The organism is Kitasatospora sp. NPDC002227, assembly GCF_040296285.1.
GTDB lineage: Bacteria > Actinomycetota > Actinomycetes > Streptomycetales > Streptomycetaceae > Kitasatospora.
In genome coordinates, this window is record NZ_JBEOWY010000003.1 from 57,672 (window position 1) to 170,011 (window position 112,340).

The window sequence follows — 112,340 nt, forward strand, 5'->3', positions numbered from 1 at the left end:
GAGGAGGTGCCGCCCGGCGTGCCGGGCCGGCTCGGCGTGATCGGCCCGGTCGGCTGCCGCTACCTGGACGACGACCGGCAGGCCGACTACGTGGTGAACGGCTGGAACGTCACCGGGGACACCTTCCTGCGCGACGAGGACGGCTACTTCTGGTTCCAGGCCCGCAGTGACGACATGATCGTCTCCTCCGGCTACAACATCGCCGGGCCCGAGGTCGAGGCCGCCGTGGTCACCCACCCGGACGTGGCCGAGACGGCGGTGGTGGCCGCCCCCGACGCCGAACGGGGCTCGGTGGTCTGCGCGTTCGTGGTGCTGCGGGAGGGCGTGGTCGGCGACGCGGCGAAGGCCAAGGAGATCCAGGACCACGTCAAGCAGCTGATCGCGCCCTACAAGTACCCGCGCCAGGTGCGCTTCACCGACGCGCTGCCGCGCAACCCCAGCGGCAAGCTCCAGCACTTCAAGCTCCGCCGGCTCGTGGCGGACCGGACGGAGGGCCAGGCATGAGGATCGCCATCGCCGGCGGCGGCCCGGGCGGCCTGTACTTCGCCGCCCTGATGAAGCAGCTCGACCCGGCGCACGAAGTCACCGTCTGGGAGCGCAACGCGCCGGACGACACCTTCGGCTTCGGGGTGGTCTTCTCCGACGAGACACTGAGCGGGATCGACAACGCCGACGAAGTCGTGCACGCCGCGATGGAGAGCCGGTTCGCCCGCTGGACCGATATCGACATCGACTTCGACGGGCACCGGTTCACGGTGGGCGGCCAGGGTTTCGCGGCGATGAGCCGGCACGACCTCCTTGCCATCCTGCAGCGGCGGGCCGCCGAGCTCGGCGTCACCGTCCACTACCGCGCGCCGGTGCCCGAGGTGGACGAACTGCGCACCTCGTACGACCTGGTGGTGGCCGCCGACGGGCTCAACTCGACCATCCGCACCAAGTACGCCGACGTCTTCGCGCCCGCGCTCGACCGGCGCGGTAACAAGTACATCTGGCTCGGCACCGATCTGGTCTTCGAGGCGTTCCAGTTCTTCGTCAAGCAGACGGAGTGGGGCACCATGCAGATCCACGGCTACCCGTACTCGGCCACCGGCTCGACCTTCATCGTGGAGATGCACGAGGAGGTCTGGCGGCGGGCCGGCTTCGACCGGACCGAGGAGCAGGAGCTCCCGCCGGGCGCCAGTGACGAGTACGCCGTCGAGCGGATCCGGGAGATCTTCGCCGCCCAATTGCGCGGCCACCGGGTGCTCACCAACAACTCGAAGTGGCTGAACTTCACCACGGTGCGCAACGAGCGCTGGTACGACGGCAATCTGGTGCTGCTCGGCGACGCCGCCCACACCGCGCACTTCTCGATCGGCTCCGGCACCAAGCTGGCCATGGAGGACGCCCTCGCGCTGGCCGCCTGCCTGCACGAACACCCTTCGGTCGCCGGGGCGTTGGCGGCCTACCAGGCCGAGCGCAAGCCGGTGGTCGAGTCCACCCAGCGGGCCGCGCAGGCCTCGCTGGAGTGGTTCGAGAACATCGGCATGTACGCGGGCCAGGCACCGGCCGAGTTCGCGTTCAACCTGCTGACCCGCTCGCGCCGGATCACCTTCGAGAACCTCCAGGACCGGGACGCGTCCTTCGCCGCGCTGATGGAGCGGGAGTTCGCCGCCCGGGAGGGGGCCGGCGGGCCGACCCCGGCGATGTTCCAGCCGGTGCGGATCGGCGAGCTGGAACTCAAGAACCGGGTGATCCTCTCCCCGATGGACATGTACTCCGCGGTGGAGGGCGTGCCCGGCGACTTCCACCTGGTGCACCTGGGCTCCAAGGCGCTCGGCGGCGCGGGCCTGGTGATGAGCGAGATGGTCTGCGTCTCGCCCGAGGGCCGGATCACCCCGGGCTGCCCGGGGCTGTGGACCGAGGAGCAGGGCACGGCCTGGCGCCGGGTCACCGAGTTCGTGCACGCCAACTCCACCGCCCGGATCGGCCTGCAGCTCGGCCACTCCGGCCGCAAGGGCTCGACCAGGCTGATGTGGGAGGGCATGGACCAGCCGCTGGAGAGCGGCAACTGGGAGGTGATCGGCCCGTCCGCGCTCCCGTACGGCCCCGGCTGCCAGGTGCCCCGGGAGGCCACCCGGGCCGATCTCGACCAGGTGGTCGCCGACTTCACGGCCGCCGCCGAGCGCGGGGTTCGGGCCGGCTTCGACCTGATCGAGGTGCACGCCGCGCACGGGTACCTGCTCTCCTCCTTCCTCTCCCCCGTCGCCAACCGGCGCACCGACGAGTACGGCGGCTCGCCGGAGAACCGGCTGCGCTTCCCGCTGGAGGTCTTCGACGCCGTCCGGCGGGCCGTCCCGGCCTCGATCCCGGTGACCGTCCGCATCTCGGCCACCGACTGGGTGCCGGACGGAAACACCGAGGACGACGCGGTGGAGATCGCCCGGGCCTTCGTCGCACACGGCGCGGCCGCGATCGACGTCTCCTCCGGGCAGGTCACCAAGGACGAGAAGCCGGCCTACGGCCGCTCGTACCAGACCCCGTTCGCCGACAAGATCCGCCACAAGGTGGCCGGGCCGGCCGGGGTGAAGGTGATCGCGGTCGGCGCGATCTCCTCCTACGACGACGTCAACTCGATCCTGCTCGCCGGGCGGGCCGACCTGTGCGCACTCGGCCGCACCCACCTCTACAACCCGCAGTGGACCTTGCAGGCCGCCGCCGAGCAGGAGTACCGGGGCGCGGGCGCCGACTGGCCCGTGCAGTGGGAGGCCGGCCGCCGCAAGCCGCCGGCCTCGCGCACCGACCGGATCCCGCCGCGGCTGGAGCTGCTGCGCGAGGGGGCCGCCGGGCAGGTGCACCTGCGGTGGACGCCGGGCAGGGCGGCAGGGTGAGCGAGGACTTCAAGGGCCCGGTCGGGGTGCACCGGACGCGGATCGAGTGGATCGACACGGACGCGGCGGGGATCTACCACAACAGCGCGGTCGTCCGGTTCGTGGAGGCGGCCGAGGCCAGGCTGATGGCCGAGCGGGGCCTGACCGGGTACTTCCCGGTCGCGCCCCGGGTGCACTACTCGGTCGACTTCGAGGCGCCGCTCTTCTTCGGCCAGGAGGTCAGCACGTCCGTCGAGCTGACCCGGATCGGCACCTCCTCGATGACCTTCGCCTTCGAGGTCTGGGGCGAACCCTTCGAGGGGCGGGAGCGCCGCCGGGCCGCGCACGGCGGGTACGTCACCGTGCACATCGACCGGGCCCACCGCGAGGGTGCCGGGAGCCTGCCCTGGCCCCCGGAGTGGACCGCCGCGCTGCGCGGTCCGATGAGATCTTGAATGACCGGGTCGGCGATACTGAGCGGGATGAGCGAGACGACGAGCACCCGACCCCCGGCCACCGCCCGGTCCCGGACCCTGCTGGTGAGCTTCCTCGGCGCGGTGGTCCGGCCCATGGGCGACTGGATGCCGATCGCCGGGGCGGTCGAGCTGCTCGGCCGCTCGGGGCTGGACGCCGCGAGCGTGCGGACGGCGGTCTTCCGGCTCAAGAAGCGCGGCTGGCTGGAGTCGGAGAGCCGCTCCGGGCAGCGGGGCTACGCCCTCACCCCGGCCGCCCTGGAGGCGCTCGCCGCCGGTGACGAAGTCATCTGGCACGCCCGGCAGCCGGCCGACCTCGGTGACGGCTGGTGCCTGGTGAACTTCTCCGTGCCGGAGTCCGCGCGGGCGGTACGGCACCAGCTGACCGCCCACCTGAGCTCACTCGGCTTCGGTAACATCGGCTCGGCGGTGTGGATCGCGCCGGCCCGGATGCTCCCGGCCGCGCGGCGGGCCATAGCCGAGTTGGACCTCACCGAACAGTGCGCCGTCTTCGTCGGCGACTACGTCGGCGGCCAGCAGCTCACCACCACCGTCCGCAACGGCTGGGACCTCGGCGAGATCGACCGGCGCTACCGCGAGTTCATCACCGAGTACTCGGACGTCCCCACCACCGGCCTGGACGACGCCGACGCCTTCACCACCTACCTCGCCGTCATCGACCACTGGCGCAAACTCCCCTTCCGCGACCCCGGCCTCCCCCTCGAAGTCCTCACCGAAGACTGGACCGGCCCCACCGCCGTCCACCTCTTCGAACACCTGGTCGCCACCCTCGAACCCCCCGCCCTCACCCACGCCGCCACCTCCTGGCCGGCCTAACCCCCCGCCGTCGGCAGTGACTCACTGTGGAGCCAACTGAAGGTCCGGTCCGGCTCGAGATGGGCCTCGCCCCAGTGGATGGCGTGCACTCCGTGCGTCACGTCGGAGGTGTAGAAGACGGAGACCAAGGTCGTCTGCTGCCCGAGCTCCTCGAAGGCTTCGTGCAGTTCCTTGTACTCCTTGGTCGTCGTGAGCTCCTCGACCGGGAAGAGCGTGTCTGGCTCGGGCGAGTGTGCGGTGAGCATCCGACGCTTGCGCTGCGAGACGTCGGCTCGCAGCCTGGCCTTCCCGAGCGGGGTCGGCTTGTTCGCGTACCGGAACGGGAACAGCGCACGCCCCTGGAGAATGCTGTACGGCCGCCCACCGAGTACCCGGACACTGCCACCCAGACCCGTGACCGCCTCCGCGAACTCTTCGAGCACCGCCTGGGCAAGTGTCAGGCCGTAGGGCGAATGGTTGTCCAGGCGGGCGACGAGATGGCTGGCCCTGGCTCGCTCATGCGCATGGGCGAGCCGGTCGGGGACGGTCCGTACCAGTGCTCTCGCGTGCTCCCCGAACGTGCGTCTCGCCCAGTCGGACGGGCCATCGGCGCCCCGGACCGCTCCTTGCGACATGTAGCCCCCTGTCACCAGCCCACCGAGCTTCATGTGTCGCATGCGGACGGCCACCGCGCAAGAGGCGGATCCGGTCGGACTGTTCACGGGGGTACTTGATGCGTCTGAAGGCCCTCGACTACCGCCTCGCGGAACCCGCCCACCCGGTTGGCCCGGCTTTCGCCGGAGGCTCTCAGGGGTGTACTGCCGTCCGGATTTCTCCGGGAGACAGTGACTGATGGCGGCCTCCCGCCGCCGCTCTGATCTCGGAATCCTCCATCGGGTCGTCGCGCAGTTCGGCCAGGCGGCGGCGGACTTGCGGGGTGTCGGGGGCGGAGGCGATGCCGAGCAGGCGGGCGTCGGACTCGCAGTCCCAGAGGGATTCGGTGTACGCCTGTGGGAGGCCGCTGGGGTCTATGGCGGCCAGGGCCTTCAGGTATGCCGGGCGTTCGTAGGAGTGCGGGGTGCGGAGCCAGAAGCGGCGCAGCAGCGGTACGGCCTCGGCGGCCTGCGGGCCGAACCGGGCCAGCCCGGCGGCGAGTCGGCCTGGGCCGCACCAGTCCCGGGCGGCCCAGTGGGCAGCGAGCTGCCCGACCAGCACGGGCACGTCACGCGGCTCGCCGTGCGCGGCCAGCACCGTCGCTCCGGTCCAGGACAGCCACCGGTCGGGGGCGGTCACCCACTCCCGGGCGGCCGGGACGGCGAGGACGCCGAGCGAGTCGACCGCGCGCCCGAGCAGGGGCATCGGGCCCTCGGCTCTCAGCAGAGGCACCAGCGGGATCAGACCGGGCTCCGGCCCACGCGCGGCGAGAGCCCGCAGCGCCGCCACCTTCGCGGACCTGTCCGCCGCCGGATCGGCCAGCAGGGCCAGCAGCCGCCCGGAGGCCACGACCGGTTGCGGGGGCCTGGCACGGAGTACGGGCTCCGGTGCGGGGACCTGCCAGCGCACCCACGGCTCGGAACGCCACAGCGGCACCCGGTCCGCCGCGAGGCGGCGACGGGCTACACCGGCCAGGTCGTCCCACCACTCGACGGGCCAGCCGGCGGCCAGGCTCTGCAGGACGTCCACCCAGTGCTCGCCGTCGTGGACGTACGCCCGCAAGGCCTCGCGCGCCCCGGCCACCCCGCCCTTGGCGAGGGGCACCAACAGGCCCGCGGCCCGCTCGCACTCGTACTCGTCCCCCTGCAGCCGGGCGACGACCGGCTCCGGAGAGAGCTCCAAGTCCCTCATCAGCCGGGCCAGGTAGAGGTCCCGCTCGTCCACCCCGTCCCAGCGGCAGTCCCGGCTCACGCACTCCCGGACCAGCCGTCCGGCCGTCGGATCACCGGGCGCATCGATCGCCCCGAGACCGCGACCGCGTTGCAGCAGTCCTTCCAGGGTGCTGACCGGGGCGTACGCCCACTCTGCTTCATCACTCATCGCGGCGGCAGCATGACCGACTCCCCCGCTGCGCCGCCAGCCGTTTTCGCGGCGCTCAGGTCTCGCGCTGGGGGCGGTACTGCTCGGCGGACAGGCCGAAGGTCCAGGCGACGCCCGCGCGGGCGGTGCGGATGTTCGGGGGGACGCGGAGCCAGTAGGTGCGGGTGGTGCCGTCGGGCTCGGGGGTGGAGTTGAGGACTTCGACCATCACCACCGGCTCGTCGTCAGGGAGTTGGATCCGCCAGAGGGTGCCGGTCTCGTCACGGTGGACGGGTTCGGCGGCGGATTCGGTGAGGTAGCGGTCGTAGCCGTAGTGCTCCAGCATGACGCGGCGCAGCTCGGCGTTCTCCTCCGCGCGGATCCGCTCGGGGGTGAGCGCGCCGAGGGTGGCGAGGAAGTCCGCGGGCACCGGCATGCCGCGCCAGGCGTGCAGGGCGAAGCCGTCCGGGTAGGCGAGGGCGGGGCCGTCGGCGCGGTCCAGGCGGCCGGCTTCGTCGCGGTGCAGCTCGGTGGGGCGTTCGGTGAGCAGCGCGACGCGCTCGTACGGCCACCACCAGCCGGCGCTGCGGGCGAGTTCGGCCAGCGGGGCGAGCTGCTCGTCCAGCTCCCCGGCGGCGTCGAAGGCGGCCAGCCAGGGCGCGTCGTGCTGCCCGAGCACGGCGTCGAGCAGCGCCAGCCGGACGACGGAGACCGCTGCGGCCGACCGCTCGCGCAGCTCCGGCTCGGCGGACAAGTCATCTGCTCCGTGCAGCTGTTCGGCGGTGGCGCGCCGGATGCGGTCGGCCAGTTCCTGGGTCGAGGTCCAGAGCTCACCACCGGTCAGGGCCCAGAGCTCGGCCCAGCCGAGGCCGCCGAGCCGGGCGTGCGTACGGGCCCGGGCCTGCTCCCAGGGCCGGGTGCGGAGTGCGTCGCGGACGCTGCGGCCGGCCTGATGCTCGCCGAGCCGGGCCACGGTCCGCTCGAGCAGCGGCGCGACCCGCCCCCAGCTCGGGCAGCCGCGCAGCCGCTCCGCACCGCCGGCGAGGTGCACGGCGGCCAGCGCCCCCTGCAGCGGCGAGTCGAACCAGACCACCGCCTCCGGCTCGGCCAGGCCGGCCGCCCGGTAGGCGGCGCGGACGGCGCGCTCGGCCGTGGGCCGGTCGGCGGGGGTGGTGGCCACCGAGACCTGCCGCCAGTGGTTGGCCGTCTCGTCCGGGGCCCGGAGGTCGAGTTGCTGCGTCATGTCCTGTTTCCTCTCGCTCTGCTGGGGTGGCGGTGTCAGTCCGAGACGACCCGGACGGCGCCCGGGACGTACTCGCGCTGGCGCACCACCCGGTACCAGCCCTTGGGGAGCGGGATCGCGGCGTGCTCCTCGTGCACCACCCGCCCACCCTCCGTCAGCTGCAGCCAGGCGGTGGAGAACATCCCCGGCTCGCGCAGCAGCCGCCCCGGCCCGACCACCGCGTGCGCGTGCCCGGTCACCTCGCCGAGCGCGAGGACCAACCGGCCCCGCCCGTCCCGGGGTTGCTCGGTCAGCCCGTGCCCCGAGACCGGCGCGGCCTCCTCGGGCACCGGCACGATCAGCACATCTCCCTGGCGGTACACGGCATCCTCCTTCGCTGCGGGTGGCTCTCCACCGCTGAGCGGAAACCTAGGGCCGAGGTCCGACAACGTGGCGGGCAGCTGATAGGAATGGCCGTCACCGGGAGAGACTGGGAGGGCGTATGAGCGTCGAGGAGCATCTGCAGGAGTTCCACGGCCTGCCCGTGGCCGACTTCCCGAGCCCGCGGGAGGAGCGTCCGCTATCGGGAGCCGCCGAGGTGGCCTGGCGGCTGGCGGTGGACGAGGACCCGGCCCACCGCTTCAAATGGCCCACCGTGCTCCTGGAGACCTTCGAGCAGAAGTGGCGGCGGTTCCTGACGACCGTCGACGCCTCGCAGGTCCGCGCGGTGGTGGTCGGCCCGTGGTCGGGGGAGTTCCGCCGGGACGCCGGCGAGGTCGTCCGCCTGCTGGCCGACTCGGCTGCGGAGTTGCCGGGACTGCGGGCGGTCTTCCTCGGCGACCTGGTCCGTGAGGAGCGCGAGATCAGCTACATCGGGCCCTGCGACGCCACCCCGCTCGCCGCGGCCTACCCCCTGCTGGAGGAGCTCGGTGTGCGCGGCAGGCCGAGCTTCGGCCCGGTGGAGCACCAGGCGCTGCGCACTCTGCGCTTCGAGTCCGGCGGGCTGTCGCGCGAGGCCGTGACCGGGCTGCTGACCAGCGACCTCCCCGCGCTGGAGAGCCTGAACCTCTGGCTGGGCGTCGACGAGTACGGCGGCGACGTCACCGTCCCCGACCTGGCTCCGCTGCTCTCCGGGCAGCTCTTCCCGAAGCTCCGTCATCTGGGCCTGGAGGACAGCGAGCTGCAGGACGAGATCGCCGCCGCCGTGGCGAGCGCGCCGATGGTCGCCCGGCTGGAGAGCCTCAGCCTGGCGATGGGCACCCTGACCGACGACGGCGCCGCCGCCCTGCTCGACGGCCAGCCGCTGACCCACCTCAAGTCCCTCGACCTGCACCACCACTTCCTCACCGACCCGATGGTCGAACGAGTCCGCGCGGCGCTGCCCGGGGTAGCGGTGCGCCTGGACTGCCAACTGGAGGCGGAGGAGGACGACGGCGAGATCTGGCGCTACGTCGCCGTCTCCGAGTAGCGGCCCGCTGTCCGGATTGTCGGCCCGCACTGGTACACCAGTACTGTCCGTACCGCCGCCGCGGGCGGACCGACCACGAGGAGAGGCGCCATGGCGATCAGCGAGCATCTGACGGAGTTCCACCGGCTCCCCGTCTTCGACGTGTTCCCCGAGAGCCCGACGGAGGGCGAGGCCCGGAGCCTGCCCGCCGTCGACGCGGTGGCCTGGCGGGTGGGGCTGCACTACGACGCCAAGGGGACGTTCGCCGAGCGCTGGGCGGAGTTCCTGGAGCTGGTGGACGCCGAGCAGGTCCGCGCGGTGGTGATCGGCCCGTGGTTCACCGACGACTACGTCCCGCTGACCGAGTCGCTCGCCGCGATCGCGGCGAGCGCGGGCCGGCTGCCGAACCTGCGGGGGCTGTTCATCGGTGACGTGACGTACGAGCAGTGCGAGCTCTCCTGGCTGCAGATGTGCGACATCACGGCGGTGTTCGAGGCGTTCCCGCAGTTGGAGGAGCTGGTGGTGCGCGGCGCCTCCGGCGACTGGGACGGCGAGCAGAAGCTGGCGCTGAGCCCGGTGCGGCACGAGAAGCTGCGTGCGCTCCGCTTCGAGGCGGGCGGCCTGCCCTCCGAGGTGGTGCGGGCGGTCGGGGCCTCCGACTTCCCCGCGCTGGAGCGCCTCGAGCTCTGGCTCGGCACGGCCAACTACGGCGGCGACGCCACCGTGGCCGACCTCGCGCCGGTCCTGGACGGGGCCCGGCTGCCCGCGCTGCGCCACCTCGGCCTGGAGAACAGCGACTTGGAGGACGAGATCGCCGCCGCCGTGGCGGGCGCCCCGGTGGTGGCCCGGCTGGAGAGCCTCAGCCTGGCGATGGGCGTGCTCACCGACGAGGGGGCGGGCGCCCTGCTGGCCGGGCAGCCGCTCACCCACCTCAAGTCGCTCGACCTGCACCACCACTACCTCACCGACCCCGTGGCCGAGCGCGTCCGCGCGGCCCTGCCGGGCGTCACGATCGACCTGGCCGAGCGCGAGGACCCGAGCGACGACTGGCGCTACGTCGCCAACGGCGAGTAGCGGCCCGATGACCCACCTCACGGTGCTCGGAAACCCGGGCCACCGGCGGGTCGCCCTGTTCGCCGAGGCGGCCAGGGCGGCCGGGCTGCCCGAGCCCGTCGTACTGCCCTGGCTGGACGTGCTGCGCGGCGACGTCCGGCTGACGCCGGGCACGCTGGTGCGGATCGACTCGCCCGGCGAGGACGAAGCGGTCGACCGGCTGCTTCGCGGCCCGGCCCTGGGCGCGGGCTACGCGCCCACCCGGGTCGAGGGCGGCGCGGCCTGGTACCGGGGGGTGACGGGCGCGCTGGAGCGCCTCGCGGCGCAGGTCCGGGCCACGCCGGGCGCCGCACTGCTCGGCGATCCGGCCGAGATCGCCGTGATGTTCGACAAGCGCGCCACCCACCGGCTGCTCTCGTCCGCCGGGGTGCCGGTGCCCGCCGCGCTGGACCAGTCGGCGGGCCCGGTGATCGGCTGGCCGGACCTGCGCGAGCGGCTGTCCGCCGCCGGGCTGCCCCGGGTCTTCGTCAAGCCCGCGCACGGCTCCTCGGCCAGCGGCGTGCTCGCCCTGGAGTTCGGCCCGCACGGGCAGCTGCAGGCCACCACCTCGGTCGAGCTGGTCGGCGCCGAGCTGCACAACTCGCTGCGGGTGCGCCGCTACCGGACTGAGCGGGAGATCGCCGCGATCGTGGACCGGCTCGCGCCGGACGGGCTGGCGGTGGAGCGCTGGATCCCCAAGGCCTCGCAGGGCGGCCGGGCGGCCGACCTGCGGGTGGTGGTGATCGCGGGCCGGGCCACCCACGCCGTGGTGCGCACCAGCCGCAGCCCGATGACCAACCTGCACCTCGGCGGCGCCCGGGGTGACCTCGAGCTCGCCGCCGAGGCGGCGGGCGAGGCCTGGCCCGAGCTGCTCGACGTCTGCGAGCGGGCCGCCGCCTGCTTCCCCAACTCCCCGATGGTCGGCGTGGACCTGCTGCCGGCCACCGGCTGGCGCAGCTTCCACATCGGCGAGGTCAACGCCTTCGGCGACCTGCTGCCCCGGCTGACCGGCCTGCCCGGCGGGCCCGCCGAGGGCCTGGACACCTACCGGGCGCAGCTCGCCGCCCTTCCCACCTCCTGAGGACCTCCGCACCATGACGCACCACCACACCGCACCGCACGACATACCCGACATGAACGCCGTGGTCGGCAGCCACCACCTGCTCCTGCTCACCTTGGACACGCTGCGCTACGACGTGGCCCAGGAGCTGGCCGAGGCCGGCCGCATCCCGAACCTCGCGGCGCTCCTGCCCGGCGGCCGCTGGGAGCGCCGGCACACCCCCGGCAGCTTCACGTACGCCGCCCACCAGGCGATGCTGGCGGGCTTCCTGCCCACCCCGGCCGATCCGGACGGCCCGCACCCGCGTCTGTTCGCCGCCCGCTTCGCCGGCTCGGAGACCACCGAGCCGCGCACCTGGGTCTTCGACACGCCCGACCTCCCCTCCGCCCTGGCCGCCGCCGGGTACCGGACGGTCTGCATCGGCGGGGTCGGCTTCTTCAACAAGCAGGGCCCGCTCGGCTCGGTGCTGCCGGGGATGTTCCAGGAGAGCCACTGGGAGCCGGAGTTCGGGGTGCCCTCGCCGACCTCCTTCGAGGCCCAGGTCACCCGCGCGCAGGAGGTGGCCGCCGCGCACGCCGCCACGCAGCCGGTCTTCCTGCTGCTGAACGTCTCCGCCCTGCACCAGCCCAACTGGTTCCACCTGCCCGGGGCCACCCGCGAGGACGGCGACAGCCGGGCCAGCCACGCGGCCGCCCTGGAGTACGTGGACCGGCACATCCCCCGGCTGCTCGCCGCGATGAGCCAGCATCTGCCATGTTTTGCCATCATCTGCTCCGACCACGGCACGGCCTACGGCGATGACGGCTACACCGGCCACCGGATCGGCCACGAGGTGGTCTGGACGGTCCCGTACGCCCACGTCACCGTCCCGGCGGCCGCGGAGGCCACCCGATGACCGAGCTCCTGCCGCTCACCACGGCCGTCCCCGCCGCCGGCTCGCCGTACCAGTCGTACGTCTACGCCTACCCGCACAAGACCGCCTACCGCGCGCTCGAGCCGCGCCCGGCGCTCGGCGAGCTCTGGGCGGGCGAGCCGCAGCACGCCCTCTCGCTCTACCTGCACATCCCGTTCTGCGAAGTCCGCTGCGGCTTCTGCAACCTGTTCACCCGGATCGGCAGCCCCGAAGGCCTGACCACCGCCTACCTGGACGCGCTCGAACGCCAGGCCACCGCTGTCCGGGCGGCGCTGGACGGCGACGCCCGCTTCGCGCTGGCGGCCTTCGGCGGCGGCACGCCGACCTATCTGACGGCCGCTGAGCTGGAGCGGCTGTGCGACATCGCCGAGCAGCGCCTGGGCGCCGACCTGCGGGCCGTACCGCTCTCGGTGGAGGCCTCCCCCGACACCGCGACCGCCGACCGGCTGCGGGTGCTCGCCGAGCGCGGCACCACCCGCCTCAGCCTCGGCGTGCAGTCCTTCCTGGACGAGGAGGCCCGCTCGGCCGTCCGTCCGCAGAAGCGCGCCGCCGTCGAAGCCGCCCTCGGGCGGGTCCGCGAGGCCGGCTTCCCGGTGCTCAACATCGACCTGATCTACGGCATCGACGGCCAGACCGAGGCGAGTTGGCTGCGCTCGCTGGACGCGGCGCTGGCCTGGCAGCCGGAGGAGCTCTACCTCTACCCGCTGTACGTCCGCCCGCTCACCGGCCTGGCCCGGCGGGCCGCCGAGGCCACCCCGGCCGGGTGGGACGAGCAGCGCCTGCGGCTCTACCGGGCCGGGCGGGACCACCTGCTCGGGCAGGGGTACCAGCAGGTCTCGATGCGGATGTTCCGCCGGGCGGGCTCGCCGGAGGCCGGGAGCAGCGAGTACAGCTGCCAGACCGACGGCATGGTCGGGCTCGGCTGCGGCGCCCGCTCGTACACCTCCCGGCTGCACTACTCCTTCGACTACGCGGTGGACGCCCGAGAAGTCCGCACGATCATCGACGACTACGTGGCCACCACCGACTTCTCCCGGGCCCACCACGGCCGGGCGATGACGCCCGAGGAGGCCCGGCGGCGGCACCTGATCCAGTCCCTGCTGCAGGCGGAGGGGCTGGACCTGGCGGACTACCGGCGCCGCTTCGGCACCGAGGCGGTCGAGGACTTCGCCGCCGAACTGGTCCACCTGAACGGCCGACTGACCCGCAGCGAGGGCAGGTTGACCCTCACCCCGGAGGGCCTGGCGCACTCCGACGCGATCGGCCCCGCGCTGTTCTCCGCCGCCGTCCGGGCCGACATGGCCTCCTACCAGCTCCGGTGAGGCCGCGATGACCGTTCAGCACCTGGGCCTGCCCGGCTTCCACCCCCCGGCCGAGCGCGAGCCGCTCGACCTGACCTTCCTCTACCGGGGGCCGCTGGCCTCCTGCGACTACGACTGCCCGTACTGCCCGTTCGCCAAGCGGCGCGACACGCCGGAGCAACTGCGGGCCGACCGGGCGGCGTTGGCGCGGTTCGCCGACTGGGCAGCGGCGACGGGCGACACCGTCTCGGTGCTCTTCACACCCTGGGGCGAGGGGCTGGTCCGCTCCTGGTACCGCGAGACGATGGTGCGCCTCAGCCGGCTGCCGCACGTGCGGCGGGTGGCGATCCAGACCAACCTGAGCTGCCGCACCGACTGGCTGGCCGAGGCCGACCTCGACACCCTCGCACTGTGGGTCACCTACCACCCCGGGCAGGTCACGCGCGAACGGTTCCTGGCCAAGTGCCGTGAACTCACCGTGCTGGGCGTGCGGTTCAGCGTGGGCGTGGTCGGGCAGCCTGAGCACCTGGCCGAGGCCCGGCGGCTGCGCGCCGAGCTCCCGCCCGAGGTCTACCTCTGGATCAACGCCGCCGAGGGCCTCAGCTACACCGACGCCGAGGCCGCCGACTGGACGGCGCTCGACCCGCTCTTCGCCTACAGCCGGCACCCCCACCCCAGCGAGGGCCGCCCCTGCCGCACCGGCTCCACCGTGCTCTCGGTGGACGGCGACGGCACGGTCCGCCGCTGCCACTTCGTCAAGGCACCCCTCGGCAACCTCTACGACGGCTCCTTCCGCGCGGCGCTCGCCCCGCGCCCCTGCCCGCTCGGCGTGTGCGACTGCCACATCGGCTACGTCCACCTGGAGACCCTGCCGCTGTACGAGACCTTCGGCCAGGGCATCCTCGAACGCATCCCGCAGGGGTGGCGGGACGGCGACGCCGTAGGGGCGGACCGTCGGACGACGTGATGCCCTGACGGCCGTCGCCGGACGCCGGCGTCAGTCCGTCAACCAGACGTAGCCCGCGAAGCGGCCGGTGGTGTGGTCGCGGCGGTAGGAGAAGAAGTCCGGGTCCTCGATGGTGCAGCGGGCGTCCTGGCGGATGTCGCCGACGCCCGCGCGGGCGAGTTGGGCGGTGATGCCGGTGCGGACGTCGATGGCCGGGGTGCCCTGGCGGGTGGTGCCGAAGAGTTCGGGGAGGGCCGCGGCCGCCTCGGCCCGCATCTGCTCGGGCACTTCGTAGCAGCGCCCGCAGGCCATCGGCCCGACCAGCGCCACCATCCGGGCCGGATCCCCGCCGCGGGCGGCCATCGACTCGACCAGGGCGGGCACCACCCCGGCGACGGTGCCGACCCGGCCGGAGTGCGCCGCGCCGACCAGGCGGGCCACCGGGTCCGCGAGCAGCACCGGCCCGCAGTCGGCCACCAGCACCGCGAGCCCGAGCCCCGCCCGGTCGGTGACGATGCCGTCCAGCGCCGGCGGCTCCGCACCGAACGGCTCGGTGACGTACGCGATGTCCGGGCTGTGCACCTGCCGCATGTACACCACCCGCTCGGGCGCCAGCCCGAACTCCCGCGCCGTCAGCTCCCGGTTGCGCCGCACGGTCTCCGGATCGTCCCCGACCGCCCCACCGAGGTTGCGGGTGTCGTACGGGGCCGCACCGGCCCCGCCGTGCCGGGTGGTGACGGCGTAGCCGACGCCGGGGGCGAGTTCCATCGGGCTCCCAAGTCTGCGAGGTGCGGTGTCCGCCCCCAGCCTAGGGCCCGCGTCGGAGCGTGGTGGCCCGGTGCCGCCTCGGGGCGCCCCGGGCCGGGACGCTGGGCCGCCCTGCTGACAACACCCCCGCCCGCTGTGTCGCTCCGGCGGCGGGCCGGGCGGCCGGAGGAGAATCCGGTCCGCGAACCGGTCGAGACCGAGGGAGATGCCGTGAAGTGTGCCGAGCTGCTCGCCGATGCGTTCGGCCGGGTCCGGGAGGCCGTGCACGACGTGGTGGAGGGACTGGACGAGGAGCAGCTGGCGGCCAGGCTCGACCCCGAGGCGAACTCGATCGGCTGGCTGGTCTGGCACCTGACGCGGGTGCAGGACGACCACGTCGCCGATGCGGCCGGCATCGAGCAGGTCTGGACGGGCCAGGGCTGGTACGAGCGCTGGGGCCTGCCGTTCGCCGCCCGGGCCACCGGCTACGGCCACCGCCCGCGGGACGTCGCCGCGGTGCGGCCCGGCAGCCCGGCGCTGCTCACCGGCTACTACGACGCGGTGCACGAGCAGACCCTGGGCTTCGTCCAGGGCCTGTCCGGCAGCTCGCTGGACCGGATCGTGGACGAGAACTGGACACCCTCGGTCTCCCTCGGAGTCCGCCTGGTGAGCGTGCTCGCGGAGGACTTGCAGCACGTGGGCCAGGCCGCTTTCGTCCGGGGCGTGCTGCGTCGGGCCGGGTGAACCCGAATACCCCCATGGGTATGATGGCGGTTCCCCGCCGGACGGGAGCACCCGTCCACCCGACGACAGAAGGAGAGCCCGATGTGCCGACGCGTCGTGTGCCGCACCTGCGCCAAGGCCAGCTACGCCGGCTGCGGCCTGCACGTGGAGCAGGTGCTGGCCGGAGTGCCCAGGAAGGACCGCTGCAGCTGCGGCCCGGCCGAGCGGAACACCGGATTCAGCCTCCGCCGCCTGTTCGGCCGGGGCTGACCGCCCGGCCGGACCGCCCGCCCACCCCCCGGGGTGCGCGGGCCTTTTTCCGCCCCGATGGACACCCCCGGGGGTATTTGGCAGGCAGCGGGCCCCGTTGCTACGCTCAAATACCCAGGGGGGTATCAAGAGACCTGGAGCACCAGCATGGACTACGCCCTCACCACCCACCTCGACCTCCCGTTCGCCGAAGCCGTCGACCGCACCCGCGCCGCCCTGGCCGAGCAGGGCTTCGGCGTGCTCACCGAGATCGACGTCCGCCGGACCCTGCACACCAAGATCGGCGCCGAGCTGGAGGACTACCTGATCCTCGGCGCCTGCAACCCGCCGCTCGCGCACCGCGCGATCGAGGCGGACCGCCGGATCGGGCTGCTGCTGCCCTGCAACGTGGTGGTCCGGGCAGGTGAGGGGCACACCGTGGTGGAGGCGATCGACCCGCAGGTGATGGTGGGGATCAGCGAGGCGCCCGAGCTGGCCGCCGTCGCCGAGGAGGCCGCCCGGCTCCTGCGCGCCGCGCTCGCCACGCTCACCGAGGGAGCGGCGAAGTGACCACCCTGATATCCCGCCCCGCATCCGTAGCGACACCCGGGCTGCTCGGGCGGCTCGGCGACTGGTCCGTACGGCACCTCAGACTGGTCCTGGTGGGCTGGCTGGTGGTGGTCGCCGGGCTCGGCGCCTTCGCCCCGCAGGTCACCTCGGCGCTCTCGGGCGCCGGGTGGCAGGCCAACGGCTCCGACTCGGTCAAGGTCCGCACCCTGGCCGAGCAGCACTTCGGCGGCAACGCCTCCTCGGCGATCCAGATCGTCGTGACGGCCGACCGGCCGGTCACCGACCCGGCCGTCCAGGAGGTGATCGGCAAGGCCGAGCGGCTGGCCGCGGGCGACCCCCGGGTCGCCCAGGTGATCGGCCCGCAGCCCGGTGCCACGCTGAGCCGGGACGGCCGCACCGCCGTCCTGCTGGCGGGGGCCAAGGCCGACCCGGACGAGATGGTCCGGGCCGCCGACGGCCTCAAGGCGCCGCTGGCCGCGCTCTCCGGCGCGGGCGTCCAGGTCAGCGCCACCGGCGCCTCCGTGCTGTGGAGCGACTTCAACACCGCCAACCACGACGCGATGATGAAGTCCGAGATGCTCTCCTGGCCGGTCACGCTGGCCATCCTGGTGCTCGCCTTCGGCTCGCTGGTGGCCGCCGGACTGCCGCTGCTGCTCACCCTGGCCGGGCTGGCCGCCTCGGCCGGCTCGCTGGTGCTGATCAGCCATCTCTTCCCGGTCTCCGTCTGGGCGATGAACTTCGCCATGATGTTCGCGCTCGCCCTCGGCATCGACTACGCGCTCTTCGTCGTGGTCCGGTTCCGGGCCGCGCTCGCCAAGCACGGCGACCGCCGCCGGGCCGTCGCCGAGACCATGGACACGGCGGGCAAGGCCGTCCTGCTCTCCGGCGCCACCGTGCTGGTCAGCCTCTCGGCCGTCCTGCTCGTCCCCGCACCGGCATTCCGTTCGATGGCCGGGGGCATCATGCTCGCCGTCCTCTTCGTCCTGGCCGCCACGCTCACCCTGCTGCCCGCCGTACTCGGCAGGCTCGGCCACCGGGTCGACGCCCTCGCCCTGCCCTGGGCCCGCAAGGCCGAGCACCGCTCCCCGCGCTTCGCCGCCTGGGGCGAGCGGCTCTGGCGCCACCCCGTCCGGTACGGCGCGGCGGCCCTGGTGGCCCTGCTGGCCCTGGCCGCGCCGGTGCTCGGGCTGCGCACCGCGATGCCGTCCATCACCGTGCTGCCCGAGGACTCCAGCGCCCGCACCGGCTACGCCGCCGTCCAGCAGGCCTTCGGCGCCGGCACGCCCGGCATGCTGCAGATCCTCACGCCCAGCGGCAGCGCCGGGCAGGTGGCCGCCCAGGTCTCCGGTACGCCCGGCATCGCCGGAGTACTGCCCGCGCAGCCGGCGGCCGACGGCTCCGGCTGGTCGCTGGTCCAGGCCGTGCCGACCGTCGACCCCTCCGACCCGGCGCTCGGCCACACCGTGCACGCCCTGCGCGCGGCACTCCCGGCCGACACCCTGGTCGGCGGCGCGGCGGTGGAGAACCTCGACCTGCAGCAGCTGCTGACCGAGAAGACCCCGCTGGTGATCGGCGTGGTCATGGTGCTCGGCTTCCTGCTCCTGCTGCTCGCCCTGCGGGCGCCGCTGATCGCCGCGCTCGGCACCCTGGCCAGCCTGCTCTCCACCGGCGCCGCCTTCGGTACGGCCCGGCTGGTCTTCCAGGACGGCCACGGTTCGGGCCTGCTCGGCTTCCACCCGCAGGGGTTCCTGGACGGCTGGGCGCCGGTGTTCTTCTTCGCGATGATCTTCGCGATCGCGATGGACTACACCGTCTTCCTGCTCGCCTCCGCCAAGGAGCACTACGAGCGCACCGGCGACCCGCGCGAGGCGATGGTCGGCGCGCTGGCCCACTCCGGCCGGGTGGTCTTCGCGGCGGCCGCCGTGATGGTCGCGGTGTTCTTCACCTTCGCGCTCTCCGGCCCGCTGCCGCCCAAGGAGATGGGCATCGTGCTAGGCGTGGCGGTGCTGCTGGACGCGGCGCTGGTGCGGCTGGTGCTGCTGCCCGTCCTGCTCCGGCTGACCGGCCGGGCCGCCTGGCGGACTCCGAGGTGGCTGGACCGGGTGCTGCCCGTCATCCCGTTCTCGCACGGCTAGATTCCCCGCCCGGATACCCCTAGGGGTACGATGGACCACTTGGAGAGGAGCGTCATGAAGGTGGACGACGAGGCCGTCGGCGCGGTGCTGAACCGGCTCCGGCGAGCCCAGGGCCAGCTGGCCGGGGTGATCGCGATGATCGAGGCCGGGCGGGACTGCAAGGACGTGGTGACCCAGCTCGCCGCCGTGAGCCGGGCGCTGGACCGGGCCGGTTTCAAGATCGTGGCCAGCGGCATGCGCCAGTGCATGGCGGCGGCCGACGAGGACACCCCGCCGATGTCCGAGGCCGAGCTCGAGAAGCTCTTCCTCGCCCTGGCATAGCTCTGGACAGTACGGCGCCGGTGGGCCAGGCTTCGGGCTCATGACCGATCCCTCCCCCGCCGGCGCCGTCAGCCCCCGGCTGCTCGAGGCCAACCTCGCCACCGCCGAGGCCATCGCCGCGCTGCTGCGCGAACGCCCGCCGGCCGAGGCCCCGATACCCGGCCTCACCTGGACGGTGGGCGAGGCGGCGGCGCACCTGGTGCTGGCCAACCACCTGATGGCCGAGCTCGCCACCGGGCTGGACCGCCCGTACGGGGACGGCACCCCCGGCAGCATCGCCGCTGCCAACGAGGAGGGCCTGGCCCTCTACCAGGAGCGCCGCCCGGCCGTGCTCGCGCACGAGCTGCTGCGGCACACCCGCACCTTCGCCGAGGCCTGCGAGAGCCGGCCCGCCGACCAGCAGGTGCTCACCCCGATGGGCCCGATGGACCTGGGCACCCTGCAGTCGTACCTGCTCACCCACATGCTCGGCCACGGCTGGGACCTCGCTCGCGCGCTGCACCGGCCCCACATGGTGACCGCCGAGCGCGTCGAGCTCTCGATGCCCTTCCTGCTCACCGCTATGCCCCGGGTGGTCGACCCCGCCCGCGCGGCCCGCCTGCGGGCCGACTTCGCGCTCGGCCTGCGCGGCGGCCCCCGCTACGGCGTCAGCTTCGCCGACGGCGCGGTGACGGTGCACCAGCAGGCGCCCCGGCGGCCGGACTGCACCATCGTCTGCGAGCCGCTGACCTTCTTCCTGCTCGCCCTCGGCCGCCGCACCCCGCTCGGCGCGCTCGTCCCCGGCCGCACCTTCGCCTGGGGCCGCCGCCCCTGGCTCGCGCCGCGCTTCCCCACCTACTTCCGCGCGCCGTGACGCCCCGCGCCCTCGGAGCGTGGTGAGAATCGGACATGGCCACCGTCCGACTCCGCCGCGTCTACGACTCCCCCGACCCCGAGGACGGCACCAGGGTGCTGGTCGACCGCCTCTGGCCGCGCGGCCTGGCCAAGGCCGTGGCCCAGGTGGACGACTGGCCCAAGGAGCTCACTCCCTCGAACGAGCTGCGCCGCTGGTACCACACCCAGGAGGGCGAGTGGGACGAGTTCCGCCGCCGGTACGAGGCCGAACTGGCCGCCCCCGAGGCGGCGGAGGCGCTCGACCGCCTGCGGTCACTGGCGGCGGCCGGTCCGGTGACGCTGCTCACGGCGGTGAAGGAGCCCGACCACAGCCACGCCTCGATCCTGCGGGACGCCCTCGAGGCGTGAACTCAGCGGCTGTGGTCGATGACGTTGCCGTTGGCGCAGTTGTTGACGTGGTCGCCGACCCAGTCCCCCAGCACCGGCACCACGGCGGCCTCGGTCAGGCCTGGCCGTCCTGCCGGAGAGCGTCCCGACCGCTCAGGCCACCGCCCTGCCGCTGGCGGGGCTGACCGCGCTGCGCCTGCTCCGGCAGGCCGGCCCGCCGGCCGGACGGCGGGTGCTGCTGACCGGCGCCTCCGGCGGCGTCGGGCACTACGTCACCGAACTGGCCACCGCGGCGGGCGCCTTGGCGACCGCCGTCAGCGCCTCCACCGGACGTGGCAGCCGCTTGGCCGAGTTGGGCGCTACCGTGGTGCACTCGGCCGAGCAGGCGGACGGGCCGTTCGACCTCGTCCTGGAGTCCACCGGCGGCACACAACTACCGCTCGCACTGGCCAGGTTGGCCCCGCGCGGCCAGCTGATCTGGTTCGGCCAGGCCTCTCGGCAGCCCGTCACGCTGGACTTCTTCGACTTCTTCACCGGCCCGGTCGGCGCCACCGTACGGCACTTCAGCTACGCCGACACCGACGGGCCCGACGGGCCCGACCTGCGGACCCTGGTCCGCCTCACCGCCGAGGGGCGGCTGCACCCGGAGCTCGGCCTGGTCGAGGACTGGAGCCGCACCCCGGAAGTCATCACCGACCTGCGCGAACGCCGCCTGCGCGGCAACGCCGTCCTGAGCATCGCCTGAACACCCCTGCCACGAGGAGCTGTTGAGCAATGACCACCGACCCCCGCACCGTCGTCGTCCGCTACGTCAACGCCGTCGCCGAGGGCGACCTGCCCACCGTGCTCGCCAGCTTCGCCGAGGACGCGGTGTGGAGCTACCCCGGCGACCTGCCGCTGAGCCGCGACTGGACCGGCCGGGACGCGATCGTCGGCGAGTTCCTCGGCGGCGCCGGGCAGCTCTTCGCCCCGGACGGCGCGCCGCAGGTGACCCTCACCCACGTGATCGTCGAGGGCGGGACGGTCGTCGCCGAGTGGACGGCCGTCGGCACCGCAGCGACCGGCCGCCGCTACGACAACCGCTGCCTGGGCGTCTTCACCGTCCGGGACGGCCTGATCACCTCGGTGCGCGAGTACACCGACACCCTGCACGCGGCGCGGGCGCTGTTCGGCACGGGCTGAGGCGTGTCCTGGCGCCGTTCGACTTGCCTTTGCGACACCGCCCGGCGCGCTTCGGCCGATTGTCGGTGGGCTGTGCCAGCCTGAGTCTGCGTCAGTACCCCGACGAAGGAGCAGCGCTCATGGTCACCTCCGCCTACCAGCACGGCTCGCCGAGCTGGATCGACCTCGGCAGCCCGGACGTGCCGGCCGCCTCGGCCTTCTACACGGCCGTCTTCGGCTGGGAGTTCCTCTCGGCCGGGCCCGAGGCCGGTGGCTACGGCATGTTCCAGCTGGACGGAAAGACGGTCGCGGCGATCGGGCGGCTCGACGAGGGCGCCACCTCGGCCTGGACGGTGTACTTCCAGACCCGGGACGCGGACGCCACCGCCAAGGCTGTCGAGCAGGCCGGCGGCACCGTCCGCGTGCCCCCGTTCGACGTGATGGACGCCGGGCGGATGGCGCCGCTGACCGACCCGACCGGCGGCGAGTTCGCCGTCTGGCAGGCGGGCCGCACCGTCGGGCTGGACGTGGTCGGCGAGCCGAACACCTTCTGCTGGGCCGAGCTGCACTCCCCCGACACCAAGGCCGCGCTCGCCTTCTACCAGACCCTGTTCGGCTGGCGGGCGGCCGACTCCGGCGTCCCGGGCGTCGAGTACACCGTGCTCTCCACCTCCGAGGGCGAGCGCCCGGAGGCCGACTTCGGCGGCCTGGCCGCCATGCACGAAGGCCTGAACCTCGGCTGGCTGGTCACCTTCGCCGCCGCGGACGTGGACGCCGTCGCCGCCGCGACCACCGCGAACGGCGGCTCGGTGCTCATGCCACCGGACGACGTCCCGACCGTCGGCCGGATCGGCATCTTCACCGACCCGTTCGGCGCCCAGTTCTCGGTGATCCAGCCCCTCCCGCGAGGCTGATCAGCTCTGGTCCGGCCCCTCACCCGCCCGGCGCCAGCGTGGTCGCCAGGCGGGTGAGGGCGGTGCGGTCCGGGTGGCCGGTCTTGCGGAGCAGGCTGGCCATGTGTTTCTCCACCGTGCGGGGGGAGATGGACAGACGGCGGGCGATCTCCTGGTTGGCGGGGCGCTCGACCAGCAGCGCCAGGACTTCGTACTCGCGCAGCGTGACGCCGAGCGCCCGCAGCTGCGCCGGGATCTGGTCGTGGCCGGTGCGGCGCTGCGCGACCGAGGCACCCGCCTGCCGCAGCAGCGCCCGGCAGGCACCGGCCACCGCCGGGACGTCCAGCTCGTGGAAGTACTCCTCCGCCGTCCGCAGCCACTCCACCGGCTCGCCCCAGCCGTCGGCCAGCGCCGCCTCGGCGACCAGCCGCAGGCCCAGGTGGTGGGCCGTGGGGTAGAGCCCCGGCTCGGCCCGCCACGCCCGCACCGCCCGGGCGGCCGCCGTGCCCGCCCCCTCCCGGCCCAGCTGGACGGCCTCCGCGAGGGCGAGGAACTGGCGGTTCCAGGCGAGTCCGGCCGCCGGTGCGGCGGCGACGGCCGCGAGTTCGGGGCGGCCGAGCCGGCCGGTCAGCACGCCGAGCAGCGGGTCGAGGCCGTACCGGCCGGCCAGGTAGAAGACGTTCGGGTGCTCCTCCTCCCAGGCGGCGGTGGCGGCCAACTCGGCGAGGGCGAGCGGGCGGTCCTCCTCGAGCAGCGCGCAGAAGGTGCGGCAGAGACCCAGCACCACCGGGGTGAGCAGTGAGTCGGTGCCGCCCGCCTCCTGCTCGTAGGTGAGCAGTTCGCGCTCCATCTCGCGGCGCCGGCCCCGGTGGGCGGCCAGCGTCGCGGCCGTGACCAGCAGGTACCGGTGGGTGGCGAGGTTGCGCATCCGGGCGGTGGCGCCGAGGTGGCGGTCCGTCAGGGCGGCGGCCTGGTCGTGGTCGGCGCGCAGCACGGCGTTCATCGCGAGCAGCGCCTCGGTGCGCTGGGTGGCCAGTTGGGAGCCGAGCGCGGAGGCGGCCTCGCGGGCCTGGTCCAGGCGGCGTTCGTCGCCGGTGCGCATCATGGTGTTGGCGCCGATCCGGATCAGCGCCTCGAACCGCCAGCGGGGCAGGGCGTGCGTCTCGGCGATGGTGAGCATCCGCTCCAGGCAGCGGTCGGCCTCGTCGAAGCCGTGGCCCCGGGCCAGCAGTGCGAGCAACTGCCAGGCCTGGCAGGCGACCACCGGCAGGTCGGAGCGCTCGGCCACCTCGGCGGCCTCCCGGGCCCGGCGCTCGGCGAAGTCCGGGCCGGCCTCGGCCGGTGGCGCCGCCTCGCCCTGGTGCGGCAGCAGGGCGAGATGGCCCTCGATGACGGCGAGGGCGGCGGTCTGGGCCGGGTCGGCGAAGTCGCCCAGCAGGGTGCGGGCGGCGGCGATCTGGGCCCGGGTGTCGGCGGCCCGCTCGGCGACCACGGAGAACCAGGCCAGCCGGGTGTGCAGGGCGATCCGGCGGTCCGCGGCGAGCGCGGCCGAGCCGACCGTCGGCAGGCCGTCGGCGAGTTCGAGCGCCCGCCCCAGGTGACCGGCCTCGGCGAGGGCGGTGAGCAGCGACTCGGTGATGCCTGCCCGGTCCGCCTCCGCCGCGTGCTGGTGGGCCCGCTCCAGCATCAGCACGGCGGTGGCGGCGGCCCCGGCCGCCAGCGCCCGGCGGCCCGCCTCGGCGTAGCCCCGGGCGGCGCCCGCCTGGTCGCCCGCCGTCAGCAGCAGGTCGGCGACCAACTGGCACCGGTCATCGGCCAGTTCAGGATCTGCCTGGCGCAGCGCGGCGGCGGCCTGCCGGGCCAGCGCGGCACGCTCGGCCAGCGGGGTGCCGGCCAGCAGCGCCTCGGCGGTCAGCGCATGGCGGAAGGCGTACTGGTCGGGCTCGGTGGCGTCCGGCAGGACGAACTCGGCCTCGATCACGGTACGCAGCTGGGCGAACAGCTCCCGGTTGTCGAGCCCGGTGATCAGCTGCAGCGCACCGACGGAGAACCTGGCGCCCAACAGGGCGGCGAGCAGCAACAGTTCGCGCAGCCCCGGATCGAGGCGGCCCAACTGGTCCAGCCGGTGCGTGTAGTGCCGCACCACGGTGGCGGGCACGCTCGCGCCCGGATCACCGGTGAGCTGCCAGGCGGCGGCCACCGGGTCGCGCCTGAGCACCCCGGAGGCGGTCAGCTCGGCCAGCAACTCCTCGACCAGGTACGGGTTTCCGCCGCCGCCCGCGACCAGCCGCTCGACCACCGGCGCCGGGACGTCCTCGGGATCGGCCTCCAGACAGGCGGCCGCGACGGCCCGGACCTCGGGCTCGGCGAGCGGGGCGAGCGTGCAGACCGTCGCGACCCGGCGGCGCTCGGCCGCCCGGGCGAGGTCCAGCGCCTCGCCGGGCTCGGGGCGCAGGGTGGCAAGCAGCAGGACGGGCAGTCCGGCGAGGTTGTCCACCAGGTACTCGACCACGGCGACGGTCTCGGAGTCGGCGTCGTGGAAGTCGTCGAGCACCAGCACGCAGCCGGCGGGGGTGGCGATCACCACCAGCAGCCGCAGCAGCGCCTCGGCGAGCTCGACCACCGTCTCCGGCCGCCCGGCCGCACCGGCCTCCCGCCACTCGGGCACGATCCGCGCCAACGCCGTCCGGTACGGCACCAGTTCGGGCCCCTCCGGCGGTCCGCCGGCCCGGAACCGCGAACTCACCGCCTCCATCAACGGCCGGTACGGCGTCCCCGCCCCGGTCGCGCTCCCCCGCCCCCGCAGGACGGGCACCCCCAGCCGGCCCGCCCACCCGGCACAGTCCGCCGCCAGCCGCGACTTCCCGATCCCCGCCTCACCCACCAGGAAGACCGCACGCCCGGCCACCTGCTGAAGCTCGGTCAGGGACCGCTTCAGCAGAGCCGTTTCACTGTCGCGTCCGATGGTGGTCGGCGAGGTGGCACGCATGGCCCGCAGGCTAGTGGAGCATCCCCCCACCGCGGTAGGGGGCGGCCGGCGGCGGACGGTCGCGGTGCCGGAGGTGAGATCAGCACACGGTGGGAACGCCCGGGGCGGCAGGAGCAGTTCCCACCAGGTGCCCGGTGCCGCCGGTGAAGCACAGGGGAATGTCGCACCGGCGGCCGTCAGGCAGTTCTGCTGCTGGTCAGTGGATGTCTTCCTCGCCCGGGGTGAAGGGGACGGTGAAGGTCTCGGCGTCGCCGACCGTGTGGGCGGCCCAGTCCGGGCTGCCCAGCAGGTCGGCGCGGCGGGCGAGGCCGCCGCCGAGGTGGAGGGCTATCCCGCCGAGCGGGTGGGTGTGGTCGGTGGTGGTGCGGAGGGTGCCGAGGTGCTGCGGGCTCCGCTCACGGAGCAGCTCGATGGTGGTCATGGTGCTCGGAGTTCCTCTCTTCGGGGGGTCACGGCGTCGGGGGTGTGAGCCGTGTCTGACTCGGCGGCTGCAGGAGCAGGGCCGAAGCTGTCCGGTCCGGGTGGGCGAGCCTCAGCAAGCCGTGGCCGAGGCCGGCCAGACCGTGCAGCAGACCGGGAGTGGGCACCCCGCCAGGAGTGCCGCAGTAGGGGCCGTAACGGTCGAGGACGGCCAGGACCTGGGCGGCGGCGGCCCGGGCCTGAGCGGCGGGCCGGTGGTGCTCGGCGGCGCCGAGCAGTCCGTGGCGCAGGCTCAAGTCCCGGCTCGGCCGAGCCGGTACGGCCTCGCGGGGGACGTCCGCCGTGAAGTCCGGGCTGTCGGCGGCGGCGAGGGCGATGCCCGAACGGCCGTGGCACCAGGAGGCTCCGGTGCCACCGGCCGCCACTGCCCCCTGGAGGGCCCGGCGGCCCGCCGCGAGGTACCTGCGGTCGCCGGTGACGGTGGTGTACCTGAGCAGCGCCCAGCCGACGCCCGCCCGTCCGGCCCCGAACCCGGGGTGAGCAGGGAGCGGGCGGCCCGCCAGCAGCTCGGCGCAGGCGGCGGCACCGGGCCGGCCGGGCAGGGAGAGCAGTGCGGCGAGGCCGCCGGCGGTGCCGTCGAGCAGGGCGGGCGAGGTTTCGCGCTCGGCGGCGGCGAGGGTCAGAGCGGCCGCGGGCTCGATGCAGGCGGCCAGTTCGGCGGAGCCGAGCGCCGGGGCGAGGTGGCCGAGTGTGTAGGCGATGCCGCCGAGCCCGCCGAAGGCACCGGCCCCGACCACACCCAGCTCCTCCGGCTGCGCCGCGAGTCGCTCGAGCAGCCGGGGCGCCGAAGCGACGGCCGAGGCGGCGGCCTCCGCATAGCGCGGTTCGCCGGTGAGACCGGCGAGTTGGGCCAGGAAGAACGCCACGCCCAGGTACCCGTTGCCCAGGTCGCCACCGGCCGGCCTGATCTGCCAGTACCGCTCCCCGAGCAGCTCCAGCCCGAGCCAGTTCGTCCACCCGACACCACGATGCGCGTCCCGAAGCAGCCGGTCCCCGATCGACCGCGCCTCAGCCACCAGCCGGACAGCCACCGGAGCATCAGCCCCGGGCCGCGCCGGCGGCCGCGAGGCCCGGGCGGCAGCAGCCGCACCGAGCTCCACCGCCACAGCGGCAACTGCCTCCGCACGGGCACCGCCGACCGCGGGCGGCTCCGCAGAGGTATCGCCACCCCGCACCACGTCAGCGGCACCATCCTCAGGGCCGGCCGACGGCTCAGCCGCGGGCTGCGGACCCGCTCCAGCGCCACCGACCTCCACCGCCACAGCGGCAACCGCCACCGCACCGGCACCGCCGACCGCGGGCGGCTCCGCAAAGGTCTCGCCACCCCGCACCACCACAGCGGCACCATCCACGAGTCCGGCTGGCCGCTCAGCCGCCAACCGGGAACCCGTTCCACCGTCCTCCACCGACCTGCCTGCCCGCCCGGCGGCAACCGCCCCAAACCGCGCCGGCGGCCCGGCCGCCGGCCGAGCACCTGCCGCGACGGTGGCTTCCGCCGCCCCGGCCGCGTTACCCGACGTTGCTGGAGCCCCACCAGCATCGGCTGTGTCGCTCTCGCCCGCCGTCTCCCCCCGCCCGCTGCGGGCCGAAGCGCCAGCCTGAGCCTCCGTCGGCAGACTCCCTGCAGCGGGAGCTGCCCCGCACGGCGGCGCGACCACCCCGTGGGTCGCCAGGGCCGCGCGGATCAGCCACTCCTGGGTCGCCGGGTCGGCCATGTCGCGCAGGTGGTCGACGGCTGTGGTGAGGCCGGGGCGGGCGAGGGCGACACCGGTCGGGGCGGCCGGGGCGGCGTGGAGGCGGCCCGAGGCGGGGGTGGTGGTGAAGAGGGGGATGTCGCCGTCCCGGAGGGCCTCGGCCTCGGCGAAGGCGAGGGCAGGCCAGGTGGCGGGGCCGAGGGCGTCGGTGGCCAGCAGGTGGAGGAGGGCGTCCCGGTCGGCGGCGCGGCGCAGCACGTCGGGGTGGGTGGACTCGTCGAGCAGGGTCGCGTACAGCTGGGTGGCCCGTGGGACCACCCGTACCTCGGCCTCGGCGAAGCGGCGCAACGGCCCGTCCGGGGCGAGGAGTTGTTCCCGCCCGGTGACGGCGGCCGCCCAGGCCGCCCGGAATCCGTCGAGCACGGCCTCCGCATGGGCGGCAAGGCTTCCCTCCCCCGCCCCGGCCCCGTCCGCCAGCCGGGGCCGGTTGGCGGCCGCCGGCATCCGGCCGGTCCGGCGCACCAGGTGCATCCGGTCCGTCCCCGCTGCCGCCCAACCGACGCCGGGCAGTGGCGCGTTGCCGTCGGCGCCGCCCGCGCCGGAGGCGTCGACGGCCGTCTCGTCGCCGACCAGCAGGCGCGGCAGCAGCCCGGTGCGGTGGACGGAGGTGGCGAGGACGAGCGCGGCCGGGTCGGCCAGGCCGGGCGGGGTCGGGTGGAACAGGGTCTCGACGTCGACCAGGAGCGGGTCGCCGCCCCGGGCGATCAGGTTCTCCCGGTGGGCGTCGGTGGCGCGCAGCAGGTGGAGCACGGCGAGCAGCGAGCCCTGCCGCCGGTGGAAGCGGGAGAGCTCGTCGACGCTGCGGCAGGGTGCGGGGGCGACGTACTCGACCCAGCCGTAGCCCGGGCGGGGCAGCACGGCGAGGGTGGGCAGTTCCAGGCCGGTGAACCAGTCGAGCAGGTGGTTGAAGTGCTGGTGGGCGTCGATCGAGCGGGGCTTGTGCACCACCCGGGCGCCGCTCGCGAAGCGGAGCACGGTCACCGCCCGGCCGCGCCGGTGGCTGTCCCCGGCGGTGCGTTCGACCGAGACCAGCGGCCCGGGGTCGGCCCCGGGCAGCACCGCCTTGAGCAACTCGGCGCGGTCCAGCCCCAGGTGGCGGAGCAGCTCCGCCAGCGCCTCGGCGGCGTGCAGGCAGCTGACCGCCAACAGGCGGGCCAGCGCCGGGTATTCGGCGAAGATCCGCTCGAGCCCCTCGGCACTGCCGACCTGCCGCAGGAAGCTCCGGAAGCGGGCCGAAGGGGTGTCACCGGCCAGCAGCGGCCTGGCCGTGTGCAACTCGGCCACCAGCACCCGGGCCGCCCGGCGGGCCAGCAGCCGGGCCAGCCGGGCGGTGAACTCGGCCCGTACCGCCGGGAGATCGACCAGCTGCGGGGCCAACTCCGCCGGCAGGCGGGTGGCCGCAGCGGCGGCGGCCGGGGCCAGCACGGCAGTGAAGCCCGAGAGCCCCGGCAACTCCCCGTCCGGCAACCCGACTTCCTCCGGCGCCGCCGCCAGCACCTCCACCAGGAAGGCCACCCACTCCGGCGGCCGGCCCCGGCCGAGCTCGGCCTCGGTGGCCCCGGCCCGCCACCACTGGGACGACAGCCGCGCCTCCCAGCCGGACTGACTTTCCGTCAGGTTCATGCCGATCACGCATCAGAGCCTGTCAGCCGCTCCTGACCGCCCACAAGGGGGCCTGCACGTACGCGGTAACACGTACATGCCACCGACTACGTAGGGATGGCCGGAAGATACGTACGCTTCCCCCATGTCCGCCCCGGCGTAGCTGGGCAGGATCGATGACGTGGGCGGCACGGGGGTACGACATCCGGTCAAACGACTGACGGACGGACGGACCCCGGTGGCGGGGCAGCCGCCGGCGCTGGTGTGGGGGGCGGGGCTACAGGGCGGCTCCGAGACGCACCGGCTCCGGCGGCCGCCCGGTGGGCCGACCCCAAGCACAACGGCCCGTACCAAGACGGCCCGAAGCACAACGGCCCACCAACACGGCCGCCCGAACGCACAGCGCACAGCGCACAGCACGGCGACGCACGGCGAGGGGGGCCGGAGCCGGGTCGGCCCGGCGGTTCCCGCCGCCGCCCCGGCCGTGAGCCGAGGAACCCGTGACCGGAGGAACGGCAGACATGGCGGACCAGCACCACCCCGGCGACCCGTGTGCCGCCCTGTATCCCGATCTGGTCGAGGCGATCCTGCGCAGGCTGGGCGGGGACGACTGGCACGTCACGCCGGGCGAATTCTGGTGCTGGGTCGCCCCGGCGGGCACCCTGCTGCGCTCCCAGGGCTGGAAGCTGCACGTCTCGGCCACGCCGCTGTCGGCGCCGATGGTGCTCGCCCGGGTGGTGAAGGTGCTCGCCGCCGAGCGGGCGGCGTTCAAGTTCGCGGGCACCCCCGCCCGCCTGACCGAGCTGGTCTCGGCCCGCCACGACCGGGCGGGCGGCGGCAAGTTCATCACCGTCTACCCGGAGGACGACGAGCAGTTCCGCCGCCTGGCCGAGGCGCTGGACCACGCGACCGGCCAGCTGCCCGGCCCCGGCATCCTCTCCGGGCGCCCGTACCGGCCCGGCAGCCTGGTGCACTACCGGTACGGCGCCTTCGGCGGCAGTCCCCGGCTCACCAACGACGGCGTCCGCGAGGTGATTCTGCGCACCCCCGACGGCGGGTACGTGCGCGACCGCCGCACGCCCGGCTTCGCCCCGCCCGCCTGGGCCGAGACACCGTTCGCCCTGCCCGGGCCCCGGCCCGCCACGCCCGGGGTGAGCGTGCTGCTGAACGAGCGGTACGTGGTGCGGCACGCGCTCCGGCACGCGTACAAGGGCGGGGTGTACGTCGGGGAGGACCAGCTGAACGGGCAGCAGGTGGTGATCAAGGAGGCCCGCCACCACGTCGGGGCGGGGCTGGACGGCACGGACGCCGTCGACCTGCTGCGCCACGAGGCGGAGATGCTCACCCTGCTCGCCGTCCCCGGCCTCGCCCCCGCACCGCTGGACCTCTTCGAGCAGGGCGGCAACCACTACCTGGTGCAGGAGAGCGTGCCGGGGCGGACCTTGCGGGCCTGGACGGCCGCCCGGCTGCGCCCGCCGGTCGGGCTGGTGGCCCGGCTGGCCGGGCAGGTGACCGAGCTGGTCCGGCAGGTGCACGCGCGGGGCCTGGTGCTGCGCGACCTCAACCCGAACAACCTGATGGTCACCCCGGACGACACCGTCCGGCTGATCGACCTGGAGACCTGCGCCCGCCCGGGCGACCGGGTCCGGCGGGTCCACACCGCCGGGTACACCGCGCCAGAGGTGGCGGCGGCCGAGCCCGGCACCCCGGCCCCGGCGCAGAGCTCCGACCTGTACAGCCTCGGCGCGGTGCTGTTCCACCTGGTCACCGGCACCGACCCGGTGTTCGCCCCCGACCGCGGCGGCCGCCGCACCCAGCACGAGCGGCTGAGCACCCTGCTCGACGCGGCGCTGGCGGAGCGGCCCGAGCTGATGCCCTTCGAGCCGCTGGTGCTGGCGCTCACCGCCGAGCGGCCCGAGGAGCGCTGGTCGCCCGCCCAGGTGAGCGAGCGGCTCTGCCCCTCGGGCGGGCGCCTGCGCGTGCCCGGCGCACCCGCCCGGCCGGCCGCGGTCTCCGGCGGCGCGCCCGAGCAGCGCGAGCGCCTGCTCGCCGACGCGGTCACCCACCTGCTCGACACCATGACCCCGGACGCGGACGACCGGCTCTGGCCCACCGCCGGCGCCGCCCTGCTCACCGACCCGCTCAACGTGCAGCACGGCGCCGCCGGGGTGCTCGCCGCCCTGACCGCCGCGGCGGCCCACCGGCCGGACGTGCGGCTGCGCGCCGGGGTGGCCACCGCCGCCGGCTGGCTCGCCGACCACGCGGACCGCAGCCCCCAGTATCTGCCGGGCCTGTACTTCGGCCGCTCCGGCACCGCCTGGGCGCTGCTGGACGCCGCCCTGCTGCTCGACGACCAGGCACTGGCGGCCCGGGCCGCGCGACTGGCCCGCCGGGTGCCGGTGCGCTGGCCGAGCCCGGACGTCTGCCACGGCGTGGCGGGCGCCGGGCTGACCCAGCTGCACTTCTGGCAGGCCACCGGCGCGCCCGAGTACCGGGCCAGGGCCGAGGCCGCCGCCGAGCACCTGCTGGCCGCCGCCGCGCCCGGCCGCTCCGGCCTGCTCTGGCCGGTGCCGCAGGACTTCGACTCCGTCCTGGCCGGGGCCCACCACCTCGGCTACGGCCACGGCGTCGCCGGGGTCGGCGACTTCCTGCTGCTGGCCGGGCAGCTGACCGACCGTCCGGACTTCCTGGCCGCCGCCGAGCAGGCCGGGCAGACGCTGCTGGCCACCGCCCAGGTGCGCGAGGGCGCGGCCGGCTGGCCGGTGGACGACCGCAACCCGCACGCCCCCGTGCACGCCCCCCACTGGTGCAGCGGCGCCGCCGGGATCGGCGGCTTCCTGCTGCGGCTGTGGCAGGCCACCGGCGACGAACGCCACCGCACCGCCGCCGAGCAGGCCGCCGAAGAGGTCCACCGCTGGCGCTGGCGCGCCTCCCCCGCCGCCTGCCACGGCCTGACCGGCCACGCCGGCTTCCTCCTCGACCTCGCCGACGCGCTGGCCGAACCCCGCTACCGCGCCTGGGCCGAGGAGCTGGTGGCCTGCGCCCACGCCCGGCACGTCCTGCGGGACGGCCTGATGCTGCTGCCGGACGACTCGCTGGCCACCGTCACCCCCGGCTACCAGACCGGCCTGGCCGGCCCCCTGGCCCTGCTGGTCCGCCTGCGCCACGGCGGCACGGGGCTGTGGCGGCCGTCCGCCGAGGCCGCCCACCTCGAACTCGCCGAGAGGAGATGAGCCGCGGTGACCACCGACGTCAGTGCGCTGCAGCTGCTGGACAGCGAGGAGGCGTGCCCGGAGTACGGCACGTGCGTCTTCACGCTGTGGGAGTACGAGTCCTGGACGCACGAGGACGCCTGACGGACCCTCGGCCCGACCGGGCCGGTGCCCCGGAATGTCGCAGCGCGGGCCGCGTACCGTCCGGTAGGGTGGCGGCGTCCGCGCGGCCCAGGCCGTCATGTCTTGAGGAGGTGAGCCCCATTACCGCTGGTGCAGGTCGGGTGCTCCCCTCGTGCGTCGTCACCCCGGTGTGAGGTGAGCGCGGGAGCCCCGTAGTGGCTTACCGAGAGGTTCCCGTGCCCGTCGTTCCCTCCGCCCGTCTCCGTTCCTCCCTCGTCGGCCGGCTGCGCGCCGCCGGCTGCGTCTTCGCCGAGGACGAGGCCAGGCTGCTGCTCGCCACCGCCGACTCCCCCGCCGACCTGGCCGCCATGACCGCCCGCCGGGCCGCCGGCCAACCACTCGAACTCGTGCTCGGCTGGGCCGAGTTCTGCGGGCTGCGGCTCGCCGTCGAACCAGGGGTCTTCGTCCCCCGGCGCCGCACCGAGTACCTCGCCGAACTCGCCGCCGGGCTGGGGCGGCCGGGGGCCGTGGTGCTCGACCTGTGCTGCGGCACGGGGGCGGTGGGCGCCGCCGTCGCCACCGCGCTCGGCGGCGTGGAACTGCACGCCGCCGACCTCGAGCCGGCCGCCGTCCACTGCGCCCGGCGCAACCTCGCCCCGCTCGGCGCCCAGGTCCACCAGGGCGACCTCTACGCCGCCCTCCCGCCCGGCCTCCGGGGCCGCGTCGACCTCCTGGTCGCCAACGCCCCCTACGTCCCCACCGAGGAGATCCGCCTCCTGCCCGCCGAGGCCCGCGACCACGAACCCGCCGTCACCCTCGACGGCGGCACCGACGGCCTCGCCGTCCAACGCCGCGTCATCGCCGGCGCCACCCCCTGGCTCGCCCCCGGCGCCCACCTCCTGATCGAGACCGGCGAACACCAGGCCCCCGCCACCGCCGCCGCCTTCACCGCCCACGGCCTCACCCCGCGGATCCACACCTGCGAGGAACGCGCGGCCACCGTGGTGGTCGGCACGGCGGCCCGGCCGTAGACTCCCGCGCCATGATCACGGTACTGGTGAACGGACTGCCCGGAGCTGGCAAGAGCACGCTGGCGCGCGGCCTGGCCCGGGAGTTGGGGCTGCCGCTGTTCAGCAAGGACGCGGTGAAGGAGCGCCTCGCCGACGTGCTGCCCGCCGCCGAGCCCGGCCGGGAGCGGGAGTGGAGCCGACGGCTCGGCGCGGCGGCGCTGGAGGCGCTCTGGACGCTGCTGGCCGACGCGCCGGGGGCCGTGCTCGAAAACCCCTGGCTGGCCGGCACGCGCAGGTTCGTGGAGGCCGGGCTGCTGCGGGCCGGGGTGGCGCCGTACAGCGTCCAGGAGGTCTGGTGCGAGGTGCCGTTGGCGGTCGCCCGGAGCCGGTACGAGGAGCGGGCGGCCGCGCGGCACCCGATCCACCTCGACCTGGCCGCCGACGCCGCCGGCCGCTGGGCGGGCTGGGCCGCCGAGGCCGAGCCGCTCGGCTTCGGCGCCGTCCACCGGGTCGACACCACCCGCCCGGTGGACCTGCCCGAGCTGGCGCAACGGGTGCTTCTCGGCGCCGGACAGACCGTTTCCGGCCAATCCCGCTGACCGGGACACGACCGGAAACCCCCGACGCTCCGCCTACGTTCAACCGACTGCCAGAGGTACCCAGAGCTCTCCGAGGAGACACGCACGTGCGCATCCTGTTCACCGGCCCCGGCGCGGCCGGCCACCTCTTCCCGATGGTGACCACTGCCCAGGCGCTCCGGGCCGCCGGGCACGAGGTGCTGTTCGCCGGGTCGGCCCCGATCGACCTGCTGCGCAACACCGGACTGCCCATGGTGGAGATCGGCGACGGCTCCACGCTCAAGGACTCGTTCCTGCAGTTCCAGGCCGAGTTCACCGACCAGAACCGCAGCCACGAGGACACCATACGGCTGGCCGCCCGCGGGTTCGCCCAGCACGGCCGGGTCAGCATCGACGGCCTGCTGGCCGTCGCCACCGCCTGGCGGCCGGACGTGCTGGTGCACGCGCCGTTCCAGTCGGCCGCACCGCTGGTCGCCGCCAAGCTCGACATCCCCGCCGTGGTGCACAACTTCGGGGTGCTCTCCGGCACCGACATGGTCGCCCGGCTGGCCGGGCTGCTCAGCGAGGAGTACGCGGCGCACGGTGTGGCCGGCCCGGCCACCCACACCGTGATCGACGTGGTCCCCGAGTCCTTCGGCGGCGACGGCGGCGGCTGGCGGGTGCGGTACGTGCCGTTCAACGGCGGCGGCGCCGTCCCCGCCGAGCTGCTCGGCCGGGGCGAGCGGCCCCGGATCGCCGTCACGCTCGGCACCGTGGTCACCGACTGGTCCGGCGTCAACTCGCTGGTCCGGCTGGTCGCCGAGGCCGCCGAGGTCGACGCCGACTTCCTGCTCGCCGTCGGCGGCGCCGACCTGAGCTCGCTGGGCACCCTGCCCGGCAACGTCCGGGCGCTGCCCTGGGTGCCGCTCGCCCAGCTGGTCGAGTCCTCCGACGCGATCGTGCACCACGGCGGCGCCGGCACCCTGCTCACCGCCGCCGCCTACGGCATCCCGCAGCTGGTCCTGCCCCAGGGCGCCGACCACTTCGTCAACGTCGACGCCGCCGAGCGCGCCGGCTTCGCCCTGCGCGGCGCCGACGCCGAGGTGGACGCCGCCCAGCTCACCCGCCTGGTCCAGGAGGACAGCCTGCGCAAGGGCGCCCACTCCTTCCGCACCGAGATCGAGGGCCTCCCCTCCCCCGCCACCCTGGTCGCCTCCTTCGAGGCGCTGCTCTGAGCGAGGCCTGAGCACGCCGGGCGGGTCGGGCAGGTCGAAGCGGCCTGCCCGGCCCCGCCCCGGGCACAATGACGGCATGGCTCGGGACACGGATCGACAGCTGCTGCGCACCGCCCTCGAGGAGGCCCGCGCAGGCCTCGCCGAGGGCGGGATCCCCGTCGGGGCCGCGCTGTACGGCCCCGGTGGGGAGGTGCTGCTCGGGCGGGGCCGCAATCGCCGGGTGCAGGACGGTGACCCGTCCATGCACGCGGAGACCGCCGCCTTCCGGGCGGCGGGGCGCCAACGCTCCTACCGGGGCACGACCATGGTGACCACGCTCTCGCCCTGCTGGTACTGCAGCGGCCTGGTCCGCCAGTTCGGCATCTCCCGGGTGGTCGTCGGCGAGGCCCGGACCTTCCAGGGCGGCCACGACTGGCTAGCCGAGCACGGCGTGGAGATCGTCCTGCTCGACGACCCGGAGTGCGTCGCGCTGATGACCGGTTTCATCGCCGAGCACCCCGACCTCTGGCACGAGGACATCGGCGCATAGAGCGCTCAGCGGCAGGCGGCCGTGAGGGCGTCGACCAGCAGCTCGACCCCCTCCCGGGCCTCCTCCTCGGTCAGCGTCATCGGCGGCGCCATCCGCAGGGTGTGCCCGTACAGGCCGCCCTTGCCGATCAGCAGACCGCGCTCGCGGGCCTCCTCCAGGGTGCGGGCCGCCAGCGCGGGGCTGGGCGCGCCGGTGGCCGGGTCGACCAGGTCGACGGCGAGCATCAGGCCCCTCCCGCGCACCTCGCCGCCGCCCGGCAGCGCGCCGACCGCCTTGCTCAGCCGGTCGGCCATCAGGGTGCCCAGCCGGCGGGCGTTGGCCTGCAGGTCGTGGGCCAGCAGGTAGTCCAGGGTGGCCTTGGCCGCCGTGGTGGCCAGCGGGTTGCCGCCGAAGGTGGAGATGCCGAACGCCGGGAGCGCGTCCATGAGTTCGGCCCGCGCCACCACGCCGCCGATCGCGAAGCCGTTGCCCAGCCCCTTGGCGAAGGTCATCACGTCCGGGGTGACGCCGTGCGCCTGGATGCCCCAGAAGTGCTCGCCGGTGCGGCCCCAGCCGGTCTGCACCTCGTCGGAGACGAACAGCACGCCCTGCTCCGCCAGGATCTCCCGGTAGGTGCCGAGCAGCCCGTCCGGCGCGGCGGTGAACCCGCCGACGCCCTGGACGGGTTCGGCGATCAGGCAGGCCACCCGGCCGGCGGTGGCGGTGGCCAGCACCTGCCGCAGGTCCTCCGCGCAGAAGTCCAGGTACTCCCGGTCGGAGAGCTGCGGGAAGCGCTCGCGGTCGGTGCCGTGCAGGTAGTGCACGTCGACCGGGGAGAGCGAGGAGTTCTTCCAACTCCGGTTGCCGGTGACGGCGGTGGCCGCGTAGGAGCGGCCGTGGTAGCTGTTGCGCAGCGCGAGGACCTGGTCGGAGCCGCGGGCGTTGGTGGCGAGCAGCAGGGCCGTCTCGTTGGCCTCGGTGCCGGAGTTGGTGAAGAACACCTTGGCGTTCTCGATGCCGGAGAGCTCGGCGATCTGCTCGGCCAGCTCGACCTGGGAGCGGATCAGGTACAGCGTCGAGGTGTGCACCACGCCCGAGCGCAACTGCCGCTCCACCGCCTCCCGCACCTCGGGCACGTCGTAGCCGAGCATGTTGGTGAGGATCCCGGCGAAGAAGTCCAGGTAGCTGCGGCCCTGGGCGTCGGTGACGCGGCAGCCCCGGCCGCTCACGATCTCGATCGGCTGCTCGTAGTAGAGCGACACCCAGGAGGGCAGCACGGCCCGGTGGCGGCTGAGCAGATCTGGCATGGACGGGCACCCGCTTCCTGACGTTCCGGCACGGCCCCGCGCACGGTGGGCACTCGCGGTGTCACGTTCCGTGCGCGTCCAGGAAAGGTACCGCAACCACCCCGGCTCACCCCGCGGAACGCTCCAGGACGGCGGGCTCGACCTCGGCCGCCGGCAGGGCCTCCGTCCGGCGCCGTGCGCGCAGGCGCCGCCAGAGCGCCCCGGCCACGCCCGCCAGCGCCCCGCCCGAGCACAGGCCGAGCCCGGGTGCGGTCGCCACCAGCCAGTGCCCGGCCTGGCGGGCGGTGTACGACCAGGTGCGGCGGATGTCCACGTCGAGGTCCACCGGCTCGGCCCCGACCAGCACCTGGTCGGTGTCGCCCCGGTAGACCTCGGCCACGATGTGCAGCCGTGCCGTGCCCGGCTCGTGGGCGGTCAGGCCGAAGGTCCAGGTCGCCGAGGCGCCCTTGCCGACGACGGGCTTGCGCTCGGCGTCGTACGGGGTGCAGGCGATGTGCTCGCAGATCAGCGTCACCCCGAGGTCACCCCCGGTCGGCACGTTGTCCGGCGCCGCCACCACCCCTGGCGGCAGCGCGGGCGCGACGCCCGCGGGGGCGTCCGTGCCCTTGCCCAGGTCGAACACCTTGACGCTGAACTCCGCTTCGTCCCCCACGTCCAGACCGCCGATCGCGGTGTGCACCAACACCCCGCGGTCCAGGGACTGTTGGTCCTGCCGCACGCTCAGCACGTAGTCCGACTGCGCGCCTGACGGCGGCAGCGGCACCGCCCCGCCCGGGACGCCGGACTGGTCGAGGCGCGCCATCCAGACGCTCACCACCACCAGCACCAGCCCCATCAGCACGGCACCCACCGAGAGGGGCAGCACCCTCCCTGCCTCACGCACCCCCTGGCGCGCCGATCCCTCGTGCTCCATCCGCCCCAGCCCCACCCAGTCGCAGCCCACCCCCGTGCCCCCGACACCCTAAGCGCTCGAATGACGCTGCGTCAGTTTCCTCCTCGATATCCTGATCGGATGACGACAACTCCCCAGGACGGACGCGTCTCCGCCCGCGTCCTGCTGCGCGACGCGGCCGGCCACCTGCTGCTGCTCAAGACCCTCAACCACCCGGACAACCCGGCGCAGGGCCACTTCTGGATGACGCCCGGCGGCGGGGTCGAGCCGGGCGAATCGCTGGCGCAGGCCGCCGCCCGGGAGCTGGGCGAGGAGATCGGCCTGCACGTCAGCCCCGAACTCCTCGGCAGTCCGGTCGCGTTCACCTCGGGCCAGGCCGATCTCGAGTGGGCCTCCGGCCATTTCACCGACCATTTCTTCCAGCTCCGGGTGGTCTCCCACCAGATCGACCTCAGCGGGCAGACCGACTACGAGCAGCGCGAACACCTGGGCCACCGCTGGTGGCCACCGGCCGAGCTGGCCACCACCACGGACAACGTCCTGCCCTGGCAGCTCGGCCCGCTGCTCGACCGCCTCGACCGCCTCGGCCCGCCCGAGGCCCCCGTCCAACTCCCCTGGCACCACTGATCTTCACCGCCGGTCCACACCTGATGGACCGAACCGCCACGGACCGCCCGCTCGGGCCGCTAGGGTTCGGGTGCGGGGACCGAACCGGAGGGAGACCGGATCGTGGGGGGCACGAACGCCGGGCAGCGTAAGGGTTACGTCTGCTTCGCGGCGCAGGACTGGTGGTACCACAACCGGGCGCACTCCGATGTGCAGCTGATGCTCAACCTGGCGCAGCACCGGCCGGTGCTGTTCGTCAACAGCATCGCCATGCGGATGCCGCTGCCCGGCCGGAGCAGCCAGCCGCTGCGGCGGATCGTCCGCAAGGCCAAGAGCATGCTGCGCAAGGTGCAGCGCCCGGTGGAGGGGCTGCCGGGCTTCGCGGTGATGACCCCGGTGCTGCTGCCGTTCTACGGCAGCGCCCTGGCCCGGGCGCTGAACGCCCGGCTGATCGCCTTCCAGGTCCGCTGGGCGGCCCGCAGCCTGGGCATGAGCACGGACGTCTGCGTGGCGACCATCCCGACCGCCGCCGACGTGGTCGGCCACCTGCGGGTGCAGACCCTGGTCTACAACCGCTCGGACCGGCACTCCGCCTTCCCCGAGGCCGACACCGCCGCCGTCGAGGCGCTGGAGCGGCGGCTGATGCGCGAGGCCGAGCACGTGCTGTACGTGAGCAGCGAGTTGATGGCCGCCGAGCGCGAACTCACCGGCGAGCGTGCGGTGTTCCTCGACCACGGGGTGGACCTCGAACACTTCGCCGAGCCCGCCGCCCCCGAGCCGGAGCCCGCCGCGCTGGCCGCGATCGCCCACCCGCGGATCGGCTTCTTCGGGGCTCTGGACGACTTCGTGGTGGACTTCGACCTGCTGGCCCGGGTCGCCAAGGAGTACCCCGACGCCCAGCTGGTGCTGGTCGGCGACACCACGCACGACCTGGGCGCGCTCACCGCGCTGCCGAACGTGCACCACCTGGGCTTCCGCCCGTACACCGAGATCCCCGCCTACGGGCGCGGCTTCGACGTCGCGCTGATGCCCTGGCTGGACAACGACTGGGTGCGCCACTGCAACCCGATCAAGCTCAAGGAGTACCTGGCCCTCGGCCTGCCGGTGGTGAGCACCGACTTCCCCGAGGTGCGCCGCTATGCCGGGCAGGTCGCCGTCGCGGGCTCGACCGAGGAGTTCCTCGCCGCCGTCGGCGCCGCGCTCGAGGAGCGGGACCTCGGCGCGCCGCAGCGCCGCCGGGCCGCCGTGGCGGGAGACTCCTGGCAGGCCCGCGCCACCGACCTGCTCACCCTGATCGAGGGCTCGTAGGGCCCGTCCCGCCATAGCGCCCGTCCCGTCACGGGGCCCGTCCCGGAGGGGATCGTCTTGCGCGCTCGTACCCCGGTCGCGCTGGCCACGGCTCTGCTGAGCCTGGCCGGCGCGGCCGCCTGCACCACCGCCGCTCCCGGCCCGCACCCGCCGCCGCCCACGCCGACCGCCGTGTCGGGCGGCGCCCCGGCCACCATCTACGGCGCCACCGTGCCGGCCACCGCGGCATTCGCCGACCCGGCCGCCACCACGCTGGGGGTGCGGTTCACCTCCAGCCTGCCCGGGGTGGTCACGGGCGTGCGGTTCTACAAGGGCGCGGGCAACACCGGCGCCCACCTCGGCGCGCTCTACGACACCGACGGCAAGCAGCTGGCCCGAGCAACCTTCCGGGACGAGAGCACCACCGGCTGGCAGCAGGCCGACTTCGACCGACCGGTGCCGATCCGGGCCGACGTCCCGTACGTCGCCTCCTACCTCGCGCCCGCCGGGCACTACGCGGCCGCGCCGAACGCCTTCGACGGCGGCCCGGTGGTCTACGCCTCCGGCCCCCTCTCCGCCCTCGGCGGCAGCTTCGCCTCCGGCGCCTCGCTGACCTTCCCGACCCAGCAGCACGACAACACCGACTATTTCGTGGACGTCGTCTTCACCGCCGACCACGCCACCACCCACGTGCCGGACGCCGTCACCTCGGCGTACTGGAACAAGTGGCCGGCCACGAAGGCCTGGAGCGACCCGGCCCGGCTCCCGATCGGGGTCTGGCTGCAGGACCCGACCACCGTCTACCAGGGCACCGACGAAGGCCACCTGTTCCGGCAGCTCGGCATCAACACCCTGGTCGGCCTGTGGGACTGGCCCGCCCACGACCACGGCCAGATCAAGGCGGCGGCCGCCGCCGGGCTCTCCGTGGTGGCCGGCGGACAGGCCTGCGACCCCACCCCGGGCGGCGGTTGGCCCTGCACCACGGCCGACCTGCCGCTCGCCGCCCAGGCGGCGCAGCTCGGCGGCCCGACCCTGGCCGGGTACGAGCCGGCCGACGAACCCGACCTCAACGCGGCCAACGGCACCGCCCAGGGGGCCGGTTGCCTGCCGGCCGAGCGGCTGGCCGGCTTCGCGGACAGCCTGCGCAAGCAGGACCCGACCCGGCCGATCCTGGAGAACTTCGGCAGCGGCGTGGCCGGCGGGTACCGGGGCTACGGCTGCCCGTCCGACTTCTCCCGCTACACCGCCACCGCCGACATCGTCTCGGTCGACTTCTACGGTGTCACCGACCCGTACTCCCCCGCCCCGACCAAGGGCGTCCGGGTCTACGCCCGCACGGCGGCCCGGACCCGCCTGATCTCACCGGGCAAGCCGGTCTGGGTCTTCCTGGAGACCCCCGTCCAGATGCTCGGCAACTCCGTCACCGCCACCGGCACCAAGGCCGCCACCCCCGCACAGGTGCGCGCCGCCGCCTGGGCCTCCCTGGTCAACGGCGCCACCGGCCTCAACTGGTTCTGCCACTCCTTCGCGGCCGGCCTGTCCGTGGACGCCTGCCTGGGCAACCCCGCCTCGACCGCCACCATCAAGGCCGTCGACGAGGACGCCCAGCGCTACGCCCCCTACTGGAACGCCCCGCCGGTCAACGTCGCCACCACCACCGACGCCGTCCCCGTCACCGCCACCCTCCGCAACGCAGCCGGCCACACCGCCGTCCTGGCCGTCGCCACCGACTCCCCCACCCACCCCGAAGGCGCCCCCACCACCGCCGCCTTCACCCTCCCGGGCAACTGGACGGGCCCGGTACGCACCGACGACGGCCGCCGACTCCAAGCCACCAACGGCAAGTTCACCGACCACTTCACCGCGTACCAGCCCCACGTCTACACCCTCGAGTGAGCTGCACCATCTGCCTCTGGGGGCGCGAGGAACCGCGCGAGATCGGAAGGCACCGGCGCGCGGCCTCCCGCTTCGCGCAGTTCCCCGCGCCCCTGGGGGGTGCAACTCCCCTCAGACCGATGAGTGCCGCAGCAGCCGCCACACCGCCCGCGGCCCCTGCAACAGGTACCGCCGGGCCAGCCGCCGAGGCTCCTGGATCAGCCGGTACGCCCACTCCAGCCCGTTGTCCCGCCAGAAGTCCGGCGCCCGGTCCACGATGCCGGCCAGGAAGTCCGCCGCGGCCCCCACCGCCAGCCCGACCCGCATCCCGCTCCGCACCCCGTACTCGGCCAGCCAGGCCTCCTGCCGTGGCTTCCCCAGCCCCACCACCAGCAGGTCCACCGAAGCAGCCCGCACCTTCTCGGCCAGCGCCGGCGAGCTCAACTCCGAACGCTCCGGCGCCCAGTACCCCGCCACGTCCAGCGAGGGCCACCGCCGATCGATCTCCGCGGCCAGCAGCAGGTGCGTGGACTCCAACCCGCCCAGGAACCCCACCCGGGCCCCGGTCTGCGCCGCCACCGTCAGCAGGTCGGGCAGCAGGTCCGCCCCGGTCAGCCGCTCCCACCGGCGCCCCGTGAGCCCGTTGGCCCGGACGACCAGCGGCATCCCGTCCAGCAGCACCAGCCAGTCGGCCTCGGCTTCGGCCGCCTCGATCACCCCGGCGTGGGCCCCGCCCCGACCGAAGTGGTGCAGGTGGTCCACATTGCTGGAGGCCACCACCAGCGGCCGCCCGGCCGGGCCGGCCAGCTGCCGGCGGACCCGCTCCGTCACACCGGACAAGTCCCAGCAGTCGGCCGGCGTCCCGCCCAGCCGGACCCGCAGCGGCTCCGCCGTCACACCCGTCTCCGTCATGCCCCCACTCCCGCCAACTCCACGTCCGTACGGAGAGCACGGACGGCCCGGCGCCGCCGCGCGGCCTCGTCGACCCACAGCGCCACCGCCACCCCGACCACCGTGGCCAGGGCCGCGACCCCGAACAGCCCCCGGCTCTTGACCCCCTGCACCGGCAGCGCGGTGGCCGGCACCAGCTCGTCACTGGTGATGTACCGCTGTTGCGGCACGCTCAGCGCGGACTGCAACTCCCGCAGGTGGTCCTCGAAGTGCTTGATCACCACGCCGACCTCCCGGTCGGTCTCCTTCGGGTCGGTGCCCCGCACGCTCACCTCGACGGTCGGCACCACGTACGCCTCCGTCTTGGTGGTGCCGGTGTTGCGTGGCGCCAGGTCGTACTCGCCGCGCACCCCGGCCCGCCGCAGCTCGGCCGCGCCCGAGTCACTCTTGAGCATGGTCACCACGGCCGCGCCGATGATCGCCAGCGAGGGCCGGAAGTCGGTCAACCCGGTCGGATCCTGCGGCGTCTCGGGCGGTTTCACCCGCACCACGGCCGTCGACCGGTAGACCACCCCGGGCTTCACCACCACGAGCGCCCCGGCCAGCGCCAGCACGGCGGCGACCAGCAGGACCAACCACCGGCGCAGCAGCGCCCGCACGACATAGCGAAACGACAACGTCCACCCCCACCCGGCGGCCATGCTCTCACCCCGGCGGTCATCGCGACGGCGGTTCGGCCGAGTTGGTCCGGTCCAGGGCCGGGACCGGCCCGGGAGTCCGGCAGTTCGGTGATTGTTCTCCACCACTGCACGGCGGGCACTACTCTCTTGCTGGGGGTCGCTCGGCTCGGTGTTCGGGTCCTGGCCGGGGCAGTTGGTGGCGTGGGGTCGGGTGCGGCCCCAGGGGGAGAGTACGTTGGACATGCGGGAGCTCCTGCGGGTGATCCGCAAGCGCTGGTACGTCACGCTTCCGATCGTGTTGATCACGATCGGCCTCTCGGCGGTGGCCAACGCCGTTCTGCCGACGACCTATCAGTCGGAGTGCTCGATCTCACTGCTCAACGCGCCGAGCGTGTCCGCCCAGGCGCCGAACAACGGCAATCCGTTCCTGAGCTTCAGTCAGGCGCTGACCGTGGCAGCCGACTTCCTCGGCCGCCGCCTCACCTCCGACCAGTCCGCCGAGGCGCTCAAGAAGCAGGGCCTGACCGGCACCTACTCGGTGAAGCTGGCCGACAACGCGATGGGCCCCTTCCTCACCCTCACCGTCACGGGCAACAACCCGGCCGAGGTGAAGAAGTCCATCGACCTGCTGAACAAGTTCACCGCCGACCAGTTGAAGCAGATGCAGGCCGAGCAGCAGGCCCCGGCCGGCTCGCAGATCGGCGCCACGGTGATCATCCCGCCGCAGCCGCCGCTGGCACAGACCAAGAGCAAGCTGCAGTACGTGGCGATGATCGGTATCGCCGGCCTGGCCGTGGCCTTCCTGGCCGCCTTCGTCACCGAGAACATCTTCGGCCGTCGCCGGGCCCGCGCGGGCCGGCGCCGGGGCAAGGCCGCGCCCGAGGAGGAGCCGCTCGCCCAGCCGTCCGTCTCCGCCGGGAGGTAGCCGCGCATGCCGGAGCGCGCGACGGCCCTGCTGACCCGGGAGCGGGCCCCGGAGCGACAGCGGACGGCCAAGCCGAAGTTCGACGCGGTGACGGTGCTCACCGGTTACGTCGCCCTCGCGATGTTCATCCCCTCCAACCTGACCCTGCCCGGCATGGGCGGTGTCGGCACCCCCGCCAACGTGGCCGCCCTGATGGGCCTGATGTGGTACCTGGCGGCCTGGCTGGCCGAGCGGCTCAGCCCGGCCCCGGGCACCCGGGCACCCCGGATCGCCATGGTGGTCTTCGCCTCGGCGGTGCTGCTCGGGTACATCGCCTGCGCCGGGCGCCCGGCCGTCACCAAGGAGATGCAGGGCGCCGACCGGGCGCTGATCGGTTTACTCGCCTGGACCAGCCTGGTGGTGCTCACCTCCGCCGGCATCCAGAGCCGCGAGCGGCTGGAGACCCTGCTGCGCCGTACCGTGGTGATGGCCTGCATCGTCGCCCTGTTCGGCTGGTACGACTTCCTCACCCACTCCAACATGGCCAACTCGCTGCACATCCCGGGCCTGCAGTCCGCCAGCGCGGGCATCGACGCGATGACCCGAGGGGCGTTCACCCGCCCCCGCGGCACCACCGCACACCCGCTGGAGTTCAGCGGCATGCTGGCCATGCTGCTCCCCTTCGCCGTCCAGCAGGCCTTCGACCCGGCCCGGGTGGCCACCACGACCAAGTTGCGCCGCTGGCTTCCGGTGCTGCTGATCGGGGGCGCGCTGCCGATCTCGGTCTCCCGCACCGGCATCATCGGCGTGGTGGTCGCGCTCGGCAGCATGCTGCCGGCCTGGCAGCCCAGGCGCCGCGGCTACGTGCTCGGGGCGGTCGGCTTCGGCGTGGTCGGCCTGGGTGCGGCCGTGCCGGGGCTGCTGTCCACGCTCACCGGCCTGTTCAGCTCCTTCTTCGCCAACTCCGACAGCTCGACCCAGGCCCGCGCCGGCGACTACGCCAAGATCTGGGAGTACATGCAGAGTTCGCCGTGGTTCGGCCACGGCATGGGCACCTTCCTGCCCGAGCTCTACTTCTTCACCGACAACATGTACCTGAACGTCGCCGCCGAGCTCGGCGTGTACGGCATCCTCGCGCTGCTGCTGGTCTTCGTCGCCGGCATCCACAACGGCGGCGCCGCCCGGCGGCTCAGCCAGGACCAGCCGACCCGCGAGCTGGCCCAGTGCTTCGTCGCGGCGGCCACCGTCGCGCTGATCACCAGCGCCACCTTCGACTCCCTGGGGTTCCCGATGTTCGCCGGTATCTACTTCCTGCTGCTGGGCGCCGGGGGCAGCCTGCACGGGTTCGTCCGCAACTCACCCGGGGGAGCGGCCCGGTGAGCCTCGGCGCCAAGGTCCGCTCCGGTGCCCGGCTGAGCCTGCTCAACACCGTGGTGATCCGGATCGGCAACTTCGCGGCGGGCGTGGTGCTCGCCCGTACGCTGCTCGGCCCGCGCGAGTGGGGCCTGTACGCCACCGGCATGGTGGCCCTCGGGGTGCTGCTCTCGGCCAACGAGATGGGCGTCAGCCTGGCGATCGTCCGCTGGGACCGGGACGTGCGCGAGTTCGCGCCCACCGTCATGACCCTCTCGGTCCTCTCCAGCTCCGCCCTCTACGCTGCGCTGTACGTGGCCGCCCCGACCACCGCCCGCCTGCTCGGCTCGCCGGACGCGACCGGGATGCTGCGGGTGCTCTGCCTCTCGGTGGTGATCGACGGGCTCGCCTGCGTGCCCAACCAGATCATCGCCCGCGAGTTCCGCCAGGGCGCCCGGATGGCACTGGACCTGCTCAACTTCCTGGTCACCACCGCCACCACGCTCGCGCTCGCCTACCACGGCGCGGGTGCGATGAGCTTCGCCTGGGGCGCCCTGGCGGGCAACCTGTGCGCGCTGGCCGGCTGCGCCGTGGTGGTGCCGGGGGCGCTGCGCCCGGGCTGGTCCACGGCCGAGGCGAAGGCCCTGGTCACGTTCGGCCTGCCGCTGGCCGGGGCCAGCCTGCTGGTGCTCGCGATGCTCAACGTGGACTCGGTGGTGACCGGCGCGCTGCTCGGCCCGGTCGCGCTCGGCTTCTACCAGCTGGCCTTCAACGTCTCCAGCTGGCCGGTCCGTTCGATCTCCGAGGCGGCCCGCCGGATCTCCTTCGCGGGCTTCTCCCGGGTGGCCGGCTCCCCCGAGGCGCTCTCGGACGCCTTCGGCCGGGGCCTGGGCCTGCTGATGGCGGCGGCCGTACCGCCCTGCGTGCTGCTCGCCACCCTCGCCGCACCGGCGCTGGACCTCATCTACGGGCCCCGCTGGGCCCCTGCTGCCGGGGTGCTGCGCTACCTGGCCCTGCTCGGCCTGCTGCGGATCGCCTACGAGCTGGCCTACGACTGCCTGGCGGCGGCCGGGCGCCGAAGCTCGCTGATCGGGGTGCAGGGCCTGTGGCTGGCCGCCCTGGTGCCCGTGCTGCTGCTCGGCGCGCACCGCTGGGGCATCGCGGGTGTCGGCGCCGGGCACATCGCGGTGGCCGCCGCCGTGGCCGGCCCGGCCTTCCTCTGGGGGCTGCGCCGCACCGGAATCAACCCGGTGGTGGTCGGCCGCGCCTGCCTGCGGCCCTTCGTCGGCGCCCTGATGATGGCCGCCCTGTCCTACGCCGTGTTCCGCTGGACGGGCCAGACCCGCTGGGGCATGTTCGTGGCCGCCGCGGTGGCACTGGCCGCGTACGTCCCGCTCGTCCTGCCGATGCGCAGTCTGCTGCGCACCCCCGCGCCGGCCGAGGAACTGCCCGCCCACGAACCGGCGATGGCCGGGGACGGAGACCGTTGAACGTGCTGCACCACGGCAAGCGCCTGCTGCGGGAGACCTTCGGCTTCCTGCGGCTGATGGAGGCCCGCAACAAGGTGGTGCTCGGCCGCACGGCGATCGCGCTGCGCCGCCAGGAGGACGAAGAGGTGCGGCGCCTGGCCGGGCAGCTCGGCGAACTGCCCGAGACACTGGTCGCCACCGTCATCCCGACCTACCGCCGCCCCGAGGGCCTGCGCCGGGCCGTCGCCTCGGCGCTGGCCCAGACGGTCGGGGACCAGCTGGTGATCGTGGTGGACGACGGCGCCGGGCTGCCCGAACTGCCCGAGGACAAGCGGCTGGTGGCCGTCAGCCTCAGCCGCAACAGCGCGGTGGCCGGTGTGGTGCGCAACGTCGGCATCCGGCTCACCCGCTCACGCTACGTCGCCTTCCTGGACGACGACAACGAGTGGGAGCCCGACCACCTGGCGCAGGCCCTGGCCGCCCTGGAGGCACCGGGCGGCCCGGACGCAGTCTACACCGCGCTGCGCCGGGCCCACCCGGACGGCACCGAGCTCGACGTGCTGTCCGTCCCGTTCGACCGCAGGCACGCCGCCGAGGAGGGCTTCCTCGACACCAACGCGGTGGTGGCGCGGCGCACCGGCGGCCTGTACTTCAGCCGGCTGCGCCGCACCCCCGAGGTGGTGCCCCGGGAGGACTGGGAGCTGGTCTTCCGGTACAGCCGCCGCCACACCGTGGCCCACCTGCCCGTCCCGACCGTCCGCTACCTGGTCAACCCCGAGAGCTACTGGTCCGCCTGGTGAGCGCTACTTCGGCTCGCAGACCATGAACACGAAGTCGTGCCCGAGCGAGCCGAGCACCGCGTCCTCCGCCGCGAAGCACTTGCGCACCAGCTCGTCCGTCTCCGCCGAGCCGTCCCGGAAGTGCTGCGCGATGCCGGAGAAGGCCACGTGCAGCACGGTGCCGCCGTACGGCCGCTCCTCCAGGACGCGGTAGCGCTCGCGCACCGCGGGCAGCAGCCGGGCGGCGTCCACGGCCTCCGAGGGGTCGTCCAGGCGCATCGACAGCAGGCTCGGCCGGACGGCCCGGCGCTTGATCCTCCCGTCCACCAACCGCCGCCGCTCCTCGGGGAGTTCGGCGAGCAGCGCATTGACGGCCCGCAGCTGCCCGGCCGTCCACTGGAACTTGGTGGGGCCGACGAACTCGTCCACCACGAGCAGCCCGCCGGGGTTCAGCAGACCGGCGATCCTGCCCATCGTCTCGTCGAGGCGGTCGAAGTGGTGCAACGACTGCAGCCCGAGCACCACGTCGTACGTCTCGCCGGCCTCGAGCAGCTCGGCGACGTCGGCGGTACGGAACTCGAGCACCCCGTCCAGGCCCAGCTCACGGGCCTGCCCGGTGGCGTACTCGATCCGGTCCGGCGAGATGTCGATGCCGGTGATCCGCTCGAAGGCGCCGGTGCGGGCCCAGATCACCTCGTTCCCGCCGGTGCCGCAGCCGAGCGAGAGCGCCCGCAGGCTGGTCCGCCCGGCCAGCCACTTCTCGGCCACGTGCTGCGGGAAGCCCACCTCGGCGTCCCCGCTGGCGAAGGTGTTCCAGCGCTCGATCACCTGCGGCACGGCCCACCACTCCTGCAGCGAGGGGTCGACGGCCGACCAGTGCTCCACCACCCGCTCGGTGCCGCGCACCCGGACCTTGGAGACCAGCTTGTCGACCTGCCCGCGCCGCAGCTTGCGCCCGACCCGGGCGGCGTCATGACGGTTGATCAGATTGTTGAACACGCGCCCAACTCCTCAGCAGAAGAACCGTCAGATACCGCGCAGCCGCCAGGACCGCCACCAGAGCCGTTCGCGGACCACGGCGACCACCGCGGTGAGCACCAGCGGCTGGAGGTAGGGCATCAGGCGGGCGCCGATCCGGCGGCGTAGCAGGAGGCCCTTGTACTCGGGCAGCGCCCGGTAGCCGGGCCAGCACTCGGCGGCGAAGGCGATCAGCTCGGCCTCGGGCACCACGTCGGTGCGGCCGCGGTCGTAAGCGCGCACGGCGCGGCGCAGCGCGATCCGGGCCAGCTTGCGGTTGACGGTGTCCGCCAGCTTCGCCCGGTCCTCCAGGTGCTCGGCACAGCCGCTGAGCACGGCGTCGTAGGCGACCTTGTTCTGCCGCAGGTCGTCCATCTGGCCGCCGAACTCGGTGGCGGACATGTTGTTGCCGTGCTTGCGGTAGTAGGCCTGGTCGACGCCCTGGACGTAGCCGACGTCGGCCCGGGAGGCGAGCCGCATCCACATCTCGACGTCGCCGGCGTGCGGGAGTTCGGGGTCGTAGCCGCCGACCTCGCGCTGCAGCGAGGTGCGCACCACCACCTCGGGGGAGGTGATGCAGCCGTGCGCCTCCTTGAAGCGCCGGGCCAGCCACCACTGGCCGGGGAAGACGGTGGTGCCGCGCAGCTGGGTGCGGGCGGGCGGCAGCGGGCTGCCGTGCTGGAAGTGGATCGGGTGCCCGTAGACGAAGCCGACCTCGGGGTGGGCGTCGAGCAGTCCGACGGCCCGGGTGAGCGCGCCGGGGGTGAGCCGGTCGTCGGCCGAGAGCAGCACGGTGTAGTCGCCGTCGGCCCATTCGAGCAGGCCCTCGTTGTAGGTGGCGATGTGGCCCTTGTTGACCTCGTGGACGCGCACCTCGATCCGCGGGTCCTTGGCGGCCAGCCGGTGGGCCGCCGCTGCGGAGTCGTCGGGCGAGCAGTCGTCGATGATCAACACCTTGACGTCCACGCCCGGTTGCTCGTCCAGCACGCTGCTGACGCAGTCGGCGAGATAGTGGCCGTACTTGTAGCACGGGATCACCACGCTGACGGTGCTCAACTCGGGTATTCCTCTCGAAGTCTGCGGAAGGTGCGGGGCCCGGGAGCGCGAGGCTCCCGGGCCCGGGGCCGGTCAGCTGGTCGGTTCGCTGCCCGGCGTTGCCATGCTCGGACCGTTGTCCAGTCCGAGGAGGCCCCCCAACAGCCGCTCCAACGGAGTCAGCAGGCTGTCGAGGAGCGGGAGCTGTAACGACGTCACGGGCGCGCCCGGCGGCCGGACGTTGGTGAAGACCGGGTCCACCCAGTAGTTGGTCGAGTTGAAGGTGCTGGTCGGGAAGCCGGTCGCGCCGTACTTGTAGATCCCGTTGGCGCCGCCGGTCCCGTCCGCATTGGCCTTCAACGGGTAGTTGGAGTACCCGCCGGCGAAGTAGCCGTTGCTGCCGGAGTAGTGGCCCTTGGGCGCGAAGTACGAGACCACGTAGCTGGTGCCCGCGGTGACCGCGACCGGGGTGGTGAAGGTCAGCGTCTGCCAGCCGGAGGCCGTCTCGCCGGTGAAGGTGCCGGTGGCGAGCTGGGTGCCGGTGTTGGACCAGAGCGTGCCCGTGTGGGTGCCGGTGTTGGCCACCGACTTGTAGAACCGCAGGCCGGTGATCCAGCCGTTCACCGAGGAGCTGAACCTGGTGCCGAGCTCCACCGCGGTGGCGTCACCCGAGTCGAGCGAGGCCGGCGCGGTGGCGGAGTTCCACAGCGAGCAGGGGCAGGTGATGGTCGGCGGGGTCGGGCTGGTGGTGAAGCTCCAGCTCTTCGGCGCCGCCATCTGGTTGCCCCACGGGTCGTTGGCGGTGACCGTGGCGGTGTACGAGGTGCCGAGCGCCAGCTGCCCGTTGGGCCGCAGGGTGGCGGTGGCCGTCGCGGTGTCGTAGCTGACCGTGGCCGGCACGGTGGAGCCGCCACCGGTCAGGGTGAAGTTGAGCGTCTTGCTGTCGATGGTGTGGTTGAAGGTGGCGGTGGCCGAAGCCGTGATCGCTACCCCGACGCTGCCGTTCACCGGGGTGACGCTGGTGACGGCGGGCGGGGTGGTGGTGTCCACGGAGGTGTCGAGCACCGCGTCCACCCAGTAGTTGGAGCTGTGGTAGCTGCTGCTGGGGAACCCGCCGCCGGTGTTGTACCGGTAGAGCGCGTTGTCCCCGTCGGCCCCCGCCATCAGCGCCTTGATCGGGTCGATCCCGGCGCCCTGCCCGGTGAAGTAGCCGTCGTCGTACGAGTAGTGGCCGTTGGGGGCGTAGTAGGAGGCGATGTAGGTGGTGTTGGCCTTGACCGGCACGGGCTGCGCGAAGGTGAGCTGCTGCCAGCCGGAGGCCGTCTCGCCGGTGAACGTTCCGGTGCCCAGCAGGGTGCCGTCACTGGCCCACAGGCTGCCGGTGTGGGTGCCGGTGTTCAGCGCCGACTTGTAGAACCGCACGCCGGTGACCGAACCGTTCGCCGTGGTACGGAACTTGACACCGAGCTCGATCGCCCCGGCGTCGCCGGAGTCCACGTGCGCGGGCACCGCGGAGCTGGGCCAGATGGTGCAGGGGCACTGCTGCGGGCCGACGGTGATCGGCACGGTGACCGTACTGCCGGTCAGCACCGAGTCGTTGACGCCCCGGACCATGATCTGCGCGGATCCCTGGGTGAGCGGCGTCCAGGTGTAGCTCCAGTTGGTGGTGCCGGTGGCGCCCTTCCAGGTGGTGCCGCCGTCCACCGAGACCTCCACCCGGGCGACCACGCCGGGCACGCCCACGGCGGAGAAGCCGAGGTCGGCGGCGGTGCCGGAGACGGTCACGGGCTTCTGCACCGGCACGGTGCTGCCGGAGGCGGGGCTGCTGACCGAGACGTTCGGGCCGGTCAGCTCGGCGGTCGCGCTGGCCTTCACCAGGCCGGTCTGCAGGGTGGCGGGCTGGGCGCCCATGTCGGCCAGCAGGTTCACCGTGGCCTGCTGCATCCGGGAGTCCTCGGTGGTGGTGTTTCCCACGTGGAGGGTGTCCAGGCCCCAGGACCACTGCACCGTGCCCGAGCCGAAGACCAGCGCGTTCGAGTTCGGGTCCCGGTAGATGGTCGGGCTGTGGGTGGCCACGCCGTTGGCGTAGGTGTTGCCGTTGTCCTGCAGCAGGTTGCCGTCGTTGATGGCCACCGTGGTGGAGGAGAGGTCGATGGCGCCCGGCGGCCGGGAGCCGTTGTCCTCGTCCACGTCCCACTCGTAGCCGAGCGTGCCGGTCGGGAAGGTGGCGACCTGCCCGGCGGGCAGGGTGGCGATCGAGGTGTTCCGCCACATCCGCAGCTTGCCGAAGGCGGCCGGCACCGTCATGGTGTCGTTGCGGTAGCCGTTGACCCGGAACAGCTGCCCGGTGAGCGCGTTCTGCGGCTTGCCGCCGCCGCGCCCGGCGCCGACCGGGTCCATCCAGGTGCCGGTCCACTGCCCGCTCGGGTCGGGCACGCCGTCCACGCCCGGGATCTGCAGCTTGGTCTCCTTGTAGCAGACCAGCGTGCGGTAGGCGGTGCCGGTGGCGTCGATGGAGTTCTCGAAGCGGGTGCGCCAGAACATCTCGTTGGCCGAGAAGAAGGCCAGGTTGACCCCGGCGTTCTTGGCGGCGGTCACGTTGTCCCGCTGGGCCTGGTTCCAGTACTCGTCATGGCCGTTGGACATGAATATCTTGTGGTTCTGCAGCAGTACACCCTTGGTGGAGACGTCGATGCCGCTCAGGTAGCTGACGTCGTAACCGCCCCGCTCCAGCCAGCCGATCATCGAGTACTCGGAGCCGTAGATGCCGTTGTCGGCGCCGATGTCCAGCGGGCGGTTGTAACTCACCTTGTACGCGCGGCCGTCGGGCGCGGGCCCGGAGCCGTTGTACAGGTTCTGGCCGCCCCAGTTGTTGTACGCCTGCCAGGTCTGGTCCGAGGTCTGCACCACGATGTCGGAGTGGCTCGACTCGTCCCGGACGATGATCGGGTACGGCATCAGGCCGCTGCCGTCGGCCTGCTGGATGTTGGCCAGGTACAGGCCCGAGACGGCGTCGGAGGGCACCTGCCAGGTGACGGTGGTGGTCCAGTTGCCGCAGTCGACCAGGCCGACCGAGGCGTCCGAGAGGCAGTTCGGCTGGGTCTTGGCCGGGTAGGTGGCGGTGGGCGAACTGGGCATCTTGCGGGCCCGGTTGCCCTGGTACCAGCCGAGCCGGTAGATCTCGATCTGGTACGGGGTCGGCGAGTTCACCTTGAACTCGATGGTGTCACCCGGCTTGTAGCTCTCGTGGGTGGTGAAACCCTGGATGGCGCCCCAGGCGTTCGGGGAGTACCAGTCCTCCACCGGGTTGCCCGGCTTGCTGTTCTCACAGGCGACCTTGTTCACCACGGGGGTGGCACACGGGTCGCCCGCGGCGTGCGCGGGCAGGGCCGAGAGGGTGGTGACGCCGAGCAGCATCACACCGGCGAGCAGCGCCCGGGGGAAGCGGCCGATCGTCCGGATCCGGTCTCGCAGAGACGCTCTCGACGGCCCGCGGGCCGCCGCACTGCTGATTTTCACTGTTGTTCTCCCCTAGCTGTGCAGAAATTAGGGCACCACGACTGCTGACCGCGGTGCCCCGGCCGCCGCCCGCAGGTACCGGGCCGGCGTACCGGCCCAGACCTCCAGCGGCGGCACGTCGCGCAGGACGACGGACCCCATGCCCACCAGCGACCACTGGCCGACGGTCAGGTACTCGCGCAGCAGCGCGCCCGCCCCCAGGTAGCAGCCGCGTTCCAGGCGTACCCCGCCGCCCAGTCTCACTCCGCTGGCCAGGGTGGCCAGTTCGGCCACCTCGACGTCGTGGGTGATGACCACCTGCGGCATCACGGCGACATGAGCGCCGATGCTCGCCCGTGCGGTGACGGCCGTGTGGGCGAGCAGCACCGTGCCCGGGCCGAGCTCGGCCCGGGCGGCGACCGAGGCGCTCGGGTGCACCAGGGTGGCGTACCGGCGCTCGGGCAGCCCCAGCCGCTCGGCGAGGTCGAGCCGGCTGGTGTACACCCGGGGGTTGACGGTGCACAGCAGCACCTTGGTGCGCGGCAGTTCGTGCACCAGCTCGGCCGGGCCGAGCACCGGCACACCGTCCACCCGGGTGCCGTGCAGCACCGGGTTGTCGTCCAGGAACCCGCGCAGCCGCCACCCGGCGGCATGTGCGGCCTCGGCCGTCTCACGGCCGAAGCCGCCCGCCCCGACGATGACCAGCTCGGGGCGGACGGCACGCTTGGAAGGCTGTTTCAGCACGGGTCACCGAGCGGGACCAGCGCGCCGCCCTGGGCCAGGCTGCGCCCGGCGGCCTCCAGGATCTCGAGCACCCGCAGGCCCGCCCGCCCGTCGGTGAGCGGGGCCCGACGCTCGCGGATCGCGGCGGCGTACTCCTCCACCACGCCGCGCAGCGCCTCCTTCTCGCCCAGCGCGGGGGCGACCATCTCGCCGGAGCGGTAGTTGACCATCAGCTCGCGCCTCGAGCCCGCGTCCAGCTCGTCCGGCATCGCCAGGTCCACACCCCGGTCGAACAGCGCCAGGCGCTGCTGCGGGTTGAGGTCGTCCCAGATCAGGGTGCGCTTGGAGCCGCCGACCATGGTGGTGCGCACCTTGGTCGGGGAGAGCCAGTTGACGTGCACGTGCGCGATGGCGCCGGAGGCGAGCTGCAGCGTCAGGTACGCGACGCAGGCCCGGCCGACCCCGATCGGGTCGGCGCCCTGGGCGGCCACCGCGACCGGGCGGTCCTCCTCGGGCAGCACGAAGTCCAGGATGGACAGGTCATGGGGCGCCAAGTCCCAGAGCACGTCCACGTCCCGCTGGACGAGGCCGAGGTTGATCCGTACCGAGTCCACGTACTGCACGTCGCCGATCTCGCCGGAGCGCACCAGCTCGCGGATCCGGCTGACCGCCGGGGTGTAGCAGTAGGTGTGGTCGCACATCAGCACCAGGCCGCGCCGCTCGGCCTCCTCGACCAGGCGCCGGCCCTCCTCGCCGGTGGCCGCCAGCGGCTTCTCCACCAGCACGTGCTTGCCCGCCTCCAGCGCCGCCATCGCGACGGCCAGGTGGGTGCCGGCCGGGGTGGCCACCGCGACGGCGTCCACCTCCGGGTCGGCCAGGACGGCGGCGTAGTCGTCGGTCGCGGTGACGGTGGAGTACCCGCCGAGCACCCGCTCGGCCCGGGACTTGTCCAGGTCGCAGACCCAGCGCAGCCGGAACTCCGGGGAGGCCTGGAAGTTGCGGATCAGGTTCGGGCCCCAGTACCCGGCCCCGATCACGGCGAGCCCCAGCGTTTCCGTCACAGCGTCAGTTCCCTTCGACAGCTTGTCAGTAGTGGTCATCAGTAGGCCCCCTTGCCGCGTGCCACCGCACCGGTGGTGCGCAGCAGGATCAGGGCGTCCATGGTGTGCGACCAGTTGTCCACGTAGCTCAGGTCGAGCCGCACGGCCTCGTGCCAGGGCAGGTCCGAGCGGCCGCTCACCTGCCACAGGCCGGTCAGGCCCGGCTTGACCAGCAGCCGGCGTCTGGTCTCCTCGTCGTAGTCCAGGGTCTCCTCCGGCAGCGGCGGCCGGGGGCCGACCAGGGACATGTGCCCGGCCAACACGTTGAACAGCTGCGGCAGTTCGTCCAGCGAGTAGCGCCGCAGGAAGCGGCCCACGGCGGTGGTACGCGGGTCCTGCCGCATCTTGAACAGCGGGCCGTCGGTGTTCAGGTTGAGCTCGGCCAGCTCGCTGCGCAGCGACTCCGCGTTGTGCAGCATGGTGCGGAACTTGAGCATGGTGAACGGCTCGCCGTCCAGCCCGACCCGGCGCTGCTGGAAGAACGCCGGGCCGGGGCTGCTGGCCCGCACCAGCGCCGCCAGCACCAGCAGCAGCGGGGTGAGCAGCATCAGCCCGAAGGCGGCCAGCACCCGGTCCACGATCTCCTTGGGCAGCCGGGCCGCACCGGAGCGCACCGGCGCCTTGACGTGCACCAGCGGCAGCCCGCCGACGGCCTGCACGCTGAGCCGCTCGGCGGCCACGTGGTCGAGCATCGGGCTGACCAGCAGCTGCACCCCCTCGGCGTCCAGCGCCCAGCCCAGCCGCCGCAGCGCGGCGTGGTCCAGCCCGCCGCCGGGCAGCGCCACGACCAGCTCGCAGCCGGTGCGACGGACGGCGGCCGGCACGTCCTTGGTGCGCCCGAGGACCGGCAGTCCGGTCTCGCCGGGCTCGGTGACGCAGGCCCCCACCAGGTGCAGGCCGTGCCTGCCGCGGCTGGCGAGCGCTTCGGCGAAGCCGTCGACCGAGCCCGGGTCGCCGAGCACCAGCACCCGGCGCAGCCGCCGCCCGGCGGCCCAGTGGGCCTGCATCCGGCCTCGGACCAGCCCCCGCAGCAGCAGGGTCAGCAGCGCGGCGGCCACCAGGCCGAGCACCGTGTCGTGCACAAGTCTGTCCTGGCCGCCGAGGACGAGTTCGGAGCCGATGACGGCGGCTCCGCCCAGGCCCAGGGCGGCCCGGCCTATCCGGCCGTGGTCCGGCAGGGCGGGTGCCAACTGCCGTGGTCCGTAGGCCCGTACGGCGGCCAGCGCCGCGGGCCACAGCAGCGGTAACAAGGTGTAGACCTCTTGCCGCCCGTGATCGAGGTAGACCACGAGCGAGGCGGCCGCGGCCGCCAGCAGGTCCACCGAGACGAGAGTGAGTAGATGGTCGCGCTGCCACCTCCGGCGCAGATCGCGCGGAGTCGTGACATCACGGTAATTGTCCGAACGTGCGGCCGATTCCACGGCCATGCTGTGCCCCCCAGCCGGTGCGCCCGACGAAAAATGCGTAAGACAGCGACAATCGCGAGCAGCGGCACCTGACTTCCCCCAGCAGGCGCCGGACTTGCTCACGTCGCACCATGCGATCCCCAGAGAGCAAGGTAGCGGCCCGAGGCGTCCAGGGGCGGACAAACCGCAAACAATCTCTCCACCTATGTGGGTGTCCGGTGGAGAGGCGGACGATCGGCTTCGGCTTGCGCGCCCTCGTGCGCCCCCGCCGGTCCGATTGGCCGAACGGCCCACCACAGGCCGCCCCGCCACGCATACTTGGGCCCGCACCACCAAGCATTGTGCGAGGCTACGGGCCTGGGCGGGCCACGGCGAGGGGATTCGATGAAGGCTGCAACGGTCGCGGTGATAGTGGTCACCTGGAACAGTGCCGAGGTGCTGCCGGGGCTCCTTGATTCACTGGAGCGCGGACTCCTGGGAATTTCCTGGGAGTTGACTGTGGCTGACAATGCGTCAGCGGATATGACACTCGACGTGGTACGCAGTGCCGTGCCTTCGGCCCGAATCGTGCAGACCGGATACAACGCCGGGTACGCCGCGGCGATCAATGCGGCCCTGGCCGGAATCGACCCCTGCACCGCCGTCCTGATCCTCAACCCGGACATCCGGCTCGCCGAGGGCTGCGTGGCCACCATGCTGCGCGAACTCGACACCCCCGGCACCGGCCTGGTCGTCCCCCGGCTCACCGGCGAGAGCGGCACCCTGACCCACTCGCTGCGCCGCGAACCGGCCGTGCTGCGCGCCTGGGGCGAGGCCCTGCTCGGCAACCGCCGGGCCGGCCGCTGGCCGGCGCTGGGCGAGCTGGTCACCGACGGGAGCGCCTACGCGACCACCACCACGGCCGACTGGGCCACCGGGGCGGCGCTGCTCGTCTCCTGGGAGTGCGTGCGCGCCTGCGGGCCCTGGGACGAGTCCTTCTTCCTCTACTCCGAGGAGACCGAGTACGCCCTGCGCGCCCGCGACCTCGGCTACCTCACCCGGCTGGCCCCTGAGGCGAGCGCCGTCCACCTGGAGGGCGACTCCGAGGTCTCGCCCCGGCTCTGGACCCTGCTCACCCTCAACAAGGTGCGCCTGTTCCGCCGCCGCCACTCGCTGCCCGCCACCGCCCTGTTCTGGACCGCGACCCTGCTCCGCGAGGGCTCCCGCGCCCTGCTCGGCCACACCCGCAGCCGGCGCGCGGCCGCCGCCCTGCTCAGCCCGGCCCGGCTGCGCACCCGGCCGACCGCCGAGAACCTGGCCTGAGCCGTGTACCTCTCCTCCGCCCGCACCGCCGACCACTCCCGCCCGGCCGGCCGCGCCGCCCGCCGGGTCAGCGCCACCGTGGTCACCCTGGGCCTGGTCAGCCTGCTCACCGACATCTCCTCCGAGATGGTCTCCTCCGTCCTGCCGCTCTACTACACCTCCGTGCTCGGCCTGACCATGCTTCAGACCGGCTTCCTGGACGGCCTGTTCAACGGCGCCTCGGTCTTCCTGCGACTCGTCGGCGCCCACCTGGCCGACCGCTTCCAGGCCCGCAAGTACGTCGCCCTCGCCGGGTACGGCCTCTCCGCCGTCTGCAAACTTGCCCTGCCGCTGGCCGGCGCCTCGCTGCCGGGCCTGAGCGCGGCCCTGGCCGTCGACCGCAGCGGCAAGGGCCTGCGCACGGCCCCACGGGACGCGCTGATCTCGCTCTCCTCCACCCCCGAGACCCAGGGCCGGGCCTTCGGGGTGCACCGGATGATGGACACCGCCGGTGCGTTCTGCGGCCCGCTCGCCGCCTTCGGGCTGCTCTCGGCCGTCGCGGTGGCCTACGACGCCGTCTTCGTGGCCGGCTTCTGCATGGCCACCCTCGGCGTGATCGTGCTGCTGCTCTTCGTCCGCGACGAACGCGGCACCCACCACCGCGCCTTGCCCGTGCTGCGCACCGGGCTCGACCTGCTGCGCGACCGCGCCTTCCGCCGCACCTGCCTGTGCGTCACGCTGCTCGAGACCGCCACCATCAGCGACGCCTTCGTCTACCTCACCCTGCAGCGCCAGGACGACCTCGCGGCCCGCTGGTTCCCCCTCCTCGCCCTCGGCACCGCCGCCCCGTACCTGCTGCTCTCGCTCCCCTTCGGCACCCTGGCCGACCGCTTCGGCCCCTGGCGGCTCTACCTGGGCGGCCACCTCTGCTTCCTGGTGCTGCTGGTCCTCCTCGCCACCGCCGGCACCGGGCCGCTCGTCCTCACCGTGGCCCTGCTCCTGCACGGCACCTTCTACGCCGCCACCGACGCCCCGCTGATGGCCCACACCGCCAGACTCCTCCCGGCGAACGCCCGCACCTCCGGCTTCGCCGTACTGCAGAGCCTGCAGGCCCTCGGCATGTTCGCCTCCTCCCTCCTGTTCGGCATCGTCTACCGCCTGGCGGGCCCCCGCACCACCCTCGAACTCTTCGCCGCGGCCCTGCTGCTCGGCCTCCCGGCCGCCGCCGTGCTGATCCGGAAGGGCACCACCGCTTGACCTCCTCCCCGCCCTGAGGACGGGGATTCCCCTCAGCCTCACGGCTGAGACATCCCACACGTGCGGGCTGCTGGGACAACTTCCTGCTTCACCGACGACTGCCCGCCCGGAGTGCTCCGTTGAGGTCTGACACCGTCTCCACAGGCTGTAACCGCCAGTCCGGCGGCCAGGATGTTCTTGGCCGCGTTGACGTCCCGGTCGTGGGTCGTCCCGCAGCCGCACGTCCACTCGCGGACGTTCAGCGGCATCCTGCCCTGCAAGATGCCACACGTGCTGCACAGCTTGGACGAGGGGAACCACCGGTCCACGGCGATCACCTCGCGTCCGTACCACTGTGCCTTGTACTCCAGCATCGACCGCAGTTCGGACCAGGAGGCGTCCGCGATGACGCGGGCCATTTTCCGGTTCTTGATCATGTTGCGGACCGACAGATCCTCGATCACGACCGTTTGGTTCTCACGGACGAGTCGAGTGGTGAGCTTGTGCAGGAAGTCACGCCTGCGGTCGGCGATCCGAGCATGCGCCCGGCCGACCTTGATCCGGGCCTTCGCCCGGTTCGCACCGTCTCCTCCGGCCTTGCGCGCGAGCTCCCGCTGCGCCTTGACAAGGCGTTCCCGGCCCTCTCGCTCGTGCCGGGGGTTGGTGATCTTCTCTCCCGTGGAGAGCGCCACCAGGGCGGTGATTCCGGCGTCGATGCCGACTGCAGCATTCACGGGCTCGGGCATCACGGGCAGGTCGAGGCACAGCAGAGAGACGAACCAGCGCCCGGCGCCGTCCTGCGACACCGTGACCGTGGACGGCTGCGCCCCCTCGGGGAGCGGGCGCGACCACACGATGTCCAGCGGATCGACCATCTTCGCCAGCGTCAGCCGGCCGTCACGCCATCGGAACGCGGAGCGCGTGTACTCGGCAGACCGGCGGGACTTCTTCCGGCTCTTGAACGACGGGTACTTCGCCCGCTTCTGCCAGAAGTTGGTGAACGCCCCCTGCAGGTGCCGCAGGCTCTGTTGCAACGGAACCGAGCTGACCTCGGAAAGGTAGGCCAGCCCCTCGGTCTTCTTCCACGCCGTCAGCATGGCGGAGGTGGCGCTGTAGTTCACCCGTTCCTGGCGCAGCGTCCACGCCTCGCTTCGAGCCTGCAGTGCCATGTTGTAGACCTTCCGCACGCACCCGAACGTGCGCGACAGCTCAGTCGCCTGCGCATCGCTCGGATAGAAGCGGTACTTCAATGCCCGCTTCACATGGCTCGTGGTCACACCCACAAGCTAGTAATGGCCGCCGTACACACCAACTCTGCGGACCATGGCACTTCGGGGCGCCTTACGGCGCAACGCAGCCCATTGCCCTGCTCCGCAACAGTTCCGTTTCCTCCCCTGGCGAGTGCCGGGGGTATCCACGGAGGTACTCGATGACCACCCGCGCCCGCGTGACCGTCCTCGCCGTGGCGATAGCCCTGCTCACCGCGCTCGGGATCGGCTACGGCGTGCACGCCGCCCAGCGCGAGAAGGTGACGCACCGTCAGGGTGACGGCGCCGCACCGACCGAGCTGGACCTCACCGGCGTACACGGCCGGATCCTGTTCCGCGACACCGAACCGGGCCCCGGCTACGGCCTGCTGGCCACCGTGGCGGCAGGCACCCCGGGCGGCCCGCGCACCGTCGGGCAGGCCTCCTGCGAGCGGGTCTACGCGGCGGCGGGCACGGTGGTCTGCCTCTCCACCGTCTTCGCGGCCATCCCCCGCCACCAGGTGCAGATCCTGGACGCCACCCTCAAGGTCCAGCGCGAGATCGACCTCGGCGCGGGCGCCCCCAACCGGGCCCGGATCTCGGCCGACGGCCGGATGGCCTCCTGGACGGTCTTCACCTCGGGCGACTCCTACGCCGCCAACACCTTCTCCACCCGCACCTCGATCCTGGACGTGCGCACCGGCACCCTGGTCAACACGCTGGAGGACTTCGACGTCCGCAAGGACGGCAAGCAGTACCTCCCGGTGGACCGCAACTTCTGGGGCGTCACCTTCAGTTCGGACGACAACACCTTCTACGCCACCATGTCGCCGATCAGCACCGGCAAGACCTACCTCGTCCGGGGCGACCTCGCGGCCCGTACCCTCACCGTGCTGCGCGAGAACGTCGAGTGCCCCTCGCTCTCCCCCGACGGCACCCGCCTGGTGTTCAAGAAGCGGGTCTCCACCAGCACCACCGCCCCCTGGCACCTCGCCGTCCTGGACCTCGCCACCATGAAGGAGACCCTGCTCGCCGAGCAGCACAGTGTGGACGACCAGGCCGCCTGGCTCGACGACCGCACCGTCACCTACGCCCTCCCGGTCGCCGGCAAGTCCACCACCGACCTCTGGCAGGTCCCGGCCGACGGCACCGGGCAGCCCGCCGTCCTGCTGCACAACGGCTTCTCACCCGCTCCCCTGCCGTAAGTCCGCTACAGCTCACCCCAGTTGGCCTCCTCGAGCACCCCGTGCCAAGGGTCCTCCGAGCGCTGGGCCACCTCCTCCGGGGTGAACACCAGCTCCTCCGGGCGGCGGCAGGCCGCCAGCTCCGTCCACTCCAGCGGGGTCGAGACGCCCGGCGCGTCCCCGGCCCGCAGCGAGTAGGGCGCGGCCGTCGTCTTGGCGCTGTTGTTCTGCGACCAGTCCACGAACACCCGCCCGGCCCGCAGCCGCTTCTCCATCCGGTCCACCACCAGCTGCGGGTGGCTGCGCCGCAGCCGGGCGGCCAACTCCCGGGCGTAGTCGTTGACCTGCCGCGCGGGGGTCGGCCGCAGCGGTACCAGCAGGTGCAGGCCCTTGGCCCCCGAGGTCTTCGGCCAGGCGGTCAGCCCGTCCGCCACCAGCAACTCCCGTGCCAGCAGGGCCACCGCGCAGCACTCCACCGCCGTCACCCCCGGGCCCGGGTCGAGGTCGATCACCAGCCGGTCGTGCTCCGCCGGGTCCTGCCGCCACTGCGGCACGTGCAGCTCCAGCGCCCCGAGGTTGGCGGCCCAGATCAGAGTCGCCAGATCGGCGACCACCACCTGCTCCATCTCCCCCTCGCGGTGGGTCACTTGCAGCGTGGTCAGCCACTCGGGCGCGCCCTGCGGCACGTTCTTGGCCCAGAACCGCTGCTCGCTCACCCCGGCGGGGAAGCGCAGGAACGAGGCCGGGCGGCCGGCCAGGTGCGGCAGCAACAGCGGTGCCACCAGGGCGTAGTAGCGCAGCGCGGCCGCCTTGGTCCAGCCCGTCGCGGGGTAGAGCACCCGGTCCAGGTGGGTCAGCTTCAGCCTGCGCCCGTCGATCTCGGTGACGGTCGCGGTCGGGTCGGCCGGCACGCTCTCAACTCCCCGTCCAGGCCAGCAGATCGGCCTCCGGCCAGGTGGTGACGATCCGCTCGGCCGCGATCCCCGCCTTCGCCGCCCGCGCGCAGCCGTACACCTGCCAGCTCAACTGCCCGGGCGCGTGCGCGTCGGTGTCCACCGCGAACAGGCACCCCGCCGCCTCGGCCTCCGCCAACAGCCCGTCCGGCGGATCGGTGCGCTCGGGGCGGCAGTTGATCTCCACCGCCGTCCCGCTCTCCGCACACGCGGCGAACACCTTGGCGGAGTCGAACCGGGACTCGGGCCGGGGCTTCGCCCCGATCAGCCGCCCGGTGCAGTGGCCGAGGATGTCGGTGTGCGGGTTGCGGACGGCGGCCAGCAGGCGCCGGGTCATCAGCATCGGCTCCATCTTGAGCTTGGAGTGCACCGACGCCACCACGACATCGAGCCGTTCGAGCAGCTCGTCCTCCTGGTCCAGGCTGCCGTCCTCGAGGATGTCGCACTCGATGCCGGTGAGCAGCCGCAGCGGCGCCAGCTCCTCGCGCAGCCCCTCGACCACCTCCAGCTGCCGCCGCAGCCGCTCGGGGCTGAGCCCGTGCGCGACGGTCAGCCGCGGCGAGTGGTCGGTGAGCACCGCCCACTCGTGCCCGAGCTCCCGGGCGGCCCGGCCCATCACCTCGATCGGCGTGCCGCCGTCCGACCAGTCCGAGTGCAGGTGGCAGTCCCCGCGCAGCGCCGCCACCAGCTCATCCCCGCCGGTGGCCAGCGGCTCCTTCGCCCGCTCCTCCAGCTCGGCCAGGTAGGCCGGCGTCCGCCCGGCCACCGCCTCGGCGATCACCCGCGCCGTGGTCGACCCGACTCCCGGCAGTGCGGTGGCGTGCGCGGCCAGCTCCCTCACGTCCGGCTGCTCGGCGAGCCGGGCGCGGACGGCCGAGGCCGCCTGCCGGAAGGCCTGCGAACGGTACGGCGATGCCTGCTCGCGCTCCAGCAGGAACGCAGCCCGCTCCAGCGCCTGCACGGGGTCCATGTGGCGGAGGTGCCCGGTGGCCCAGCTGGGAAAACCCGCCGTTCGGGCGGTTTCTCCCTATTCGGGCGGTTTCCCGCCACCCGGGCCGGGCAAGCCGTACTGGAGGGGGGCGCTCCTGGAGGAGGCATCGCCATGTCGCAGCCCGCGACCGCCGACCGCTCGACCGGCATACCGCCCGACGCCCTGCACAACGACGTCCTGCTGCGCGAGCTCGCCCAGCTGCACCGCACGCGCCACGAGACCTTCCTCTACGGCTCCGAGGAGGCCCTGCGCCGCCACACCCTGCGCACCGGCCAGCTGGAAGCCGAGTTCGTCCGCCGCTTCCCGTACCGCCAGGTCACCGCCGCCCGCACCCGCGCCGGCGCCCGGGCCCGCGAAACCGCCGCCCACATCGAAGCCACCCCGGCGTAGCCGCCGGCGTCCGCCGCCCGCCCGGGCGCCTGAGCGTCAGGCGAAGGCGGAGGGCCGGCCGAGGGCGAGCAGGCGGTGGTCCTTCATGCCGACGTAGATCCGGCCCTTGTCGGTGGCCGGCACCGAGAACTTGCTGACCGTGCCGAGCGGGAAGGAGCGGCGCAGCTTGAGCGTGCCGGCCTCCGGCACCGGGTCGTAGGCACGGAGCTCGCCGCCCTCGCCGTACTGACCGGTGCCGGACCAGATGGCCCAGACCAGGGCGGAGCCGCTGCTGGTGCCGTCGGAGGTGACGACGGGCGAGCCGGACATCTTGAGGAAGTCCTCGGCGCTGGTGCCGGCACTGGTCAGCTGCGGGAGGCCGGCCGGGCTGACGGAGTACTTGAGGGCGCGCAGCTTTCCGTAGTTCTCGACGGTGTAGACGTAGCCGCCGTCGCCGCCCCAGACGGCGGGGTGGCCCCAGACGCCGCCGTACGGGCCGGTCATGCCGACGGCGTTGTCGGTGCCGTTCGGGCCCTGGCCCATGCCGCCCAGGTTGTCGCGGTCGAGCAGGAAGATCCGGCCGTCCTTGCCGACCTGGACCAGCAGCCGGGGGTGGGCGGAGGTCCCGAAGAGGTTCTCGGGGAGGGCGACCGGGCCGCCGGAGCCCAGATCGGTGTCCTTCCGGTCGAGGGTGGCGTTGTTCGTGGGACTGAAGAAGTCCTGCGGGCTGAAGGTGCCGTCGCTGTTGACGGCGAAGCGGATCACCGACTCCCCCATGCCGCCGGGCGGCTTGTTGCCGGGGCCCTTCGGGGGCGAGGCGCCGGCGCCCTGGCCGTCGGCGGTGGTGAGGATGATCCGCCCGGGGCCGTCCGAGACCGGTCCGGCGCCGGACATCCAGATCGAGGCGCGCTGGGTGTCGGACCCGGCCACCGTGGACCAGAGGGTGAGGTTCCGGGTGTGGGTGTCGAGGCCGGCCAGCATGCCGATGTAGTCGCCGGCCCCGCAGAGCGAGCCGAACCCGAGGTAGAGACGGCCGTCGAGCAGCAGCAGCCCCGGGCGCTGGAGCGAGCGGTAGGCGTTGAACGGCTTGCCGGGGGCGTTGACCGGGTCGCCCTGGACGGTGACCGGCCAGCCGCTGCGCTCGGCCCCGCTCTGGGCGTCGACGGCGTGCACGTAGTAGTGCGGGTGCTTGTCGTCGGGGCCGTCGTTGACCTTGCTGGTCAGGTACACGGTGCCGGTGTCCGGGTCGTACACCGGGGTGGAGGTGGTGCCGACGTTGGGGCCCGGGTCCGAGCAGCCGATCGCGGCGGACGGCCAGGCCGCGCCCATCGAGCGCTGCCAGGTGATCTTCCCGGTCTTGGCATCGATCCCGTAGACGTGGTTGGTCTCGGTGGCGACGACCACGGTCGGGCCGATGACCAGCGGCTGGGCGAAGACCTGGCCGTCGAGCGGTACGGAGAAGCGGACGCCGAAGTCCGCGGCGCTGACCTCGGCGGGGGCCAGCCCCGGTTCGTTCTGGTCCCAGGCGGTGCGTTCGGTGGTGACGGAGACGGTGGCGACGTCGGCGCGGGCGGCGGCCGGGGTGAGCAGCGCGAGGCCGGTGAGAAGGGCGGCGGCGCGCGCGGACGTTCTGCTGAAGCGGGTCATGGCGCCATGGTTCGGCGGCGGCCCCGTGGCCACCAGCGGAGGTGGTCCAGTCGGCCGTCCGCCGTCCGCAGCCTGCCGCCCGAGGTGGCGGGCGAGGAAGCGGACGGGCCCTGTCCTCTTCCGGCCGGAGCTCGCCGCCGCCGCTCAGGAGACCGCCCGCAGGTGCCGGGGCTTGGCGGACTCCAGCGCCTGCTGGAGCTGGTCGCGGGTCATGGTGGAGCGGCCCGGGATGTCCTGCTCGGTGGCCAGCTTGTACAGCTCGGCCTTGGTCAGCCCGCCGAGCTCCGGCACCGCCGCCTCCTTCTTCGCCGGCTTCTTCCCCGCCGGCTTCTTCCCCACCGGCTTCGCCGGCTCCTCCGCAGCGGCCTCGGCTGCCTGCGGGGTGGCCGCGCTGAGGCTGCGCTGGAGCACGTCCATCAGGTCCACCACGTTGGTGGACTCCGGAGCCGGGGCCGCCGTCACCGTCTCCGAGCCGCTCAGCTTGGCCTCGACCAGCGCCCGGACCTGCTCCGCGTACGTGTCGTGGTAGGCGTCCGGCTCCCACTCCACGCTCAGCGCTTCGATCAACTGCCGGGCCGCCGCCAGCTCCTGCTCCTTCAGCTCGGCCGGCTTGGCCGAGGCGGCGGGCAGGTTGTCCACCTCCCGGCGGGGGTCGCGGACCTCGTCCGCATAGTGCATGGTCTGCAGCACCAGCAGGCCCTGCTCGGCCCGCACGGCCGCCAGGTACGGCTTGCCGCGCATCGCGAAGGTGGCGATCCCCGCCCGGTCGGTGTCGGCCAGCGCCTGCTGCAGCAGGGCGTACACCCGCGCGTACTCCTTGCCGCGCGGGCCCAGGTAGTAGGTCTTGTCGAAGAAGATCGGATCGACCTCCGCCAGGCGCACGAAGCCCGTGATCTCGATCGTCTTCGCCCGGCCCGGCGAGAGCTCGTCCAGCTCGGCCGGCTCCAGGACGACGTACTCGCCCTCGGCGATCTCGTAACCCTTGACGATGTCGCCGTAGCCGACCTCCTTGCCCGTGCGTTCGTTGACGCGCAGGTTGCGCACCCGGTCGGAGGTACCGCGCTCCAGCTGCCGGAAGTGCGGCGAGTGGTCCTCGGTGGCCGCGTAGACGCCCACGGGGACGGTGACCAGGCCGAAGCTCACGGTGCCGGTCCAGATCGGTCGGGCCATCTCGGCCTCCTCCGCAAGGCAGCTCTGCCCCCACCTCACCGTCCATGCTGCTCCCCGCGCCCGGGCCGGGCCAGTCACCCGGGCCGGCGGAAAGCGATGGCAGAAAAGGTGGGATGCGCGTCCTTGCTGCCACCTCGCCCGCGCTGCCAGGCTGGATCCGTGACCAGCACCACCACGAACGACCGCAGCGTGCTCTTCGTGCTCTACGACGATCTCCAGAGCCTCGACGTGTCCGGCCCCTGGGAGGTCTTCGCGAACGCCGGGGCCTACCGCGCCCGGACCGCCTCGCTCGGCGGCGCCGCCGTCCGCTCGGGCAGCGGGCTGCGGATGCTGCCGGACGAGGACCTGCGCGGGAGCGGACCGCCGCACACCCTGCTCGTCCCCGGCGGCCCCGGCAGCCGCCACCCGGATCCCGAGCTCACGGCACGCATCAAGGAGCTGGCCGCCGGAGCCGAACGCGTGGTGTCGGTCTGCACCGGCGCCTTCCTGCTCGCCGGGGCCGGGCTGCTCGACGGCCGCCGGGCCACCACGCACTGGGCGCACTGCGCCGCCCTCGCCCGCCGGTACCCGGCCGTGCGGGTCGACCCCGAGCCGATCTACGTCCGGGACGGCGCGGTGGCCACCTCGGCGGGAGTGACGGCGGGCATCGACCTAGCGCTCGCGCTGGTGGAGGAGGACCTCGGACGGGAGCGGGCGCTGCTGATCGCCCGGCACCTGGTGATGTACCTGCGGCGGCCCGGCAGCCAGGCGCAGTTCAGCACCCAGCTCGCCGCCCAGCTCGCCGAGCGGCGGCCGCTGCGGGAGCTGCAGCAGTGGATCGCCGAGCACCCGGCGGCCGACCTGGCCGTACCGGAGCTCGCCCGGCGGGCCGCGCTCTCACCCCGGCAGTTCGCCCGTGCCTTCGCCGCCGAGGTCGGCGTCACCCCGGGCCGGTACGTGGACGCCGTCCGGCTGGAGACCGCCCGCCGGCTCCTGGAGGAGTCCGCCGACGGCATCGAGCAGATCGCCCGCGCCGCCGGCTACCGCACCCCCGAGGCGATGCGCCGTGCCTTCGCCCAGGCCCTCGGCACCCCGCCCTCCGAGTACCGCCGCCGCTTCAACTCCGCACCCGAACCAGCCCGTTGAGGGGAATCATGCGCACCGTCATCCTGCTCTACGACCGCTTCACCGCGCTCGACGCCGTCGGCCCGTACGAGATGCTGGCCGCCGTGCCCGGCGCCGAGGTGGTCTTCGCCGCCGAACGCCCCGGCCCCGTCCGCACCGACACCGGGTTCCTCTCCCTCACCGCCGAGCGATCGCTGGCGGAGGTCACCGACGCCGACCTGCTGCTGGTGCCCGGCGGCCCCGGGCAGGTCCGGCAGATGGCGAACGCGAAGCTGCTCGACTGGCTGCGCGCCGTCGACGCGACCACCACCTGGACGACCTCGGTCTGCACCGGTTCGCTGCTGCTCGCGGCGGCCGGCCTGCTCGCCGGGCGGCGGGCCACCACGCACTGGCTGGCCCACGACCAGCTCCCGGCCCTCGGGGTGACGGCGGCCGCCGAGCGGGTGGTGTTCGACGGCAAGTACGCGACCGCTGCGGGCGTCTCCGCCGGGATGGATCTTGCCCTTCACCTGATCGGCCGCATCGCGGGCGACCAGGTGGCCCAGGCCGTCCAGCTCGGCACGGAGTACGCCCCCGAGCCGCCGTACCGGGCCGGCAGCCCGGACACCGCCCCGCCCGCCGTGGTCGCCGCCCTCCGGGCCCGCGGCCGCGCCGTGCTCGGCGACGACTGAGGCGAGGCCCGAGGAGACGCGCTGCGGTGCCCGCCGCGCCGCAGCGCCACCCGGCCCGAGCGACACTTGGAGGTATGAACGACATCTTCCACCCCCCGGTGGTGGTGCGACCGCCCACGCGCGGCGCGCACCCGTACCGCCGGGTGGAGATCTACGGCCGGCCGGTCGGCAAGGCCTTCACGGCGGCCGACGTGGCCGAGTTCATCCGGCGGGCCGGGGTGGACGACCCCGACCTGGACGATCCGGACCTGGTCGCCTGGCGCGGCGGCGACCGGACGGTCTGGGAGCCGGAGGGCTGACGGCGGGCGCCCACCCGGGCCAACCCCGCCCCCCGATCCGTTGACGCCGCCCCCGGCCGGGTGGCCGGGGCGCCGGTGGCCTGCGGTAGTGGGAAGCATCCCGCACTCCCCAGGAGGTCCGATGCGCCCCTCCCGCGTGCCCGCCGCCCTCGCGGCCGCCCTGGCCGCCCTCGCCGCGCTGACCACCGGCTGCGCCGACGCGACCCTGCCGCCACTGCCGCCCGCACCGAGCCCCACCGCCAGTCCGAGCCCGGCCGCGCGCGCCACCCCGGCCCCCGCCGCCACCGTCGCCGCGCCCAAGCCGGGCACGGTCATCGCCGTGGCCACCGTCGGCGGGCTGGGCCCCGTCCTGGTCGACGGCAGCGGCCGCACGCTCTACCTCTTCGACGCCGACACCTCGGTGAAGTCGGCCTGCACCGACGCCTGTGCCACGGCCTGGCCGGCCGTGACCACCGCCGGCCCGCCGGTCGCGGGGGCCGGGGCCGACCAGGGCCTGATCGGCACCACGCCCCGGCCGGACGGCAGCCTCGCGGTGCTCTACAAGGGCCGCCCGCTCTACTACTTCTCCGGCGACACCGGGCCCGGGGACGCCAACGGCCAGCAGCAGGAGCAGTACGACTCCGCCTGGTACGTCTCCAACGCCACCGGTGACAAGGTCGGCAAGCCGAGGACCGACTGAGCGGACGTCATCTCACCGGTCGGTCGGTCTCTGCAGCCCGTGAACCATCGACCGGCTCCCGCATAATTCTCCGCCGGCCACCCGGGAATCCCGGCTGATTGGCAGCATTCTTATGCACTACCCAGCTGTACTTTTCCATTCAGAGAATCCTCAAGGGACGCTCAAGTGCACTCTGACCTGCAGAGATGACGGAACACTGACAGGTCGTACCGGCTCGTGAAAATTACCGCTTGAATGTAACTATTCGGAATAGGTATCTGTTCTGGAGCGCAATGGTCCGCCTAGCCTTGGGCAACTCTCACCACCCCTGCCCGTCCCTCGAGAGGTCTCCCCACATGGCATCCACGGACCAGCTCGCCATCCAGTCGGACATATCACCCGCAAACACCCCATCAGGGGGCAGCAAGCTCCGCCGCGAGGTCGGCCTGATCGGCCTGCTCTGGGCCTCGGTCGGCTCGATCATCGGCTCCGGCTGGCTGTTCGGCGCCAAGAACGCCGTCGTGGTCGCCGGCCCCGCCGCGATCATCTCCTGGGGCATCGGCGCGATCGCGATCGCCCTGCTCGCCTTCGTCCACGCCGAGCTCGGCGGGATGTTCGCCGCCGCCGGCGGTACCGCCAGGTACCCGCACTACACCTTCGGCGGCCTGGCGGGCATGTCCTTCGGATGGTTCTCCTGGCTCCAGGCGGCCACGGTCGCACCGATCGAGGTCGAGGCGATGATCGGCTACGCCGGTCACTGGTCCTTCGCCCAGCACTTCCTGCACGCCGACGGCACCCTCACCCCCAGCGGGTTCGCCGTGGCCGTGCTGCTGATGGGTGTCTTCGTCGCGGTGAACTTCCTCGGCGTCCGCATCCTGGCGCTCACCAACTCGGTCGCCACCTGGCTGAAGATCGCCGTCCCGCTCGGCACCATCTTCATCCTCGCCGTGACCAACTTCCACGGCTCGAACTTCACCTCGCACGGCTTCGCGCCGTTCGGCGCCAAGGGCGTGCTGGCCGCGATCAGCACCAGCGGCATCATCTTCGCGCTGCTCGGCTTCGAGCAGGCCATCCAGCTCTCCGGCGAGAGCCGCAACCCCAAGCGCGACATCCCGCGCGCGGTGCTCGGCTCGGTGACCATCGGCACCCTGATCTACACCCTGCTGCAGGTGGTCTTCATCGCCGCCCTGCCCGCCGCCGCCATCGCGGGCGGCTGGGGCAAGCTCGACTTCGCCGGCATCAGCGGCCCCTTCGCGGGCCTGGCCACCGTGGTCGGCCTCGGCTGGCTGGCATACGTGCTGTACTTCGACGCCCTTGTCTCCCCCGGCGGCACCGGCCTGATCTACACCACCGCCACCTCCCGGATCTCCTACGGCCTGAGCAAGAACGGCTACGCGCCGCGGCTCTTCGAGCGCACCGACCGCCGGGGTGTGCCGTGGTTCGGACTGGTGATGTCCTTCATCACCGGCGTGGTCTGCTTCCTGCCCTTCCCGAGCTGGCAGCAGCTGGTCTCCTTCATCACCTCCGCCTCGGTGCTGATGTACGCGGGTGCCCCGCTGGCCTTCGGCGCCCTGCGCGCCCGGCTGCCCGAGCGTGAGCGCTCCTACCGGCTGCCCGCCGGCGGCGTGGTGGCCCCGGTCTCCTTCGTGGTCGCGAGCCTGATCATCTACTGGTCCGGCTGGGACATCCTGATGCGCCTGGGCTTCGCCATCCTGCTCGGCTACCTGCTGCTCGGCGGCTACGCCGCGTACGCGATCCGCAAGGGCCTGCCGAACGCTCCCCGGCTGGACTGGAAGGCGGCCCGCTGGCTGCCGGTCTACCTGATCGGCATGGGCCTGATCTCCTGGCAGGGCGGCTTCGGCGGCACCGGCAACCTGCCGCTCTGGTGGGACATGGCCGTCATCGCGGCCTTCGCCACCGCCATCTACTACTGGGCGGTCAACTCGGCCCTGCCGGCCGAGGAGATCGAGCGCAACGTCGACGAGGTCGACGTCGTGGACGCGGGCGGCCACTGATCACCCAGGCCGCATTGCCGAGGGGCCCCGCCGGGCAGTATGCCGGGCGGGGCCCCTGCGTTTTCCGGAGCCGGCGGACTCGGCTCGGCTCGGCTCGGGGACGTTGACAACGGGGTAGGGCGCGAGGAAGCTAAGCAAGCGCTTAGTCAGCACGTCGGACCGACCCCGAGGACGCCATGAGTGACGACCGCCCCGCCGCCCCGCCCGGCCTCGATCTCGACCGGGTGCGCGAGCACCTGGACGCCCACCTGCCCGGCCTGGTGCGCGGGCCGCTGGAGGCCCGGCTCTTCGAGGGCGGCCGGTCGAACCTCACCTACCTGCTGAGCGACGGCGAGAGCCGCTGGGTGCTGCGCCGCCCGCCGCTCGGCCACGTGCTCGCCACCGCCCACGACATGGGCCGCGAGCACCGGGTGCTCAGCGGGCTGCACCCCACTGGCTTCCCGGTGCCCCGGCCACTGCTGCTGGTCGAGGACACCGAGGTCACCGGAGCGCCGTTCTACCTGATGGAGCACGTCGAGGGCACCCCGCACCGGGACGCCGCCGCGCTCGCCGCCCTCGGCGAGGCGCGGGTGCACGCGCTCGGACTGCACCTGACCGACACCCTGGTCCAGCTGCACGCCCTCGACCCGGCCGCGGCCGGCCTGGCCGACTTCGGCCGCCCCGAGGGCTTCCTGGAGCGGCAACTGCGCCGCTGGAGCAAGCAGTTGGACGCCAGCCGGAGCCGCGAGCTGCCCGGCCTGGACGAGCTTCGCGAGCGGCTGGCCGAGCAGCTGCCCGCCTCCCCCGACCCCACCCTGGTGCACGGCGACTACCGCCTCGACAACGTCCTGGTCGGCCCGGACGACCGGATCAAGGCCGTGCTCGACTGGGAGATGTCCACCCTCGGCGACCCGCTCACCGACCTCGGCCTGCTGGTGATGTACACCGAACTGGCCCGCCAGTACGACGGCATCCTGCCCGGTGCCGCGCTCGCCCCAGGCTTCCCCACCACCGCCGAACTGGTCGGCCACTACGCCAAGCACTCCGGCCGCGACGTCTCGGCGCTCGGCTGGTACGTCGGCTTCGCCTCGTTCAAGCTCGCCGTCGTCCTGGAGGGCATCCACTTCCGGTACAGCCAGGGCCGCACGGTCGGCCAAGGCTTCGACCGGGTCGGCGAACTCGTGCCGCTCTTCGTCCGGTTCGGCCTCACCTCGCTCAAGGAGCACTGATGGACTTCGGGTACGACACCCGCACCGAGGAGCTGCGCGGGCAGCTCCAGGCGTTCATGGCCGAGCACGTGTACCCCGCCGAGCCGGTGCTCGCGGCCCAACTCGCCGACCCGACGCGGCCGGAGTGGTCCGTGCCGCCGGTGATCGCCGAGCTGCGCGCCGAGGCCAAGGCGCGCGGGCTGTGGAACCTCTTCCTGCCCGGCGAGCTGGGCGCGGGCCTGACCAACCTGCAGTACGCACCGCTGGCCGAGCTGACCGGCCGCTCGATCCTGCTCGCCCCGGCCGCCCTCAACTGCGCGGCGCCGGACACCGGGAACATGGAGCTCCTCAACGAGTTCGGCTCCCCCGAGCAGCGCGCGCAGTGGCTGCAGCCACTGCTGGAGGGCACCATCCGCTCGGCCTTCGCGATGACCGAGCCCGAGGTCGCCTCCTCGGACGCCACCAACATCACCACCCGGATCGAGCGGGACGGCGACAGCTACCTCGTCACCGGCCGCAAGTGGTACATCACCGGGGCGATGAACCCGGACTGCAAGATCCTCATCGTGATGGGCAAGACCGACCCGACCGCCGAGCCGCACCGGCAGCAGAGCATGATCCTGGTGCCGCGCGACACCCCGGGCGTGACGGTCCGGCGCGGCATGACCGTCTTCGGCTACCAGGACGCCGACCACGGCGGCCACGCCGAGATCACCTTCGAGGGCGTCCGGGTGCCCGCCGCCAACCTGATCGGCGGCGAGGGCGACGGCTTCGCCATCGCCCAGGCCCGGCTCGGTCCGGGCCGGATCCACCACTGCATGCGGGCGATCGGGATCGCCGAGCGGGCCCTGGAGTTGATGTGCCGGCGGGTGAGCAAGCGGGTCGCCTTCGGCAAGCCGCTGGCCGAGCAGGGCGTGGTGCAGGACTGGATCGCCGAGGCCCGGGTACGGATCGAGCAGGCCCGGCTGCTGGTGCTCAAGACCGCCTGGCTGATGGACACCGTCGGCAACCGGGGCGCGCACACCGAGATCCAGGCCATCAAGATCGCCGTCCCGGCGGCGGTCGAGTGGATCCTCGACAAGGCCGTGCAGGCCCACGGCGCCGCCGGGGTCAGCCAGGACACCCCGCTGGCCCAGCTCTGGGCCGGCAACCGGACTCTGCGGCTGGCCGACGGGCCGGACGAGGTGCACAAGCGCTCCCTCGCCCGCCGGGAGCTCAGGCGCCAGACCAAGGAGAGCTGACGTGGACCTCGCCGCACGCGTCCGTACCCTGCTGGCCTCATACCCCCCTGGGACCACCGCACCGCTCGACTTCCTCCGGGCCCGCTTCGACGCCGGACTGGCCTGGGTGCACTTCCCGGTCGGCCTCGGCGGGCTCGGCCTGGCCCGCTCCGAACAGGCTGCCGTCGACGCCGAGTTGGCCGCCGCCGGGGCCCCCGACAACAACCCCCGCCGGATCGGCATCGGCCTCGGCATGGCCGCCCCGACCATCCTGCGCTACGGCACCGAGGAGCAGAAGAAGCGCTTCCTGCGCCCGCTCTGGACGGGCGAGGAGGTCTGGTGCCAGCTCTTCAGCGAGCCCGGCGCCGGCTCCGACCTCGCGGCCCTGGCCACCCGCGCGGTGCCCGGCGAGGACGGGGTCTGGACGGTGGACGGGCAGAAGGTGTGGACCTCCACCGCCCACACCGCCCGCTGGGCCATCCTGCTGGCCCGCACCGACCCCTCGGTGCCCAAGCACCAGGGCATCAGCTACTTCGTCTGCGACATGACCGATCCCGGGGTGGACGTCCGGCCGCTGCGCCAGATCACCGGCGAGGCCGAGTTCAACGAAGTCTTCCTCACCGGCGTACGGATCCCCGACGAGCACCGCCTCGGCGCCGTCGGCGAGGGCTGGCAGGTCGCCCAGACCACCCTCAACAACGAGCGGGTGGCGATCGGCGGCCAGGCCATGCCGCGCGAGGGCGGCATGATCGGCGTGGTGGCCGAAACCTGGCGCCGCCGCCCCGAGTTGCGCACCCCCGAGCTGCACGCGCGGCTGCTGAAGGGCTGGGTGGACGCCGAGGTGGTCCGCCTCACCGGCGAACGGCTGCGCCAGCAGCTCGCCCAGGGCCAGCCCGGCCCCGAGGGCGCGGCGATGAAGCTCGCCTTCGCCCGGCTGGCCCAGGAGTTGAGCGGCCTGGAGGTCGAACTCCTCGGCGAGGACGGCCTGCGCTACGACGACTGGACCATGACCCGCCCCGAACTGGTCGACTTCACCGGCCGCGAGGCCGGCTACCGCTACCTGCGCGCCAAGGGCAACTCGATCGAGGGCGGCACCTCGGAGATCCTGCGCAACATCATCGCCGAACGCGTGCTCGGCCTCCCGGCCGAACCCCGCGCCGACAAGGACCTGCCCTGGAAGGACGTGCCCAGGTGAGCGCCGACCTGCTCTACTCCGAGGTCGAGGAAGAACTCCGCGCCAGCGTAAGGTCGTTGCTCGGCCACCACTGCCCGCCCGGCGAGGTGCTGGCCCGGGCCGAGTCGGCCCAGCCGTACGACCTCGCCCTGTGGGCCACCCTGGCCGCGCAGTTGGGCGTGGCCGGGCTGGCCGTGCCGGAGCAGCACGGCGGGGCGGGGGCGGGTGCCCGCGAGGTCGCGGTGGTCCTCGAGGAGCTGGGCCGCCACGCGGCCCCGGTGCCCTTCCTCGGCAGCGCCGTCCTCGCCACCACGGCCCTGCTCGCCTGCGGGGCGGGCGAGTTGCTCCCCGAGCTCGCCGAGGGCACCCGGACGGCCGCCCTGGCCGTGCCGCTGACCACCGCCCCCGGCGCGGACTTCCCCTCGGCCGTGACCGCCGAGAACGGGCTGCTGCGCGGGCGGATCACCTCGATCGCGGACGCCTCGGTGGCCGACCTGCTCGTGGTCCCCGCCCTCGCCCCGGACGGCCCGGGCCTCTTCGCGGTCGAAGCCGCCGCCACCGGCGTCGGGGTGGCCCGCCGTACCTCCCTCGACCTCACCCGCCCCGTCGCCGACCTCACCCTCGAGGGCGTCCCCGCCCGCCGCCTGGCCGGCCCCGACCGGTCGGTCACCGCCCTGCAGCAGGCACTGCTGACCGGCGCCGGCCTGCTGGCCTCGGAGCAGCTGGGCATCGCGGAGTGGTGCCTGGCCACCACCGTGGCGTACCTCAAGGACCGCCGCCAGTTCGCCCGCCCGCTGGGCTCCTTCCAGGCCCTCAAGCACCGCCTGGCAGACCTCTGGCTGGAGACCGTCGGCGCCCGCGCCGCAGCCCGCTACGCGGCGGACTGCCTGGCGACCGGCAGCCCGGACTCGGCGGTGGCGGTCGCCGTGGCGCAGTCGCACTGCGGGGCCCTCGCCGTGCGGGCGGCCGAGGAGTGCGTCCAACTCCACGGCGGCATCGGCATGACCTGGGAGCACCCGGCCCACCTGTACCTGAAGCGCGCCAAGGCCGACCAACTGGCCCTGGGCACCCCGGGGTTCCACCGGGCCGCGCTGGCCGGGCCGGTCGGCCTCCCGGGCTGAGGGGCCGGGCCCGGCCGCGCGTGCGTGGTCAGCGCCGGGCCGTGGCGGTGATCCGGCCGTAGCCGATGACGTGACCGCTCATGGTGAACGCGGTCAGCGCCGCCGGGGTGTTCGCGGGCAGCGCCAGGCTCGGAACGTCCAGTGCGTACACCGTGACCTGGTAGCGGTGGCGGACGTCCCCGGCCGGCGGGCAGGGGCCAAGGTAGCCGGTCAGCCCCGCGTCGTCGATGCCGGTCACCGCTCCGGCGGGCGGGGCCGCACCCAGTCCGGTGGAGTCGGCCGGAATGTCCCAGGTGAGCCAGTGCCAGAAGCCCGAACCGGTCGGCGCGTCCTGGTCGAACATGGTGACGGCGTAGCTGCGGGTGCCCGCCGGGGCGCCGTGCCAGGCCAGCCGGACCTGGCGGTTGCCGCCGGTGCAGCCGAACGAGCCGGCCCAGGCGCCGGCCGGGAAGGCGCCGCCGTCCCGCAGGTCGGGGCTGGTCAGGGTGAAGCGCGCGGCCGACGCCGGGACACCCGCCCGGACTTCGGTGCGGCCGAAGTCCGGGTGGTGCGGCCCGGCGGCCTCGGCCCCGGTGGCGGTCAGGCCGACCACGGTGGCGGCGACGGTCGCGGCGGTACGGATCTTGCCCATGTCGGAACGCTCCTGCTCTGCGGTGGGATCGGTGAGTGCCTCCACCCTCCCGGTACGCCGCCGGCGCCGGGAAGGCCCTGCGGATGGTGGTACGCGCAGTACCACCCGCCCTGCTGGACACCTCCGGCCGGCCCTGCCGATCATGGCCCGATGGGGAGTGGGAGCGGGGCGAGGCAGGAGGAGCTGGCAGAGTTCCTGCGGGCGATGCGGGAGCGGCTGTCACCGGAGCAGGCGGGCCTGCCGCCGGGCGGACGGCGGCGGACCCCGGGCCTGCGGCGGCAGGAGGTGGCACAGCTGGCCGCGATCAGCGTGGAGTGGTACGTCCGGCTGGAACAGGGCCGGGTGGGCGCGCCCGGCACTGCGGTCCTGGACGCGGTGGCCGGGGCGTTGCGGCTGTCGCCGTCGGAGCGGCGGCACCTGCACCTGGTAGCCCGTGGTGACGCGCCGCCGGCCCGGCACGTGCCCGCGCCGGTCGGCGATTCGCTGCGAGTCCTGCTGGACGGGATGCCGCTGCATCCCGCTTACGTGGTGGACTTCCGGCTCGACGTCCTGGCCTGGAACGCGGCCGCCAACGCGCTGTTCGGTGAGGACTTCGGCACGGGCACGGCGGACAATGTGGCCCGGCTGCTGTTCCTGTCGCCCGGGGTCCGGGAGGCGCAGTTGGACTGGGCCCGGGTGGCTCGGGAGACGGTGGGCAACCTGCGGGCCAACCTGGCGCGCCACCGGGGCGACCGGCGGCTGGCGGAGCTGGTCACCGAACTGAGTTCCCGCAGTGCCGAGTTCGCCGGCTGGTGGCGGGACCAGACGGTCCAGGACCGGTCCCACGGCACCAAGCGGCTGCGGCTGCCACCGTTCGGCGACCTGACCGTCTGCTACGACATCCTCGCCACCGTCGAGGGCTCGCACCAGTACCTGACCGTGGTGACCCCGGCGGACGAGGCGGCCGGGCGGGCGCTGCGCGAACTGGTGGCGGCGCGGGCCGGCCGACTGGCGTCGGCCTCCGGGAAAGCAGCAACCACAACAGGGGCGCGGGGAACTGCGCGACCGGCCCACCACCTCCGTGGGCGGTTGCGCGCGCAGTCCCCCGCGCCCCGGATCAGGTTCACTCCCCGGTGATGACCAGCCTTCCGGTGGTGGTCCCGGCCGCGACCCGCTCGACTGCCCTGGCCGCCGCCGCGAACGGCAGCCGCTCGCTCACCAGTGGCCGCACAACTCCCTTGGCCGCCAGCGCAGTCAGCTCCGCATGGGCCGCCCGGACAGCCGCCGGGTCCTTGCTGACGTACAGCCCCCAGTGCAGGCCCATGATCGAATAGTTCTTCACCAGCGCGTGGTTGAGCGGCGGAGCCGGGATCGCACCGCCCGCGAATCCGATGACCACGATCCGGCCCTCGAAGGCGACGCACTTCGCCGAGCCCGTGTAGGCGCCCCCGCCCACCGGGTCGAAGACCACGTCGGCCCCGCGCCCGCCGGTCGCCTCCTTGACCACCGTCACGAAGTCCTCGGACCGCCGGTCAACCACCACGTCGGCACCCAACTCCCGTGCGACGGAGGCCTTCTCGGCACCGCCGACGACCCCGATCACCGTCGCCCCGGCCGCCTTTCCGAGCTGCACGGCCGCACTGCCGACCCCACCGGCGGCGGCGTGCACCAGCAGCGTCTCGCCCGCCTTGAGCGCGGCCCGCCGGTGCAAGGCGAACCAGGCCGTCTGGTACCCGATGTGCAGCGCGGCCGCCTCCGCGTCGTCCAGCGCCTCCGGAGCGGGGTAGACCTGCCCCGCGTCCATCAGCGCATACTCGGCGTACGCCCCGAAGGGCAGTACCGGAGTCCCGATCACCCGCGTGCCGTCCGGCAGTTCGCCGCACAGCTCGAGACCGGGCGTGAACGGCAGCGGCGGACGGCTCTGGTAGTGCCCCCGGCAGATCAGCGCGTCGGGGAAGTTCACCGCCGCCGCCCGCACCCGGACCAGCACCTGCCCCTCGCCGGGCTCCGGCACGGCCGCGTCCTCCCGCAGCCGCATCACCGCACCCGGCTCGCCCAACTCCGTGACCTGCCAAGCCCTCATGCCTGCTTCTCCCGCTTCTCGATCTCCTGCTGCAGCCGGTTTATCCCGTCCAGCCAGCGGTCGGGCGTGGTGGCCCGGGCCGCGTAGTACTCGGCCACCTCGGCGTGCGGGAGGATCAGGAACTCCCCGGCCGCCACGGCCCGCAGGGCCGCCTGCGCCGCCTCGGCGGGTTCGATCGCCGTCGGGGTGAGCAGCACCTCGCCGGCCGTGCCGGTGGCGGCGAGCATGCCGGTGCGCACCCCCTGCGGGCAGAGCGCGTGCACCCGCAGGCCCCGGTGCCGGTAGGTGGCGGCGAGCCACTCGGCGAAGGCGAGGGCGCCGTGCTTGGTCACGGCGTACGGGGCGGCGCCGAGCATGGTGAGCAGCCCCGCGGCGGAGACGGTGGCCAGGAAGCGGCCCTCGCCGCGCTCCAGCCAGTCGGGGAGCAGCAGTTCGGCCGCGCGGACATGGCCCATGACGTTGACGTCCCAGGCCGTGGCCCAGGCGGCGGGGCCCGCGTCGGCGCCGCCGCCGGTGCCGACGCCCGCGTTGGCGCAGTAGGTGTCGATGCCGCCGAGCTCGGCCCGGGCGAAGGCGATCAGCGCGGCCACGCCCTCGGCGGAGGCCGCGTCACCGGCGAAGTCCAGCCCGCCGGTCCGCTCGGCGACCTCCCGGGCCGCCTTCGCGTCCAGGTCGTTGACCACCACCCTGGCTCCCTCGGCGGCGTAGGCCTCGGCCAGGGCGGCGCCGATGCCGTGCCCGGCGCCGGTCACCACCACGCGCTCACCCGCGAAACGACCGGTCGAGGCCCCGCTCACAGGCCACCGCCGAGCGTCACGCCGCCGTCCACGACCAGGGTCTGCCCGGTGATCCAGGAGGAGTCCTCGGAGAGCAGGAAGGCGACGGCGCCCGCGACGTCCTCGGGCAGGCCGAGCCGCTTGAGCGGGTAGGCGCGGATGACGCGTTCCTCCCGGCCTTCGTACAGCGCCTCGGCGAACTTGGTCTTGACGATGGCGGGGGCGACGGCGTTGACCCGGATGTCGGGGCCGAGTTCGGCGGCCAGCTCCATGGTGAGGCGGATCAGCGCGGCCTTGCTGACGCCGTACATGCCGATGCCGGCCGAGGAGCGGATGCCCGCGATGGAGGCGACGTTGACCACCGCGCCGCCGTGCTCGCCCATCCAGGCGGCGTGGGCGCGGCGGGTCCAGGCCAGCGGGGCGAGCACGTTCACGGCGAGGATCTTGGCGGCGGCGTCCGGGTCGGTGTCGAGGACGGGGCCGTAGACCGGGTTGATGCCGGTGTTGTTGACCAGCAGGTCGAGCCGGCCGAAGGCCTCCAGGGTGCGGGTGACGGCCTCCTCCTGGTGGGCGGCGTCGTCGGCCTTGCCCGCGACGGCGATCGCGTTCTCGGGCCCGCCGAGTTCGCGGACGGCCTCCTCCAGCGCCTCGGCGCCCCGCGCGGTGACGCAGACCTTTGCCCCGCGCTCGACCAGCTCACGCGCGATGCCGAGGCCGATGCCCCGGCTTGCTCCGGTGACCACGGCCACCTTGCCCTTGAACGAAGGCGTCATCGCCGATCCTCTCCGTACTGTCTCCGACCTGACTAAGCGCTTGCTTAGCATGTTGCCGCCGAGCCACACTGTCAACAGCCCGCCCCCGGGAGCCGACCGGGCCCGTCTGGGAGGATTGAGCCCATGAGTGATCAAGCAGCAGCCGCCCTCTGGCCCGACCGCCCGGCCGACGCCCAGGGCGAGCGCACCGAGACCGCCCGGCGCCTGCTGCTGGCCGCCGTCGACTCCTTCGCCCGGCGCGGCTACCACGCCACCACCACCCGGGACATCGCCACGGCCGCCGGGATGAGCCCCGCCGCGCTCTACATCCACTACCCCTCGAAGGCGGCCCTGCTCTCCGAGATCAGCCGCGCGGGCCACCAGGCCACCCTCGACCTGGTGCTCGCCGCCGCCGGCGCCCCGGGCGGCCCGGTCGAGCGGATGCGGCGGCTGGTGGAGGACTTCACCTCCTGGCACGCCCGCGGCCACACCGTCGGACGGATCGTCAACCACGAGCTGCACGCACTGCCGGAGGAGGAGTTCGAGGTCGTCGCCGAGCTGCGACGGCAGATCGAGGAGGCCGTCCTCGCCCTGATCCGGCAGGGCGTGGCCTCGGGCGCCTTCGACGTCCAGGACATCCGCACCGCTGCCCGGGCCGTCACCTCCCTCGGCATCGACGTCTCCCGCTGGTACACCGAGCGCTCCAGCGAGACCCCGGAGGAGCTGGGCCGCCGCTACGGCGTACTCGTCCTGCGCATGCTGGGCTCCACCGCCTGACCCACCACCACTTCCCGACCCCTCATCACTTAGGTTAGGCTCACCTAAGTCAACCCGAGGAGGACGGACACCCATGCCCCAGACCCGCCCCAGCGCAGCCGAGCGCGCCCGCACGCTCGTCGCGCACGCCTCCTCCGTGGTGCTCGACCTGCCGGGGATCGACCTGGCCGAGCGGCCCGGCATCCCGCCGCTGGCCAGCTGCGCGGTGCTGCCGGACGGCGCGCTGGCGGTGCTGGTCGAGCGCTCCTCCCCGCTGCACCGGATCACCTCGCTCTCCCGCGCCGAGGAGATCCCCGGCGAGCTGGACGTCATCGACGTCGCCCCCGTCCCGCTCCCCCACCGCATCCGGGCCCGGCTCGGCGCCCAGGGGCGGATCGGCAGGCTCCCGGCCGGTCCGCGCGAGCTGAACCGTCTCTTCCCCGGTCGGCCGCAGGGCTCCCACGCGCTGCTCCGGCTCGACCTGGACCACCTGGCCGTGGAGGACCTCTGGGGCTCCGAGTGCTGCGTGGACCTGGCCGCCTTCGCCGCCGCCACCCCCGACCCGGTGGCCGCCGAGGAGGCCGGGCTGCTCCAGCACCTGGCCGCGTCCCACCCCGAGCAGCTGGACCGCCTCGCCGCCCAGGCCCTCGACCACCCCGACGGCCCCGGCCCGTTCCCGGTCACCGCCGTCCGCCCGGTCGCCCTGGACCGCTACGGCCTGCGGGTCCGCCTGATCGGCGACCGCCACGTCACCGACGCCCGGTTCGACTTCCACCGCCCGCTCACCGCCCCCGAACAGCTCCCGGACGCGATGCACCGCCTCTTCGCGCACGCCCTGCGGTGAGTGCTACGCGGGTGTGATCACCGAGAACAGCCCGCCCTCGACGTCCCGCAGCCGGGCCACCCGGCCGTACGGGGTGTCCGAGGGCGGCTCGGCCACCGCGCCGCCGAGGGCGAGCGCCTGCTCGACCGCGCGGTCGGTGCCGGCCACCGAGAAGAACACCTCCCAGTGCGGCGCCACCTCCTCGGCCCGGCGCAGCGCCGCCACGCTGCGGCCCTCGGCGCGCAGCACCACCCGCTCGTGCTCGTACCGCACCTCGAAGCGGCTCGGGTCGCGGCCGTCCCAGCGGAACACCTCGCCGTAGAACATCGCGGCGGCGAACGGGTCGGCGGTGCGCAGCTCGATCCAGACCGGCGCGCCGGGCGAGTCCACCCAGGTGGCGCAGCCGAGGTCGCCCTCCCAGATGCCGAAGGCCGCACCGGCCGGGTCGGCCGCGAGGGCCAGGCGGCCGGTGTCGAAGGCGAGCGGGCCGACGGCCAGGGTGCCGCCGCGCTCGCGGACCCGGTCGGCGGTGTCGTCGGCGGCCTCCGTCCCGAAGTAGCTGGTCCAGGCGACCGGCGGGCGCCAGTCCCCGGCCAGCTCGCCGATCCCGGCCACCTCGACCCCGTCCACCACGGCCCGCACGTGCGGTCCCCAGCGGTCCGCACCCGGTTCGAACTCCCACCCGAGCAGCGGCCCGTAGAACGCCTGCGCGGTCACCGTCTCCCGTGCCAGCAGGCTCACCCAGCACGGCGCCGCGGGCACGCAGCGCACCTCCACGGTCTGCTCACCCACCGTGACCACTCCCTCCGCTCGGGGTGGGGTCAGCCTAGATCAGCGCGCAGGGCCCGGCCCGGGCGCCACGCGTGGGTGCGGACGGGCCACCCCCGTGCCACCGTGGAGCAGTCCGTACACCAGCTCGTGAGGAGTGGACGATGGACAGCGCGTACGTCGTGGTGGGCGCGGGGCTGGCCGGGGCGAAGGCCGTGGAGGCGCTGCGGGAGGAGGGCTTCGAGGGCCCGCTGATCCTGCTCGGGGCGGAGGCCGAGCGGCCGTACGAGCGGCCGCCGCTCTCCAAGGGCTATCTGCAGGGCAAGGCGGCGCGGGAGACGGTCTTCGTCCACCCGCCCGAGTGGTACGCCGAGCACGACGTGGACCTGCGCACCGACACCGCGGTCACCGAGATCGACCCCGCCGGCCGTACCGTCCGCCTCGGCCGCGCCGGGCTGCTTGGCTACGGCAAGCTGCTGCTGACCACCGGCGCCGAGCCCCGGCAGCTGCCCGTCCCGGGCGCCGAGCATGGCGTGGTGCTGCGCACCCTCGCCGACAGCGACCGGCTCAGGTCCTCGTTCAGGCGCGGCGCCCGAATAGCCGTGATCGGCGCCGGCTGGATCGGCCTGGAGGCGGCGGCCGCCGCCCGGGAGGCCGGGGCGGAGGTGACCGTGCTCGAGGCGGCCGAGCTGCCGCTGCTGCGGGTGCTCGGGCGGGAGGTGGCCCAGGTCTTCGCCGATCTGCACCGGGCGCACGGGGTGGACCTGCGCTTCAACGTCCGGGTCACCGAGCTGACCGAGCAGGGCGTGCGGCTCGGCGACGGCGAGCTGGTCGAGGCGGACACCGTCCTGGTCGGGGTGGGGGTGGCGCCGCGCACCGAGCTGGCCGAGGCCGCCGGGCTGGTGGTGCAGAACGGTGTCCGGACCGACCGCCACCTGCGCACCTCGGACCCGAACATCTACGCGGCGGGCGACGTCGCCAACGCCGACCACCCGCTCTTCGGCCGCCCGGTCCGGGTCGAGCACTGGGCCAACGCCCTGCACCAGCCGCGCACGGCCGCCCGCTCGATGCTGGGCCAGCAGGCGTCCTACGACCGGGTGCCGTACTTCTTCACCGACCAGTTCGACCTCGGCATGGAGTACACCGGCTACGCCGACCCCGGCGGCTACGACCGGGTGGTCTTCCGGGGTGACGTGCCCGGCCGCGCGTTCATCGCGTTCTGGCTGGCCGGCGGCCGGGTGGTGGCCGGCATGAACGTCAACGTCTGGGACGTCACCGACCCGATCCGGGCCCTGGTCCGCTCCGGACGGGCCGTCGACCCCGCCCGGCTGGCCGATCCGGACCTCCCGCTGGAAGAGCTCTAGCTAGGCGCTCTTCAGTTCGCCGTGGGCCTTGGTGAGCAGCTGCATCGCCAGTTCGTTGAGCGCCCGGGCCCCGGCGACCTCCTCGCCCACCCTGGGCTGGGGCGAGTCGGAGCGGTGGCGGGTGCTGTAGCCGTTGGCGCGCAGCTCCGAGCCGTCGGAGAGTCTGACCATGGCGGCGGCCCTGGTGCGGTCGCCCTCCTCCATGAACTCCAGCTCCACGTGCCAGCCGACGATCGTGTGCATCATGACCGCCACCTCCAGTCGGATCGGGTTCCGGGACGGGGATTCAGTCTCCAGCCTGCTCCGCCGGTGGCGGGTTTTCCACCGTGGGCCCCGGCCCGCAGTCCTCGCGGCCGGTCTCCTCGTGCACCACCCGGGCCCGCCCGCCCGGGCCGCCGGGCACGAACCGCTGGGGCTTCCCGCAGCGCGGACAGATCAAGGGAATGCTGGGCATGGCTGCCACCTCCGCACTTCTAGTCTGCGCCCACCCCTGACCGCAGGGGCTCCGCTGCCGGGGCCGGGGCCGGCTGCTGCGGCACGGCCGCCGGCGCGCTCCGCTTCGGCTTCCCCTTGAGCCACCGCTGGGCCGGCCGTTCGACCAGGCTGTGCAGGAGCAGGGCGAGCGCGAGGCTCAGCAGGAACGGCAGCACCGCCGAGCCCGGGCCGGTGAGCCACCCGTAGCGCATCCAGTTGTCCCGGACGGCCACGTGCACGAGGTAGAACGCGAAGGACGCCTCGCCGAGCCGGACCATCACCCGGCCGTACCACGACGTGCCGCCCGGCCCGGCGGCGTCACGGCGGGCCAGGGCCGCGGCGGTGAGGGCGAAGAACGGGATCAGCACCGCGTCGTACACGCCGATGCCGGGCGGCACCGGGCTGGGCACCAGGTGCGGGTGGCGGCCCCAGTACCAGCAGGCGGCCAGCGCTCCCACGGTGAGCAGCCGCGCCGCCCTGGCACCGACCGGCAGCCACGCCCCGTTCTTCGCCAGCAGGCCCGCGCAGATGCCGACCACGAACATCGGGGTGAGGGCGAGCGGGGAGGCGATCACCTCCTTGGCGAGCCCGGGCGGCATGGCGTGGGTGCCGGTCCAGATCCGGGTGGCGGCGGTGGCCGCGTCGGCCGTCAGGGCGGTGGCGATCAGGGCCCACGGCCGGAGCCGGGAGATCACCCGGATGAGGTACGGGAAGAGCAGGTAGAAGAACGCCTCGCAGGAGAGCGTCCAGGTGACGGCGTTGACGGCGTAGAAGTGGCTGGGTGACCAGGCCTGGGTGAACGTCAGGTTGTACACCAGGTCGGCCGCCGTCGGGGGGCGGCCCTGGCTGAGGTCGATCAGCCCGATCACGAGCGTGGTGACCGCCACCAGCGGCCAGATCCGGGCGAAGCGGTTGCGCAGGAAGCGGGCGGCCCCGTCCGCCGGCCGGTGCGCCCAGGTGAGCACGAAGCCGGACAGCATGAAGAAGAACGGCACTCCTTCGTACCCGAGGGACAGCGCGGCCTCCAGCCCCGCACTGTGCACGACGAAGCCGTAGTGGAAGCAGAAAACCCCGAGCGCGGCGTACCACCGCAAGCGGGTGAGCGACTCCAGCACCCCGCCCGAGCCGCCCGGCTGCCCCGCACGCACCATCGACATCCCCGCTCAGCTCACGACACCGCACCAGATCCGCATCAGCGTACGGCAGGCCCGGTGGGGGATCAGCGCACGGGGACGGTGAGCAGGAGGCGGCCCCCGGGGTCGAGGGTGCGGATCTCGAAGTGGTCGATCGCGGCCGTGGCCAGGGCGGTGCCGCCGGTGGTGTGCAGGGTGCTGTACGGGGTGGCGGGGAGGGACCAGGTGGTGACGGTCTGCGGGGTGCCCTGGGCGGAGACGGCGACCAGGTCGCAGCTGAGCGGTCCCTGGAGGGTGCCGAGGGAGAAGGCGAGGGTGACTTCGCTGCCCCACGGCCGGGGGCTGAGGCCGACGGTGGCGGAGGCCCCGGTGGCCTGGTCGGTGGCGGAGAACTGCTGGACGGCGACGGCGGCCGGCGGTGAGCCGGTCAGGGCCGCGGTGGCGACCGGGCCGGCGATCACCAGGGCGGCGGCGACGGCGACCAGGCTCAGCCGACGGCGACGGCTGCGGCGGCGGGCCTCCCGCACCGAGGCGACCAGCTTCGGCAGCAGCTCCGGGCCCGGCTCGGGGGTGAGCAGCGGCGGCCCGGCGGCGGCGAGCTCGCCCAGCAGCTCCGCGGTGGGTGCGAGCTCGTCCAGTTCGGCGGTGCAGTCGGGGCAGCCGGACAGGTGGCGCTCGAAGGCCGCCCGCTCGTCCGGGGTGAGCAGGTCGAGGAGGTAGGCGCCCAGGTCGGTGCGCTCGGCGTGCGGCTCGGTCACGATGTCACCCCTCGTTCCTCCAGAGCGAGCTTGAGGGCCCGCAGGGCGTAGAAGACCCGGGACCGGACAGTACCGGCCGGGATGCCGAGCCGGGCGGCGGCCTCGGCCGCGCTGCTCCCGCGCAGGTAGGTCTCGACCAGCACCTCGCGGTGGGCCTCGGTCAGGTCGTCCAGCGCCTCCGAGATGGTCATCAGCCGTAGCGCCCGGTCGAGTTCGTCGGCGGCCGGGAGCAACTCCAATGGCGCGTCGGAGACTTCGCGCGGCCTGGCCAGACTGCCCCGGTGGTCGTCGATCACGATCCGCCGGGCCACCGTGACCAGCCAGGGCCGCAACGACGGTGCCTCGGTGTCGAGTTGGTGGATGTGCCGCCAGGCCCGCAGCAGCGTCTCCTGCACCACGTCCTCGGCCCGCTGGCGGTCGCCCGCCACCAGGCGGGAGACGAAGCCGAGCAGCGGCCCCGCGTGCTCCCGGTAGAGCGCGCGCATCAGCTCCTCGTCCGGCCCTTCGCCGGCCGCCGGCCTGCCGAAGCGCTGATCGGTCACGGCGCCATCCTCGCGCACGCACACCTCCTGGTCGAGCGGTCGGGTCAGGGCCACGGCTCAGTAGCCGTAACCACCGGGGCTGCTCGGGCTGCTCGAGGCGGCAGCCGCCTTGCCTCCGCTCGGCGTCACCGCCCACCAGGTGCCGGCGACGCCCTGGCCCTTGGTGTCACCGGGCTTGGTGTCGGGGGCGTAGCGGTAGAGCGGCCAGCCGGCGAGGGTGAGCTGCTTGCTGCCGTCCGGCCTGGTCACGCTGCCGACCAGGCTCTGGTCCACGCCCTTGACCTGCCCGTTCGCCGTCACCGGGACAGGCGGCCAGATGCTCGCGCAGCCGCCGGTGCAGTGCGAGGCCGACGGGCTGGCAGTGTCCTCGTCGAAGCGGTACAGGGTGAACCCGGCGCTGTCGGTGACGACCGTCCCGAGGGTGCCGGAGGTGGCGGTCTGCAGCTCCACCGGGCCGGTGGTCGCCGGGGCCGAGGAGGCGGGCGGGGTCTGCGCCGGAGCTGAGGAGGCCGGCGGGGTCGGGCTCGGAGCCGAGGAGGCGGACGAACCGCCCGAGCTGCCGCAGCCCGTCACCAGCGCGGCGACGGCTGCCCCGGCGGCGACGGCCAGGCCGCCACGGCGGAGTACGGGGACGGAGGACATGGTGTCTCCCAGGAGTCGGTGATCGGGTGCCTCGCACCCTCACCCCTCGGTACGCACCGCGCTGCTCCGGTGTTCAACGACCGCCGGAATAGCCGGGCGGCCGCGCCGGTTGAGTGGGGCGTACCCGACATCCCGGAACATCCGGCCGACCGAGAGGGCAGGTAGCGCGCCATGAGCACCGTCGAGCTGACCGTGGAGAACTTCGACGAGATCGTCCCGGGCCCCGAGGGCTCGCAGTTCGTCTTCATCGACTTCTGGGCCGGGTGGTGCGGGCCGTGCATGCGCTTCGCCCCGGTCTACGAGAAGGCGGCGGAGAAGCACCAGGACTTGGTCTTCGCGAAGGTCGACACCGAGGCCCAGCAGGAGCTCGCGGCGGCCTTCGGCATCCAGTCGATCCCGACCCTGGCGATCATCCGCGAGGGCGTGCTGGTCTTCTCCCAGGCGGGCGCCCTGCCCGAGGCGGCCTTCGAGGACCTGATCGGCCAGGCCCGCGGGCTCGACATGGCCGAGGTGCACGCCAAGGTGAAGGCCGAGGCCGCCGCCCAGGGCTGACCTCGGCCTTCACCGGGCGCTCTCAGGCGCGGCCCGAGGCCTTCTGGGTGCGCCGCGCCAGCGAGTCGATCACCACGGCGGCGAGCAGCACCGCGCCGGTGATCATGAACTGGATGGCGTTGCTCAGGCCCTGGATGTTCATGCCCGACTGGATCGAGCCGATCACCAGGGCGCCGAGCAGCGCCGACCAGGTCGAGCCCCGCCCGCCGAAGAGGCTGGTGCCGCCGATGACGGCGGCGGCGATCGCGTTCATCAGCAGGTTGCCGCCGCCCGAGGTCTGGCTGGCGGACTGGATCTGCGCGGCCAGGAAGAGGCCGCCGATCGCCGCCATGGTGGAGCAGATCGCGAAGACCGACATCCGCACCCAGGGCACGTTGATACCGGCCCGGCGGGCGCCCTCGATGTTGCCGCCGAGCGCGAAGACCTTGCGCCCGTAGCCGGTGCGGCGCAGCACGAAGTCGAGCACCACCACGAAGACCAGGAAGACCAGCAGGGCCAGCGGCAGCCCCTTGTACTGGTTGAGGGTGTACGCAGCCAGGAAGGCGACCACCGCGAGCACCACCGTGCGCAGCACGATGTCGCTGACCGTCCGGTACGGCACCTTGGCCGCCTGGCGGCGGCGGGTGTCCACCAGGGCGGCGCAGAGGAAGAGCACCACGGCCGCGGCGGCCAGCCCGTAGGCGGCGATCTGCTGCCCGTAGATGGTGGAGTAGAGCCGCGAGACGATGTCGTCGCCGCTCAGGTTGACGGTGCCGGTGGCGCCGAGGACCTGCAGCATCAGGCCGTTCCAGCCCAGGTTGCCGGCCAGGGTGACCACGAAGGCCGGTACGCCGATCCGGGCGAAGAAGAAGCCGTGCACCAGGCCGACCACGGTGCCGCCGAGGATCGCGCAGATCAGCGCCACCCACTGGTTGACCCCGTGGGTCACGTCCATCACGGCGAAGATCGCCGCGCACAGGCCGCTGACCGAGCCGACCGAGAGGTCGATCTCGCCGAGCAGCAGGACGAAGACCACGCCGATCGCGATCAGCCCGGTGCCGACGATCTGCTGGGAGAGGTTGGAGAGGTTCTGGGCGGAGAGGAAGCTGCTGTTGAGGCTGCCGAAGACGGCCCAGATCACCACCAGGGCCACCACCACCGGCAGCGAGCCGAGCTCGCCGCTGGTGATCCGGCGGCGGAACTCCACCAGGTAGCCCTTCAGGCCCTCCTGGCGGACGATCAGCCGGGGGTCCACCGCCGGGGCGATCTCGGGGGCCACCGGCACCGGGGCGTTGACCCCGCCGGCCGGCATCGAGTCCTCGGGCAGGTGGCCCCTGGAGCGGCCGTCCTCGTACCGGCCCTCCTCGCGCGGGGTCTGGTCCTCGCTCACCGTTCGCCCTCCGCGCCGCGGGCCTTCCGGCGGGTCACGGCGTTGTCCGTGGCACCGGTGATGGCCGAGATGATCTCTTCCTGGGTGGTCGACCGGCGCTCGAAGACGCCGTTGTTGCGGCCGAGCCGCAGCACCGCGATGCGGTCGGCGACCGCCATCACGTCGGCCATGTTGTGGCTGATCAGGATCACCCCGAGGCCCTGGCCGCGCAGGCGCTCGACCAGGTCGAGCACCTGCGCGGTCTGCTCCACGCCGAGGGCGGCGGTCGGCTCGTCGAGGATGACCACCTTCGGCGAGCCGATCAGCGAGCGGGCGATCGCCACCACCTGGCGCTGGCCGCCGGAGAGCGAGGCGATCGGGATGCGCACGCTCGGGATCCTGATCGACAGGGTGTCCAGCAGGGTCCGCGAGCGCTGCTCCATCGCGACCTCGTCCAGGATGCCGAAGCGCTTGAGCTCCCGGCCGAGGAAGAGGTTGCCCACCACGTCGAGGTTGTCGCAGAGCGCGAGGTCCTGGTAGACCGTGGCCACTCCGAGGTGCTGGGCGTCCTGCGGGCGGTGGATGGAGACCGGGCGGCCCTCCCACTCGATCTCCCCGGCGTCCGGCTGGTTGACCCCGGCGACGGTCTTCACCAGGGTCGACTTCCCGGCGCCGTTGTCGCCCACCAGGGCGACCACCTCTCCGGCATGCACCTCCAGCTCGATGTCGGTCAGCGCCTGCACGGCGCCGAACCGTTTGGAGACCCCGCGCAGGGCCAGGACCGGGGCGGCTGCGGTCGACACCTCGTCAGCCCCGGGTCACTTCACGCCGGCCGCGGCGCAGGCGGCGGCGTATGCCGGGGTGCAGATCTGGGCGACCGTGTAGAGACCGTCCTTGACCACGGTGGTCATGATGTTGTCCTTGGTGAGCACGACCGGGGTGATCAGGTTGGCCTTCACCGTGGCGCCGCTGCCGTTCTTCGCGGTGGTCGGTGCGACCGAGGAGTCCAGCGCCGTACCGTTGCCGAGGTTGACCGCCATGGTCCCGGCCAGGTCCGCCTCCGGCTTGTACGGCTTGTAGATCGACATGGTCTGGGTGCCCGCCACGATCCGCTGGACACCGTCCAGCTGGGCGTCCTGGCCGGTCAGCGGCACGCTCAGGCCGGCTGCCTTGAGCGCGGTGGCGATACCGGCGGCCATCCCGTCGTTGGCCGAGTAGACGCCGACCACGTTCGGCCCGCCGATCGCGGTGATGGCGGCGGAGGCCTCCTGGTTGGCGGTGGGCGGGTCCCAGGCCGGGGTGTCGTACTCCTTGCCGATGGTCAGCTTGCCGTCGATCGCGCTGTGCGCGCCCGCCTTGAAGTCAGCGGCGTTCGGGTCGGTGGGCGAGCCGTTGATCATGAAGATCTTCCCGCTGCCGGCCTTGCTGCCGACCGCCGCCACCAGGGCCTGGCCCTGCAGCTCGCCGACCTTGCGGTTGTCGAAGGAGACGTACGCGTCGACCGGCCCCTGGGCCAGCCGGTCGTAGGCGAGCACCTTGACGCCCGCGTCGTGGGCCTTCTGCACCGAGGACTGGATCGCCTTCGAGTCCACCGCGTCCAGGATCAGGACCTTGTCGCCCTTGGTGAGCGCGGTGTCCACCTGGGTCTGCTGCAGGGTCGCGTCCTGGTTGGCGTTGAAGTAGTCGATGGTCGCGTTCGGGGCCAGGCTCTTGATCTTCGCCTCGATCAGCGGGCGGTCGAACTGCTCGTACCGGGTGGTCTTGGTCTCCGGCAGGAGCAGACCGATCTTCAGTGCGGCGCCTCCGCCGCTCGCGCCGCCGCTCGAACCGCCGGAGCCGCTCGACTGCTTGGCGCTGCCACAGGCGGCGGCGCCCAGGGCGAGCGCGGCGACGGTGATCGCCAGGGTGGTACGGCGCTGGGCCAGGTTCATCGGTCTGCCTCCGGAGTCGGGATAGCCCCCGGCTTCCGAGTCTGCGAACTCCGCCAGCCAGGCACCCGGCGGGCTGCGCCGAACGGGCCGGGGTTGGACCGTCCGGGGGAGACCGGAAACCCCGGGGCGCGGCTCGGCGGACGTCCGGTAGAGTCACGCCGTCTTCGAACGGTCGTGTTCGATCCAACCGGGAGGAGAATTCCCCGATGCGTACTGGCGTGGTGCTCGCGGTGGCCGGTGCGGTGCTCGGCGGCGCCGCGCTGACCGGCGGTCTGCTGCTGAGCGGCGACGGCGGCGGTCCGGTCGCCGCCGCGGCGCCCACCCAGGCGGCCACCCTGCGGGCCGGGGACCTCGCCCCCGGGGACTGCTTCACCGCCCTGGGCAAGGACAACGGCTACCGCGAAGTCCGCCGGGTGGACTGCTCGCTCCGGCACGACGGTGAGGTGTTCGCCCGGGTGCCGCTGAGCGTCTCCGACTTCCCCGAGCGCGAGCTGCCGCCGGTGGACGATCTGACGAGCACGGCGGAGACGGGGTGCGCGGACGCGTTCGACGAGTACGCGATCGACGGGCAGGCCGTGCCGCTCTCGGTGCAGGTCGACTACGCCTACCCGGACCAGCTGGCCTGGCACCGCCCGGCCGAGCGGGCGGCGGTCTGCCTGTTCACCGACTCCGAGGGGCCGCGCACCGGCTCGCTCCGGCAGGACCCGGCGCACCTGAACCCCGAGCAGCGGGCGTACCTGACGGCGGAGAACGGCGTCAACAAGGTGCTGCGGATGAAGCCCGAGGACGACGAACCGGCCGAGGGGCAGAAGCTCTGGAACGACCTGCTGCTCTCCTCCGTCGAGGGTACGAGCCAGCGGCTGGCCGCCTGCCAGTGGCCCCCGGCCGCCGCCCCGGCCGTCACCGCCCTGCGGGCCCAGCTCGACCAGGCGGCCGGCCACCTGCGCGCCTCCGGCACCGCCACCGGCTCGAAGGCCCGCAAGGCGGAGGCCGCGAAGGGCCTGAGCCTGGTCACCTCCGCACCGGTCACCGCCGTCCGCCGGGCCCTCGGCCTCACCATCGGCGACGGCCCGCACGGCGACGACCCGACCGACACCCCGCCGGACGCCCCGAGCGACACCCCGACCGGCTCGAGCGACACCTGATGGTTCCGGTACGGCGGGCCCTTGAGCGGCGGGCCCTTGAGCGGCCAGCCCAGGGGCGGCCCTAGCGCAGGGGTGTGAACTTTGGGGCGGGGCGCGCGGCAGGTTCGCGGGCGCGGGGCAGGTGTGTTCTATCCCTGTCCACATGAACCTCGGTATGACTCGTCGTCAGAGAATGGTCGCAGCCGCCGCCGTGCCGCTGCTCGCGCTCGGCCTGGCCGGCCCCGTCGGGGCGGCCACCGAGCCGCACCACCGGGTGGTCGTGCCCGGCACCCACCCCGCCTGGGCGCTGCCCTCGGCCGACCTCGGGCCGGTGCGCACCTCCGCCCCCGTCACCGTCCGGGTCTACCTGGCCGGGCGGGACGCGGCCGGCCTCGACTCCTTCGCCAGGGACGTCTCCGACCCGCACTCCGACCAATACCGGCACTACCTGACGCCCCAGCAGGTGCAGGAGCGCTTCGCCCCGAGCCCCGAGCAGACGGCGAAGGTCCGCACCTGGCTGGCCTCCAACGGGCTGACCGTCAGCGGCGGGACCGACCACTACCTGGTCGCCGAGGGCACCGTCGAGCAGGCCCAGCAGGCCTTCGACGTCCAGCTGCACTCCTACCGGCGCGGCGCGCACACCTACCAGGCCCCCGACGCCGAGGCCTCGGTGCCCGCCGACCTCGCCTCCTCCGTGCTCGCCGTCTACGGGCTCAACACCGCCCCGCACCAGGTGCACCACGGCGCCGGCGCCACCCACCAGCCCGCCAAGCCCCCGGCCCACAACCGCGCGGTGCCCGGCGACACCCTCCCCGGCCCGGCCCCGGCCTTCGTCAACTCCGGCCCGTTCTCCCCCTACTTCGGGGCCACCCCGGCCACCGGCACCCCGGCCGCGTACGGCAAGGTGCAGCCGTACGTCATCAAGGGCTACGACGGCGCCCAGCTGCGCTCGGCCTACGGCGCGGCGGCCACCGGGCTCACCGGCAAGGGCGTCACGGTCGCGGTGATCGACGCCTACGACTCCCCCACCCTGGACGCCGACGCCGCCCAGTACGCGGCCGCCCACGGCGACGCCCCCTACGCCCTGGGCCAGCTGCGCCACGACGACCCGGCCGAGTGGACCCACACCCAGGACCCGACCGACGCCGACCCGACCGGCTGCGGCGCCCAGGGCTGGTACGGCGAGCAGACCCTGGACGTGGAGGCCGTGCACGCGGTCGCGCCCGAGGCCGGCATCCAGTACGTGGGCGCCGCCTCCTGCCAGGACCCGGACATGATCGACGCACTGCGCCGGGTGGTGGACGGGCACCTGGCCGACATCGTCAGCAACTCCTGGGGCGAGGCCGAGGGCGGCAGCGACCCGGCGCTCGACCCGGTGTACGAGGAGATCTTCCGCTGCGGCGCCGCGCAGGGCATGGGCTTCTACTTCTCCAGCGGAGACGACGGCGACGACCTCGCCAGCACCGGCAAGAAGCAGACCGACATGCCGGCCTCGCTGGACTACGTCACCGCCGTCGGCGGCACCTCGCTGGGCCTGGACAAGAACGACAAGTACGTCTTCGAGACCGGCTGGGGCACCCTCAAGGCCCCGCTCTCGGTGGACCGCGCCAGCTGGGTCAACTTCCCCGGCCCGTTCACCAGCGGCGCCGGCGGCGGCACCAGCGCCCGGGTGAAGCAGCCCTGGTACCAGCGCAAGGTGGTGCCCAAGGCGCTCGCGCAGGCCAACGGCGGGCGCAACCGGGTGGTGCCGGACCTGGCGGCGGTGGCCGACCCGAACACCGGCTTCCTGGTCGGCCAGACCCAGGAGTTCCCGGACAAGTCGACCCGCTACAGCGAGTACCGGATCGGCGGCACCAGCCTGGCCGCCCCGGTGATCTCCGCGATCCAGGCGCTGGCCCAGCAGGCCGCGGGCGCTCCGCTCGGCTTCGCCAACCCGGCCATCTACGCCCGCTCCAACACCAGCGCCTTCCACGACGTCACCGACCACCCCTTCGGCCCGAACGTCGAACTGGCCGAAGTCCGCGTCGACTTCGCGAACGGCACCGACGACAAGGACGGCTTCCTGACCTCGCTGCGCTCGCTCGGCAAGGACTCCTCCCTGCACGCCGTCGCGGGCTACGACGACGTCACCGGGGTCGGCTCCCCGACGGCGGACTACCTGAAGTCGTACCTGCCGTAACGGCCTGACGTCCGACACACCGCGCGGAGGGCTGGCCGGGCGGCACCTGGCGACAGAGGATGGTGCCGCCCGGCCGGGCCCGCGTGGACGAGAGGCGAGAGCGATGAACCCCGAAACGTACGACGTCGTGGTGCTCGGCGGCGGTCCGACCGGGGAGAACCTGGCCGACCGGGCCAAGGCCGCCGGGCTGTCCACCGTGCTGGTGGAGAGCCAGCTGGTGGGCGGCGAGTGCTCGTACTGGGCCTGCATGCCGAGCAAGGCGCTGCTGCGCCCGATCGCCGCGCTGGCCCACGCGCGGGCCCTGCCCGGTGCCAAGCAGGCGGCCGGCGGGGAGCTGGACGTGGCGGCGGTGCTGGCCCGGCGGGACGAGTTCACCTCGCACTGGCACGACGACGGCCAGGTGGAGTGGCTGCGCTCCACCGGGATCGACCTGGTCCGCGGCCACGGCCGCCTCGCCGGGGAGAGGGCCGTCCAGGTGGACGACGGGCCGCTGCTGCGGGCCCGCCACGCCGTCGCCGTGTGCACCGGCAGCCGCCCGGCGCTGCCGCACGTGCCCGGCCTGGCAGAGGCACACCCGTGGACCAGCCGGGACGCCACCAGCTCCGCCGTGGTGCCGCCCCGCCTCGCGGTGGTCGGCGGCGGGGTGGTCGCGGCGGAGATGGCCGCGGCCTGGCGGGCGCTCGGCTCCGAGGTCACCCTGCTGGTCCGCGGCGGACGCCTGCTCGACCGGATGGAGGACTTCGCGGGCGAGCTGGTCGCCGAGGGGCTGGCAGAGGCGGGTGTCGACGTCCGCTTCGGCGTCTCCGTCACCGCACTGCACCGGGACGGCCCGGTGACCCTCACCCTCTCCGACGGCTCTCGGCTGACGGCGGACGAGGTGCTCTACGCCACCGGCCGGGCCCCGCGCACCGACGACATCGGCCTGGAGACGGTCGGTCTCACCCCCGGCTCCTGGCTGGCGGTGGACGAGAGCTGCACCGTCACCGGCGTACCCGGCGACTGGCTGTACGCGGCGGGCGACTGCAACCACCGCGCGCTGCTCACCCACCAGGGCAAGTACCAGGCGCGGATCGCGGGCGCGGCGATCGGCGCCCGCGCCCGGGGCGCGGAGCTGGACACCGCGCGCTGGGGCGCGCACGCCGCCTCGGCCGACCAGGCCGGCCCGCCGCAGGTGGTCTTCACCGAGCCCGAGGCCGCCGCCGTCGGCCTCGGCCTGGCCGAGGCCGAGCGGGCCGGCCTGCGGGTACGGGCCGTGGACCACGACCTCGGCCAGGTGGCCGGCGCCTCCCTCTACGGCGACTCCTACCGCGGCCGGGCCCGACTGGTGGTGGACCTGGACCGCGACGTACTGGTCGGCGCGACCTTCGTCGGCCCGGCCGTCGCCGAACTGCTCCACTCCGCCACCGTCGCCGTGGTCGGCGAGGTACCGATCGCCCGGCTGTGGCACGCCGTGCCCGCGTACCCGACCATCAGCGAGGTCTGGCTGCGCCTGCTGGAGACGCTGCGGGGGTGAGCCCGCGTGGTGGCGTGCGGCGGCGGGTGGGCCGGAGCAGACTGGCGGCGGAGGTTTTCCGGATCTGCAGAGGTGAGCGTCATGTCCGAAATCCTGCTGGCGGTCGGCACGCAGAAGGGCCTCTTCCTGGCCCGCAGCACCGACCGGGCCGAGTGGAAGCTGACCGGGCCGCACTTCCCGATGAACGCCGTGTATTCGGTGGGCATCGACCGGCGCGGCGAGCGCCCCCGGCTCCTGGTGGGGGCGGACAGCAGCCACTGGGGCCCGTCGGTCTGGCTCTCGGACGACCTCGGCGAGACCTGGGAGGAGCCGAGCCGCCCGGCCGTGCGCTTCCCCGAGCACACCGGCACCTCGCTCGAGCGGGTCTGGCAGCTCCACCCGGCCGGGCCGGAGGCCCCCGGGGTGGTGTACGCGGGCACCGAGCCCGCCGCGCTGTTCCGCTCCACCGACGGCGGGCGCACCTTCGAGCTCGACGAGGCACTCTGGGGCCACCCGCAGCGGGCCGAGTGGGGGGCCGGCTTCGGCGGCCAGGGCCTGCACACGATCATCACCGACCGGCGCGACGCGGGCGCCGTGACGGTGGCCGTCTCCACCGGCGGGGTCTACCGCACGGCCGACGGCGGCGGCAGCTGGCACCCGGCGAACCACGGCATCAAGGCGAGCTTCCTGCCGGGCGAGGACCCCGAGTTCGGGCAGTGCGTGCACAAGGTGGCCGTGGACGCGGCCGATCCGGACCGGCTCTACCTGCAGAACCACGGCGGGGTCTACCGCAGCGACGACGGCGGCGAGCACTGGCAGGACATCGGCGCCGACCTGCCCGCCACCTTCGGCTTCGGCCTGGCCGCCCACCCGCACCAGGGCGGCACCGCCTACCTCTTCCCGCTCGACGCCGACTACGCCCGGCTGCCGGTCGACCGCCGCTGCCGCATCTTCCGCACCCGCGACGCCGGAGCCACCTGGCAGCCGCTCGCCGCCGGCCTGCCCGACGAGGACCACTACGGCGTGGTGCTGCGCGACGCCCTGTGCACCGACGACGCCACCCCCGCCGGGGTCTACTTCGGCAACCGCAACGGCGAGGTCTACGGCAGCCGGGACGACGGCGAGAGCTGGGCCCTGATCACCTCCCACCTGCCGGACGTGCTCTGCGTCCGCGCCGCCGCCCTCGACTGACCCCCTCCGCCAGGAAGTGACCCGCCCCATGGCCATGAGCATCCGCAACCAGCTGCCCGGCACCGTCGCCGCCGTGACCCTCGGCGAGGTGATGGCCACGGTCAAGGTCCGGCTCGCCCACGGCGGCGAACTCACCGCCGCCGTCACGGTGGAGGGGGTCAAGGACCTCGGCCTCCAGCCCGGCACCCCCGTCCGCGCCCTGGTGAAGTCCACCGAAGTCGCCCTCGCCACCGGCCCGGTCGCCGGCCTGAGCATCCGCAACCAACTGCCCGGCACCGTCACCGAGGTGGTCACCGGCGGCGCGATGGCCGGAGTCAAGGTCGCGGTGGACGACGGCGAACTCACCGCCGCCATCACCGCCGACGCCGCCACCGACCTCGGCCTGGCGGCCGGCACCCCGGTCCTGGCCCTGATCAAATCGACGGAGATCTCCCTGGCAGTCTGACGCCCGCACCGACCGACGAGCCCACCGAAGGCAGGACAGCCACCCCGGCCGCGGGCGGCACCGCGCCGAGCGCGGGCGGGCCTGCGCCGAGCGCGGGCGGGGCTGTGCGGAGACGGCGGTACTCGCGGCGTGTGCCCGGGCCTTCGTCTCGCTCAGTCGCAGTCCTCCGCAGCCGCGAGGCGGACGCTGGTCACCCCGCTGACGTGGCGGGCACCGCAGACGTCGGCCGGGACGACCAGTTGCGGACCGTCCTGGTCCAGCGGGCGGCCGTCGATCGCGGTGGCCAGCAGGATCTGCTGGGCACCGAACTCCGGGTCGAACTCGGCCCAGGAGACCACCGCGAGGTGCCCGTCGGCCCCGGTGACCACCACCAGGTGGCGCAGCCGCTGCTTGCGGCCCGCCAGGTCGACCAGCGGCCGCGCCGACCGCAGCACGTCCCAGAGCAGCGGCCCTTCGAAGACGTGGTGCTGGGGGCCGCTGCTCAGACAGTCGAAGCTCGCGTCGACCCGGCGAGCGGGCAGCTCCCGCAGGTGCGCCACCGTCAGCTCGAGGGGTTCGGCCAGCCGGCCGTGCAGCAGCACGGCCGGGGAGACGACGGTTCTGCTCATACGCGGGGCACCCCTTCCGGGCCGGCGCCGCGCGCAGCCCGGGTGCTGGTACCCGCCCGCAGGGCACGCCACTCGCAGCTGCGCGCCGTTCTGCGATTTTCACCAGCAGATGCGGCAGAGAACCGTCTCCGCTTGTCGCATCAGCCAGTAGGCGGGCGCCGCAGCCGGGCACTCACCGCACCGAGGCTCTCGGCCAGCCCGGTCAGCTGCTCACGGCTCAGCACGTCGATCAGCACCTCCCGGACGGCCGCGACGTGCCCGGGCGCCGCCGCCCGCAGGGCCTCGCGGCCCTCGGGCGTGAGCTCGGCGAAGACACCCCGGACGTCGCTCGCGCAGGAGCGCCGCCGTACCAGGCCCGCCTTCTCCAGCTGGGTGATCTGGTAGGTCAGGCCGCTCTTGGAGGTGACCAGGCGGTCGGCCAGGTCGGTCATCCGCAGCGAGCCGTCGGGGGCGGCGGACAGGTGCACCAGCACCTCGTACTGGGTGTGCGAGAGCCCGGCGTCCTCCTTGAGCTGCTGCTCCAGGCGCCGGTTGATCAGGTTGCTGGCGGCCACGAAGCCTCGCCAGGCGGCCATCTCGTCCTCGTCCAGCCAGCGCGGTGCGTCCATGGGTCTATCGTACCCATTTGTTCAAATTCGAACTCAGGCGTATCGTCGAATCAACAAGATTCAAATTTGAACCAAGCTGGGAGCTCGGCCGACACGCGCGAAGGCGGCCCGGAGCGCCCCGGGCCGCCCTCAAGGACGGGTGGTTCAGCCGCTCATGGCATCGCCGCCGACAGCGGCGGCGTCCGGGCCGCCGCCCATGGCGTCGCCACCGACGGCGAAGGCGGCGCCGCACATCGACTCGGCGTCACCGCCGACGGCGGCCGCCCAGCCGTCGCCGTTCGAGGTCGCGTCGCCGCCGACCGCGGCCGCGTTGCCCATTTCCGCGAGGGCGTCGCCGCCCACCGCGGCCGCGTCACCGGACTGGGACGTGGCGTCGCCGCCGACGGCGTAGGCCCCGTGCGGCCAGCAGTTGCCGTGAGCCGAGGCCACACCGGCACCGGCGAAGACCGCGAAACCGGTCAGAGCGGCCGCAGCCGTGATCTTGGCGATGGTCGTACGCATGAGTCCTCCTGGTTGGTACACGACGGAGGGAGCTTCGGCACGACCCGGCCCGAGCCTTAGCCCCTGGCGCCGGAATCACCCGCCCGGAGCAGGAAGATCACCACCTGGGCGCACAGTTGACGACTCGTCAATTCGCACACCAGAATCGCTCACCCTCGGGGGTGATTGTCCGCACGGAGATCGTGACGTTCCCCTCGCCCGTCCGGGACTGGTGGCCGGGCGGCGGACCCGGCACAGTGGCGCCATGCAGACTCCCCTGACCCTCATGGACTTCCTCGACCGGGCCGAACTGGTCTACGGAGACCGAATCGGTGTGATCGACGAGCCGCTCCAGCCCGCCGCCTCCTGGGGCGAACTGACCTACCGGCAGCTGGCCGCCCGGGCCAGGGCCCAGGCCGCCGGTCTCGACCGGCTCGGGGTCGGCGCGGGCGAGCGGGTCGCCATCGTCTCGCACAACTCCGCCCGGCTGCTCACCGCGCTGTACGGGGTCAGCGGCCACGGCCGCGTCCTGGTGCCGATCAACTTCCGCCTCAAGGCGGAGGAGGTCGCGTACATCGTCGAGCAGTCCGGCGCCTCGGTGCTGCTGGTCGACCCGGAGCTCGAGGAGGCGCTGGCCGGGGTGCCGGCCCGGCACCGCTTCGTGCTCGGCTCCGAGAGCGACGCCGAGCTGTACGACTTCGAGCACGAGCCCGTCCGCTACGAGATCGCCGAGGACGACACCGCGACGATCAACTACACCAGCGGAACCACCGCGCGCCCCAAGGGAGTCCAGCTCACCCACCGCAACCTGTGGCTCAACGCGGTGCTGATGGGCCTGCACTTCGGTGCCAACGACCGCGATGTGTACCTGCACACCCTGCCGATGTTCCACGCCAACGGCTGGGGCATGCCCTTCGCGCTCACCGGGCTCGGCGCCCAGCACGTGGTGCTGCGCAAGGTGGACGGCGCGGAGATCCTGCGCCGGGTCGAGCAGCACGGCGTGACCTTCCTGTGCGGGGCGCCCGCCGTGGTCGCGTCGGTGCTCGACGCGGCCGCCGACTGGGACGGGCCGGTGCCCGGGCGGGACAAGGTCCGCATGATCGTCGCGGGCGCGCCGCCGCCCACCGCGCTGGTGCAGCGGATGGAGGCCGAACTCGGCTGGGAGTTCATGCAGATCTACGGCCTGACCGAGACCTCCCCGATCGCCACCGTCAACCGCACCCGCGCCGAGTGGGACGAACTGCCGGACGGCGAGCGGGCCGAGCGGCTGGTGCGGGCCGGCTACCCGGCGCTGGGCAGCCAGGTGCGGGTGGACGGGCAGGGCGAGGTGCTGATCCGCTCCAACACCGTGCTCGAGGGCTACTGGGAGCGGCCCGACGAGAGCGCGGCGGCGCTGAAGGACGGCTGGTTCCACACCGGCGACGGCGGCACCATGGACACCGACGGGGCACTGACCATCTCGGACCGCAAGAAGGACGTCATCATCACCGGCGGGGAGAACGTCTCCTCGATCGAGGTGGAGGACTGCCTCTACAGCCACCCGGCGGTGGCCGAGGTCGCCGTGATCGGCGTGCCGGACGCCAAGTGGGGCGAGACGATCAAGGCGTTGGTGGTGCTCAAGGACGGCCAGCAGGCCGACGAGGCCGCCCTGATCGCGCACTGCAAGGTGCGGCTGGCGGGCTACAAGGCGCCCACCTCGGTGGAGTTCCGCGAGGCGCTGGCCCGCACCACCACCGGCAAGCTGCAGAAGTTCCGCCTGCGCGAGCCGTACTGGGCCGGGCACACCCGCGGCGTCAACTGACCGCTCCCCCGGGCGGGGTGCGTTCCCCGCACCCCGCCCGGGGGGCTACCCTTCGGTAACCCCGTCGACGGAAGGCTGTTCGGATGACCGACCTGAGCACGTTGCTGGACGACCTGCGGGCCGAGAGCGCCGAGTTGGACGGCCTGGTGGCCGGTCTGGACGCGGCCGGCCTGGCCACCCCCACCCCGGCCCCCGGCTGGACGATCGCCCACCAACTCGCGCACCTGGCCTGGACGGACCGGTGGGCGCTGCTCGCGGCGCGCGACGCCGAGGGCTTCCAGGAGGCCGCCGCCGGCGCCTTCGAGGGCGGCGAGGACTTGGTGGAGGCCGGGGCCGCCGAGGGGGTCGGCCAGTCCCCCGAAGAGCTGCTCGGCCGCTGGCGGGCCGGGCGCACGGAGCTGGCCGAGGAGCTGACCAAGGCCGGGGCCACCGGGCAGCGACTGCCCTGGTTCGGCCCGCCGATGAAGGCCGGCACCATGGCGACGGCCCGGCTGATGGAGACCTGGGCGCACGGGCAGGACGTCGCGGACGCGCTCGGCGTCGAGCGCGTGCCGACCGCGCGGCTGCGCAATGTCGCCCATCTCGGCGTCCGCACCATGGAGTTCGCCTTCGCCCTGCACGGGCTGCCCGCCCCGGCCGACCCCGTCCGGATCGAACTCACCGCCCCCGACGGCACGCTGTGGGCCTGGGGCCCGGCGGAGGCCGCCGACCGCCTGACCGGCCCGGCCCTCGACTTCTGCCTCCTGGCCACCCAGCGCCGCAACGCCGCCACCCTCGCCCTCCACGCCGAGGGCCCCACCGCCACCGCCTGGCTCCCCATCGCCCAGGCCTTCGCCGGCCCGCCGGGAGCCGGGCGCTGAACCACCGGTCGCGGCGCGGATACGATCCGGGGCATGCGTGAGTTCTTCACAGTCGATGACCGGCGGTTGTCGTATCTGGACTTCGGCGGTCCGGGTACTCCCCTGCTCGCCTTGCACGGGCACTACAACGAAGCGTCAGCTTTCGGCCCCCTGGCCGAGGCGGTGGCTCCGCGGTGGCGGGTGATCGCGCTGGACCAGCGCGGGCACGGCGAGTCGGACCGGGCCGGGAGCTACGGACGCGACGACTACGTCGCGGACATCGCTGCCTTCCACCAGCACCTGGGCATCGGCCCGGTGGCGGTGCTGGGCCACTCGCTGGGCGGGGTGAACGCCTACCAGTACGCCGCCCGGCATTCGGCGCGGGTGACCGCGTTGATCGTCGAGGACATCGGGGCCGTGGTGGACGTCGACAGCGCGTTCGCCGAGCGGCTCCCCTCCCGGGCGCCGTCACGCCAGGCACTGGCAGCCGGAATCGGCCCGGCGGCCGAGTACCTGGCGTGTTCGTTCCGCCGGTCGCCGGACGGCTGGGGGTTCTCGTTCGACCTCGGCGACACGGTGGCATCCCAGCAGGCCCTCAACGGGGATCACTGGGGCGACTGGACGGCGGTCACCTGCCCCGCCTTGCTGGTCCGCGGCACCCACAGCGATGTGCTGACGGCCGGCCACGCCCACGAGATGACCGCCCGTCGCGACGGCGGGGCCCGGCTGGTCGAACTGGAGGCCGGCCACGTGGTCCACCACGACGCTCCGGCCCGGTTCGCCGCTGCCGTCACCGACTTCCTCTCCGAGGTCGGCTGAGCCCGCTCGGTGGCGAGCCCCGAGTCGGCGTCTTTCGGCCTCAGTCACCCGGGAGTTCGGCCAGCAGGGCCGGGTTCACCCGGCGCAGGACGGTCTCGAGCTGCGTGCGGTCGGCGGCGGGCCAGAGCACCCGGCGGGCGGCCGCGTACTTCGCGGCGAGGCGTTCACGCTGCTCGGGCGGGAGCGCCGCGGCCCGCTCCGCGAGGGAGTTGTGGGCGTTGTCGGCGATCTTGACCAACCGGGCGAGGGGGTGGGCCGCGACGGTGCGGACCATCTCCTCGTACGGCACGCCCGGCCGGTTGGTGACGGCCAGGACGGTCTCCACCACCACCGCCGGCACCCCCGCCCCGAGCAACCGCTCGGCCGTCCAGTCGGTGTCCTCGATGACGTCGTGCAGCAGCCCGGCCATCTCCAACTCGGCCCCCAGCGGCGCGAGCCCGGCCGCGACGGCCCGCACGTGCGCGACGTAGGGCACACCGACCTTGTCGTACTGGCCCGCATGGGCCGAGGCCGCCAGTGCGTCGACCTCGGCCAGGGAGAGTGCTGTCATGCCTCGCAGACTAGTGCTGTGACCGCGAAGGTTCACCGGGTCTCGGTCGGCAGCTACGACACTCCCGGGTTGCGGTCGGCTGCCGCGCACGGCGGACCGCCACCCGGGCAACGGTTTCAGCGCGTGTGGCGGCCGCTCCGGCGGCGGCCGGCGAACACCAGGCCAGCACCGGCCAGTACGGTCGCCGCACCACCCAGCGCCAGCAGGCCCGAGGACCAACCCCCGCCGGTGCTGGCCGGCATCCGTACGGTGACCGCGGACACTGCCGGGCCGGTGCCGGGCTGCCCCTTGCCGAGCGGATAGTTCGGCTCTTCGGACATCCAGACGTGCGGGAACTCAGTGTCCGCCTGGGCCACCACCTTGAGCCGCACCGGCAGACTGAGCCGCTGGACCTCACTTGGACCGCCGGACACCTCGATCGGTTGTACGGCCGGACGGAGAAGCTCTCCGCCCGCTCAGACCGTCGCGCTCAGGCCGTCGCGCTCAGGCCGCCGCGCCCCAGGACCTGGCGGTCAGGCTTCGTCGAACGGTTCGTCACTCCACCTGAACCAAGCGCGGCCGTCACCGATGTGCAGGAGGAACTCCGCGACCGGGCCGGCCGGGGCCACCAGTGACAAGGCGCTCGCGATCCGGTCATAGGCGTCGTCGAATCGCTCGTACTCCTCCGCTTCCAGCAGCGCCAGCGACTCGTCGAACCATGGCTTCACCTCTGCGAACTCCGGCGCTGGAACGAAGCGCCCGTTCAGCCACGGAAAGTCGGCCTCGTCGATCACGATCTCGCCAAGCTGCTTCTCCTGCCGCATCAGTCGCCAGACTTCGCCCTCGAAACCCATCCCGCCGGCTCTCCGATCCATCTCCTGGTATGGCCGGCAGCTTCCCACGCGGTAGGGACAACGAGGCGGGAGAGCCAGCGCCACTGCTGGTCAGCCGGTGGCGGCCTGCTGTTCGGCGACGGTGCCGGAGAGGTGGTAGGCGGTGGAGATGTCGACGCCGAGGGCAGCGAGGAGGTCGAGGGCGGCGGTGAGGGGCGGGGCTCCGGCCATGCGAGCGGCGGCAAGGTGGGCGGGGAGCCGGTCGGCGGCGATCAGGGCTGTCCACTGGGTGGCGGAGAGGGCGAGGTAGTGCAGGCCGGGGAGGTCGGCCAGCAACGCCAGGTCCGTGCTGGCGCAGCGGGACAGGTCGAGGGAGCGCAGCGCGGGGAGGGTGCGAAGGGGGGTGAGGTCGATCGGGGTCTCGGAGGCGACGGCGAGTGAGGCGAGGTGCGGGTGGCCGGTGAGCGGGGTGAGGTCGGCCTCGGCGGCGAGGCCGACGGTCAGGTCCTCGATGGGGAGTGCTGCCACCGGGGACAGGTCGGTGGTGGCGCAGCGGTTGAGGTGCAGGCGCCGCAGCTGTGTGGTGGCGGAGAGCGGAGACAGGTCGACGGGTGACGGGGCGTCATTGAGGTGAATCGCCTGGACGCCCGGCGCGAGCCGCTCGTCCAGCGCGGAGACCACCAACTGGCGCGCCCCTTCCCCTGACTGCTGCACGGCGTGCGGATCGGGGCGCCCCAGAGCCTGGCCGAGCCAGGCGGTGACAGAAGAAGCCACGTAGCGCGGACCGGCGTTGAAGTCCCGGCCCACCTCGATCACCTGACCAGGGCGGCCGTTCGTGGACGGCGAGAGGTCCACGGCGAAGAAGTTGCCGTCGAACCAGGTGGCGAACGGGAGCCAGCCCGGATGTCCCGAGCTACGGCGCACCGTGTTCGGCGGGTCGGCGTCGAAGACCACCTGATCCCAGCCGAGGCGCCAGCCGAACCAGGTCGGGACGCCGATGTACTCGTCATGTTCGGCCAGCGCCGAGTCGAGCGACAGCCAGCAGTACCCGTCCAGTGCCTCGCTGCCGCCGTCCCCGTCGGCCTCCAGGTACAGCGCGCGCAGGTCCGCCGGGAGTGCCTGCCCGAGGCGGAGCTCCGCAGTGGCGAGCTGCCCTTCGGTGACGGGTGCCGGCATCTGCGGTTCCGTGCCGGAGCGTTCGGCGTGCTGCCGGAGTACGGCCCGCAGCCGCTCGACCGCCTCTGCCGGGTCCCCGGCCGGGGGCAGCTCGGACGGCTCTGCGCCGTCGGCCGCGCCCGGTTCGGACGGCCGGAAGTCGGGGTCGAGAGTCAGTGTCCAGCCGTCCTCGTGGCGGCCCTCGGGCTCCAGCGTGCCCCGGAACACCACCAGCTCGAAGGCGCCGGACGAACGGCAGGTCAACTCCAGGGCGATGGCCTCCCAGCCGTGGCTGTCCCGGAACCGGGACACCAGTGAGGCGAGGCTCTCGTGCGGGGACGGCATGCTGAAGTAGGAGCCCGGACGGCTCGGCACCACATACCCGCTGCCGGACATGCCAGTGCCCGCCCGGCTCCCGTGCGCCCGCAGCACGCACTCCGTCCAGCCTTCCGGCGCCTGCGCGACGATCTCCGCCGTGATCTGCAGTGCCGCCTGCTCCACCGTCAGGTCCATGCCTGTCCCCTCGTCCGTGCTGTTCGGACGATCATGTCAGCAGGCTGCGACAGAGCGATCGGCAGTCGGCTGGCGCCGACGGGCGCTGCCGCCGCCTCCGATCAGCCATTGCACTGCCCCGGGCGCCCACCATCCCGCAGGGCTCGCCGGCACCAACCCGGCGAGCCTTCTCGGTCACAGCACCGGCCGTCAGCCCACGTTGACGGCGGCGTCCATCTCCCACATCAGCACCTCGGCGCCCTCCGCCCCCGCGGTGATCCGCTGGCCCTCGGCGGCGGCGATCCGGGCGGCGTCGCCCTCGCGGAGCAGTCCGGCGCCCTCCAGGGCGATCTCGCCCTTGGCCACGTAGAGGTGGACGAAGGGGGCGGTGGCCGCCTCGAGGGTCTCGCCGGGGCGGATCCGGGAGACGTGCAGGGCGGCGTGCTTCTGGCGGAAGGAGATCGCGCGCTGGTTGGCGTGCCTGCTCATGCCGGAGGCCAGCGTGGTCCAACCACCCTGGTCGAGCTGGTCGTTGATGTCCAGCTGCTCGTAGCCGGGCTTGATGCCGGCGGCGTCGGGGATGACCCACATCTGGACGAAGCGGACCGGCTCCCGGTGCTCCGGCTCGCCGGTGATCGTCCAGGAGTCGTTCTTCTCGCTGTGCAGGATGCCCGCGCCGGCGCTCATCCGCTGGGCCAGGCCGGGGTAGATCACGCCGTTGTGGCCCTCGGAGTCCTGGTGGACGAGTGCGCCGTCGAGCACCCAGGTGACGATCTCCATGTCCCGGTGCGGGTGGGTGTCGAAGCCGGTGCCGGGCGCCACCACGTCGTCGTTGGAGACGAGCAGCAGGCCGAAGTGGGTGTTGGCCGGGTCCCAGTGGCGGGAGAAGGAGAAGGAGTGCCGCGAGTCCAGCCACGGGGTGGTGGTGTGGAAGCGGTCGTCGGCACGCCGGATGTCGAGCACGGAAGCCATCGGTAGCCCTCCTTCGTTCTTGTTTACGATTCAACAATACACGCCCCGAGCCATTCCCCGGCAACCCTTCGGGATACACCTGTGGTGTATACACATGGTGAATACACTCAGTGCATACATCCGGTGCATAGCTACTCCGGCCCTAAGGACGACCCCCATGCCCCTCCCCCCGCACAGGCTCGCCGCCGTCGACGGCCTGCGACTGCTCGCCGCGCTCGGCGTCGCCGCCTACCACTACGTCGGCACCCCGACCGCCGACTTCTGGGGCCGCTACGACCTGCCGCAGGCGCTGCCCGTGCTGCACGCGGTCAGCGGCTACGGCTGGCTCGGCGTGGAGGCGTTCTTCCTGATCAGCGGCTTCGTCATCTGCATGAGCTGCTGGGGCCGCAGCCCGGCCCAGTTCGCCGTCTCCCGCACCGCCCGGCTCTTCCCGCTGTACTGGGCCGTACTGCTGCTGATCATCCTGGCCGGGGGCCTGGCCACCCTCGCCGGGCAGCACCCGAACACCCCGCTGGACCTGCGCACCGACCTGGGCAACCTGACCATGCTCCCGGGCGCGCTCGGCCTGCCACTGACCGACGGGGTCGCCTGGACGCTCTGGGTGGAGGCCCGGTTCTACCTGCTGATGGGCCTCCTGCTGCTGACCGGGCTCACCTACCGGCGCGCGGTGGCCTTCTGCGCCCTGTGGCTCGCCCTCGCCGCGATCGGGCGGGAGCTGCACTCCGAGCTGTTCGACGAGTTCCTGCTGACCCGGTACGCCGGGCTGTTCGTCACCGGCATCGTGCTCTACCTGATGCACCGCTTCGGGCCCAACCTGCTGCTCTGGCTGCTCGGCGGCTTCGCCTGGTGCTACACCCTCACCCTGCTCGGTGACCGGGTGGCCGACCACGCGGTGCCGGCCGGGCGCGGCGGCTCGCCCTCCTGGGCAGTCTGCGCCGCCCTGCTGACAGCCTTCCTCGCCCTGCTGGCCCTGGCCGGCCCCGGCCCGCTGGCCCGGCTGCGCTGGCGCTGGCCCGTCTACGCCGGGGCGCTCACCTACCCCTTCTACCTGGTCCACCAGAGCCTGGGCATACCCGTGGTCCGAGGTCTGCTCAAGGCCGGCCCGGGCCTCGGCCTGCTGCTGCCCATCACCCTTGGCCTGCTCTTCTCCGTCCTGCTCTCCGCCGCCCTGCACCACCTGGTCGACCGCCCCGGCCACCGCCTCCTGCAGCGCCACCTCACCCGCGCCCTGGACCCGGCGGAGCGGACGTGACTGTGTGCGCGCTCACACCCCGGCGTTGTGCGCGCTCACATACCAACCAATGAGCGCGCTCACATGCCAACCTATGTGTGCGCTCACATGCCAACCTATGTGTGCGCTCACACCCCGATCCGCAGCGCCGTCAACCGGCTCGCCACCAGGTTGACCGCCCCGTGCTGACGCTCGACGTGGCCGTGCACGAGGAGCCCCGCCCGGTCCAGGGCGGTACGGCGCTGGGGCTCCCAGACGGCACGGTTGCAGACCACGTTGATCAGGCCGGTCTCGTCCTCCAGGCTCAGGAAGAGCACCCCGCCGGCCGTCGGCGGGCGCTGCCGGTGGGTGACCAGGCCGCCGACCACCACCGGGGCGCCGTGCGGGGCGGCGGCCAGCGCGGCCGCCGAGAGAGCGCCGCCCCGGTCGAGGGAGGGGCGCAGGTGCTGCATCGGGTGGCTGGTGGCGGAGGTGCCGGTGGCCCAGAGGTCGGCGATGGTCTGCTCCACCGGGGTCATCACCGGCAGTTCGGGCGCCGCCGTGCCCGGCGTGGTGCCGGGCAGGGTGCCCGACACCTGGGCGTGCGCACCCGCCGCCCACAGCGCCTGACGCCTGGTCAGCCCGAAGCAGCCGAACGCCCCGGCCGTGGCCAGCGCCTCGAGCACCGGCACCGCGAGTCCGCTGCGCCGGGCGAAGTCCTCCAAGTCCTGGTAGGGCTGCCCCGCCGCCACCTCCTCGGCCTGGGCCGCGCCCAACCCCCGTACGGTGGTGAGCCCGAGGCGGATCGCGGGCTGCGGGTGCGGCGCGCGCCCGGCGGGCGCGGGGGCGGGCTCCGGGCCGTCGTCGGGCTCCAGCGTCGGGCCGGGCGCGCTGGCGTTGACATCCACCCCGCGCACCCGCACCCCATGCCGTCTGACGTCCGAGACCAGGCTGAGCGGGGAGTAGAAACCCATCGGCTGGTTGGCCAGCAGGGCGCAGGTGAAGGCCGCCGGGTAGTGGTACTTGAGCCAGGCGCTCGCGTACACGAGGTAGGCGAAGCTGATCGCGTGGCTCTCCGGGAAGCCGTAGTTGGAGAAGGCCTCGATCTTCGTGTAGACCTCCTCGGCGGTCTCCGGCCCGATCCCGCGCTCGGCCATCCCGTCCAGCAGCCGCCGGCGCAGCTCGGCGACCCGCTCGTGCGAGCGCTTGGCGCCCATCGCCTGCCGCAGCCGGTCCGCCTCGGCGGGGGTGAACCCGGCGCAGTCGATGGCCAGTTGCATCATCTGTTCCTGGAACAGCGGCACCCCGAGGGTCTTGCCGAGCGCGTTCTCCATCAGCGGGTGCGGGCAGTCGGCCGCCTCCGCCCCGGCCCGGCGCCGCAGGTACGGGTGGACGGAGCCGCCCTGGATCGGGCCCGGCCGGATCAGCGCGACCTCGACCACCAGGTCGTAGAACTCGGTCGGCCGCAGCCGGGGCAGGGTGGCCATCTGGGCCCGGGACTCCACCTGGAACACCCCGACGGTGTCGGCCCGCCCGAGCATCTCGTAGACCTCCTTCTCCTCCTTCGGGATGCTCGCCAAGTCGTAGTGCAGGCCGTGGTGTTCGGCGATCAGGTCGCAGGTGTCGTGCAGGGCGGAGAGCATGCCGAGACCGAGCAGGTCGATCTTGACCAGTTCGGCCCCGGCCACCGACTCCTTGTCCCACTGCAGCACCGACCGGCCGGGCATCCGGGCCCACTCGGTCGGGCAGATCTCGCCGATGGGCCGCTCGGTGAGCACCATGCCGCCGGAGTGGATGCCCAAGTGCCGTGGCAGGCCGTGGAGTTCCTGGGCGAGCGCGAGCACGTCGGCCGGGATCACCGCATCGGCGCCGGGCGTGCCACGGAAGTCGCTCTGCCGGGAGAAGGCGTCCACCTGGGCCCTCGGGTAGCCGAGCACCCGGGCGGCGTCGCGCAGCGCGAGCCGGGGGCGGTAGGTGATCACGTTCGCCACCTGGGCGGCGTGGTCGCGCCCGTACCGGCGGTAGAGGTACTGGATCACCTCCTCACGGCGGCGGTGCTCGATGTCCAAATCGATGTCCGGCGGCCCGTCCCGGGCCACGCTCAGGAAGCGCTCGAACAGCAGCCGGTAGTGGATCGGGTCGACCGCCGTGATCCCCAGCGCGTAGCAGACCGCCGAGTTGGCGGCCGAGCCCCGGCCCTGGCACCAGATGTCCTCCCGGCGGCAGAACTCGACGATGTCGTGGACGATGAGGAAGTACCCCGCCAGCTCGAGCTCCTCGATCACCCCCAGTTCGACGGCCAGTTGGCGCAGCGCCTTGGCGTTGCGCGCCCCGAACCGGCGCGGGCCGCCCTGGGCCACCAGCGCGCGCAGGTGGCCGATCTCGGTCTCGCCCTCGGGCACCGGGAAGCCCGGCAGGGCGGGCGCCAGACTGGAGAACTCGAAGGCGCAGGCCCGGCCGAGCTCGACCGTGGCCCGCTGGACGCCGGGGAACCGGCCCAGCCGGGCGGCCATCTCCGCGCCGGAGCGCAGGTGCGCCGTGCCGGCCGCGTTGGTCCAGCCGGCCGCCTGCCGCAGGGTGCGGCGCCCGTGCAGGGCGGCCAGGCTCTGGGCCAGCCGGGCCTCGGCCGGGGCGGCCTGGTGCACGTTGTTGGAGGCGACGGCCGCAAGTCCGGTACGGGCGGCCAGTGCGGCCAACCGGTCGTTGCGCAGGTCGTCGCCGGGCAGGCGGTGGTCGATCAGCTCCACGAAGACGTTCTCCGGGCCGAACGCCTCGGCGAGCGTACGGAGTTCACGCTCCTGCTCGGCCACCGGGGCGGCCGGGACCCGGCCCAGGCGGCAGCCCGTGAGCACCGCCCACTCGCCGCCGTGCGCCGCCGCCAGCTCGGCGAACTCGTACACCGGGCGGCCCTTGACCCCGCCCGCGAGCTGGGCCGTGCTGATCGCGGCGGAGAGCCTGCGGTAGCCCTCGGGGCTGCGGGCGAGCACCAGCAGGTGTTCCTCGGGGCCCAGGGTCAGCTCGGCGCCGAAGACCGTACGCAGGCCCGACCCGCCCGCGGCCTTGGCGAGCCGGACCGCTCCGTAGAGGCCGTCGTGGTCGGTCAGGCCGAGCGTCTCGATGCCCAGGCGGGCGGCCTCGGCGGCCAGCGCCTCGGGTTCGGCGGTGCCGTCGAGGAAGCTGAAGGCGGAGTGGGTGTGCAGTTCCGCCCAGGGGGCGGCGGCCGGCTCGGGGGGCTGCCTCGGGGCGGTGGGGGTCTCGCGGTCGGCAGGAGCGGTGCTGCCGTTGCCGTTCAGGCGGCGGCGCAGCTCGTGCCAGGAGAGCGAGGGGTGGCTGGTGAATCCCATCGCGGGGGCTCCGTCTCGGGTGGTGCGGTCCGGTCTCCCCCCGGGGTGTGCGCGGTGCCGGCTCAGTCGTAGGCGGCCTCCACCGACCAGTGGCCGTGCTCGACGGTGAGCAGCAGGGCGCGGCCGTCGGCGACCGTGACCTGCAGCCGGGCGCGGCGGCGGCGCCGGGCGGTGTCCCACCACTGCTCGACGGCGGGCCAGGGACCGGTCCAGCCGAGCACCGCCGCACCGCTGCCACCGCTGCCACCACTGTTTTGGAAGGCCACCCGGGCGGGCGGGGCGGAGAGCTCGGCCCGGCCGTTCACCGTGACCGGCTGCCCCGCCGCGTCGAGCACGGCGGCCGGGACGGGGCTGGTCAGCACCGTGGCGGGCTCCGGCCCGTCCAGCCGGCCCGGCCAGGGCGCGGCGGCCGGGCTCTCGTACCGCTCGCCCCAGACCACCTTGACGTGCTGCTCCCCCGGACCCCGGCCGCCCGCCGGCTCGGCCCGCCGCAGCCCCGCGTACCCCAGTACCGCCTGCACCCGGGCCACCGCCCGCTCCACCCTGTCCTCCACCACGGCCTGGCCCCACAGCGACAACTGCCGCCCCTGGTCCACGACCAGCCCTTCGGGCACCAGCCGCAGCCCGGTGAACCCGGCCACACCCTCCTGCAGGTGGGCGTCGGCCTCGGGGCCGGCCGAGGGCGCCGCCGACGGCCAGGGGGATTCGGCGAAGGTGCCGGTGGTCTGCCAGGCGTGGAGCTGCCAGCGGACGCGTTCGGCCAGGGCGGGGGCGCTGAGGGTGCCGTTGTGGTGCCAGCGGCGGGTGGCGGTGCGGCCGTCCGCGCAGGTGAGTTCGACGGCGACGCGGCGGCAGGTCAGGCCCTGGTCGGCCAGCCGGGTGTGAAGCTGTTCGGCGAGGGTCCGGGCGACGAAGATCAGCGGCTCGGCGAGCTCC

At 73.6% G+C, this 112,340-nt stretch carries 105 protein-coding genes and 1 pseudogene (2 of these 106 cut by a window edge); 59 read left to right on the forward strand and 47 right to left on the reverse strand.

The genetic code is table 11. The annotated features are described in order from the left end of the window. The 4 genes in view from ABT095_RS03880 to ABT095_RS03895 are tightly spaced (at most 27 nt apart) and all read left to right on the forward strand, a layout consistent with a single transcriptional unit that may run on beyond the window. Positions 1-504, forward strand: the 3' portion of a protein-coding gene (locus tag ABT095_RS03880; protein WP_350527657.1) for an AMP-binding protein. It extends 1,128 nt beyond the left edge of the window; the window shows 504 of its 1,632 coding nt (coding positions 1,129-1,632); its start codon lies off the left edge, out of view; it ends in the stop codon at positions 502-504. After that, positions 501-2,870 (forward strand): bifunctional salicylyl-CoA 5-hydroxylase/oxidoreductase, encoded by a 2,370-nt coding sequence (locus tag ABT095_RS03885; protein ID WP_350527658.1) that lies wholly within the window; start codon positions 501-503, stop codon positions 2,868-2,870. Before ABT095_RS03880 ends, ABT095_RS03885 begins: the two co-directional genes overlap by 4 nt. After that, on the forward strand, positions 2,843-3,304 hold the full coding sequence (locus tag ABT095_RS03890) for an acyl-CoA thioesterase (RefSeq protein ID WP_350527659.1): 462 nt from the start codon (positions 2,843-2,845) through the stop codon (positions 3,302-3,304). Before ABT095_RS03885 ends, ABT095_RS03890 begins: the two co-directional genes overlap by 28 nt. Positions 3,305-3,331: 27 nt before the next feature. After that, positions 3,332-4,159 (forward strand): PaaX family transcriptional regulator, encoded by an 828-nt coding sequence (locus ABT095_RS03895; protein WP_350527660.1) that lies wholly within the window; start codon positions 3,332-3,334, stop codon positions 4,157-4,159. On the opposite strand, the gene ABT095_RS03900 is transcribed toward ABT095_RS03895, so the two are convergent. The 4 genes from ABT095_RS03900 to ABT095_RS03915 all read right to left on the reverse strand — a co-directional run bounded on the left by ABT095_RS03900 (position 4,156) and on the right by ABT095_RS03915 (position 7,756). Next, positions 4,156-4,815 carry a hypothetical protein gene (locus ABT095_RS03900; RefSeq protein WP_350527661.1) on the reverse strand — a complete coding sequence of 220 codons (660 nt, stop codon included), beginning with the start codon at positions 4,813-4,815 and terminating at the stop codon, positions 4,156-4,158. The two genes, ABT095_RS03895 and ABT095_RS03900, sit on opposite strands and share 4 nt — an antisense overlap. 130 nt (positions 4,816-4,945) lie before the next feature. After that, the gene (locus ABT095_RS03905; protein ID WP_350527662.1) at positions 4,946-6,172 is read right to left on the reverse strand and encodes a hypothetical protein; all 1,227 of its coding nucleotides are present in this window, start codon (positions 6,170-6,172) and stop codon (positions 4,946-4,948) included. A 55-nt stretch (positions 6,173-6,227) separates the two neighbouring features. Beyond that, positions 6,228-7,394: a DUF6745 domain-containing protein gene (locus ABT095_RS03910; RefSeq protein ID WP_350527663.1), complete on the reverse strand. Its 1,167-nt coding sequence runs from the start codon at positions 7,392-7,394 to the stop codon at positions 6,228-6,230. Between the two features lie 35 nt (positions 7,395-7,429). Further along, positions 7,430-7,756 carry a DUF8820 family protein gene (locus tag ABT095_RS03915; RefSeq protein ID WP_350527664.1) on the reverse strand — a complete coding sequence of 109 codons (327 nt, stop codon included), beginning with the start codon at positions 7,754-7,756 and terminating at the stop codon, positions 7,430-7,432. A 119-nt stretch (positions 7,757-7,875) separates the two neighbouring features. Here ABT095_RS03915 and ABT095_RS03920 point away from each other — a divergent pair, with 119 nt between their 5' ends. The 6 genes from ABT095_RS03920 (at position 7,876) to ABT095_RS03945 (ending at position 14,153) form a co-directional block, all read left to right on the forward strand. Beyond that, positions 7,876-8,841: an STM4015 family protein gene (locus ABT095_RS03920; RefSeq protein WP_350527665.1), complete on the forward strand. Its 966-nt coding sequence runs from the start codon at positions 7,876-7,878 to the stop codon at positions 8,839-8,841. A gap of 90 nt (positions 8,842-8,931) precedes the next feature. Next, the gene (locus ABT095_RS03925; protein WP_350527666.1) at positions 8,932-9,894 is read left to right on the forward strand and encodes an STM4015 family protein; all 963 of its coding nucleotides are present in this window, start codon (positions 8,932-8,934) and stop codon (positions 9,892-9,894) included. 7 nt (positions 9,895-9,901) lie between these two features. Further along, positions 9,902-10,993, forward strand: a complete 1,092-nt coding sequence (locus tag ABT095_RS03930; protein ID WP_350527667.1) for an STM4014 family protein — start codon at positions 9,902-9,904, stop codon at positions 10,991-10,993. A gap of 52 nt (positions 10,994-11,045) precedes the next feature. Further along, complete coding sequence (locus ABT095_RS03935; protein ID WP_350527858.1) at positions 11,046-11,867, forward strand: STM4013/SEN3800 family hydrolase; 822 nt, start codon at positions 11,046-11,048, stop codon at positions 11,865-11,867. Continuing rightward, complete coding sequence (locus ABT095_RS03940) at positions 11,864-13,207, forward strand: STM4012 family radical SAM protein (protein WP_350527668.1); 1,344 nt, start codon at positions 11,864-11,866, stop codon at positions 13,205-13,207. Before ABT095_RS03935 ends, ABT095_RS03940 begins: the two co-directional genes overlap by 4 nt. Before the next feature lie 7 nt (positions 13,208-13,214). Continuing rightward, positions 13,215-14,153 carry an STM4011 family radical SAM protein gene (locus tag ABT095_RS03945; RefSeq protein WP_350527669.1) on the forward strand — a complete coding sequence of 313 codons (939 nt, stop codon included), beginning with the start codon at positions 13,215-13,217 and terminating at the stop codon, positions 14,151-14,153. 30 nt (positions 14,154-14,183) lie between these two features. On the opposite strand, the gene pgeF is transcribed toward ABT095_RS03945, so the two are convergent. After that, the gene (gene pgeF / locus ABT095_RS03950) at positions 14,184-14,900 is read right to left on the reverse strand and encodes a peptidoglycan editing factor PgeF (RefSeq protein ID WP_350527670.1); all 717 of its coding nucleotides are present in this window, start codon (positions 14,898-14,900) and stop codon (positions 14,184-14,186) included. 210 nt (positions 14,901-15,110) lie between these two features. On the opposite strand from pgeF, the gene ABT095_RS03955 reads away from it, so the two are divergent. The 10 genes and pseudogenes from ABT095_RS03955 (at position 15,111) to ABT095_RS04000 (ending at position 22,173) form a co-directional block, all read left to right on the forward strand. Beyond that, positions 15,111-15,623 (forward strand): mycothiol transferase, encoded by a 513-nt coding sequence (locus tag ABT095_RS03955; protein ID WP_350527671.1) that lies wholly within the window; start codon positions 15,111-15,113, stop codon positions 15,621-15,623. Between the two features lie 81 nt (positions 15,624-15,704). Continuing rightward, positions 15,705-15,872, forward strand: a complete 168-nt coding sequence (locus ABT095_RS03960) for a DUF8730 family Cys-rich protein (protein ID WP_350527672.1) — start codon at positions 15,705-15,707, stop codon at positions 15,870-15,872. A 147-nt stretch (positions 15,873-16,019) separates the two neighbouring features. Further along, positions 16,020-16,421: a DUF302 domain-containing protein gene (locus ABT095_RS03965; RefSeq protein ID WP_350527673.1), complete on the forward strand. Its 402-nt coding sequence runs from the start codon at positions 16,020-16,022 to the stop codon at positions 16,419-16,421. Next, complete coding sequence (locus ABT095_RS03970) at positions 16,418-18,556, forward strand: MMPL family transporter (protein ID WP_350527674.1); 2,139 nt, start codon at positions 16,418-16,420, stop codon at positions 18,554-18,556. Before ABT095_RS03965 ends, ABT095_RS03970 begins: the two co-directional genes overlap by 4 nt. A gap of 54 nt (positions 18,557-18,610) precedes the next feature. Then, on the forward strand, positions 18,611-18,877 hold the full coding sequence (locus tag ABT095_RS03975) for a metal-sensitive transcriptional regulator (RefSeq protein WP_350527859.1): 267 nt from the start codon (positions 18,611-18,613) through the stop codon (positions 18,875-18,877). 40 nt (positions 18,878-18,917) lie between these two features. Then, positions 18,918-19,730, forward strand: coding sequence for a maleylpyruvate isomerase family mycothiol-dependent enzyme (locus ABT095_RS03980; RefSeq protein WP_350527675.1), 813 nt, complete (start codon positions 18,918-18,920; stop codon positions 19,728-19,730). A 35-nt stretch (positions 19,731-19,765) separates the two neighbouring features. Beyond that, on the forward strand, positions 19,766-20,119 hold the full coding sequence (locus ABT095_RS03985; RefSeq protein WP_350527676.1) for a DUF488 domain-containing protein: 354 nt from the start codon (positions 19,766-19,768) through the stop codon (positions 20,117-20,119). Positions 20,120-20,207: 88 nt separating this feature from the next. Then, positions 20,208-20,843, forward strand: a pseudogene (locus ABT095_RS03990) (zinc-binding dehydrogenase); the annotation flags it as partial. Between the two features lie 29 nt (positions 20,844-20,872). After that, positions 20,873-21,280 (forward strand): nuclear transport factor 2 family protein, encoded by a 408-nt coding sequence (locus ABT095_RS03995; protein ID WP_350527677.1) that lies wholly within the window; start codon positions 20,873-20,875, stop codon positions 21,278-21,280. A 119-nt stretch (positions 21,281-21,399) separates the two neighbouring features. Next, positions 21,400-22,173 carry a VOC family protein gene (locus ABT095_RS04000; RefSeq protein ID WP_350527678.1) on the forward strand — a complete coding sequence of 258 codons (774 nt, stop codon included), beginning with the start codon at positions 21,400-21,402 and terminating at the stop codon, positions 22,171-22,173. Between the two features lie 19 nt (positions 22,174-22,192). On the opposite strand, the gene ABT095_RS04005 is transcribed toward ABT095_RS04000, so the two are convergent. The 3 genes from ABT095_RS04005 to lanM all read right to left on the reverse strand — a co-directional run bounded on the left by ABT095_RS04005 (position 22,193) and on the right by lanM (position 28,998). After that, on the reverse strand, positions 22,193-25,141 hold the full coding sequence (locus ABT095_RS04005; protein ID WP_350527679.1) for a helix-turn-helix transcriptional regulator: 2,949 nt from the start codon (positions 25,139-25,141) through the stop codon (positions 22,193-22,195). Positions 25,142-25,337: 196 nt separating this feature from the next. Further along, positions 25,338-25,562 (reverse strand): hypothetical protein, encoded by a 225-nt coding sequence (locus ABT095_RS04010; RefSeq protein WP_350527680.1) that lies wholly within the window; start codon positions 25,560-25,562, stop codon positions 25,338-25,340. Between the two features lie 28 nt (positions 25,563-25,590). Beyond that, positions 25,591-28,998 (reverse strand): type 2 lanthipeptide synthetase LanM, encoded by a 3,408-nt coding sequence (gene lanM, locus ABT095_RS04015; RefSeq protein ID WP_350527860.1) that lies wholly within the window; start codon positions 28,996-28,998, stop codon positions 25,591-25,593. 500 nt (positions 28,999-29,498) lie between these two features. Here lanM and lanL point away from each other — a divergent pair, with 500 nt between their 5' ends. From lanL to ABT095_RS04040, 5 genes are all read left to right on the forward strand, one after another. Beyond that, on the forward strand, positions 29,499-32,210 hold the full coding sequence (gene lanL / locus ABT095_RS04020) for a class IV lanthionine synthetase LanL (RefSeq protein WP_350527681.1): 2,712 nt from the start codon (positions 29,499-29,501) through the stop codon (positions 32,208-32,210). Positions 32,211-32,548: 338 nt separating this feature from the next. Further along, a complete protein-coding gene (locus ABT095_RS04025; protein ID WP_350527682.1) occupies positions 32,549-33,343 on the forward strand; it encodes a putative protein N(5)-glutamine methyltransferase in 795 nt (264 codons plus the stop codon). Between the two features lie 11 nt (positions 33,344-33,354). After that, positions 33,355-33,921 carry a P-loop nucleotide/nucleoside kinase family protein gene (locus tag ABT095_RS04030; RefSeq protein WP_350527683.1) on the forward strand — a complete coding sequence of 189 codons (567 nt, stop codon included), beginning with the start codon at positions 33,355-33,357 and terminating at the stop codon, positions 33,919-33,921. A gap of 86 nt (positions 33,922-34,007) precedes the next feature. Then, the gene (locus tag ABT095_RS04035; protein ID WP_350527684.1) at positions 34,008-35,114 is read left to right on the forward strand and encodes a glycosyltransferase; all 1,107 of its coding nucleotides are present in this window, start codon (positions 34,008-34,010) and stop codon (positions 35,112-35,114) included. Positions 35,115-35,190: 76 nt separating this feature from the next. Then, positions 35,191-35,643 carry a nucleoside deaminase gene (locus tag ABT095_RS04040; protein ID WP_350527685.1) on the forward strand — a complete coding sequence of 151 codons (453 nt, stop codon included), beginning with the start codon at positions 35,191-35,193 and terminating at the stop codon, positions 35,641-35,643. A 5-nt stretch (positions 35,644-35,648) separates the two neighbouring features. On the opposite strand, the gene ABT095_RS04045 is transcribed toward ABT095_RS04040, so the two are convergent. Continuing rightward, on the reverse strand, positions 35,649-36,929 hold the full coding sequence (locus ABT095_RS04045; protein ID WP_350527686.1) for an aspartate aminotransferase family protein: 1,281 nt from the start codon (positions 36,927-36,929) through the stop codon (positions 35,649-35,651). A 106-nt stretch (positions 36,930-37,035) separates the two neighbouring features. Beyond that, positions 37,036-37,842, reverse strand: a complete 807-nt coding sequence (locus tag ABT095_RS04050; protein ID WP_350527687.1) for a hypothetical protein — start codon at positions 37,840-37,842, stop codon at positions 37,036-37,038. 99 nt (positions 37,843-37,941) lie between these two features. Between ABT095_RS04050 and ABT095_RS04055 the strand changes: the two genes are divergently transcribed. From ABT095_RS04055 to ABT095_RS04065, 3 genes are all read left to right on the forward strand, one after another. Continuing rightward, positions 37,942-38,448: an NUDIX hydrolase gene (locus ABT095_RS04055; protein WP_350527688.1), complete on the forward strand. Its 507-nt coding sequence runs from the start codon at positions 37,942-37,944 to the stop codon at positions 38,446-38,448. Positions 38,449-38,550: 102 nt separating this feature from the next. After that, positions 38,551-39,735, forward strand: coding sequence for a glycosyltransferase (locus ABT095_RS04060; protein ID WP_350527689.1), 1,185 nt, complete (start codon positions 38,551-38,553; stop codon positions 39,733-39,735). Between the two features lie 57 nt (positions 39,736-39,792). Beyond that, entirely contained in the window at positions 39,793-41,610 is a 1,818-nt protein-coding gene (locus ABT095_RS04065) for a DUF4082 domain-containing protein (protein ID WP_350527690.1), read from the forward strand. 111 nt (positions 41,611-41,721) lie between these two features. Here the strand turns inward: ABT095_RS04065 and ABT095_RS04070 are convergent, their stop codons facing one another. Together ABT095_RS04070 and ABT095_RS04075 are read right to left on the reverse strand one after the other, a co-directional pair. Beyond that, complete coding sequence (locus tag ABT095_RS04070) at positions 41,722-42,501, reverse strand: WecB/TagA/CpsF family glycosyltransferase (protein ID WP_350527691.1); 780 nt, start codon at positions 42,499-42,501, stop codon at positions 41,722-41,724. Next, on the reverse strand, positions 42,498-43,157 hold the full coding sequence (locus ABT095_RS04075) for a hypothetical protein (protein WP_350527692.1): 660 nt from the start codon (positions 43,155-43,157) through the stop codon (positions 42,498-42,500). Before ABT095_RS04075 ends, ABT095_RS04070 begins: the two co-directional genes overlap by 4 nt. Positions 43,158-43,401: 244 nt before the next feature. Between ABT095_RS04075 and ABT095_RS04080 the strand changes: the two genes are divergently transcribed. Genes ABT095_RS04080 through ABT095_RS04095 form a run of 4 tightly spaced genes read left to right on the forward strand, consistent with a single transcriptional unit; the run spans position 43,402 to position 47,686 of the window. After that, positions 43,402-44,085 (forward strand): YveK family protein, encoded by a 684-nt coding sequence (locus ABT095_RS04080; RefSeq protein WP_350527693.1) that lies wholly within the window; start codon positions 43,402-43,404, stop codon positions 44,083-44,085. 6 nt (positions 44,086-44,091) lie between these two features. Beyond that, positions 44,092-45,444, forward strand: coding sequence for an O-antigen ligase family protein (locus ABT095_RS04085; RefSeq protein WP_350527694.1), 1,353 nt, complete (start codon positions 44,092-44,094; stop codon positions 45,442-45,444). Next, positions 45,441-46,907, forward strand: coding sequence for an oligosaccharide flippase family protein (locus ABT095_RS04090; RefSeq protein WP_350527695.1), 1,467 nt, complete (start codon positions 45,441-45,443; stop codon positions 46,905-46,907). Before ABT095_RS04085 ends, ABT095_RS04090 begins: the two co-directional genes overlap by 4 nt. Before the next feature lie 2 nt (positions 46,908-46,909). After that, entirely contained in the window at positions 46,910-47,686 is a 777-nt protein-coding gene (locus ABT095_RS04095; RefSeq protein ID WP_350527861.1) for a glycosyltransferase family A protein, read from the forward strand. A gap of 3 nt (positions 47,687-47,689) precedes the next feature. Here ABT095_RS04095 and ABT095_RS04100 read toward each other — a convergent pair whose 3' ends face one another. From ABT095_RS04100 to ABT095_RS04125, 6 genes are all read right to left on the reverse strand, one after another. Next, complete coding sequence (locus ABT095_RS04100; protein ID WP_350527696.1) at positions 47,690-48,664, reverse strand: class I SAM-dependent methyltransferase; 975 nt, start codon at positions 48,662-48,664, stop codon at positions 47,690-47,692. A 27-nt stretch (positions 48,665-48,691) separates the two neighbouring features. Beyond that, a complete protein-coding gene (locus tag ABT095_RS04105; RefSeq protein ID WP_350527697.1) occupies positions 48,692-49,738 on the reverse strand; it encodes a glycosyltransferase family 2 protein in 1,047 nt (348 codons plus the stop codon). Between the two features lie 72 nt (positions 49,739-49,810). Then, positions 49,811-53,236: a DUF4082 domain-containing protein gene (locus ABT095_RS04110; protein ID WP_350527698.1), complete on the reverse strand. Its 3,426-nt coding sequence runs from the start codon at positions 53,234-53,236 to the stop codon at positions 49,811-49,813. A gap of 27 nt (positions 53,237-53,263) precedes the next feature. Beyond that, positions 53,264-53,959, reverse strand: coding sequence for an acetyltransferase (locus tag ABT095_RS04115; protein ID WP_350527699.1), 696 nt, complete (start codon positions 53,957-53,959; stop codon positions 53,264-53,266). After that, positions 53,953-54,999, reverse strand: coding sequence for a Gfo/Idh/MocA family protein (locus tag ABT095_RS04120; protein ID WP_350527700.1), 1,047 nt, complete (start codon positions 54,997-54,999; stop codon positions 53,953-53,955). Before ABT095_RS04120 ends, ABT095_RS04115 begins: the two co-directional genes overlap by 7 nt. A 38-nt stretch (positions 55,000-55,037) precedes the next feature. Beyond that, on the reverse strand, positions 55,038-56,360 hold the full coding sequence (locus ABT095_RS04125) for a sugar transferase (RefSeq protein WP_350527701.1): 1,323 nt from the start codon (positions 56,358-56,360) through the stop codon (positions 55,038-55,040). A gap of 468 nt (positions 56,361-56,828) precedes the next feature. Between ABT095_RS04125 and ABT095_RS04130 the strand changes: the two genes are divergently transcribed. Further along, a complete protein-coding gene (locus tag ABT095_RS04130) occupies positions 56,829-57,746 on the forward strand; it encodes a glycosyltransferase (RefSeq protein ID WP_350527702.1) in 918 nt (305 codons plus the stop codon). A gap of 3 nt (positions 57,747-57,749) precedes the next feature. After that, the gene (locus tag ABT095_RS04135; RefSeq protein WP_350527703.1) at positions 57,750-58,982 is read left to right on the forward strand and encodes an MFS transporter; all 1,233 of its coding nucleotides are present in this window, start codon (positions 57,750-57,752) and stop codon (positions 58,980-58,982) included. Positions 58,983-59,020: 38 nt separating this feature from the next. Here the strand turns inward: ABT095_RS04135 and ABT095_RS04140 are convergent, their stop codons facing one another. Further along, positions 59,021-60,238, reverse strand: coding sequence for an RNA-guided endonuclease InsQ/TnpB family protein (locus tag ABT095_RS04140; RefSeq protein ID WP_350527704.1), 1,218 nt, complete (start codon positions 60,236-60,238; stop codon positions 59,021-59,023). A 152-nt stretch (positions 60,239-60,390) separates the two neighbouring features. On the opposite strand from ABT095_RS04140, the gene ABT095_RS04145 reads away from it, so the two are divergent. Further along, the gene (locus tag ABT095_RS04145) at positions 60,391-61,413 is read left to right on the forward strand and encodes a YncE family protein (protein WP_350527705.1); all 1,023 of its coding nucleotides are present in this window, start codon (positions 60,391-60,393) and stop codon (positions 61,411-61,413) included. Positions 61,414-61,418: 5 nt separating this feature from the next. Here ABT095_RS04145 and ligD read toward each other — a convergent pair whose 3' ends face one another. Together ligD and ABT095_RS04155 are read right to left on the reverse strand one after the other, a co-directional pair. Then, positions 61,419-62,303: a non-homologous end-joining DNA ligase gene (gene ligD, locus ABT095_RS04150; RefSeq protein ID WP_350527706.1), complete on the reverse strand. Its 885-nt coding sequence runs from the start codon at positions 62,301-62,303 to the stop codon at positions 61,419-61,421. A gap of 4 nt (positions 62,304-62,307) precedes the next feature. Continuing rightward, positions 62,308-63,315 carry a PHP domain-containing protein gene (locus ABT095_RS04155; RefSeq protein WP_350527707.1) on the reverse strand — a complete coding sequence of 336 codons (1,008 nt, stop codon included), beginning with the start codon at positions 63,313-63,315 and terminating at the stop codon, positions 62,308-62,310. Between the two features lie 132 nt (positions 63,316-63,447). Between ABT095_RS04155 and ABT095_RS04160 the strand changes: the two genes are divergently transcribed. Continuing rightward, the gene (locus ABT095_RS04160) at positions 63,448-63,726 is read left to right on the forward strand and encodes a DUF6158 family protein (protein ID WP_350527708.1); all 279 of its coding nucleotides are present in this window, start codon (positions 63,448-63,450) and stop codon (positions 63,724-63,726) included. A 36-nt stretch (positions 63,727-63,762) separates the two neighbouring features. Here ABT095_RS04160 and ABT095_RS04165 read toward each other — a convergent pair whose 3' ends face one another. Together ABT095_RS04165 and ku are read right to left on the reverse strand one after the other, a co-directional pair. Continuing rightward, on the reverse strand, positions 63,763-65,352 hold the full coding sequence (locus ABT095_RS04165) for an outer membrane protein assembly factor BamB family protein (RefSeq protein ID WP_350527709.1): 1,590 nt from the start codon (positions 65,350-65,352) through the stop codon (positions 63,763-63,765). A 144-nt stretch (positions 65,353-65,496) separates the two neighbouring features. Next, positions 65,497-66,522 carry a non-homologous end joining protein Ku gene (ku, locus tag ABT095_RS04170; protein WP_350527710.1) on the reverse strand — a complete coding sequence of 342 codons (1,026 nt, stop codon included), beginning with the start codon at positions 66,520-66,522 and terminating at the stop codon, positions 65,497-65,499. Positions 66,523-66,681: 159 nt separating this feature from the next. On the opposite strand from ku, the gene ABT095_RS04175 reads away from it, so the two are divergent. From ABT095_RS04175 to ABT095_RS04215, 9 genes are all read left to right on the forward strand, one after another. Further along, positions 66,682-67,647 (forward strand): GlxA family transcriptional regulator, encoded by a 966-nt coding sequence (locus ABT095_RS04175; protein WP_350527711.1) that lies wholly within the window; start codon positions 66,682-66,684, stop codon positions 67,645-67,647. An 8-nt stretch (positions 67,648-67,655) separates the two neighbouring features. Continuing rightward, on the forward strand, positions 67,656-68,297 hold the full coding sequence (locus tag ABT095_RS04180) for a DJ-1/PfpI family protein (RefSeq protein ID WP_350527712.1): 642 nt from the start codon (positions 67,656-67,658) through the stop codon (positions 68,295-68,297). Positions 68,298-68,371: 74 nt separating this feature from the next. Next, positions 68,372-68,596 carry a hypothetical protein gene (locus ABT095_RS04185; RefSeq protein WP_350527713.1) on the forward strand — a complete coding sequence of 75 codons (225 nt, stop codon included), beginning with the start codon at positions 68,372-68,374 and terminating at the stop codon, positions 68,594-68,596. A gap of 121 nt (positions 68,597-68,717) precedes the next feature. After that, positions 68,718-69,275, forward strand: coding sequence for a COG4315 family predicted lipoprotein (locus ABT095_RS04190; RefSeq protein ID WP_350527714.1), 558 nt, complete (start codon positions 68,718-68,720; stop codon positions 69,273-69,275). A 335-nt stretch (positions 69,276-69,610) separates the two neighbouring features. Continuing rightward, positions 69,611-71,269: an APC family permease gene (locus ABT095_RS04195; RefSeq protein WP_350527715.1), complete on the forward strand. Its 1,659-nt coding sequence runs from the start codon at positions 69,611-69,613 to the stop codon at positions 71,267-71,269. Between the two features lie 176 nt (positions 71,270-71,445). Continuing rightward, positions 71,446-72,477, forward strand: coding sequence for a phosphotransferase family protein (locus ABT095_RS04200; RefSeq protein WP_350527716.1), 1,032 nt, complete (start codon positions 71,446-71,448; stop codon positions 72,475-72,477). Further along, on the forward strand, positions 72,477-73,697 hold the full coding sequence (locus ABT095_RS04205) for an acyl-CoA dehydrogenase family protein (RefSeq protein ID WP_350527717.1): 1,221 nt from the start codon (positions 72,477-72,479) through the stop codon (positions 73,695-73,697). Before ABT095_RS04200 ends, ABT095_RS04205 begins: the two co-directional genes overlap by 1 nt. 1 nt (position 73,698) lies before the next feature. Then, positions 73,699-74,871, forward strand: a complete 1,173-nt coding sequence (locus ABT095_RS04210; RefSeq protein WP_350527718.1) for an acyl-CoA dehydrogenase family protein — start codon at positions 73,699-73,701, stop codon at positions 74,869-74,871. Continuing rightward, on the forward strand, positions 74,868-75,971 hold the full coding sequence (locus ABT095_RS04215; protein ID WP_350527719.1) for an acyl-CoA dehydrogenase family protein: 1,104 nt from the start codon (positions 74,868-74,870) through the stop codon (positions 75,969-75,971). The genes ABT095_RS04210 and ABT095_RS04215 overlap by 4 nt, the downstream gene beginning before the upstream one ends. 28 nt (positions 75,972-75,999) lie before the next feature. Here the strand turns inward: ABT095_RS04215 and ABT095_RS04220 are convergent, their stop codons facing one another. Further along, positions 76,000-76,602, reverse strand: a complete 603-nt coding sequence (locus tag ABT095_RS04220; RefSeq protein WP_350527720.1) for a YbhB/YbcL family Raf kinase inhibitor-like protein — start codon at positions 76,600-76,602, stop codon at positions 76,000-76,002. A gap of 150 nt (positions 76,603-76,752) precedes the next feature. Between ABT095_RS04220 and ABT095_RS04225 the strand changes: the two genes are divergently transcribed. Beyond that, the gene (locus ABT095_RS04225) at positions 76,753-77,718 is read left to right on the forward strand and encodes a helix-turn-helix transcriptional regulator (RefSeq protein ID WP_350527721.1); all 966 of its coding nucleotides are present in this window, start codon (positions 76,753-76,755) and stop codon (positions 77,716-77,718) included. On the opposite strand, the gene ABT095_RS04230 is transcribed toward ABT095_RS04225, so the two are convergent. From ABT095_RS04230 to ABT095_RS04240, 3 genes are read right to left on the reverse strand one after another with little or no spacing between them, the layout of a single operon-like run. Next, on the reverse strand, positions 77,705-78,664 hold the full coding sequence (locus ABT095_RS04230; protein WP_350527722.1) for an NADPH:quinone oxidoreductase family protein: 960 nt from the start codon (positions 78,662-78,664) through the stop codon (positions 77,705-77,707). The two genes, ABT095_RS04225 and ABT095_RS04230, sit on opposite strands and share 14 nt — an antisense overlap. Further along, positions 78,661-79,422 carry an SDR family oxidoreductase gene (locus ABT095_RS04235; RefSeq protein ID WP_350527723.1) on the reverse strand — a complete coding sequence of 254 codons (762 nt, stop codon included), beginning with the start codon at positions 79,420-79,422 and terminating at the stop codon, positions 78,661-78,663. Before ABT095_RS04235 ends, ABT095_RS04230 begins: the two co-directional genes overlap by 4 nt. Before the next feature lie 35 nt (positions 79,423-79,457). Then, entirely contained in the window at positions 79,458-80,213 is a 756-nt protein-coding gene (locus ABT095_RS04240) for an SDR family oxidoreductase (RefSeq protein WP_350527724.1), read from the reverse strand. A gap of 123 nt (positions 80,214-80,336) precedes the next feature. Between ABT095_RS04240 and ABT095_RS04245 the strand changes: the two genes are divergently transcribed. Beyond that, positions 80,337-80,969 carry a TetR/AcrR family transcriptional regulator gene (locus ABT095_RS04245; protein WP_350527725.1) on the forward strand — a complete coding sequence of 211 codons (633 nt, stop codon included), beginning with the start codon at positions 80,337-80,339 and terminating at the stop codon, positions 80,967-80,969. Positions 80,970-81,042: 73 nt separating this feature from the next. Continuing rightward, positions 81,043-81,792: a DUF2470 domain-containing protein gene (locus ABT095_RS04250; RefSeq protein WP_350527726.1), complete on the forward strand. Its 750-nt coding sequence runs from the start codon at positions 81,043-81,045 to the stop codon at positions 81,790-81,792. Between the two features lie 3 nt (positions 81,793-81,795). Here the strand turns inward: ABT095_RS04250 and ABT095_RS04255 are convergent, their stop codons facing one another. Then, complete coding sequence (locus ABT095_RS04255; RefSeq protein ID WP_350527727.1) at positions 81,796-82,563, reverse strand: VOC family protein; 768 nt, start codon at positions 82,561-82,563, stop codon at positions 81,796-81,798. Between the two features lie 140 nt (positions 82,564-82,703). Here ABT095_RS04255 and ABT095_RS04260 point away from each other — a divergent pair, with 140 nt between their 5' ends. Then, positions 82,704-83,903, forward strand: a complete 1,200-nt coding sequence (locus ABT095_RS04260; protein ID WP_350527728.1) for an NAD(P)/FAD-dependent oxidoreductase — start codon at positions 82,704-82,706, stop codon at positions 83,901-83,903. Here the strand turns inward: ABT095_RS04260 and ABT095_RS04265 are convergent, their stop codons facing one another. From ABT095_RS04265 to ABT095_RS04290, 6 genes are all read right to left on the reverse strand, one after another. Beyond that, positions 83,904-84,149 (reverse strand): DUF1876 domain-containing protein, encoded by a 246-nt coding sequence (locus ABT095_RS04265; protein ID WP_350527729.1) that lies wholly within the window; start codon positions 84,147-84,149, stop codon positions 83,904-83,906. A 40-nt stretch (positions 84,150-84,189) separates the two neighbouring features. After that, positions 84,190-84,357, reverse strand: a complete 168-nt coding sequence (locus ABT095_RS04270) for a hypothetical protein (RefSeq protein ID WP_350527730.1) — start codon at positions 84,355-84,357, stop codon at positions 84,190-84,192. Positions 84,358-84,376: 19 nt separating this feature from the next. Beyond that, positions 84,377-85,534, reverse strand: a complete 1,158-nt coding sequence (locus ABT095_RS04275; RefSeq protein ID WP_350527731.1) for an acyltransferase family protein — start codon at positions 85,532-85,534, stop codon at positions 84,377-84,379. A 62-nt stretch (positions 85,535-85,596) separates the two neighbouring features. Further along, entirely contained in the window at positions 85,597-86,268 is a 672-nt protein-coding gene (locus ABT095_RS04280; RefSeq protein ID WP_350527732.1) for an anti-sigma factor family protein, read from the reverse strand. Then, positions 86,265-86,828, reverse strand: a complete 564-nt coding sequence (locus ABT095_RS04285; RefSeq protein ID WP_502884812.1) for a sigma-70 family RNA polymerase sigma factor — start codon at positions 86,826-86,828, stop codon at positions 86,265-86,267. Before ABT095_RS04285 ends, ABT095_RS04280 begins: the two co-directional genes overlap by 4 nt. 39 nt (positions 86,829-86,867) lie before the next feature. Next, on the reverse strand, positions 86,868-87,452 hold the full coding sequence (locus ABT095_RS04290; protein ID WP_350527734.1) for a hypothetical protein: 585 nt from the start codon (positions 87,450-87,452) through the stop codon (positions 86,868-86,870). Positions 87,453-87,623: 171 nt separating this feature from the next. On the opposite strand from ABT095_RS04290, the gene ABT095_RS04295 reads away from it, so the two are divergent. Next, entirely contained in the window at positions 87,624-88,004 is a 381-nt protein-coding gene (locus ABT095_RS04295) for a thioredoxin family protein (protein WP_350527735.1), read from the forward strand. Positions 88,005-88,026: 22 nt separating this feature from the next. Here the strand turns inward: ABT095_RS04295 and ABT095_RS04300 are convergent, their stop codons facing one another. From ABT095_RS04300 to ABT095_RS04310, 3 genes are all read right to left on the reverse strand, one after another. Further along, positions 88,027-89,295, reverse strand: coding sequence for a sugar ABC transporter permease (locus ABT095_RS04300; RefSeq protein ID WP_350527862.1), 1,269 nt, complete (start codon positions 89,293-89,295; stop codon positions 88,027-88,029). Between the two features lie 74 nt (positions 89,296-89,369). After that, complete coding sequence (locus ABT095_RS04305) at positions 89,370-90,155, reverse strand: ATP-binding cassette domain-containing protein (RefSeq protein WP_350527736.1); 786 nt, start codon at positions 90,153-90,155, stop codon at positions 89,370-89,372. Positions 90,156-90,170: 15 nt separating this feature from the next. Further along, positions 90,171-91,283 (reverse strand): sugar ABC transporter substrate-binding protein, encoded by a 1,113-nt coding sequence (locus ABT095_RS04310; protein WP_350527737.1) that lies wholly within the window; start codon positions 91,281-91,283, stop codon positions 90,171-90,173. Between the two features lie 206 nt (positions 91,284-91,489). On the opposite strand from ABT095_RS04310, the gene ABT095_RS04315 reads away from it, so the two are divergent. The 5 genes from ABT095_RS04315 (at position 91,490) to ABT095_RS04335 (ending at position 97,714) form a co-directional block, all read left to right on the forward strand. Further along, positions 91,490-92,428, forward strand: coding sequence for a septum formation family protein (locus ABT095_RS04315; RefSeq protein ID WP_350527738.1), 939 nt, complete (start codon positions 91,490-91,492; stop codon positions 92,426-92,428). 154 nt (positions 92,429-92,582) lie between these two features. Beyond that, positions 92,583-94,586 (forward strand): S53 family peptidase, encoded by a 2,004-nt coding sequence (locus ABT095_RS04320; RefSeq protein WP_350527739.1) that lies wholly within the window; start codon positions 92,583-92,585, stop codon positions 94,584-94,586. 103 nt (positions 94,587-94,689) lie between these two features. Then, positions 94,690-96,099 carry a dihydrolipoyl dehydrogenase family protein gene (locus tag ABT095_RS04325; protein WP_350527740.1) on the forward strand — a complete coding sequence of 470 codons (1,410 nt, stop codon included), beginning with the start codon at positions 94,690-94,692 and terminating at the stop codon, positions 96,097-96,099. Positions 96,100-96,180: 81 nt separating this feature from the next. Next, positions 96,181-97,269, forward strand: a complete 1,089-nt coding sequence (locus ABT095_RS04330; RefSeq protein ID WP_350527741.1) for a WD40/YVTN/BNR-like repeat-containing protein — start codon at positions 96,181-96,183, stop codon at positions 97,267-97,269. Between the two features lie 28 nt (positions 97,270-97,297). After that, a complete protein-coding gene (locus ABT095_RS04335; RefSeq protein WP_350527742.1) occupies positions 97,298-97,714 on the forward strand; it encodes a TOBE domain-containing protein in 417 nt (138 codons plus the stop codon). A 152-nt stretch (positions 97,715-97,866) separates the two neighbouring features. Here the strand turns inward: ABT095_RS04335 and ABT095_RS04340 are convergent, their stop codons facing one another. From ABT095_RS04340 to ABT095_RS04350, 3 genes are all read right to left on the reverse strand, one after another. Then, entirely contained in the window at positions 97,867-98,322 is a 456-nt protein-coding gene (locus tag ABT095_RS04340) for a molybdopterin-dependent oxidoreductase (RefSeq protein ID WP_350527743.1), read from the reverse strand. A 140-nt stretch (positions 98,323-98,462) separates the two neighbouring features. Further along, positions 98,463-98,930, reverse strand: coding sequence for a MarR family winged helix-turn-helix transcriptional regulator (locus tag ABT095_RS04345; RefSeq protein ID WP_350527744.1), 468 nt, complete (start codon positions 98,928-98,930; stop codon positions 98,463-98,465). 144 nt (positions 98,931-99,074) lie between these two features. Continuing rightward, a complete protein-coding gene (locus ABT095_RS04350) occupies positions 99,075-99,431 on the reverse strand; it encodes a hypothetical protein (RefSeq protein WP_350527745.1) in 357 nt (118 codons plus the stop codon). Between the two features lie 244 nt (positions 99,432-99,675). Here ABT095_RS04350 and ABT095_RS04355 point away from each other — a divergent pair, with 244 nt between their 5' ends. The 3 genes from ABT095_RS04355 to ABT095_RS04365 all read left to right on the forward strand — a co-directional run bounded on the left by ABT095_RS04355 (position 99,676) and on the right by ABT095_RS04365 (position 102,869). Next, positions 99,676-101,211, forward strand: coding sequence for an AMP-binding protein (locus ABT095_RS04355; RefSeq protein WP_350527746.1), 1,536 nt, complete (start codon positions 99,676-99,678; stop codon positions 101,209-101,211). Between the two features lie 83 nt (positions 101,212-101,294). Further along, positions 101,295-102,071 carry a TIGR03084 family metal-binding protein gene (locus ABT095_RS04360; RefSeq protein WP_350527747.1) on the forward strand — a complete coding sequence of 259 codons (777 nt, stop codon included), beginning with the start codon at positions 101,295-101,297 and terminating at the stop codon, positions 102,069-102,071. A gap of 33 nt (positions 102,072-102,104) precedes the next feature. After that, the gene (locus ABT095_RS04365; RefSeq protein ID WP_350527748.1) at positions 102,105-102,869 is read left to right on the forward strand and encodes an alpha/beta fold hydrolase; all 765 of its coding nucleotides are present in this window, start codon (positions 102,105-102,107) and stop codon (positions 102,867-102,869) included. 40 nt (positions 102,870-102,909) lie between these two features. Here the strand turns inward: ABT095_RS04365 and ABT095_RS04370 are convergent, their stop codons facing one another. From ABT095_RS04370 to ABT095_RS04390, 5 genes are all read right to left on the reverse strand, one after another. Next, positions 102,910-103,419 carry an HD domain-containing protein gene (locus ABT095_RS04370; protein ID WP_350527749.1) on the reverse strand — a complete coding sequence of 170 codons (510 nt, stop codon included), beginning with the start codon at positions 103,417-103,419 and terminating at the stop codon, positions 102,910-102,912. A 116-nt stretch (positions 103,420-103,535) separates the two neighbouring features. Next, positions 103,536-103,790, reverse strand: a complete 255-nt coding sequence (locus tag ABT095_RS04375; protein ID WP_350527750.1) for a hypothetical protein — start codon at positions 103,788-103,790, stop codon at positions 103,536-103,538. Between the two features lie 141 nt (positions 103,791-103,931). Beyond that, positions 103,932-104,252, reverse strand: a complete 321-nt coding sequence (locus ABT095_RS04380) for a hypothetical protein (RefSeq protein WP_350527751.1) — start codon at positions 104,250-104,252, stop codon at positions 103,932-103,934. A 90-nt stretch (positions 104,253-104,342) separates the two neighbouring features. After that, positions 104,343-105,899, reverse strand: coding sequence for an SMI1/KNR4 family protein (locus tag ABT095_RS04385; RefSeq protein WP_350527752.1), 1,557 nt, complete (start codon positions 105,897-105,899; stop codon positions 104,343-104,345). A gap of 189 nt (positions 105,900-106,088) precedes the next feature. Next, positions 106,089-106,850, reverse strand: coding sequence for a pirin family protein (locus ABT095_RS04390; RefSeq protein WP_350527753.1), 762 nt, complete (start codon positions 106,848-106,850; stop codon positions 106,089-106,091). Between the two features lie 157 nt (positions 106,851-107,007). On the opposite strand from ABT095_RS04390, the gene ABT095_RS04395 reads away from it, so the two are divergent. Beyond that, the gene (locus ABT095_RS04395) at positions 107,008-108,102 is read left to right on the forward strand and encodes an acyltransferase family protein (RefSeq protein ID WP_350527754.1); all 1,095 of its coding nucleotides are present in this window, start codon (positions 107,008-107,010) and stop codon (positions 108,100-108,102) included. 107 nt (positions 108,103-108,209) lie between these two features. Here the strand turns inward: ABT095_RS04395 and ABT095_RS04400 are convergent, their stop codons facing one another. Then, positions 108,210-111,404, reverse strand: a complete 3,195-nt coding sequence (locus ABT095_RS04400) for an error-prone DNA polymerase (protein WP_350527755.1) — start codon at positions 111,402-111,404, stop codon at positions 108,210-108,212. Positions 111,405-111,466: 62 nt separating this feature from the next. After that, positions 111,467-112,340: the end of a DNA polymerase Y family protein gene (locus tag ABT095_RS04405; protein ID WP_350527756.1), read on the reverse strand. The gene runs 986 nt beyond the window's last position; 874 of the gene's 1,860 nt are visible here — the last part of the coding sequence; its start codon lies beyond the right edge, outside the window; the stop codon is at positions 111,467-111,469.

Coding starts and splice junctions, on each gene's coding strand:
- ABT095_RS04275 (WP_350527731.1), bottom strand. CDS start 85,534: ATGTCGATGGTGCGTGCGGGGCAGCCGGGCGGCTCGGGCGGGGTGCTG.
- lanL (WP_350527681.1), top strand. CDS start 29,499: ATGGCGGACCAGCACCACCCCGGCGACCCGTGTGCCGCCCTGTATCCC.
- ku (WP_350527710.1), bottom strand. CDS start 66,522: ATGGCCCGACCGATCTGGACCGGCACCGTGAGCTTCGGCCTGGTCACC.
- ABT095_RS04190 (WP_350527714.1), top strand. CDS start 68,718: ATGCGCCCCTCCCGCGTGCCCGCCGCCCTCGCGGCCGCCCTGGCCGCC.
- ABT095_RS04050 (WP_350527687.1), bottom strand. CDS start 37,842: ATGGAGCACGAGGGATCGGCGCGCCAGGGGGTGCGTGAGGCAGGGAGG.
- ABT095_RS04390 (WP_350527753.1), bottom strand. CDS start 106,850: ATGGCTTCCGTGCTCGACATCCGGCGTGCCGACGACCGCTTCCACACC.
- ABT095_RS04155 (WP_350527707.1), bottom strand. CDS start 63,315: ATGGACCCCGTGCAGGCGCTGGAGCGGGCTGCGTTCCTGCTGGAGCGC.
- ABT095_RS04260 (WP_350527728.1), top strand. CDS start 82,704: ATGGACAGCGCGTACGTCGTGGTGGGCGCGGGGCTGGCCGGGGCGAAG.
- ABT095_RS03980 (WP_350527675.1), top strand. CDS start 18,918: ATGACCGATCCCTCCCCCGCCGGCGCCGTCAGCCCCCGGCTGCTCGAG.
- ABT095_RS04290 (WP_350527734.1), bottom strand. CDS start 87,452: ATGTCCTCCGTCCCCGTACTCCGCCGTGGCGGCCTGGCCGTCGCCGCC.
- ABT095_RS04340 (WP_350527743.1), bottom strand. CDS start 98,322: ATGAGCAGAACCGTCGTCTCCCCGGCCGTGCTGCTGCACGGCCGGCTG.
- ABT095_RS04370 (WP_350527749.1), bottom strand. CDS start 103,419: ATGACAGCACTCTCCCTGGCCGAGGTCGACGCACTGGCGGCCTCGGCC.
- ABT095_RS04395 (WP_350527754.1), top strand. CDS start 107,008: ATGCCCCTCCCCCCGCACAGGCTCGCCGCCGTCGACGGCCTGCGACTG.
- ABT095_RS04320 (WP_350527739.1), top strand. CDS start 92,583: ATGACTCGTCGTCAGAGAATGGTCGCAGCCGCCGCCGTGCCGCTGCTC.
- ABT095_RS04310 (WP_350527737.1), bottom strand. CDS start 91,283: ATGAACCTGGCCCAGCGCCGTACCACCCTGGCGATCACCGTCGCCGCG.
- ABT095_RS04045 (WP_350527686.1), bottom strand. CDS start 36,929: ATGCCAGATCTGCTCAGCCGCCACCGGGCCGTGCTGCCCTCCTGGGTG.
- ABT095_RS04030 (WP_350527683.1), top strand. CDS start 33,355: ATGATCACGGTACTGGTGAACGGACTGCCCGGAGCTGGCAAGAGCACG.
- pgeF (WP_350527670.1), bottom strand. CDS start 14,900: ATGGAACTCGCCCCCGGCGTCGGCTACGCCGTCACCACCCGGCACGGC.
- ABT095_RS04185 (WP_350527713.1), top strand. CDS start 68,372: ATGAACGACATCTTCCACCCCCCGGTGGTGGTGCGACCGCCCACGCGC.
- ABT095_RS03935 (WP_350527858.1), top strand. CDS start 11,046: ATGAACGCCGTGGTCGGCAGCCACCACCTGCTCCTGCTCACCTTGGAC.
- ABT095_RS04330 (WP_350527741.1), top strand. CDS start 96,181: ATGTCCGAAATCCTGCTGGCGGTCGGCACGCAGAAGGGCCTCTTCCTG.
- ABT095_RS04270 (WP_350527730.1), bottom strand. CDS start 84,357: ATGCCCAGCATTCCCTTGATCTGTCCGCGCTGCGGGAAGCCCCAGCGG.
- ABT095_RS04005 (WP_350527679.1), bottom strand. CDS start 25,141: ATGCGTGCCACCTCGCCGACCACCATCGGACGCGACAGTGAAACGGCT.
- ABT095_RS04325 (WP_350527740.1), top strand. CDS start 94,690: ATGAACCCCGAAACGTACGACGTCGTGGTGCTCGGCGGCGGTCCGACC.
- ABT095_RS04245 (WP_350527725.1), top strand. CDS start 80,337: ATGAGTGATCAAGCAGCAGCCGCCCTCTGGCCCGACCGCCCGGCCGAC.
- ABT095_RS04070 (WP_350527691.1), bottom strand. CDS start 42,501: ATGACGGAGACGGGTGTGACGGCGGAGCCGCTGCGGGTCCGGCTGGGC.
- ABT095_RS04350 (WP_350527745.1), bottom strand. CDS start 99,431: ATGCGTACGACCATCGCCAAGATCACGGCTGCGGCCGCTCTGACCGGT.
- ABT095_RS04180 (WP_350527712.1), top strand. CDS start 67,656: ATGCGCACCGTCATCCTGCTCTACGACCGCTTCACCGCGCTCGACGCC.
- ABT095_RS03920 (WP_350527665.1), top strand. CDS start 7,876: ATGAGCGTCGAGGAGCATCTGCAGGAGTTCCACGGCCTGCCCGTGGCC.
- lanM (WP_350527860.1), bottom strand. CDS start 28,998: ATGAACCTGACGGAAAGTCAGTCCGGCTGGGAGGCGCGGCTGTCGTCC.
- ABT095_RS04200 (WP_350527716.1), top strand. CDS start 71,446: ATGAGTGACGACCGCCCCGCCGCCCCGCCCGGCCTCGATCTCGACCGG.
- ABT095_RS03975 (WP_350527859.1), top strand. CDS start 18,611: ATGAAGGTGGACGACGAGGCCGTCGGCGCGGTGCTGAACCGGCTCCGG.
- ABT095_RS04400 (WP_350527755.1), bottom strand. CDS start 111,404: ATGGGATTCACCAGCCACCCCTCGCTCTCCTGGCACGAGCTGCGCCGC.
- ABT095_RS04335 (WP_350527742.1), top strand. CDS start 97,298: ATGGCCATGAGCATCCGCAACCAGCTGCCCGGCACCGTCGCCGCCGTG.
- ABT095_RS04040 (WP_350527685.1), top strand. CDS start 35,191: ATGGCTCGGGACACGGATCGACAGCTGCTGCGCACCGCCCTCGAGGAG.
- ABT095_RS04130 (WP_350527702.1), top strand. CDS start 56,829: ATGAAGGCTGCAACGGTCGCGGTGATAGTGGTCACCTGGAACAGTGCC.
- ABT095_RS03930 (WP_350527667.1), top strand. CDS start 9,902: ATGACCCACCTCACGGTGCTCGGAAACCCGGGCCACCGGCGGGTCGCC.
- ABT095_RS04355 (WP_350527746.1), top strand. CDS start 99,676: ATGCAGACTCCCCTGACCCTCATGGACTTCCTCGACCGGGCCGAACTG.
- ABT095_RS04205 (WP_350527717.1), top strand. CDS start 72,477: ATGGACTTCGGGTACGACACCCGCACCGAGGAGCTGCGCGGGCAGCTC.
- ABT095_RS04225 (WP_350527721.1), top strand. CDS start 76,753: ATGGGGAGTGGGAGCGGGGCGAGGCAGGAGGAGCTGGCAGAGTTCCTG.
- ABT095_RS03900 (WP_350527661.1), bottom strand. CDS start 4,815: ATGCGACACATGAAGCTCGGTGGGCTGGTGACAGGGGGCTACATGTCG.
- ABT095_RS04160 (WP_350527708.1), top strand. CDS start 63,448: ATGTCGCAGCCCGCGACCGCCGACCGCTCGACCGGCATACCGCCCGAC.
- ABT095_RS04230 (WP_350527722.1), bottom strand. CDS start 78,664: ATGAGGGCTTGGCAGGTCACGGAGTTGGGCGAGCCGGGTGCGGTGATG.
- ABT095_RS04295 (WP_350527735.1), top strand. CDS start 87,624: ATGAGCACCGTCGAGCTGACCGTGGAGAACTTCGACGAGATCGTCCCG.
- ABT095_RS04300 (WP_350527862.1), bottom strand. CDS start 89,295: ATGCCGGCCGGCGGGGTCAACGCCCCGGTGCCGGTGGCCCCCGAGATC.
- ABT095_RS04000 (WP_350527678.1), top strand. CDS start 21,400: ATGGTCACCTCCGCCTACCAGCACGGCTCGCCGAGCTGGATCGACCTC.
- ABT095_RS04365 (WP_350527748.1), top strand. CDS start 102,105: ATGCGTGAGTTCTTCACAGTCGATGACCGGCGGTTGTCGTATCTGGAC.
- ABT095_RS03885 (WP_350527658.1), top strand. CDS start 501: ATGAGGATCGCCATCGCCGGCGGCGGCCCGGGCGGCCTGTACTTCGCC.
- ABT095_RS04265 (WP_350527729.1), bottom strand. CDS start 84,149: ATGATGCACACGATCGTCGGCTGGCACGTGGAGCTGGAGTTCATGGAG.
- ABT095_RS04360 (WP_350527747.1), top strand. CDS start 101,295: ATGACCGACCTGAGCACGTTGCTGGACGACCTGCGGGCCGAGAGCGCC.
- ABT095_RS03965 (WP_350527673.1), top strand. CDS start 16,020: ATGGACTACGCCCTCACCACCCACCTCGACCTCCCGTTCGCCGAAGCC.
- ABT095_RS04085 (WP_350527694.1), top strand. CDS start 44,092: ATGCCGGAGCGCGCGACGGCCCTGCTGACCCGGGAGCGGGCCCCGGAG.
- ABT095_RS04315 (WP_350527738.1), top strand. CDS start 91,490: ATGCGTACTGGCGTGGTGCTCGCGGTGGCCGGTGCGGTGCTCGGCGGC.
- ABT095_RS03910 (WP_350527663.1), bottom strand. CDS start 7,394: ATGACGCAGCAACTCGACCTCCGGGCCCCGGACGAGACGGCCAACCAC.
- ABT095_RS04055 (WP_350527688.1), top strand. CDS start 37,942: ATGACGACAACTCCCCAGGACGGACGCGTCTCCGCCCGCGTCCTGCTG.
- ABT095_RS04080 (WP_350527693.1), top strand. CDS start 43,402: ATGCGGGAGCTCCTGCGGGTGATCCGCAAGCGCTGGTACGTCACGCTT.
- ABT095_RS04145 (WP_350527705.1), top strand. CDS start 60,391: ATGACCACCCGCGCCCGCGTGACCGTCCTCGCCGTGGCGATAGCCCTG.
- ABT095_RS03895 (WP_350527660.1), top strand. CDS start 3,332: ATGAGCGAGACGACGAGCACCCGACCCCCGGCCACCGCCCGGTCCCGG.
- ABT095_RS04345 (WP_350527744.1), bottom strand. CDS start 98,930: ATGGACGCACCGCGCTGGCTGGACGAGGACGAGATGGCCGCCTGGCGA.
- ABT095_RS03905 (WP_350527662.1), bottom strand. CDS start 6,172: ATGAGTGATGAAGCAGAGTGGGCGTACGCCCCGGTCAGCACCCTGGAA.
- ABT095_RS03960 (WP_350527672.1), top strand. CDS start 15,705: ATGTGCCGACGCGTCGTGTGCCGCACCTGCGCCAAGGCCAGCTACGCC.
- ABT095_RS04165 (WP_350527709.1), bottom strand. CDS start 65,352: ATGACCCGCTTCAGCAGAACGTCCGCGCGCGCCGCCGCCCTTCTCACC.
- ABT095_RS03940 (WP_350527668.1), top strand. CDS start 11,864: ATGACCGAGCTCCTGCCGCTCACCACGGCCGTCCCCGCCGCCGGCTCG.
- ABT095_RS04010 (WP_350527680.1), bottom strand. CDS start 25,562: ATGACCACCATCGAGCTGCTCCGTGAGCGGAGCCCGCAGCACCTCGGC.
- ABT095_RS04380 (WP_350527751.1), bottom strand. CDS start 104,252: ATGGGTTTCGAGGGCGAAGTCTGGCGACTGATGCGGCAGGAGAAGCAG.
- ABT095_RS03945 (WP_350527669.1), top strand. CDS start 13,215: ATGACCGTTCAGCACCTGGGCCTGCCCGGCTTCCACCCCCCGGCCGAG.
- ABT095_RS03985 (WP_350527676.1), top strand. CDS start 19,766: ATGGCCACCGTCCGACTCCGCCGCGTCTACGACTCCCCCGACCCCGAG.
- ABT095_RS04240 (WP_350527724.1), bottom strand. CDS start 80,213: ATGACGCCTTCGTTCAAGGGCAAGGTGGCCGTGGTCACCGGAGCAAGC.
- ABT095_RS04250 (WP_350527726.1), top strand. CDS start 81,043: ATGCCCCAGACCCGCCCCAGCGCAGCCGAGCGCGCCCGCACGCTCGTC.
- ABT095_RS03925 (WP_350527666.1), top strand. CDS start 8,932: ATGGCGATCAGCGAGCATCTGACGGAGTTCCACCGGCTCCCCGTCTTC.
- ABT095_RS04195 (WP_350527715.1), top strand. CDS start 69,611: ATGGCATCCACGGACCAGCTCGCCATCCAGTCGGACATATCACCCGCA.
- ABT095_RS04385 (WP_350527752.1), bottom strand. CDS start 105,899: ATGGACCTGACGGTGGAGCAGGCGGCACTGCAGATCACGGCGGAGATC.
- ABT095_RS04220 (WP_350527720.1), bottom strand. CDS start 76,602: ATGGGCAAGATCCGTACCGCCGCGACCGTCGCCGCCACCGTGGTCGGC.
- ABT095_RS03995 (WP_350527677.1), top strand. CDS start 20,873: ATGACCACCGACCCCCGCACCGTCGTCGTCCGCTACGTCAACGCCGTC.